The 111,732-nt window shown below is 70.2% G+C and carries 107 protein-coding genes, 1 tRNA gene and 2 pseudogenes (2 of these 110 only partly in view); 45 read left to right on the forward strand and 65 right to left on the reverse strand.

Going from position 1 to position 111,732, the window contains the following annotated elements; genetic code table 11:
• Nucleotides 1–34: the 5' portion of a DUF3817 domain-containing protein gene (locus AB0Q90_RS30555; protein WP_363163209.1), read on the reverse strand. It extends 317 nt beyond the left edge of the window; only the first 34 of its 351 coding nucleotides appear in the window; its start codon is at nt 32–34; its stop codon lies beyond the left edge, outside the window.
• A 134-nt stretch (nt 35–168) separates the two neighbouring features.
• Here AB0Q90_RS30555 and AB0Q90_RS30560 point away from each other — a divergent pair, with 134 nt between their 5' ends.
• From AB0Q90_RS30560 to AB0Q90_RS30580, 5 genes are all read left to right on the forward strand, one after another.
• Nucleotides 169–480, forward strand: coding sequence for a DUF6191 domain-containing protein (locus AB0Q90_RS30560; RefSeq protein ID WP_363163210.1), 312 nt, complete (start codon nt 169–171; stop codon nt 478–480).
• A gap of 93 nt (nt 481–573) precedes the next feature.
• A complete protein-coding gene (locus AB0Q90_RS30565; RefSeq protein ID WP_363163315.1) occupies nt 574–1,206 on the forward strand; it encodes an AIM24 family protein in 633 nt (210 codons plus the stop codon).
• A 1-nt stretch (nt 1,207) separates the two neighbouring features.
• Nucleotides 1,208–1,858, forward strand: coding sequence for an AIM24 family protein (locus AB0Q90_RS30570; RefSeq protein WP_363163211.1), 651 nt, complete (start codon nt 1,208–1,210; stop codon nt 1,856–1,858).
• Entirely contained in the window at nt 1,855–2,649 is a 795-nt protein-coding gene (locus AB0Q90_RS30575; protein ID WP_363163212.1) for an AIM24 family protein, read from the forward strand. Before AB0Q90_RS30570 ends, AB0Q90_RS30575 begins: the two co-directional genes overlap by 4 nt.
• Nucleotides 2,650–2,744: 95 nt before the next feature.
• Nucleotides 2,745–3,221, forward strand: a complete 477-nt coding sequence (locus AB0Q90_RS30580; RefSeq protein WP_363163213.1) for a MarR family transcriptional regulator — start codon at nt 2,745–2,747, stop codon at nt 3,219–3,221.
• Here the strand turns inward: AB0Q90_RS30580 and AB0Q90_RS30585 are convergent.
• Nucleotides 3,218–4,657 (reverse strand): HAMP domain-containing sensor histidine kinase, encoded by a 1,440-nt coding sequence (locus AB0Q90_RS30585; protein WP_363163214.1) that lies wholly within the window; start codon nt 4,655–4,657, stop codon nt 3,218–3,220. The genes AB0Q90_RS30580 and AB0Q90_RS30585 overlap by 4 nt on opposite strands.
• Nucleotides 4,654–5,319, reverse strand: a complete 666-nt coding sequence (locus AB0Q90_RS30590) for a response regulator transcription factor (RefSeq protein WP_363163215.1) — start codon at nt 5,317–5,319, stop codon at nt 4,654–4,656. Before AB0Q90_RS30590 ends, AB0Q90_RS30585 begins: the two co-directional genes overlap by 4 nt.
• A gap of 132 nt (nt 5,320–5,451) precedes the next feature.
• Here AB0Q90_RS30590 and AB0Q90_RS30595 point away from each other — a divergent pair, with 132 nt between their 5' ends.
• The gene (locus AB0Q90_RS30595; protein WP_363163216.1) at nt 5,452–6,075 is read left to right on the forward strand and encodes a PepSY domain-containing protein; all 624 of its coding nucleotides are present in this window, start codon (nt 5,452–5,454) and stop codon (nt 6,073–6,075) included.
• A gap of 16 nt (nt 6,076–6,091) precedes the next feature.
• Here the strand turns inward: AB0Q90_RS30595 and meaB are convergent, their stop codons facing one another.
• Together meaB and AB0Q90_RS30605 are read right to left on the reverse strand one after the other, a co-directional pair.
• A complete protein-coding gene (gene meaB / locus AB0Q90_RS30600; protein ID WP_363163217.1) occupies nt 6,092–7,048 on the reverse strand; it encodes a methylmalonyl Co-A mutase-associated GTPase MeaB in 957 nt (318 codons plus the stop codon).
• Nucleotides 7,049–7,078: 30 nt separating this feature from the next.
• A complete protein-coding gene (locus AB0Q90_RS30605) occupies nt 7,079–8,272 on the reverse strand; it encodes an acetyl-CoA C-acetyltransferase (protein WP_363163218.1) in 1,194 nt (397 codons plus the stop codon).
• A gap of 147 nt (nt 8,273–8,419) precedes the next feature.
• On the opposite strand from AB0Q90_RS30605, the gene mce reads away from it, so the two are divergent.
• From mce to AB0Q90_RS30640, 7 genes are all read left to right on the forward strand, one after another.
• Nucleotides 8,420–8,860, forward strand: coding sequence for a methylmalonyl-CoA epimerase (mce, locus tag AB0Q90_RS30610; RefSeq protein WP_363163219.1), 441 nt, complete (start codon nt 8,420–8,422; stop codon nt 8,858–8,860).
• 210 nt (nt 8,861–9,070) lie between these two features.
• Nucleotides 9,071–13,018 (forward strand): polarized growth protein Scy, encoded by a 3,948-nt coding sequence (gene scy, locus AB0Q90_RS30615; protein WP_363163220.1) that lies wholly within the window; start codon nt 9,071–9,073, stop codon nt 13,016–13,018.
• Between the two features lie 183 nt (nt 13,019–13,201).
• A complete protein-coding gene (locus tag AB0Q90_RS30620; RefSeq protein WP_363163221.1) occupies nt 13,202–14,137 on the forward strand; it encodes a cellulose-binding protein in 936 nt (311 codons plus the stop codon).
• Nucleotides 14,138–14,222: 85 nt separating this feature from the next.
• Nucleotides 14,223–15,176, forward strand: coding sequence for an ABC transporter ATP-binding protein (locus tag AB0Q90_RS30625; RefSeq protein ID WP_363163222.1), 954 nt, complete (start codon nt 14,223–14,225; stop codon nt 15,174–15,176).
• Nucleotides 15,177–15,178: 2 nt separating this feature from the next.
• Nucleotides 15,179–15,949 (forward strand): ABC transporter permease, encoded by a 771-nt coding sequence (locus tag AB0Q90_RS30630; RefSeq protein ID WP_363163223.1) that lies wholly within the window; start codon nt 15,179–15,181, stop codon nt 15,947–15,949.
• 111 nt (nt 15,950–16,060) lie between these two features.
• Complete coding sequence (locus tag AB0Q90_RS30635) at nt 16,061–17,290, forward strand: ABC transporter ATP-binding protein (protein ID WP_363163224.1); 1,230 nt, start codon at nt 16,061–16,063, stop codon at nt 17,288–17,290.
• Entirely contained in the window at nt 17,287–18,159 is an 873-nt protein-coding gene (locus AB0Q90_RS30640; protein ID WP_363163225.1) for an ABC transporter permease, read from the forward strand. The genes AB0Q90_RS30635 and AB0Q90_RS30640 overlap by 4 nt, the downstream gene beginning before the upstream one ends.
• Here AB0Q90_RS30640 and AB0Q90_RS30645 read toward each other — a convergent pair.
• Entirely contained in the window at nt 18,156–18,497 is a 342-nt protein-coding gene (locus tag AB0Q90_RS30645) for an ATP/GTP-binding protein (protein WP_363163226.1), read from the reverse strand. The genes AB0Q90_RS30640 and AB0Q90_RS30645 overlap by 4 nt on opposite strands.
• Before the next feature lie 222 nt (nt 18,498–18,719).
• Here AB0Q90_RS30645 and AB0Q90_RS30650 point away from each other — a divergent pair, with 222 nt between their 5' ends.
• The gene (locus AB0Q90_RS30650; RefSeq protein ID WP_363163227.1) at nt 18,720–19,748 is read left to right on the forward strand and encodes an LLM class flavin-dependent oxidoreductase; all 1,029 of its coding nucleotides are present in this window, start codon (nt 18,720–18,722) and stop codon (nt 19,746–19,748) included.
• An 84-nt stretch (nt 19,749–19,832) separates the two neighbouring features.
• Here the strand turns inward: AB0Q90_RS30650 and AB0Q90_RS30655 are convergent, their stop codons facing one another.
• Nucleotides 19,833–20,225 (reverse strand): SCO5389 family protein, encoded by a 393-nt coding sequence (locus AB0Q90_RS30655; protein WP_363163228.1) that lies wholly within the window; start codon nt 20,223–20,225, stop codon nt 19,833–19,835.
• Nucleotides 20,226–20,478: 253 nt separating this feature from the next.
• Here AB0Q90_RS30655 and nucS point away from each other — a divergent pair, with 253 nt between their 5' ends.
• On the forward strand, nt 20,479–21,150 hold the full coding sequence (gene nucS / locus AB0Q90_RS30660) for an endonuclease NucS (protein WP_363163229.1): 672 nt from the start codon (nt 20,479–20,481) through the stop codon (nt 21,148–21,150).
• Between the two features lie 70 nt (nt 21,151–21,220).
• On the opposite strand, the gene AB0Q90_RS30665 is transcribed toward nucS, so the two are convergent.
• From AB0Q90_RS30665 to AB0Q90_RS30675, 3 genes are all read right to left on the reverse strand, one after another.
• A complete protein-coding gene (locus tag AB0Q90_RS30665; RefSeq protein ID WP_363163230.1) occupies nt 21,221–23,767 on the reverse strand; it encodes an ATP-binding protein in 2,547 nt (848 codons plus the stop codon).
• A 268-nt stretch (nt 23,768–24,035) separates the two neighbouring features.
• Nucleotides 24,036–24,359 carry an STAS domain-containing protein gene (locus tag AB0Q90_RS30670; RefSeq protein WP_007499006.1) on the reverse strand — a complete coding sequence of 108 codons (324 nt, stop codon included), beginning with the start codon at nt 24,357–24,359 and terminating at the stop codon, nt 24,036–24,038.
• A 158-nt stretch (nt 24,360–24,517) separates the two neighbouring features.
• Nucleotides 24,518–25,366 (reverse strand): 3-hydroxyacyl-CoA dehydrogenase family protein, encoded by an 849-nt coding sequence (locus tag AB0Q90_RS30675; RefSeq protein WP_363163231.1) that lies wholly within the window; start codon nt 25,364–25,366, stop codon nt 24,518–24,520.
• Between the two features lie 198 nt (nt 25,367–25,564).
• On the opposite strand from AB0Q90_RS30675, the gene AB0Q90_RS30680 reads away from it, so the two are divergent.
• Complete coding sequence (locus AB0Q90_RS30680) at nt 25,565–26,137, forward strand: cob(I)yrinic acid a,c-diamide adenosyltransferase (RefSeq protein WP_363163232.1); 573 nt, start codon at nt 25,565–25,567, stop codon at nt 26,135–26,137.
• On the opposite strand, the gene AB0Q90_RS30685 is transcribed toward AB0Q90_RS30680, so the two are convergent.
• Complete coding sequence (locus AB0Q90_RS30685) at nt 26,134–26,667, reverse strand: hypothetical protein (RefSeq protein ID WP_363163233.1); 534 nt, start codon at nt 26,665–26,667, stop codon at nt 26,134–26,136. The two genes, AB0Q90_RS30680 and AB0Q90_RS30685, sit on opposite strands and share 4 nt — an antisense overlap.
• Nucleotides 26,668–26,828: 161 nt before the next feature.
• Here AB0Q90_RS30685 and AB0Q90_RS30690 point away from each other — a divergent pair.
• From AB0Q90_RS30690 to AB0Q90_RS30705, 4 genes and pseudogenes are all read left to right on the forward strand, one after another.
• A pseudogene (locus AB0Q90_RS30690) lies at nt 26,829–28,018 on the forward strand (histidine kinase).
• Entirely contained in the window at nt 28,015–28,656 is a 642-nt protein-coding gene (locus tag AB0Q90_RS30695) for a response regulator transcription factor (protein WP_363163234.1), read from the forward strand. The pseudogene AB0Q90_RS30690 and the gene AB0Q90_RS30695 overlap by 4 nt, the downstream one beginning before the upstream one ends.
• A 135-nt stretch (nt 28,657–28,791) precedes the next feature.
• Nucleotides 28,792–30,618 (forward strand): glycoside hydrolase family 18 chitinase, encoded by a 1,827-nt coding sequence (locus tag AB0Q90_RS30700; protein ID WP_363163235.1) that lies wholly within the window; start codon nt 28,792–28,794, stop codon nt 30,616–30,618.
• 205 nt (nt 30,619–30,823) lie between these two features.
• Entirely contained in the window at nt 30,824–31,012 is a 189-nt protein-coding gene (locus AB0Q90_RS30705) for a hypothetical protein (RefSeq protein ID WP_363163236.1), read from the forward strand.
• Nucleotides 31,013–31,015: 3 nt separating this feature from the next.
• Here the strand turns inward: AB0Q90_RS30705 and AB0Q90_RS30710 are convergent, their stop codons facing one another.
• From AB0Q90_RS30710 to AB0Q90_RS30835, 26 genes are all read right to left on the reverse strand, one after another.
• The gene (locus AB0Q90_RS30710) at nt 31,016–31,462 is read right to left on the reverse strand and encodes a DUF2550 domain-containing protein (protein ID WP_363163237.1); all 447 of its coding nucleotides are present in this window, start codon (nt 31,460–31,462) and stop codon (nt 31,016–31,018) included.
• Nucleotides 31,463–31,609: 147 nt separating this feature from the next.
• Entirely contained in the window at nt 31,610–31,984 is a 375-nt protein-coding gene (locus AB0Q90_RS30715; protein ID WP_363163238.1) for a F0F1 ATP synthase subunit epsilon, read from the reverse strand.
• Nucleotides 31,985–32,117: 133 nt separating this feature from the next.
• Nucleotides 32,118–33,554 (reverse strand): F0F1 ATP synthase subunit beta, encoded by a 1,437-nt coding sequence (atpD, locus tag AB0Q90_RS30720; RefSeq protein WP_363163239.1) that lies wholly within the window; start codon nt 33,552–33,554, stop codon nt 32,118–32,120.
• Complete coding sequence (locus AB0Q90_RS30725) at nt 33,554–34,471, reverse strand: F0F1 ATP synthase subunit gamma (protein WP_363163240.1); 918 nt, start codon at nt 34,469–34,471, stop codon at nt 33,554–33,556. The genes atpD and AB0Q90_RS30725 overlap by 1 nt, the downstream gene beginning before the upstream one ends.
• Before the next feature lie 20 nt (nt 34,472–34,491).
• On the reverse strand, nt 34,492–36,084 hold the full coding sequence (gene atpA / locus AB0Q90_RS30730; RefSeq protein ID WP_363163241.1) for a F0F1 ATP synthase subunit alpha: 1,593 nt from the start codon (nt 36,082–36,084) through the stop codon (nt 34,492–34,494).
• A 126-nt stretch (nt 36,085–36,210) separates the two neighbouring features.
• Nucleotides 36,211–37,026 (reverse strand): F0F1 ATP synthase subunit delta, encoded by an 816-nt coding sequence (locus tag AB0Q90_RS30735; protein ID WP_363163316.1) that lies wholly within the window; start codon nt 37,024–37,026, stop codon nt 36,211–36,213.
• Nucleotides 37,027–37,028: 2 nt separating this feature from the next.
• Nucleotides 37,029–37,577: a F0F1 ATP synthase subunit B gene (locus tag AB0Q90_RS30740; protein ID WP_363163243.1), complete on the reverse strand. Its 549-nt coding sequence runs from the start codon at nt 37,575–37,577 to the stop codon at nt 37,029–37,031.
• 38 nt (nt 37,578–37,615) lie between these two features.
• Nucleotides 37,616–37,852, reverse strand: coding sequence for a F0F1 ATP synthase subunit C (locus AB0Q90_RS30745; RefSeq protein ID WP_186284969.1), 237 nt, complete (start codon nt 37,850–37,852; stop codon nt 37,616–37,618).
• A 76-nt stretch (nt 37,853–37,928) separates the two neighbouring features.
• Nucleotides 37,929–38,699: a F0F1 ATP synthase subunit A gene (gene atpB / locus AB0Q90_RS30750; RefSeq protein ID WP_363163317.1), complete on the reverse strand. Its 771-nt coding sequence runs from the start codon at nt 38,697–38,699 to the stop codon at nt 37,929–37,931.
• Nucleotides 38,700–38,972: 273 nt separating this feature from the next.
• Nucleotides 38,973–39,410, reverse strand: a complete 438-nt coding sequence (locus tag AB0Q90_RS30755) for a hypothetical protein (RefSeq protein WP_363163244.1) — start codon at nt 39,408–39,410, stop codon at nt 38,973–38,975.
• 299 nt (nt 39,411–39,709) lie between these two features.
• The gene (locus AB0Q90_RS30760; RefSeq protein ID WP_363163245.1) at nt 39,710–41,029 is read right to left on the reverse strand and encodes an MraY family glycosyltransferase; all 1,320 of its coding nucleotides are present in this window, start codon (nt 41,027–41,029) and stop codon (nt 39,710–39,712) included.
• Nucleotides 41,030–41,158: 129 nt separating this feature from the next.
• Nucleotides 41,159–42,403, reverse strand: a complete 1,245-nt coding sequence (glyA, locus tag AB0Q90_RS30765; RefSeq protein ID WP_363163246.1) for a serine hydroxymethyltransferase — start codon at nt 42,401–42,403, stop codon at nt 41,159–41,161.
• A gap of 68 nt (nt 42,404–42,471) precedes the next feature.
• The gene (locus AB0Q90_RS30770) at nt 42,472–43,137 is read right to left on the reverse strand and encodes a protein-tyrosine-phosphatase (protein WP_363163247.1); all 666 of its coding nucleotides are present in this window, start codon (nt 43,135–43,137) and stop codon (nt 42,472–42,474) included.
• Nucleotides 43,134–43,781: an L-threonylcarbamoyladenylate synthase gene (locus AB0Q90_RS30775; RefSeq protein WP_363163248.1), complete on the reverse strand. Its 648-nt coding sequence runs from the start codon at nt 43,779–43,781 to the stop codon at nt 43,134–43,136. The genes AB0Q90_RS30770 and AB0Q90_RS30775 overlap by 4 nt, the downstream gene beginning before the upstream one ends.
• A 49-nt stretch (nt 43,782–43,830) precedes the next feature.
• Entirely contained in the window at nt 43,831–44,676 is an 846-nt protein-coding gene (gene prmC / locus AB0Q90_RS30780; RefSeq protein ID WP_363163249.1) for a peptide chain release factor N(5)-glutamine methyltransferase, read from the reverse strand.
• 31 nt (nt 44,677–44,707) lie between these two features.
• A complete protein-coding gene (gene prfA / locus AB0Q90_RS30785; protein ID WP_363163250.1) occupies nt 44,708–45,784 on the reverse strand; it encodes a peptide chain release factor 1 in 1,077 nt (358 codons plus the stop codon).
• Between the two features lie 109 nt (nt 45,785–45,893).
• Nucleotides 45,894–46,115: a 50S ribosomal protein L31 gene (gene rpmE / locus AB0Q90_RS30790; protein ID WP_093720256.1), complete on the reverse strand. Its 222-nt coding sequence runs from the start codon at nt 46,113–46,115 to the stop codon at nt 45,894–45,896.
• A gap of 123 nt (nt 46,116–46,238) precedes the next feature.
• Nucleotides 46,239–47,381 carry an LCP family protein gene (locus AB0Q90_RS30795; RefSeq protein WP_363163251.1) on the reverse strand — a complete coding sequence of 381 codons (1,143 nt, stop codon included), beginning with the start codon at nt 47,379–47,381 and terminating at the stop codon, nt 46,239–46,241.
• Nucleotides 47,382–47,585: 204 nt separating this feature from the next.
• Nucleotides 47,586–49,355, reverse strand: a complete 1,770-nt coding sequence (locus tag AB0Q90_RS30800; protein ID WP_363163252.1) for a trypsin-like serine protease — start codon at nt 49,353–49,355, stop codon at nt 47,586–47,588.
• A gap of 121 nt (nt 49,356–49,476) precedes the next feature.
• Entirely contained in the window at nt 49,477–51,459 is a 1,983-nt protein-coding gene (gene rho / locus AB0Q90_RS30805) for a transcription termination factor Rho (protein WP_363163253.1), read from the reverse strand.
• 405 nt (nt 51,460–51,864) lie between these two features.
• On the reverse strand, nt 51,865–52,782 hold the full coding sequence (thrB, locus tag AB0Q90_RS30810) for a homoserine kinase (RefSeq protein WP_363163254.1): 918 nt from the start codon (nt 52,780–52,782) through the stop codon (nt 51,865–51,867).
• 226 nt (nt 52,783–53,008) lie between these two features.
• Nucleotides 53,009–54,067: a threonine synthase gene (thrC, locus tag AB0Q90_RS30815; RefSeq protein ID WP_363163255.1), complete on the reverse strand. Its 1,059-nt coding sequence runs from the start codon at nt 54,065–54,067 to the stop codon at nt 53,009–53,011.
• A 6-nt stretch (nt 54,068–54,073) separates the two neighbouring features.
• The gene (locus AB0Q90_RS30820; RefSeq protein ID WP_363163256.1) at nt 54,074–55,366 is read right to left on the reverse strand and encodes a homoserine dehydrogenase; all 1,293 of its coding nucleotides are present in this window, start codon (nt 55,364–55,366) and stop codon (nt 54,074–54,076) included.
• A gap of 170 nt (nt 55,367–55,536) precedes the next feature.
• The gene (gene lysA / locus AB0Q90_RS30825; RefSeq protein ID WP_363163257.1) at nt 55,537–56,928 is read right to left on the reverse strand and encodes a diaminopimelate decarboxylase; all 1,392 of its coding nucleotides are present in this window, start codon (nt 56,926–56,928) and stop codon (nt 55,537–55,539) included.
• Nucleotides 56,929–56,945: 17 nt separating this feature from the next.
• Nucleotides 56,946–57,986, reverse strand: coding sequence for an ArgS-related anticodon-binding protein NrtL (gene nrtL, locus AB0Q90_RS30830; RefSeq protein ID WP_363163258.1), 1,041 nt, complete (start codon nt 57,984–57,986; stop codon nt 56,946–56,948).
• 161 nt (nt 57,987–58,147) lie between these two features.
• A complete protein-coding gene (locus AB0Q90_RS30835; RefSeq protein ID WP_363163259.1) occupies nt 58,148–58,675 on the reverse strand; it encodes a response regulator in 528 nt (175 codons plus the stop codon).
• Nucleotides 58,676–58,779: 104 nt separating this feature from the next.
• Between AB0Q90_RS30835 and AB0Q90_RS30840 the strand changes: the two genes are divergently transcribed.
• Nucleotides 58,780–58,851: transfer RNA gene (locus AB0Q90_RS30840), tRNA-Arg, on the forward strand.
• Between the two features lie 134 nt (nt 58,852–58,985).
• Here the strand turns inward: AB0Q90_RS30840 and AB0Q90_RS30845 are convergent.
• From AB0Q90_RS30845 to AB0Q90_RS30910, 14 genes are all read right to left on the reverse strand, one after another.
• Nucleotides 58,986–60,491, reverse strand: coding sequence for a site-specific integrase (locus AB0Q90_RS30845; protein ID WP_363163260.1), 1,506 nt, complete (start codon nt 60,489–60,491; stop codon nt 58,986–58,988).
• Nucleotides 60,488–60,700, reverse strand: a complete 213-nt coding sequence (locus tag AB0Q90_RS30850; protein ID WP_363163318.1) for a helix-turn-helix domain-containing protein — start codon at nt 60,698–60,700, stop codon at nt 60,488–60,490. The genes AB0Q90_RS30845 and AB0Q90_RS30850 overlap by 4 nt, the downstream gene beginning before the upstream one ends.
• 184 nt (nt 60,701–60,884) lie before the next feature.
• Nucleotides 60,885–62,087 (reverse strand): DUF3631 domain-containing protein, encoded by a 1,203-nt coding sequence (locus AB0Q90_RS30855; protein ID WP_363163261.1) that lies wholly within the window; start codon nt 62,085–62,087, stop codon nt 60,885–60,887.
• The gene (locus AB0Q90_RS30860; RefSeq protein WP_363163262.1) at nt 62,084–62,500 is read right to left on the reverse strand and encodes a hypothetical protein; all 417 of its coding nucleotides are present in this window, start codon (nt 62,498–62,500) and stop codon (nt 62,084–62,086) included. Before AB0Q90_RS30860 ends, AB0Q90_RS30855 begins: the two co-directional genes overlap by 4 nt.
• The gene (locus tag AB0Q90_RS30865; protein ID WP_363163263.1) at nt 62,497–63,411 is read right to left on the reverse strand and encodes a bifunctional DNA primase/polymerase; all 915 of its coding nucleotides are present in this window, start codon (nt 63,409–63,411) and stop codon (nt 62,497–62,499) included. The genes AB0Q90_RS30860 and AB0Q90_RS30865 overlap by 4 nt, the downstream gene beginning before the upstream one ends.
• A gap of 86 nt (nt 63,412–63,497) precedes the next feature.
• Nucleotides 63,498–63,947: a single-stranded DNA-binding protein gene (gene ssb, locus AB0Q90_RS30870; protein WP_363163264.1), complete on the reverse strand. Its 450-nt coding sequence runs from the start codon at nt 63,945–63,947 to the stop codon at nt 63,498–63,500.
• A 17-nt stretch (nt 63,948–63,964) separates the two neighbouring features.
• A complete protein-coding gene (locus AB0Q90_RS30875; RefSeq protein WP_363163265.1) occupies nt 63,965–64,273 on the reverse strand; it encodes a hypothetical protein in 309 nt (102 codons plus the stop codon).
• A gap of 171 nt (nt 64,274–64,444) precedes the next feature.
• Nucleotides 64,445–66,496, reverse strand: a complete 2,052-nt coding sequence (traB, locus tag AB0Q90_RS30880; RefSeq protein WP_363163319.1) for a plasmid transfer protein TraB — start codon at nt 66,494–66,496, stop codon at nt 64,445–64,447.
• Nucleotides 66,497–66,547: 51 nt separating this feature from the next.
• The gene (gene traA / locus AB0Q90_RS30885) at nt 66,548–67,078 is read right to left on the reverse strand and encodes a plasmid transfer protein TraA (RefSeq protein WP_363163266.1); all 531 of its coding nucleotides are present in this window, start codon (nt 67,076–67,078) and stop codon (nt 66,548–66,550) included.
• A 19-nt stretch (nt 67,079–67,097) separates the two neighbouring features.
• The gene (locus AB0Q90_RS30890) at nt 67,098–67,598 is read right to left on the reverse strand and encodes a hypothetical protein (protein ID WP_363163267.1); all 501 of its coding nucleotides are present in this window, start codon (nt 67,596–67,598) and stop codon (nt 67,098–67,100) included.
• Nucleotides 67,599–67,628: 30 nt separating this feature from the next.
• Complete coding sequence (locus tag AB0Q90_RS30895; RefSeq protein ID WP_363163268.1) at nt 67,629–68,012, reverse strand: RRQRL motif-containing zinc-binding protein; 384 nt, start codon at nt 68,010–68,012, stop codon at nt 67,629–67,631.
• Nucleotides 68,013–68,029: 17 nt separating this feature from the next.
• Complete coding sequence (locus tag AB0Q90_RS30900) at nt 68,030–68,875, reverse strand: DUF2637 domain-containing protein (RefSeq protein WP_363163320.1); 846 nt, start codon at nt 68,873–68,875, stop codon at nt 68,030–68,032.
• Between the two features lie 41 nt (nt 68,876–68,916).
• Nucleotides 68,917–69,249, reverse strand: coding sequence for a hypothetical protein (locus tag AB0Q90_RS30905; RefSeq protein WP_363163269.1), 333 nt, complete (start codon nt 69,247–69,249; stop codon nt 68,917–68,919).
• Nucleotides 69,246–69,536 carry a hypothetical protein gene (locus AB0Q90_RS30910; protein ID WP_363163270.1) on the reverse strand — a complete coding sequence of 97 codons (291 nt, stop codon included), beginning with the start codon at nt 69,534–69,536 and terminating at the stop codon, nt 69,246–69,248. The genes AB0Q90_RS30905 and AB0Q90_RS30910 overlap by 4 nt, the downstream gene beginning before the upstream one ends.
• 678 nt (nt 69,537–70,214) lie before the next feature.
• On the opposite strand from AB0Q90_RS30910, the gene AB0Q90_RS30915 reads away from it, so the two are divergent.
• Nucleotides 70,215–70,973, forward strand: coding sequence for a helix-turn-helix transcriptional regulator (locus tag AB0Q90_RS30915; protein ID WP_363163271.1), 759 nt, complete (start codon nt 70,215–70,217; stop codon nt 70,971–70,973).
• Nucleotides 70,974–70,975: 2 nt separating this feature from the next.
• Entirely contained in the window at nt 70,976–71,449 is a 474-nt protein-coding gene (locus tag AB0Q90_RS30920) for an NUDIX domain-containing protein (RefSeq protein ID WP_363163272.1), read from the forward strand.
• Here the strand turns inward: AB0Q90_RS30920 and AB0Q90_RS30925 are convergent.
• From AB0Q90_RS30925 to AB0Q90_RS30935, 3 genes are all read right to left on the reverse strand, one after another.
• On the reverse strand, nt 71,437–72,003 hold the full coding sequence (locus AB0Q90_RS30925; protein ID WP_363163273.1) for an HD domain-containing protein: 567 nt from the start codon (nt 72,001–72,003) through the stop codon (nt 71,437–71,439). The two genes, AB0Q90_RS30920 and AB0Q90_RS30925, sit on opposite strands and share 13 nt — an antisense overlap.
• A gap of 1 nt (nt 72,004) precedes the next feature.
• Nucleotides 72,005–72,466 carry a GntR family transcriptional regulator gene (locus tag AB0Q90_RS30930; protein ID WP_363163274.1) on the reverse strand — a complete coding sequence of 154 codons (462 nt, stop codon included), beginning with the start codon at nt 72,464–72,466 and terminating at the stop codon, nt 72,005–72,007.
• Nucleotides 72,467–72,656: 190 nt separating this feature from the next.
• Nucleotides 72,657–74,141: a hypothetical protein gene (locus AB0Q90_RS30935; protein ID WP_363163275.1), complete on the reverse strand. Its 1,485-nt coding sequence runs from the start codon at nt 74,139–74,141 to the stop codon at nt 72,657–72,659.
• A gap of 780 nt (nt 74,142–74,921) precedes the next feature.
• On the opposite strand from AB0Q90_RS30935, the gene AB0Q90_RS30940 reads away from it, so the two are divergent.
• Complete coding sequence (locus AB0Q90_RS30940; RefSeq protein WP_363163276.1) at nt 74,922–76,703, forward strand: beta-ketoacyl-[acyl-carrier-protein] synthase family protein; 1,782 nt, start codon at nt 74,922–74,924, stop codon at nt 76,701–76,703.
• Nucleotides 76,704–76,783: 80 nt separating this feature from the next.
• Here AB0Q90_RS30940 and AB0Q90_RS30945 read toward each other — a convergent pair whose 3' ends face one another.
• Complete coding sequence (locus AB0Q90_RS30945; protein ID WP_363163277.1) at nt 76,784–77,857, reverse strand: Ku protein; 1,074 nt, start codon at nt 77,855–77,857, stop codon at nt 76,784–76,786.
• A 44-nt stretch (nt 77,858–77,901) separates the two neighbouring features.
• Here AB0Q90_RS30945 and ligD point away from each other — a divergent pair, with 44 nt between their 5' ends.
• Nucleotides 77,902–78,789 (forward strand): non-homologous end-joining DNA ligase, encoded by an 888-nt coding sequence (gene ligD, locus AB0Q90_RS30950; protein ID WP_363163278.1) that lies wholly within the window; start codon nt 77,902–77,904, stop codon nt 78,787–78,789.
• An 88-nt stretch (nt 78,790–78,877) separates the two neighbouring features.
• The gene (locus AB0Q90_RS30955) at nt 78,878–80,179 is read left to right on the forward strand and encodes a vanadium-dependent haloperoxidase (protein ID WP_363163279.1); all 1,302 of its coding nucleotides are present in this window, start codon (nt 78,878–78,880) and stop codon (nt 80,177–80,179) included.
• A 36-nt stretch (nt 80,180–80,215) separates the two neighbouring features.
• Here AB0Q90_RS30955 and AB0Q90_RS30960 read toward each other — a convergent pair whose 3' ends face one another.
• The gene (locus AB0Q90_RS30960) at nt 80,216–81,019 is read right to left on the reverse strand and encodes a nuclease-related domain-containing protein (protein WP_363163280.1); all 804 of its coding nucleotides are present in this window, start codon (nt 81,017–81,019) and stop codon (nt 80,216–80,218) included.
• 102 nt (nt 81,020–81,121) lie between these two features.
• Between AB0Q90_RS30960 and AB0Q90_RS30965 the strand changes: the two genes are divergently transcribed.
• The 6 genes from AB0Q90_RS30965 to AB0Q90_RS30990 all read left to right on the forward strand — a co-directional run bounded on the left by AB0Q90_RS30965 (nt 81,122) and on the right by AB0Q90_RS30990 (nt 87,059).
• Entirely contained in the window at nt 81,122–81,628 is a 507-nt protein-coding gene (locus tag AB0Q90_RS30965; protein ID WP_363163281.1) for a dual specificity protein phosphatase family protein, read from the forward strand.
• A 99-nt stretch (nt 81,629–81,727) separates the two neighbouring features.
• Nucleotides 81,728–82,447, forward strand: a complete 720-nt coding sequence (locus tag AB0Q90_RS30970) for a hypothetical protein (protein WP_363163282.1) — start codon at nt 81,728–81,730, stop codon at nt 82,445–82,447.
• A complete protein-coding gene (locus tag AB0Q90_RS30975) occupies nt 82,444–83,694 on the forward strand; it encodes an ATP-binding protein (protein WP_363163283.1) in 1,251 nt (416 codons plus the stop codon). Before AB0Q90_RS30970 ends, AB0Q90_RS30975 begins: the two co-directional genes overlap by 4 nt.
• A 110-nt stretch (nt 83,695–83,804) precedes the next feature.
• Nucleotides 83,805–84,173: an SH3 domain-containing protein gene (locus tag AB0Q90_RS30980; protein ID WP_363163284.1), complete on the forward strand. Its 369-nt coding sequence runs from the start codon at nt 83,805–83,807 to the stop codon at nt 84,171–84,173.
• A 43-nt stretch (nt 84,174–84,216) separates the two neighbouring features.
• Entirely contained in the window at nt 84,217–85,587 is a 1,371-nt protein-coding gene (locus tag AB0Q90_RS30985) for an FtsW/RodA/SpoVE family cell cycle protein (protein ID WP_363163285.1), read from the forward strand.
• A complete protein-coding gene (locus AB0Q90_RS30990; RefSeq protein WP_363163286.1) occupies nt 85,584–87,059 on the forward strand; it encodes a penicillin-binding transpeptidase domain-containing protein in 1,476 nt (491 codons plus the stop codon). Before AB0Q90_RS30985 ends, AB0Q90_RS30990 begins: the two co-directional genes overlap by 4 nt.
• On the opposite strand, the gene AB0Q90_RS30995 is transcribed toward AB0Q90_RS30990, so the two are convergent.
• Nucleotides 87,036–88,991 (reverse strand): nitrate- and nitrite sensing domain-containing protein, encoded by a 1,956-nt coding sequence (locus AB0Q90_RS30995; RefSeq protein ID WP_363163287.1) that lies wholly within the window; start codon nt 88,989–88,991, stop codon nt 87,036–87,038. The genes AB0Q90_RS30990 and AB0Q90_RS30995 overlap by 24 nt on opposite strands.
• A 167-nt stretch (nt 88,992–89,158) precedes the next feature.
• On the opposite strand from AB0Q90_RS30995, the gene AB0Q90_RS31000 reads away from it, so the two are divergent.
• Nucleotides 89,159–89,668 (forward strand): DUF3291 domain-containing protein, encoded by a 510-nt coding sequence (locus AB0Q90_RS31000; protein ID WP_363163288.1) that lies wholly within the window; start codon nt 89,159–89,161, stop codon nt 89,666–89,668.
• Nucleotides 89,669–89,674: 6 nt separating this feature from the next.
• Here AB0Q90_RS31000 and AB0Q90_RS31005 read toward each other — a convergent pair whose 3' ends face one another.
• Entirely contained in the window at nt 89,675–90,307 is a 633-nt protein-coding gene (locus AB0Q90_RS31005) for a Uma2 family endonuclease (RefSeq protein ID WP_363163321.1), read from the reverse strand.
• Between the two features lie 224 nt (nt 90,308–90,531).
• Here AB0Q90_RS31005 and AB0Q90_RS31010 point away from each other — a divergent pair, with 224 nt between their 5' ends.
• The 4 genes from AB0Q90_RS31010 to AB0Q90_RS31025 all read left to right on the forward strand — a co-directional run bounded on the left by AB0Q90_RS31010 (nt 90,532) and on the right by AB0Q90_RS31025 (nt 93,767).
• Nucleotides 90,532–91,470, forward strand: a complete 939-nt coding sequence (locus AB0Q90_RS31010; RefSeq protein WP_363163289.1) for a diiron oxygenase — start codon at nt 90,532–90,534, stop codon at nt 91,468–91,470.
• 195 nt (nt 91,471–91,665) lie between these two features.
• The gene (locus AB0Q90_RS31015; protein WP_363163290.1) at nt 91,666–92,319 is read left to right on the forward strand and encodes a TetR/AcrR family transcriptional regulator; all 654 of its coding nucleotides are present in this window, start codon (nt 91,666–91,668) and stop codon (nt 92,317–92,319) included.
• A gap of 10 nt (nt 92,320–92,329) precedes the next feature.
• Nucleotides 92,330–92,632 carry a hypothetical protein gene (locus AB0Q90_RS31020; RefSeq protein WP_363163291.1) on the forward strand — a complete coding sequence of 101 codons (303 nt, stop codon included), beginning with the start codon at nt 92,330–92,332 and terminating at the stop codon, nt 92,630–92,632.
• 103 nt (nt 92,633–92,735) lie between these two features.
• Complete coding sequence (locus AB0Q90_RS31025) at nt 92,736–93,767, forward strand: NlpC/P60 family protein (RefSeq protein WP_363163292.1); 1,032 nt, start codon at nt 92,736–92,738, stop codon at nt 93,765–93,767.
• Here AB0Q90_RS31025 and AB0Q90_RS31030 read toward each other — a convergent pair.
• From AB0Q90_RS31030 to AB0Q90_RS31050, 5 genes are read right to left on the reverse strand one after another with little or no spacing between them, the layout of a single operon-like run.
• Nucleotides 93,764–95,011: a styrene monooxygenase/indole monooxygenase family protein gene (locus AB0Q90_RS31030; RefSeq protein ID WP_363163293.1), complete on the reverse strand. Its 1,248-nt coding sequence runs from the start codon at nt 95,009–95,011 to the stop codon at nt 93,764–93,766. The genes AB0Q90_RS31025 and AB0Q90_RS31030 overlap by 4 nt on opposite strands.
• Before the next feature lie 35 nt (nt 95,012–95,046).
• Nucleotides 95,047–95,658 carry an ATP/GTP-binding protein gene (locus AB0Q90_RS31035; protein ID WP_363163294.1) on the reverse strand — a complete coding sequence of 204 codons (612 nt, stop codon included), beginning with the start codon at nt 95,656–95,658 and terminating at the stop codon, nt 95,047–95,049.
• On the reverse strand, nt 95,639–96,055 hold the full coding sequence (locus tag AB0Q90_RS31040; protein ID WP_363163295.1) for a DUF742 domain-containing protein: 417 nt from the start codon (nt 96,053–96,055) through the stop codon (nt 95,639–95,641). The genes AB0Q90_RS31035 and AB0Q90_RS31040 overlap by 20 nt, the downstream gene beginning before the upstream one ends.
• On the reverse strand, nt 96,052–96,555 hold the full coding sequence (locus AB0Q90_RS31045; RefSeq protein WP_363163296.1) for a roadblock/LC7 domain-containing protein: 504 nt from the start codon (nt 96,553–96,555) through the stop codon (nt 96,052–96,054). The genes AB0Q90_RS31040 and AB0Q90_RS31045 overlap by 4 nt, the downstream gene beginning before the upstream one ends.
• Entirely contained in the window at nt 96,552–99,233 is a 2,682-nt protein-coding gene (locus AB0Q90_RS31050; protein WP_363163297.1) for a nitrate- and nitrite sensing domain-containing protein, read from the reverse strand. The genes AB0Q90_RS31045 and AB0Q90_RS31050 overlap by 4 nt, the downstream gene beginning before the upstream one ends.
• 369 nt (nt 99,234–99,602) lie before the next feature.
• Between AB0Q90_RS31050 and AB0Q90_RS31055 the strand changes: the two genes are divergently transcribed.
• Complete coding sequence (locus AB0Q90_RS31055) at nt 99,603–100,388, forward strand: protein phosphatase 2C domain-containing protein (RefSeq protein ID WP_363163298.1); 786 nt, start codon at nt 99,603–99,605, stop codon at nt 100,386–100,388.
• A 10-nt stretch (nt 100,389–100,398) separates the two neighbouring features.
• Here the strand turns inward: AB0Q90_RS31055 and AB0Q90_RS31060 are convergent, their stop codons facing one another.
• Nucleotides 100,399–100,899: a MarR family transcriptional regulator gene (locus AB0Q90_RS31060; RefSeq protein WP_363163299.1), complete on the reverse strand. Its 501-nt coding sequence runs from the start codon at nt 100,897–100,899 to the stop codon at nt 100,399–100,401.
• A gap of 296 nt (nt 100,900–101,195) precedes the next feature.
• Between AB0Q90_RS31060 and AB0Q90_RS31065 the strand changes: the two genes are divergently transcribed.
• Nucleotides 101,196–102,005 carry a lysozyme gene (locus AB0Q90_RS31065; protein ID WP_363163300.1) on the forward strand — a complete coding sequence of 270 codons (810 nt, stop codon included), beginning with the start codon at nt 101,196–101,198 and terminating at the stop codon, nt 102,003–102,005.
• A 67-nt stretch (nt 102,006–102,072) separates the two neighbouring features.
• Here the strand turns inward: AB0Q90_RS31065 and lon are convergent, their stop codons facing one another.
• Nucleotides 102,073–104,487 carry an endopeptidase La gene (lon, locus tag AB0Q90_RS31070; protein ID WP_363163301.1) on the reverse strand — a complete coding sequence of 805 codons (2,415 nt, stop codon included), beginning with the start codon at nt 104,485–104,487 and terminating at the stop codon, nt 102,073–102,075.
• A 351-nt stretch (nt 104,488–104,838) separates the two neighbouring features.
• Here lon and AB0Q90_RS31075 point away from each other — a divergent pair.
• From AB0Q90_RS31075 to AB0Q90_RS31100, 6 genes and pseudogenes are all read left to right on the forward strand, one after another.
• A pseudogene (locus AB0Q90_RS31075) lies at nt 104,839–104,928 on the forward strand (GNAT family N-acetyltransferase); the annotation flags it as partial.
• 142 nt (nt 104,929–105,070) lie between these two features.
• Nucleotides 105,071–106,603, forward strand: coding sequence for a sulfatase (locus AB0Q90_RS31080; protein WP_363163302.1), 1,533 nt, complete (start codon nt 105,071–105,073; stop codon nt 106,601–106,603).
• A gap of 68 nt (nt 106,604–106,671) precedes the next feature.
• Nucleotides 106,672–107,349, forward strand: coding sequence for a spermidine synthase (locus tag AB0Q90_RS31085; RefSeq protein WP_363163303.1), 678 nt, complete (start codon nt 106,672–106,674; stop codon nt 107,347–107,349).
• Between the two features lie 134 nt (nt 107,350–107,483).
• The gene (locus AB0Q90_RS31090) at nt 107,484–108,221 is read left to right on the forward strand and encodes a response regulator transcription factor (RefSeq protein ID WP_363163304.1); all 738 of its coding nucleotides are present in this window, start codon (nt 107,484–107,486) and stop codon (nt 108,219–108,221) included.
• Nucleotides 108,218–109,324 (forward strand): ATP-binding protein, encoded by a 1,107-nt coding sequence (locus AB0Q90_RS31095; RefSeq protein ID WP_363163305.1) that lies wholly within the window; start codon nt 108,218–108,220, stop codon nt 109,322–109,324. The genes AB0Q90_RS31090 and AB0Q90_RS31095 overlap by 4 nt, the downstream gene beginning before the upstream one ends.
• A gap of 281 nt (nt 109,325–109,605) precedes the next feature.
• Nucleotides 109,606–111,732, forward strand: partial view of a multifunctional oxoglutarate decarboxylase/oxoglutarate dehydrogenase thiamine pyrophosphate-binding subunit/dihydrolipoyllysine-residue succinyltransferase subunit gene (locus AB0Q90_RS31100; RefSeq protein ID WP_365733905.1) — the 5' portion only. The gene runs 1,662 nt beyond the window's last position; the window shows 2,127 of its 3,789 coding nt (coding positions 1–2,127); its start codon is at nt 109,606–109,608; the stop codon falls past the right edge of the window.

The following is a 111,732-nucleotide window of genomic DNA, read 5'->3' on the forward strand; positions in this document are numbered from 1 at the left end:
GGCGGCGGAGGGCGGATGCTGTCTTGAGGTCCACGGGTCACCTTCGGTGGGAGATACGGCGAGTGCCTGGCGGTTTGTGAACGCAAGCACAAACGTTCACCCATTGTGGCAAACGGCTGAGCGGGCGCAGGCTTGGGGTCCGTCGACGGCTCTCGGAGGGGTGCGCCGGTGCAGTTCGTCTTCTTCATGACCCTGCCGGGGCTCGTGGTGCTGCTCACCGTGCTGGCCTTCGTCGATCAGCTGCTGCTGCGGGCCGGCCGGGCCGGAGTGCTGCCCTGGCGGAACTCGGCGCGCCAGGGCCAGGTCTCCGCGACCGGGTTCGAGCAGCTGCATGCCGCGCTCTCCCCGGGCAAGCAGAACGAGCTGAAGGAACGGCAGAGCGCGCTGGTGATGCGCGACGACGAGGAGGACGGGGCGCCGCCCAGGTCCTCGGTGGACCTCACCCGGGGGACGGCGGTCATACGGCTGCCCGCGCCGTGACGAGCGCAACACCCTAGGGGGACGTTCAGGGGCGATCTCCACCCACGGGCTCTGTCCGCGGCGGCCCCCGCGGGCTACCTTCGCTGCGTGGCGATGTTCCGACTTCAAGGCAGCAAGGTGCTGGCCGTCGAGATGACCGGGGACGCCGTGAAGGCGAAGAACGGCTCGATGGTCGCGTACGACGGACAGATGGCGTTCAAGAAGCTGAGCGGCGGCGGTGAGGGCATCCGGGGCATGGTGACCCGGCGGATCACCGGCGAGCAGATGACGGTGATGGAGGTGAAGGGGCACGGGACCTGCTGGTTCGCCGACCGGGCCTCCGAGATCAACCTCGTCGGTCTCCAGGGGGACAAGCTGTACGTGGAGTCGAGCAATCTGCTCGCGACGGACGGCGGGCTCAGGACGGGGACGAGCTTCACCGGCCTGCGCGGGGCCTCGCAGGGCAACGGCCTGTTCACCACGACGGTGGAGGGGCACGGGCAGGCGGCGATCACCTCGGACGGGCCGGCGGTGGTGCTGCGGGTCAGCGCGCAGTATCCGCTGACCGTGGATCCGGGGGCGTACATCGCGCACCAGGGGAATCTGCGGCAGTCCTTCCAGTCGGGTGTGACGTTCCGCACGCTGATGGGTGAGGGCGGCGGCGAGGCCTTCCAGATGCGGTTCGAGGGGGACGGTCTGGTGTACGTCCAGCCGAGCGAGCGGAACACGATCGCGGGGGACGTGTGACATGGGCTTCCGCGAGATCAATTCGAAAATGGTCGAGGCGACCGTGCTGCCCGGGCAGCGGCTGTTCAGTCAGCGCGGCGCCATGCTGGCGTACAAGGGCGAGGTGTCCTTCACGCCCAACATGCAGGGCGGGCAGGGCGGGCTCGCGTCGATGATCGGGCGGCGGGTGGCGGGCGAGGCGACGCCCCTGATGAGCGTCGAGGGCAGCGGCACGGTGCTGTTCGGGCACGGCGGGCACCACGTCCAGGTCATCAACCTCACCGGCGACACCCTCTACGTCGAGGCGGACCGTCTGCTGGCCTTCGAGGGCACGCTGGAGCAGGGCACGATGTTCATGGGGTCGCAGGGCGGCGTCATGGGGATGGTGCGGGGACAGGTCACGGGTCAGGGGCTGTTCACCACCACCCTCAAGGGGCACGGCTCGGTGGCCGTGATGGCCCACGGCGGGGTGATCGAGCTCCCCATCAGCCCGCAGCGGCCGGTCCATGTCGATCCCCAGGCGTACGTCGCCCACCACGGCGACGTGCGCAACAAGCTGTCCACCGCGCTGGGCTGGCGCGACATGGTGGGCCGTGGCTCCGGTGAGGCCTTCCAGCTGGAGCTCAGCGGCCAAGGAGCGGTGTACGTCCAGGCGTCGGAGGAGAAGCTGTGAGCGCCTACCCGGGTGCGGGTCCCGTTGTCCACGACCCCGCGACGCTGCCCGTAGACGAGAACGTCAACAGTTACACCTTCTGCGTCGAGCTCAAGGGGAGCCAGTGGTTCCTGCAGAAGGGGAAGATGATCGCCTACTACGGCTCGATCGACTTCAACGGCATCGGGCACGGCCGACTCGACCGGCTTGTCCGTACGTCCTTTCATTCGCCACTGCACGCCTCGGACTGGGTCGTGGCGGAGGGCTCGGGCAAGATGCTCCTCGCCGACCGGGCCTTCGATGTCAATTCGTACGACCTCGAAGACGGCAATCTGACCATTCGCTCGGGCAACCTGCTCGCTTTTCAGCCAAGTCTTTCGCTGAAGCAGTCGATCGTGCCGGGATTTCTGACGCTGATCGGAACCGGAAAGTTCGTGGCCGCATCTAACGGGCCGGTGGTGTTCATGGAACCTCCGATCCGGGTGGACCCGCAGGCACTCGTCGGCTGGGCCGACTGCCCGTCGCCCTGCCATCACTACGACCATGGCTACATGACCGGCCTCATGGGCGGTCTACGTGCGATGACGGGCCTCGGCGGGGCCTCCGGAGAGGAGCACCAGTTCGAGTTCGTCGGTGCCGGCACCGTGCTTCTGCAGTCCTCCGAGGCCCTCATGGCCGAGCAGGCGACAGGGGCGGTGCCGCACCAGGCGGGGGTGCCCGGAAGCGGAGGTTCCACAGGTGGCTCACCGCAAACCGGCGCACCGCGTCTTCCCGGACAGCTGGGGGACCTCCAGCGTCGCTTCGGGCTGTGAGCGGTAGTCTGCGGAGTGTGACGAGTTCGAACGCGTGCGCACAGTCACACCACCCTCAGTAGTTCGCCTTTCAACTTTTTAGGTAGACTTCATTCATGGAGACCGAGACGGCCACGCGCTGGCTGACCGATGCGGAGCAGTGCGCCTGGCGCACCCACCTGGAGGTCAACAGGCTGTTGACGTACCAGCTCGAAAAGGACCTGCAGCCGTTCGGCCTGACTATGAACGACTACGAGATCCTGGTGAACCTCTCCGAGTCGGAGGACGTACGGATGCGGATGAGCGACCTCGCGTCCGCCACCCTCCAGTCCAAAAGCCGCCTCTCCCACCAGATCACGCGGATGGAGAACGCGAACCTGGTCCGGCGCGAGAACTGCGAGTCCGACCGCCGCGGGCTCTACGCCGTCCTCACCGAGCACGGCATGGAGACGATGAAGAAGGTCGCGCCGCATCATGTGGCGTCTGTGCGCAGGCACTTCATCGACCTGCTGTCGCCCGAGGCGATGGCGGAGCTCGACAAGGCCCTCAAGCCGATCGCGGAGCACCTGCGGGGGCAGCGCGGGCGCCCCTAGGCAACTGGCAGGCGGAGTTCGAACAGCGCTCCGCCTGCCGGTGCTGAGCGCACCGTAAGCGTGCCGCCGTGCCGTTCGGCCACGTCGCGGGCGATGGCGAGGCCGAGTCCGGCACCGCCGTCGTCGCGGCTGCGGGCCTCGTCCAGCCGTACGAACCGCTCGAAGATCCGCTCCCGGTCGGCCTCCGGCACCCCGTCCCCGTCGTCGGCGACCTGCGCGACGGCCCAGCCGTCCGCCCGGCGCACGGTCACCGTGACCGCCGAACGGGCGTGCCGCTGCCCGTTGTTCAGCAGATTGGCGAGCACCCGCCCCAACTGCCCCCGGGACCCGGTCACTTCCACCGGACGCTCGGCCGTGACCGTCACCCCTGACCGGCCCCCGGCCTCCTCCCGGGCCAGCGCGGCCAGGTCCACGCGCGTGTCCCCGGGCCGCTCCCCCGCGTCGAGCCGGGCGAGCAGCAGCAGGTCGGCGGCGAGCTGCTGGAGCCTTACGGTGTCCTCGACCGCGCCGTCCAGATCGAGCAACTCCGGGTGCGCGGCGGCCACTTCCAGCTGGGTGCGCAGGGAGGCGATCGGGCTGCGCAGCTCGTGCGAGGCGTCGGCGACGAAGCGGCGCTGACGTTCCACCGAGGTCTGCAGGGCGCAGAGCGTCTCGTTCGTGGTGCGGGCCAGCCGGGCGACCTCGTCGTGGGTGTCCGGCACCGGCACTCGGCGGGCCAGGTCCTCGGAGGCGGTGATGGCGGCCATCTCGGCCCGGATCCCCTCCACCGGGCGCAGCGCTCGCCGGGTGACCAGCCAGGTCACCGCCGCCACGACGCCCAGCAGCAGCGGGAACCCGATGAGCATGGCCGTCTGCGCGGTCTGCACGGCCCGGTGCTCGGCGTCCAGGGAGGCGCCCGCGTACACGGTGAGCGTGCCCTTGTCGGAGACCTCCACCTCCAGGGCGGCGAAGCGGTAGTCGCGCGACTGGCCGTCGACGGTGGCGGAGCCGTCGGTGAGGGTGGCCCGGTCGGCGATCTCACCGGGTTCGAGGGAGGTCTCGTCGTCCGCGTCGTCATCGGAGTCGTCGTCGGAGTCGCCCGTGCCGCCCGTGCCGCCCGTACCTCCCGCCGGTGTCCGAGGCTTCACCTCGGTGGTGCCCGTGCCGCTGATCCGCTCCAGGTCCTCGGTGGCCGCGACGAGTGTGCCGCTGTCGTCGACTACCTGGACCGGCTCCTCCTCGTCGTCCAGCGACGACAGCTCGGAGTAGCCCTTCCCGGCGGCGAGTTCGGCGGCCACGGTGCGCGCGGTGCGTTCCGCCTGCGTCCCCGCCTGGTCGATCAGATTGGCGCGCAGGGACAGCAGGACGGCGGCCCCGGCCGCGACCAGCGCCACGGCGACGACGAGGGCCGCGCCCAGAGTGGCCCGGGCCCGGACCGAGCCGAACAGCCGTCTCATCTCCCGGCCTCCAGCCGGTATCCGGCGCCGCGGACGGTGTGGATCAGACCGGCGCCGAGCTTGCGGCGCAGGGTGCTGATGTACACCTCGACGATGTTCGGGTCGCCGTCGTAGGCGAAGTCCCAGACGTGGTCGAGGATGTCCGCCTTGGACACCACCTGACCGGCGCGCAGCGCGAGTTGCTCCAGGACCGCGAACTCCTTGGTGGTGAGCGGGATTTCGGCGCCGTCCCGGAAGACCTGGCGGGCGCCGGTGTCGACGCGCAGGTCGCCGAGGGTGAGCACGGGCGAGCCGCCGCCGGTGCCGCGGCGCCGCAGCAGCGCCTTGATCCGGGCGACGAGAACGACGTACGAGAACGGCTTGGTCAGATAGTCGTCGGCGCCGGTGTCCAGGCCCTCGGCCTCGTCGTACTCGCCGTCCTTGGCGGTGAGCATCAGGATCGGTACGTCGTGGCCGGCGGCGCGGAGGGCGGAGCAGACGCGGTAGCCGTTCATGCCGGGCAGCATGATGTCGAGGATCAGCAGGTCGTACGGTGACTCGCTCGCCCGGTGCAGTCCCTCCAGGCCGTCGTGGACGACGTCCACGGCGTAGCCCTCGGCCGTGAGGCCCCTGGCGAGGGACAGGGCGAGGCGTTTCTCGTCCTCGACGATCAGCAGGCGCATGCAGACAGGGTGGCAGAGCGTTGCTGAAGTGATCTTCAGGTGGGTTCAGCGTGGCTTCAGGTGCGGTGCAGCAGCGTGGAGGACGTCGAGAGCGATCGAGCGGATCGCTCGCCGAACTCCCTGGAGGACCTCATGAAGCGCAACCTCGTCATCGCCACCGTCGCCGCGGCCGCCCTGGTGGGCGGTGGCACCGCGGTCGCCTTCGCGGACGGCGACGACGACGCGCGGACGACGGCCCCGACGACGACCACGGTGCACGACGACGACCGCGACGACGGCAAGGACGACCGCGACGACGTCAGCGAGACGCGCACCGCGAAGGTGACCGCCGCCCAGGCGATCGAGGCCGCCCTGAAGTCCCAGCCGGGCACGGCCGTCTCCGCCGACCTCGACGACCGGGACGACGACGGTGACGACGACGGGGACCACGGCTTCCGCGGCTGGGAGGTCGACATCCTCGGCCAGGGCACCACCTCGTACACGGTCCACGTGGACCCGACGACGGGCAAGGTCCTCGGCACGGAGACCGACCGCGACGACGATGACGACGTCCGCGAGGCGCGCGCCGCCCTGAAGGGCACGAGCGTGGACGCCCGCGAGGCCGCCCAGGCCGTCACCTCGAACGGCACGGTGACCGACGTCGACCTGGACGACGACGACCGCACCACGGTGTGGAGCGTGGACACCGCCAAGGGCGAGTGGACGGTCGACGCCCGCACGGGCAAGGTCACCCAGGACGACGGCGACGACGACTGACTCGGCCGGCCGGGCGTCAGCCCCGCGTGAGCCCCTCCACCAGTTCGTCCGCCGCGCGGTACGGGTCCAGCTCGCCCGCCACGATCCGCTCCGCGAGCGTGCTCAGGCGCCGGTCGCCGTGCAGGTCGCCGATGCGTTCGCGCAGGGCGGTGACCGCGATCGTCTCCACCTCGCGGGCGGCGCGGGCGCGGCGGCGCTCGGTGAGGACGCCCCGCTCCTCCATCCAGGCCCGGTGCTTCTCCAGCGCCTCGACCACCTCGTCGATGCCCTCGCTGCGCGCGGCGACCGTCTTCACGATGGGCGGGCGCCAGTCGCCGGGGCCGCGGGACTCACCGAGGCCCAGCATGTGGTTCAGCTCGCGGGCCGTGGCGTCGGCGCCGTCACGGTCCGCCTTGTTGACGACGTACACGTCGCCGATCTCCAGGATTCCGGCCTTGGCCGCCTGGATGCCGTCGCCCATGCCGGGCGCCAGCAGCACCACACTCGTGTCCGCCTGCGAGGCGATCTCCACCTCGGACTGGCCGACGCCGACCGTCTCGACCAGGATCACGTCGCAGCCGGCCGCGTCCAGCACGCGGATGGCCTGCGGGGCCGCCCAGGCGAGGCCGCCGAGGTGGCCGCGCGTCGCCATCGAGCGGATGTAGACCCCGGGGTCGGAGGCGTGCTCCGACATCCGGACCCGGTCGCCCAGCAGCGCACCGCCGGAGAAGGGCGAGGACGGGTCGACGGCAAGGACGCCGACCCGCCTGCCCTGCTTGCGGTAGGCCGTGACCAGGGCCGAGGTGGATGTCGACTTGCCGACACCCGGCGAGCCGGTCAGTCCTACGACGTACGCGTTGCCCGTGAGCGGGGCGAGCGTCGCCATGACCTCCCTGAGCTGCGGAGACGCCCCCTCCACCAGGGAGATCAGCCGGGCCACGGCCCGCGGCCGGCCTTCCCTGGCCTGGGCCACCAGTGTGGAGACGTCCTGCATCACAGCTCCGTTCTCGTAGAGAAAGACAGGTCAGGCCTTGGGTACCCGCACGATCAGCGCGTCACCCTGACCGCCGCCACCGCACAGGGCGGCCGCGCCGACACCGCCGCCGCGCCGCTTCAGCTCCAGGGCGAGGTGCAGGACGAGACGCGCGCCGGACATGCCGATCGGGTGGCCGAGGGCAATGGCGCCGCCGTTGACGTTCACCCTTTCCGTGGACACCCCGAGGTCCTTCATTGACTGCACCGCCACGGCGGCGAAGGCCTCGTTGATCTCGATCAGGTCGAGGTCGGAGACCTCCAGGCCCTCCTTCTTCAGGGCGTGCAGGATGGCGTTGGAGGGCTGCGACTGGAGGCTGTTGTCGGGGCCGGCCACATTGCCGTGGGCGCCGATCTCCGCGATCCACTCCAGGCCCAGCTCCTGCGCCTTGGCCTTGCTCATCACGACGACCGCGGCCGCGCCGTCGGAGATCTGCGAGGACGTGCCCGCCGTGATCGTGCCGTCCTTGGAGAAGGCCGGGCGCAGCTTGCCCAGGGACTCGGCGGTGGTCTCGGCGCGGATGCCCTCGTCCTTGCTGAAGACGACCGGCTCGCCCTTGCGCTGCGGGATCTCGACCGGGGTGATCTCGGCCTCGAAGATGCCGTTCTTCTGGGCGGCGGCGGCGCGCTGGTGGGACAGGGCGGCGATCTCGTCCTGCTCCGGGCGCTGGATGCCGAGGCGCGTGTTGTGCTTCTCCGTCGACTCGCCCATGGCGATGCCCTCGAAGGAGTCGGTCAGACCGTCGTGGGCCATGGCGTCGATCATCTGCACCGCGCCGTACTTGAAGCCCTCGCGGGACTTGGGCAGCAGGTGCGGGGCGTTGGTCATGGATTCCTGGCCGCCCGCGACGACCACGTCGAACTCGCCCGCGCGGATGAGCTGGTCGGCGAGCGCGATGGCGTCGAGGCCGGACAGACACACCTTGTTGATGGTGAGCGCCGGGACGCTCATCGGGATGCCGGCCTTGACCGCGGCCTGGCGGGCCGGGATCTGCCCCGCCCCGGCCTGGAGGACCTGGCCCATGATCACGTACTGCACCTGGTCGCCGCCGATTCCCGCACGGTCGAGGGCGGCCTTGATCGCGAAGCCGCCGAGGTCGGCCCCCGAGAAGGACTTGAGCGAGCCGAGCAGTCGTCCCATGGGCGTCCGAGCGCCCGCGACGATCACGGAAGTTGCAGAAGACATGTCGTGCGATCCCCTTCCAGCCTGCACAGCCGAGGAGTGAACGAGGGTTTACTTCGAATGTACTGATGGCACTCCGTGCCGTCACCGGGCTGTCGGTGTGATCGCTGGCACGTTGCGTAACCACCTCCGGAGCGCTGCACTAACAGCATGCTGACGCGAATCGACCACATCGGGATCGCCTGCTTCGACCTCGACAGGACCGTCGAGTTCTACCGGGCCACCTACGGCTTCGAGGTGTTCCACTCCGAGGTCAACGAGGAGCAGGGCGTACGCGAGGCCATGCTCAAGATCAACGATACGTCCGACGGCGGGGCTTCCTACCTCCAGCTGCTGGAACCCACCCGCGAGGACTCCACCGTCGCCAAGTGGCTGGCCAAGAACGGCGAGGGTGTGCACCACATCGCCTTCGGCACGGCGGACGTCGACGGGGAGGCCGCGGAGATCAAGGGCAAGGGCGTACGCGTCCTGTACGAGGAGCCGCGACGCGGTTCCATGGGGTCACGGATCACCTTTCTGCACCCCAAGGATTGCCATGGCGTACTGACAGAACTGGTCACTTCGGCGCCCGTTGAGTCACCTGAGCACTGACCCTCGTACATATGGGCCGGTAGGGTTGGGGTCGGTCGTCGCTCTCGGGCGCGCGATCGCGGGCCGGGGTCCGGGTTTCGGGGGACGAGCGTCGGGGCAGCAGCCCATGCTCCGCCGTTGATCTGACACCATTCCCCGGGGGCCCCGTTCGGCGGATGGACGGAGCTCGTATGGAGAGACTTGCGACCAGGGGACGGATGGGACCGCGCAGTGCGGGGCTACGAACGCCAGGAGCGAGAGCCGGCGGCTGACGTCGACCACCTCTCTCGGTTCGAGGCCGAGATGGAGCGGCTGAAGACCGAGCGGGAAAAGGCGATCCAGCACGCCGAGGACCTCGGCTACCAGGTCGAGGTGCTGCGCGCCAAGCTGCACGAGGCGCGGCGCACCATCATGTCCAGGCCCGACTTCGGCGGCGGTGACATCGGCTATCAGGCCGAACAGCTGCTGCGGAACGCGCAGATCCAGGCCGATCAGCTCAGGCAGGACGCCGAGCGCGAGCTGAGCCAGGCCCGCGCGCAGACCCAGCGCATCCTCCAGGAGCACGCCGAGCAGGCCGCGCGGCTCCAGGCGGAGCTGCACCAGGAGGCGGTCACCCGCCGCCAGCAGCTCGACCAGGAGCTCGCCGAGCGCCGGCAGACCGTCGAGAGCCATGTCAACGAGAACGTCGCCTGGGCCGAGCAGCTGCGTGCCCGCAGCGAGTCCCAGGCCCGCCGGCTCCTCGACGAGTCCCGTGCCGAGGCCGAGCAGGCCATGGCCGCGGCCCGGGCCGAGGCCGAGCGGCTGACCGCGGAGGCCCGCCAGCGCCTGCAGAGCGACGCCGAGGCCACCCGCGCCGAGGCCGAGCAGCTGCTGCGCCGGGCCCGCACCGACGCCGAGCGGCTGCTGAACGCCGCCTCCAACCAGGCCCAGGAGGCCACCGACCACGCCGAGCAGCTGCGCAGCTCCACGGTGACCGAGTCGGACGCGGCCCGCCGCCAGGCGCAGGAGCTGAGCCGCTCCGCCGAGCAGCGTATGACCGAGGCCGAGGAGGCGCTGCGCAAGGCGCAGTCCGAGTCGGAGAAGCTGCTCGCCGAGGCCAAGGAGGCCGCCACCAAGACGCTGTCGAGCGCCGAGTCGGCCAACGAGCAGCGCACGCGTACGGCCAAGGAGCAGGTCGCCCGGCTGGTCAGCGAGGCCACCAAGGAGGCCGAGTCCACCAAGGCCGAGGCCGAGCAGCTGGTCGCGGACGCCCGCGCCGAGGCCGAGAAGGTGCTGGCGCAGGCCGCCGAGAAGGCCCGCACGATCACCGCCGAGGAGAGCGCGACCCAGCTGTCCAAGGCGGCCAAGACCGCCGAGGACGTCCTCAACAAGGCGCAGGAGGACGCGCAGAACACCACCAAGGCCGCCGCCGAGGAGGCCGAGCGGATCCGCCGGGAGGCGGAGGCCGAGGCGGACCGGCTGCGGGCCGAGGCGCACGACATCTCCGAGCAGCTCAAGGGTGCGGCGAAGGACGACACCAAGGAGTACCGCGCCAAGACGGTCGAGCTGCAGGAGGAGGCGCGCCGGCTGCGCGGCGAGGCCGAGCAGCTGCGCGCCGACGCGGTCGCCGAGGGCGAGAAGATCCGCGCGGAGGCCCGCAAGGAGGCCGTCCAGCAGATCGAGGAGGCGGCCAAGACCGCCGAGGAACTCCTCTCGAAGGCCCGGGCGGACGCCGACGAGCTGCGGCAGACCGCGACGGCGGACAGCGAGAAGGTCCGCACCGAGGCCATCGAGCGCGCCACCACACTGCGCCGGCAGGCCGAGGAGACTCTGGAGCGCACCCGCCAGGAGGCGGAGCGGCACCGCGCCGAGGTCGTCGAGCAGGCCGAGGGCATCACGGCCGAGGCCGAGCAGGCCGCGCGCGAGCTGCGTGCGGAGACCGAGCAGGCCATGGAGGCCCGCCGTGCGGAGGCCGCCGAGGAGCTGACCCGGCTCCAGTCGGAGGCCGAGCAGCGGCTGGCCGCCGCCGAGCAGGCGCTGACCGACGCCCGTGAGGAGGCCGCGCGGATCCGCCGCGAGGCCGCCGAGGAGTCCGAGCGGCTGCGGGCGGAGTCCGCCGAGCGGATCCGCACGCTCCAGCAGCAGGCCGAGGCGGAGGCCGAGCGCCTGCGCACCGAGGCCGCGTCGGACGCGTCCGCCTCCCGCGCGGAGGGCGAGGCGGTCGCCGTACGGCTGCGGTCGGAGGCCGCGACCGAGGCGGAGCGGCTGAAGTCGGAGGCGCAGGACAGCGCCGACCGGGTCCGTGCCGAGGCGCAGGCCGCCGCGGAGCGGCTGGCGACGGAGGCGTCGGAGACGCTGGCCGCCGCTCAGGAGGAGGCCGTCCGGCGCCGGCGCGAGGCCGAGGAGACCCTGGGCTCCGCCCGGCAGGAGGCCGACCAGGAGCGCGAGCGGGCCCGCGAGCAGAGCGAGGAGCTGCTGGCCTCGGCACGCAAGCGCGTGGAGGAGGCACAGACCGAGGCGGTCCGGCTGGTCGAGGAGGCCGACCGGCGCGCCACCGAGATGGTGTCGGCCGCCGAGCAGCACGCGCAGCAGGTGCGCGACTCGGTCTCCGGGCTGCACGAGCAGGCCCAGGAGGAGGTCCAGGGGCTGCGCAGCGCCGCCGAGCACGCGGCGGACCGCACCCGGCGCGAGGCCGAGGAGGAGGCCGACCGGGTCCGCGGCGACGCCTATGCCGAGCGGGAGCGGGCTTCGGAGGACGCCGGCCGGATCCGGCGCGAGGCCTCGGAGGAGACGGAGGCCGCGAAGGCGCTGGCCGAGCGCACGGTGTCGGAGGCGATCGCGGAGGCCGAGCGGCTGCGCTCGGACGCGTCCGAGCACGCCCAGCGGGTGCGTACGCAGGCCTCGGACGCCATCGCCGAGGCCGACCAGGCGGCGGCGCGCACCCGGGCGGACGCCCGCGAGGACGCCAACCGCATCCGGTCGGACGCGGCGACGCAGGCGGACACCCTCATCACCGAGGCGCGTTCGGAGGCGGAGCGGCTCACCACGGAGACGGTCACGGAGACCGACCGGCTGCGGTCGGAGACGGTCGCCGAGGCCGAGCGACTGCGGTCGGAGACGGTCGCGGAAGCCGACCGGCTGCGGTCCGAAACGGTCGCCGAGGCCGAGCGGATGCGCGCCGAGGCGGTCGCCAAGGCCGACAAGCTGCTCTCGGAAGCCACCGGTGACGCGGAGCGGCTGCGCGCCGAGGCCGCCGAGACGGTGGGCTCCGCGCAGCAGCACGCCGAGCGGATCCGCAGCGAGTCGGAGCGGGTGAAGTCCGATGCCCTGGCGGAGGCCGAGCGGGTCACCGCCGCCGCCCGCGACGAGGCCGAGCGTACGCTCGACGAGGCCCGCAAGGACGCCAACAAGCGGCGCTCGGAGGCGGCCGAGCAGGTCGACACGCTCATCACGGAGACCACGGCCGAGGCCGACAAGCTGCTCACCGAGGCGCAGAAGCAGGCGCTGAAGACCACCGCGGACGCGGAGTCCCAGGCCGACACGATGGTCGGCGCGGCCCGCAAGGAGGCCGACCGGCTGGTCTCGGAGGCGACGGTCGAGGGCAACTCCCGAGTGGAGAAGGCCCGTACGGACGCGGACGAGCTGCTGGTCGGCGCCCGCCGGGACGCGACCGCCATAAGGGAGCGCGCGGAGGAGCTGCGCGACCGCATCACCAGCGAGATCGAGGACCTGCACGAGCGGGCCCGCCGCGAGGCCGCGGAGACGATGAAGTCGACCGGCGACCGCTGCGACGCGCTCATCAAGGCCGCCGAGGAGCAGCTGGCCAAGGCGCAGACGAAGGCCAAGGAGCTCCTTTCGGAGGCCAACTCCGAGGCCGGCAAGGTCCGTATCGCCGCGGTGAAGAAGGCCGAGGGGCTGCTCAAGGAGGCCGAGCAGAAGAAGGCCTCGCTCACCAAGGAGGCCGAGGAGCTCAAGGCCGAGGCGATCCGTGAGGCGAAGCGCACGGTCGAGGAGGGCAAGCGCGAGCTGGAGGTGCTGGTCCGGCGGCGCGAGGACATCAACGCCGAGATCTCCCGTGTCCAGGACGTTCTGGAGGCGTTGGAGTCATTTGAGGCCCCGTCGGCGGGCAAGGACGGCGGCGTCAAGGCGGGCGCCACGGTCGGAGCCCCTCGTTCGGGTGGCAAGGCGTCGGACGGCTAGCCGACCGGTCGGATTCCAGTGCCGTCTGGGGCCTTTGACCGAGTTTTTGGCAAGCCGTCCCAAGGTTAGCCACTCAAAAGGGGTGTCATTCTCCAGATCAAACACGTATCCGCTCGATGACACACCGCTTCGGCCCCTAGGATTCCCCCTATCACCTCACCGGTCTCATTCGACAGGAACCCCATGAGCGACACTTCCCCCTACGGCTTCGAGCTTGTGCGGCGTGGGTACGACCGCGCTCAGGTGGACGAACGGATCTCCAAGCTCGTCTCCGACCGTGACAGCGCTCTCGCCCGCATCACCGCTCTGGAAAAGCGCATCGAGGAGCTCCACCTCGAAACGCAGAACGCCCAGGCCCAGGTAACCGACGCGGAGCCGTCGTACGCCGGTCTCGGCGCGCGCGTGGAGAAGATCCTCCGCCTCGCCGAGGAAGAGGCCAAGGATCTGCGCGAGGAGGCCCGTCGCGCCGCCGAGCAGCACCGCGAGCTCGCCGAGTCGGCCGCCCAGCAGGTCCGCAACGACGCAGAATCGTTCGCGGCCGAGCGCAAGGCCAAGGCGGAGGACGAGGGCGTCCGGATCGTCGAGAAGGCCAAGAGCGACGCCGCTCAGCTGCGTTCCGAGGCCCAGAAGGACGCGCAGTCCAAGCGCGAGGAGGCGGACGCCCTCTTCGAGGAGACCCGCGCCAAGGCCGCCCAGGCCGCCGCCGACTTCGAGACCAACCTGGCCAAGCGCCGCGAGCAGTCCGAGCGCGACCTGGCCTCGCGTCAGCAGAAGGCCGAGAAGCGCCTCGCGGAGATCGAGCACCGCGCGGAGCAGCTCCGCCTGGAGGCCGAGAAGCTGCGCACCGACGCCGAGCGCCGTGCCCGCCAGACGGTGGAGACCGCGCAGCGTCAGGCCGAGGACATCGTGGCCGACGCCAACGCCAAGGCCGACCGCATCCGTTCGGAATCCGAGCGCGAGCTCGCGGCGCTGACCAACCGCCGCGACTCGATCAACGCCCAGCTGACGAACGTGCGCGAGATGCTGGCGACCCTCACCGGTGCGGCCGTGGCCGCCGCGGGCACGCCGGCCGAGGACGAGCCGATCTCCCGTGGGGTGCCGGCGCAGCAGTCTCGGTAACGCCGGGGCGTACAGCCGCTGAACACCTGCAAAGCCCTCTGCCACTCCGGTGGCAGGGGGCTTTGTCCCGTTTTAGCGTGGGCGCATGATCGAGGTCGAGGGGCTGACGAAGCGGTACGGCGAGAAGGTGGCGGTCAACAACCTCACCTTCACCGTCAGACCCGGCATCGTGACCGGGTTCCTCGGTCCCAACGGGGCCGGCAAGTCGACCACCATGCGGATGATGCTCGGCCTGGACCGGCCGACGGCCGGTGACGTCCGGATCGACGGCAAGCACTACGACCGGCTGAAGGACCCGCTGACGTACATCGGGGCGCTGCTGGACGCGAAGGCCGTGCACGGCGGGCGCAGCGCCTTCAACCATCTGCTGTGTCTCGCGCAGAGCAACGGCATCCCCAAGCAGCGGGTGCACGAGGTGCTCGACACGGTCGGCCTGACGGCGGTGGCAAGGAAGAAGGCCAAGGGCTTCTCGCTCGGCATGGGCCAGCGCCTCGGCATCGCGGGCGCGCTGCTCGGCGATCCGCGGATCCTGATGTTCGACGAGCCGGTCAACGGCCTCGACCCCGAGGGCATCCACTGGATCCGCAATCTGATGAAATCGCTCGCGGCGCAGGGCCGTACGGTCTTCGTGTCCTCGCACCTGATGAGCGAGATGGCGCTGACCGCCGACCATCTCGTCGTGATCGGTCAGGGCCGGCTGCTCGCCGACACCTCCATGGCCGACTTCATCGCGCAGAACTCGCGCTCCTACGTCCGTATCCGCACCCCGCAGCGCGAGCGGCTGCTCGACGTCCTGCACGGGGCCGGGATCACGGTCGTACAGACGGGCAGCGGCACGCTGGAGGTCGACGGCGGCAAGTCCGAGCGCATCGGTGAGCTGGCCGCGCAGCACCAGCTCGTGCTGCACGAGCTGAGCCCCCAGCAGGCCTCCCTTGAGGAGGCGTTCATGCAGCTGACCGCGGAGTCGGTCGAGTACCACGCGCACACCGACGCACCGCCAGAGCCGCAGCCGTGGGGCGACGGCTGGAAGGGGAACTGAGCATGGCCACGACCCAGGTCGTCCGTTCCGAGTGGACCAAGATCAGGTCGGTGGCGTCGACGGTGTGGACGCTGTCCCTCGCGGTGGTCGTCACCATCGCCCTGGGCATGTTGATCTCGGCGCTGGCGAAGAACGAGTTCGACTCCATGAGCCGGCAGGACCGGCTCTCCTTCGACCCGACCTTCATCAGCTTCGCCGGGACGAGTCTCGGACAGCTCGCGATGATCGTGTTCGGGGTGCTGGTGGTGTCGAACGAGTACAGCACCGGCATGATCCGTACCTCGCTGGCCGCCGTGCCGCAGCGCGGTACGTTCCTGTTCAGCAAGATCGCGGTGGCCGCCGCGCTGGCCCTGGTGGTCGGCCTGGTCACCAGCTTCGCGGCCTTCTTCCTGGGCCAGGCGATGCTGGGCGAGCACAGGGCGTCGATCTCGGACCCGGGTGTACTGCGCGCGGTCATCGGCGGCGGCCTCTACATGACCCTCATCGCGATGTTCTCGATGGGCGTCGCCGCGATGCTGCGCTCGCCGATGCTGTCGCTGGGCATCCTGATGCCGTTCTTCTTCCTCGTCTCCAACATCCTCGGCAATGTCTCGGCCACCGAGAAGATCGGCCGCTATCTGCCCGACCAGGCCGGCAGCAAGATCATGCAGGTGGTCACGCCGGTGGACAACGACACCCCGTACGGCCCCTGGGGCGGCCTCGGAATCATGGCGTTGTGGGTGATCGCGGCGCTCGCGGGCGGCTATGTGGTGCTGAAGCAGAGGGACGCCTAGCCATCGGTGATTTTGCTTTGTCTTGATGGGAACCGTCAGCGCCCGGATATCCTCCTAACCCTTACGGGGGCGTGTGCCCCGCTGTCCTGAACCTTTCGATGGGTGCGGAGCATGATCGAGGCAGTCGGCCTGACCAAGCGCTACGGCGACAAGACCGCTGTGTACAACCTTTCCTTCCAGGTACGGCCGGGTTCCGTGACCGGCTTCCTGGGGCCCAACGGCTCCGGCAAGTCGACGACGATGCGGATGATCCTCGGCCTGGACAACCCGAGCGCGGGGCAGGTGACGATCGGCGGCTACCCGTACCGCAAGCTGCCGAACGCGCCCCGCCAGGTGGGCGCGCTGCTGGACGCCAAGGCTGTGCACGGCGGCCGCGCGGCCCGCAACCATCTGCTGTCCCTGGCCCAGCTGTCCGGCATCCCGGCCCGCCGGGTGGACGAGGTGCTGGGTGTCGTCGGGCTCCAGGACGTGGCACGCAGGCGTTCCAAGGGCTTCTCCCTCGGCATGGGGCAGCGCCTCGGCATCGCCGCCGCGCTGCTCGGCGACCCTCAGGTGCTGCTCTTCGACGAGCCGGTCAACGGTCTCGACCCCGAGGGCATCCTCTGGGTGCGCAACCTGATGAAATCGCTCGCCGCGGAGGGCCGTACGGTCTTCGTCTCCTCCCATCTGATGAGCGAGATGGCGCTGACCGCCGACCACCTGATCGTGATCGGGCGCGGCCAGCTGCTCGCCGACATGAGCGTGCAGGACTTCATCGCGGCGAACTCGGCCGGCTTCGCGCGGGTGCGCACGCCCGACACCGAGCCGCAGCTGCGCGAGAAGCTGTCCACGGCGCTGGCCGAGGCGGGCGGGCACGTGCTGCCCGAGCAGGACGGCGCGCTGCGGGTGACGGGGCTGCCGCTGCCGCGCATCAGCGACATCGCGCACGACTCGGACGTACGCCTGTGGGAGCTGTCGCCGCACCAGGCCTCCCTTGAGGAGGCGTACATGCGGATGACGCAGGGCGCCGTCGACTACCGCTCCACGGTCGACCAGAAGGCGGGGCTCCAGCAGCCGCTGCCGCCCGGCGCGCAGCCGCCGATGCCGGTGCCGGGGCAGGGCCAGCCCGGCTGGTACGCCCCGCCGCCGCCCCAGCAGGGCGGGCAGCCGTTCACGATGCCGCAGGGACAGCCGCCGCAGGGCCCGTACGGCGCCCCGGCCGCGCCCGGCGCCGCTCCGGCCGCGCCTCCGGCCCCGGCCGCTCCTGCCGCCGCCGAGGCGAACCCGTACGCCCAGCCTGCCGCCCCCGCTTCCGCACCCGCCCCCGCCGTCGACACGACCAAGCCCGAGGACGCCCGATGAGCACGCCCCAGCCCCCGATGCCGCAGGCCGCCGCACCGAACTGGCAGGCGGCGCCCGGCGCTTCTTACCCCGGTTACACCTCGCCGATCCCGGTCGTGCGCACGCACCTGGGGCATGCGCTCGCCTCGGAGTGGACGAAGATCAAGTCGGTGCGCTCCACGATGTGGACGCTCGGCGTGTTCGTGCTGCTCGTCGTCGGCATCGGTCTGGGCGCCGCGGCGCTGATCTCCGCCAACGCCTCCGACGCCGACCTGTCGAGCGAGAACCCGCTGTCGTTCGGCTTCTTCGGGCTGCTGCTCGGCACCATGTGCATCATCACGCTGGGCGTGCTGACCACGGCCTCGGAGTACGGCACCGGCATGATCCGGACCACGATGACCGCCTGCCCGTCCCGCGGGCGGGTGCTGGCGGCGAAGTCGATCGTGTTCTTCACGGTCGCGTTCACCGTCACGCTGCTGTCGGCGCTGCTCGTCGCCTTCGTGGACGTGTCCATGCTGAGCGGCGCCAAGGAGCCGACCGGCGAGGAATGGCTGAAGGGCACGGTCGGCATCTCGCTCTACATCGCGCTGCTCGGCCTGCTCTCGCTCGTCGTCGGCTCGATCATCCGGCACTCGGCGGGCGCGATCACCATCATGATCGGTGTGGTGCTGGCCCCGCTGGTCATCGCCCTGTTCATGTTCTCGGAGTCGCTCGCGGACCTCCAGCAGGCCCTGTTCGAGTACTCGATCCCGAACCAGCTGAGCGTCTTCTACGCCAACTCCCTCACCGAGACCGGCCCCTCGGGCTGGGACCCGCTGTGGATCATCGCCGCCGTGACGGCCGCCGCCTTCGCCGGGGCGTTCGCGCTGCTGCAACAGCGAGACGTCTAGAACTTCGGCGCGTTCCGGGACCGCTGCACCCGCGTGGTGCGGCGGTCCTTCGCGTTCCAGCAGGCCTTGTGCCAGTGGCGGCGGTCGTCGACGCCCGAGTGGTCGGGCCAGGCCACGACGTGCGGGACGCCGTCCGGGATCAGCTGGTCGCAGCCGGGGCAGCGGTACGACTTGCCCTGCGCGCTCGCGCCCGCCACGTGCCGCACGTTCCAGTCCTCGCCCTGCCAGTGCTCCGAGGACTGCCAGCCGCCGTAGCGACCGGTCCGGTCGTCCTCGGCGCTCCGGCCGGACGAGGCCGACGCACCGGTGGCCTTGGGTCGGTTGCGACGCGGGGACACGGGACACCTCACGGGGCTATACAGGAAGCAGGGGCCGTGTCCAGCCTACGCGGCGCCGGCAGGGGTACGCGTAGGGCACCAATCGCCACAAGTCCCCTTCCGATGACTCCCATTCTGCAGACAATCCGCAAATTGCTCCGTCAGGCCGTGTCCTCGGCACGTGTCAGACGGTTATGCCGGGTGGGGGAGCTCCGCGTCGGAGCCAAGGAAGCAGGAAAAGCAATGCGCGTTGGAAGTTTCGTGTTGGCGGCCCAGTTCCCGGGCCAGGGGCAGGGGGAGGCGCTGCACCGCGCGGTCCGCTCGGCCGAGGTCGCGGAAGAGGCGGGGCTCGACTCGGTCTGGCTGGCCGAGCACCACTTCGTGCCGTACGGCACCTGCCCGTCCGCGGTCACCCTGGCCGCGTTACTGCTCGGCCGCACCCGCCGGATCCGGGTCGGTACGGCGGTCAGTGTGCTGCCGACCGCCCACCCGGTGGCCCTCGGCGAGCAGGCCGCGCTGCTGCATGTGACGAGCGGCGGGCGGTTCTCGCTGGGCGTCGGGCGCGGCGGTCCGTGGGTCGATCTGGAGGTGTTCGGCTCGGGTCTGGAGGCGTACGAGCGGGGGTTCCCGGAATCACTCGATCTGCTGGTGCGCTGGCTGCGCGAACCGTCGGTCTCCGCCGACGGGGAGCGCTTCTCCTTCCGCGAGGTGCCCGTCGTCCCCAGGCCCTCGGAGTGCCTGGCGGAGACGGCCGGACCCGAGGTCGTCCTCGCGTGCACGTCCCCGAGGAGCGTGCGGCTGGCCGCCGAGCGCGGGCTGCCGATGCTGCTGGGGATGCATGTGGGCGACGAGGAGAAGGCCGAGATGGTCGCCCTGTGGCGGGAGCACGCCCGCGCCTCCGGGCGGTCGGCGGAGGAGGTCCGCACGGCCGCCCATGTGTCGGCCGGCGTCTGCCAGATCGCCGACCGGCGCACGGAGGCCGCGGAGACCCTGCTGAAGGCGATGCCGGGCTTTCTGCGGCAGGGCCTGGAGGCCCATGTGACGGTCGACGGCCGCCATCGGGCGATGCGGGACCCGCTGGCGTACACCGAACTGCTCTGCGGGCTGCACCCGGTGGGCACGCCCCGGCTGTGCGCCGACCGGCTGGCGGCGACCAGCGAGCGGACCGGCATCACCCGCTTCGCCCTGCTCGTCGAGGGCTCGGGCGAACTGGCGGCGACGGAGGAGAACGTACGGCGGCTCGGTGCCGAAGTGCTGCCGCACCTCGGCTGAACCGCCCTGCCCGGCCGGAGGCTTGCCGCCCCACTGGTCATGCACCTCCCGCGTAGGGAGCGGCAAGCAAGCGGCTCACGGGCTTCAGCAGTCCCTGAGCTCCGGGGACTGGTTCAGCAGCTGGTTGCGCACCGAGGTGAACCGGGCCAGCGTCTCGTCGACCGAGGGGTCGAGCGGGAACACCGCCACGCGGTGGCAGTTCTGGAACGCCAGCCGGACACCGAAGTGCCGCTGCAGTGCGCCGCGTATAGCGTCACTCGCGAGTGCACGCAGCAGCTGACCACGCGCCTGCTCGTCCGGCGGGGGCGTCTGGTTGTCGGCGAACTCTCCACCGTCGACCTTCAGCTGAGCCACCAGGGAGCTGATCATCTCCCATGCGTAGGGCAGGGAGGTCCGGACGCAGTCGACGAAGGCGGCTTCGTCGACCTCGCCTCGCTCGGCCTGTGCCAATAGGGCCGGTGAGACGTCGAGCGACATGAGTTCTCCTCTCGCACCCCCGAACAACAGGGGTTGCCGGACAGGGAAGGGAGTTCACGACACCGACACTCTGCGTGCACGCGCCGCGACCTCCTGTTCTCTACGGTAGGCAACGGACCGTGACGGCACCAGAAGAATGCGTACATGGGGCAGTCCCGGTAGGCGCACAATCGGCCACAACCGAACATCGGTCGTCTGTGGTTTTCCAGGGCGAATCGCGTCCACCTGTGCCCGTCGAGTAGCGTTGCCGACCATGCGTCTCGTCATTGCCCGATGCTCCGTCGACTACGCGGGCCGGCTCACCGCCCATCTCCCGTCCGCCCCCCGCCTGATCCTCGTGAAGGCGGACGGCAGCGTCTCCATTCACGCGGACGACCGGGCCTACAAGCCCCTGAACTGGATGTCGCCGCCCTGTTCCCTGAAGGAGGGCGACGGCGAGCAGAAGGACATCTGGACCGTCACCAACAAGGCGGGCGAGAAGCTCATCATCACGATGGAGGAGATCCTCCACGATTCCTCGCACGAACTGGGCGTCGATCCGGGCCTGATCAAGGACGGCGTGGAAGCACACCTTCAGGAGCTGCTCGCCGACCGCATCGAAACGCTCGGCGAGGGTTACACGTTGATCCGCCGCGAGTACATGACGGCCATCGGACCGGTCGACATCCTGTGCCGGGACGCCGAGGGCCAGACCGTGGCGGTCGAGATCAAGCGGCGCGGCGAGATCGACGGCGTGGAGCAACTCACCCGCTATCTGGAGCTGTTGAACCGCGACCCGCATCTCGCGCCGGTCCGCGGCATCTTCGCGGCCCAGGAGATCAAGCCGCAGGCCCGCGTGCTGGCGACGGACCGCGGCATCGGCTGCACGGTCCTCGACTACGACGCCCTGCGCGGCATCGAGGACGACAAGCTGCGGCTGTTCTGACCCACGGCTGTTACGGCGAAGAGGGCCGGGTCCGGTGAACGGATCCGGCCCTCTTCGTGTGGAACGGGCGTCAGATGACCTGCTCGGAGCTGCTGGGCGAGCCTTCCTCGGTCGTCGTGGGGGCGCTGGCGGAGCTGCTGGTCTCCGACGGGCCGCTGGCCGAGTCGGAGGTGCTCGGGGTGGTCTCCGTCGGCGTGTCCGTGGGCGTTTCCGTCGGGGTCTCGGTCGGCGTCTCCGTCGGCGGCTTCGAGGTCTCCGTCGGCGGCCTGGACGTCTCCGTGGGCGGCCTCGACGAGGTCGGCGGCTTGGTCGACGAGCTCGGCGGCTTCGACGGGGAGTCCGACGGGTCGCCGCCCGAGCCGCCCGTGCCGCCCGTGCCGCTCGGGTCGTCGGACGGTTCCGCCGTGTCCGTCGGCGTCGGGTCGTCGGAGGTGCCGAGCGTCCCGTCCGGTCCGGGATCCGTCGGCCGGCTCGTCGCCGTGCCGGTGTCGCCGGAGCCCTCGCCGTCCTCCGCCCGGTCGGCGCCGAGGCTGTCGTCGCCGGAGCCCTGGCTGGCGGACGGGTTGACGCCCACCTGGTCGGACGGCGGAGTGCCGTCGTTGTCGGAGGTGGCGCCGAGGGTCACCACGGTGCCGAGCACGGCCACCAGCAGCGCGCCCGCGCCGGCCGCCACCAGGTTGCGCTTGGCGAGCCCCTTGAGGCCGCCCCGCGCCTTGCGCGACGGCCCGACGCTCGCGGCTCGGTTGACCACCACGGTCGAGGTGTCCGCGGGCCGTGGGAACGCCGTCGGCACGCCGCCGGGCGGGGACTGCGACTCCTCGTGGCGCGCGGCCGGCACCTCCTCGCCGGCGGTCGCTCCGGCGCCGGTCACGATGCCGATGCCGGGGGTGTCCCCCGCACGGTCGGCGACCAGCGCCAGCGCGCGGCGGCCGGCGACGGTGCCGCGCTTGTCGGCGAGGGCGCCGCGCAGGCCGTTGGAGGCCTCCAGTTCGGCGCGGGCCCGGTCGAGCTGTCCGGCGCAGAGCGCGAGGATGCCCAACTCGTGGTGGAAATAGGCCTGTTCACCGACGTCCCCGGCGAGCCGGGAGGCCTCGGCGCCGGACCTGAGCGCCCGCTCCCAGGCGCTCCAGTGCAGCCCCGCGGCGAACGCCGGCGCCGCCGTGCGGGCGAGCGCCACCGTGGCGCTCTCCTCGTCCTCGGCGGGCGGCGTGGTGCCCGGCACGAGGACGGTGAGGGCGGCGAGCACGGCGTCCGCCTCGGCGCACACGCGCTCCGGCGTCACCGAGGGATGGCCGGCCCACCAGGCGTAGTGCTGGGCGGCGGTCAGGGTCCGGTCCTCGACGTCGTCGGTGTATCCGGCGGCCTCCAGCTGGGTCTGCACGCCGGCCGCGAGGCGGTAGCGGGCGCCGACCGGGGAGACCAGTCCGCAGGCGGCCAGCTCGCCGAGGGCGGCGTCCGCGTGGGTGTCGCCGACGAGGGCGGGCAGATGGGCCTGGTGGGGCACCTCGCCGCCGAGCGCCACGGCGAAGCGCAGGGTGGCGCGGGCGGAGGCGGTGAGCCGGGCGGCGAGCAGCGGGGCGGGCGCGGCCGCCTCACCGAGGGCCGGCAGGGGTATCTCCTCGACATCGTCGGGGTCGAAGGGCGCGTCGACGGCCGCGTCGACCGGCAGGGCGTCCTCGAAGACGCCGAACTCGTCGACGGCTCCGGCCCCGGCCCGCAGCTGGTCGCGCTGGCGCAGCAGGGCGCCGGCCTGGACGAAGCGCAGCGGCAGGCCCTCGGACTCGAACCAGAGGTCGCCGGCCCAGTTGGCCTCGTCCTCGGTGAGGGCGCGGCCGACGGCACGCTCCAGCAGGTCCAGTCCCGCGGCGCGCTCCAGGCCGCCGAGGAAGACCTCCTCCAGCGCGGAGCCGGCGGACGGGGCGGGCACGTCGGGGGTGGCGCCGATCAGGAAGGCGCACTCGGGCGTGGCGTCGAGCAGCTCGTCGAGCGCGGGCCCGCCGAACTCGATGTCGTCGATGACCACGACCGCGCCGATCTCGCGGATGCAGGCGAGCAGCTCGTCCCGTTCCGGACGGTGCAGGGGTGCGTCGTAGACGGCGTAGAAGAGGTCGTGCAGGAGGTCGTTCGCCGTGCGGTGGAAGCCGTTGAGGCGGACGACGCCGTCGGGGGCGAGGTCCGCGCAGTCCTCGGCGACGAGGTCGAGGAGGCTGGTGCGGCCCGATCCCGCGGGGCCGGTGAGGCGTACGGAGCGGCCGCGGGCGAGCAGGCGCACCAGTCGCTCGCGCTCGTCCTGGCGGGCCAGCAGAGGCAGCGTGGGGCCGCCGGGCCCGGGCGGGACGGGCGGCTTGGCCGCGCGGTCCACCTCGGCGCGGGCGGCCGGGGTGAGCTTGCCGGGCCGGGTCGGCCGTTCGCCGGGCGGGCAGGCCTCGATCTCGCTGCCGTCGACGGGGTTGACGGTGAGCAGGAAGTCGCCCGAGACGAGCTGGACGGTGCGGGCCAGTGCGGGCGCGTGCTGTCCGAAGTCGGGTGTGAGGGGGTCCCTGGGCGGGCGCTGACGTGGCGCGTCCGCGCCACCGTCCTGGCCGTACTCCTCAGGTCCCCGGTTGTTCGGGTCCATAGGTTTCAAGCCCCCCAAAAGCGTCGTGTGCCGTTTTCGGCCCCTCCCGGCCTGCTGCACACCGCGCTGTCGCTTCTGGTCCGGGCCCGCTCGAAGGGTTGTCACGCAGCGGGCGACCGAACCCTAAACCTTCGCACAGTATCTACGACAGGGCGGGGTACCGCGCCGTCCGAGACATCACAGTCTCGTGAGGATTGTGCGCGACGTGCGTTTCGCCGACGCCCGCCCGGCTCTCCCCTGTCGCCCGGTTCACACCCGAATTGCGGTGTCACACGCGCGGCAGCGACTCCACGCCGATGCCGCCCTCGATGGCGAGGATGCGGTGCAGCCGGGTGGCCACCAGCAGGCGCTGCATCTGCGGCGGTACGTCCCGCAGCACCAGTCGTCGGCCGCAGCGGCCGGCGCGCCGGTGCGCCCCCATGATCACTCCCAGTCCGGTGGCGTCCCAGGAGTCCAGCTCGGACAGGTCGAGCACGAGATCGCCGACTCCGTCGTCGACGGCCGAGTGCAGGACCGTACGGGCGTCCGCCGCGCTGCGGACGTCGAGGCGGCCCCCGACGACCAGCTCGGCGTGGTCGCCCCTGATGTGCATAGCGCTCCCCTAAGCGTGCGTCTCGTGCTCCGTGTGTGGTGTCCGGTGATGCAACCTCTGACAGTGAAAAGCAGTCAGAGGTTGCCGTCTGTAAGCGAACCGATACCGAATTCACCCCCGGGAGTGATACTCCCGGGGTCTGTGCGGTTTCAGTGCCCTCAGTGCTTGTAGAAGCCCTGCCCGCTCTTGCGACCGATGTCACCGGCGTCAACCATCCGGCGCATCAGCTCCGGCGGAGCGAACTTCTCGTCCTGGGACTCGGTGTAGATGTTGCTGGTGGCGTGCAGCAGGATGTCGACGCCCGTGAGGTCCGCCGTGGCCAGCGGGCCCATGGCGTGGCCGAAGCCCAGCTTGCAGGCGAGGTCGATGTCCTCGGCCGTGGCGACGCCCGACTCGTAGAGCTTGGCGGCCTCGACGACGAGGGCGGAGATGAGACGGGTCGTCACGAACCCGGCCACGTCCCGGTTGACGACGATGCAGGTCTTGCCGACGGACTCGGCGAACTCCCGCGCGGTGGCGAGGGTTTCGTCGCTCGTCTTGTAGCCGCGCACGAGCTCGCACAGCTGCATCATCGGGACCGGCGAGAAGAAGTGCGTGCCGACGACGCGCTCCGGGCGCTCGGTCACGGCCGCGATCTTGGTGATCGGGATCGCGGAGGTGTTGGAGGCGAGCACGGCGTCGTCGCGCACGATCTTGTCGAGCGTGCGGAAGATCTCGTGCTTGACCTCCAGCTTCTCGAAGACGGCCTCGACGACGATGTCGGCGTCGGCGACGGCGTCCAGGTCGGTGGTCGTCGTGATGCGTCCGAGGGCGGCGTCGGCGTCGTGCGCCTCCATCCGCCCCTTGCTGACGAACTTGTCGTACGAGGCCTTGATGCCGTCGGTGCCGCGCTTCAGCGCCTCGTCGGTGACGTCGCGCAGAACGACGTCCCAGCCCGCCTGGGCGGAGACCTGGGCGATGCCGGAACCCATCAAGCCGGCGCCGATGACGGCAAGCTTCCGTGCCACTGTGCGACTCCCCATTACACGCTGTTGAGATTGCCTCTCCGGCGGACCCTAGCGTCCGTGAGGGGCTGTGTGACCGGTAAGTAATGCGCGTCACGTCTCATCTGACGGACATCACACCGGCAGGGGTCATAACACGCCCCGTACGGCGTAGTTGAGCCCCTTCTCGCTCAGCGGCCGCACGCTGTCTACGCTGATCGCATGGTCAATCTGACACGCATCTACACCAGGACCGGCGACAAGGGCACCACCGCCCTGGGCGACATGAGCCGGGTCGCCAAGACGGACCTGCGGATCTCCGCGTACGCGGACGCCAACGAGGCGAACGCGGTGATCGGGACGGCGATCGCGCTGGGCAACCTGGACGAGGAGGTCGTCAAGGTTCTGACCCGCGTCCAGAACGACCTGTTCGACGTGGGCGCGGATCTGTCGACGCCGGTGGTGGAGAACCCGGAGTTCCCGCCCCTGCGGGTCGAGCAGTACTACATCGACAAGCTGGAGGCGGACTGCGACCGCTTCAACGAGCGGCTGGAGAAGCTGCGCTCGTTCATCCTGCCGGGCGGTACGGCGGGCGCCGCCCTGCTCCACCAGGCCTGCACGGTCGTACGGCGGGCGGAGCGCTCGACGTGGGCCGCGATGGAGGTGCACGGCGAGGTCATGAACCCGCTCACCGCGACCTACCTCAACCGGCTGTCGGACCTGCTCTTCATCCTGGCCCGTACGGCCAACAAGGATGTCGGGGACGTGCTCTGGGTGCCGGGCGGGGAGCGTTAGCGCTCACGCTTGGGGAACAGCGTGTAGCTGACGGCTATGACCACGTTGATGCCGATCAGCCACAGCATGCGCTGCTGCCAGGCGCGCAGGGACTCCGTCCCGCCGTCGCCGCCGACGTACCAGACCGCGGCCTGGAGCAGGGCCATGGCGACCATCGCGGCGAGGATCCAGCGGCCCGCGACCTTCCACTCGTGGACGGCGCGGGCCGTTCCGTACCTCGGTGGCCGCGCCGGTGGCGGGCCGCCCGCGAAGCGGTGGGCGAAACGGGCGTCGGCCCATCGGATCGTGGAGTGGCCGAGGCCCACGGTGAAGCCGATGTAGACGGCGGCCAGGCCGTGCTTCCAGTCGGGCTCGGCACCGTTCTTGAGGTCGATCGCGGTGACCGTGAACAGCACCAGTTCCAGCAGCGGCTCGCACAGCAGCAGGGCGAGGCCGACGCGGGGCATCCTCAGCGGGTAGCGCAAGGTCAGCCCCGCGGCCAGCAGCACCCAGAAGGCCACCTCGCAGGCGACGATCAGTCCGACGATCACGGCTCGCTCCTCACCAGGGAATCGGTCACCCTTTCAGGCTCGCGTCGGCCCGCGCCCGTTTCCTCATCGGCGCTGACGAACCCGCCGTACATCGAAAGATGCAGTCGGGGACCCTTCCCGGGCATCAGGCGCCGGGCGCCCGGCCCCTGTTGGATGGGGGTATGGCCGTACGACTCCCCCGCCCGCACCGCTTCGACGTCGTGGTCGCCGTCGCCGGGCTGCTCGGCGGGGTCGCGATGTGGGCGCTCGGCCTGCACACCTCGGGCAGCGGGGTGCTGGCGGCCGGCTGGGGGCTGATCCCGCTGACGGTGATGGCCGGCCTCGAACTGCTGCGCCGCACCAGGCCGCAGACCGCCCTGGTGGTGGGCACCTTCGCGCTCACCTTCGACATGTTCACCCCGGGCAACGCGGCGACCATCATGATGTTCACGGATCTCGCCTACTCGGCCGTGCTGTACGGCACTCCGGCCGCGGCCCGCCGCATCCCCGTCACCACCGGCCTGATCAGCATCGGTGTGACGCTCGCGTTCCTGATCTGGTGGCGCAGCCCCGAGGCGCTGCTCGTCGGGCTCGGCGCGGCCATCGTGTCCTTCGGCCCCGCCATCACCGGCGCCCTCGTCCGCCACCACCGCGACGCCGCCGAGACGGCCCGGCTGCGCGCCGAACAGACCGCGCTGCTCGCCGTGGGGGCACCTCCCATGCCCTTAAGGCAATGGGGGAGGACCGCGCCCAGGCGGTCGTCGCCGAGCGCGCCCGGATGGCCCGCGAGCTGCACGACATGGTGGCCAACCATCTCTCGGCCATCGCCATCCACTCCACCGCCGCGCTCTCCCTCGACGACCCGAAGACCTCCCGGGAGGCCCTCGGGGTGATCCGGGAGAACAGCGTGGAGGGGCTCGCCGAGATGCGGCGGCTGATCGGGATCCTGCGCGACAGCAGCGGCGACCTGGAACCGGCCGCCTCCCCGACCCTCGACGGCCTCGGCTCCCTGGTCGAGGGTGCCCGCGCCAACGGCCTCGACGTCAGCCTCGACTCCGACCACGGCCCGCTGCCCGCCCCGGTCGAGCTCGCCGCGTACCGGATCGTGCAGGAGTCCCTCACCAACGCCCTCAAGCACGCCTGCCCCGGCCGGGTCACGGTGTCGCTGGCCCGGCAGGACGGTTCCCTCAGCGTCGCGGTCACCAGCCCGTACGGCGACCGGGACGGCCCGCGGGCCCCCGGCTCCGGCGCCGGTCTGGTCGGGATGCGGGAGCGGGCCGCGCTGCTGGGCGGCACGTTCACGGCGAGCCACGGCGATGGCCTGTGGACCGTACATGCCACCCTCCCCCTCACCGAAGGAGACCCCGAATGATCCGCGTCCTGGTCGCCGAGGACCAGTCCGCCGTCCGCGCCGGTCTTGTCCTGATCCTGCGCAGCGCGCCCGACATCGAGGTGGTCGGCGAGGCGGCGGACGGGGAGCAGGCGGTGGCGCTGGCCCGGGAGCTCAGGCCCGACGTGGTGCTGATGGACGTACAGATGCCGCGCCTGGACGGGGTGTCGGCGACCGGCAGGGTGGTCGAGGAGGGGCTCGCCGACGTGCTCGTGCTGACCACCTTCGATCTCGACGAGTACGTCTTCGGGGCGCTACGGGCGGGCGCCTCCGGCTTCCTGCTGAAGAACACGGAGGCCGGGGATCTGCTGCAGGCGGTACGGACGGTCGCGGGCGGCGAGGGGATCGTCGCCCCGGCCGTCACCCGGCGCCTCATCGCCGAGTTCGCCGCCAAGCCCGTGCGGGAGCCGAAGTCCGATCCGGCGGTGCTCGACGCGCTGACCCGGCGCGAGCGCGAGGTGCTGTCGTGCCTGGGCGAGGGGTTGTCGAACGCCGCTATCGCCGGCCGTCTCGACATGGCGGAGGCAACGGTGAAGACGCATGTCAGCCGACTGCTGGGGAAGCTGGAGCTGCGCAGCCGGGTCCAAGCGGCGGTGCTGGCACAGGAGTTGGGGATCTAGGGAGCACCTGCGAACCCCTCCGCCCAACTGGTCTGGACCTATTGACCTATGGTCCAGACCTTTCTATTCTCGCGGCACCGTGGGCGTGAAGGCTCAGTCACGCCCCACCACCCCCTTCAGACAGGGAGGCGCAGCATGCGCTTCAGACACAGAGCCGCGGCAGGGTTCGCGACCCTGTTGCTCCCCTTCGCCGGTCTGGTCGCACTCGCGAGCCCCGCCCAGGCGGCCACCGAGGCCACGGCCACCTACACCAAGCCCCAGGACTGGGGCACCGGCTTCGAGGGCAAGTGGACGGTGAAGAACACCGGCACCACAACCATCAATTCCTGGACCGTCGAGTGGGACTTCCCCTCCGGCACCTCCGTCACCTCCGCCTGGGACGCCGACGTCACCTCCTCCGGCACCCACTGGACCGCCAAGAACAAGTCCTGGAACGGCACGCTCGCCCCCGGCGCCTCCGTCTCCTTCGGCTTCAACGGCACCGGCTCCGGCTCCCCCTCCAACTGCAAGCTGAACGGCGGCAGTTGTGACGGCGGCACCACGGTCCCGGGCGACGCGGCCCCGTCCGCCCCCGGCACCCCGACCGCCTCGGACATCACCAACACCTCGGTGAAGCTGAGCTGGTCCGCCGCCACCGACGACAACGGCATCAAGAACTACGACGTCCTGCGCGGCGGCACCAAGGTCGCCACCGTGACGGGCACGACGTACACGGACACCGGTCTGACCGCCGGCACCGACTACTCGTACACCGTCCAGGCCCGGGACACCGCCGACCAGACCGGCCCGGTCAGCGGCGCGGTCGCGGTGCACACCACCGGCGGCACCACGGAACCGCCCCCGACCGGTGACAAGGTCAAGCTCGGCTACTTCACCGAGTGGGGCGTCTACGGCCGCAACTACCACGTCAAGAACCTGGTGTCCTCGGGCTCCGCGTCGAAGATCACGCACATCAACTACGCGTTCGGCAACGTCAAGGACGGCAAGTGCGTCGTCGACGACACCTACGCCGCCTACGACAAGGCCTACACCGCCGACCAGTCCGTCAGCGGCACCGCCGACACCTGGGACCAGCCGCTGCGCGGCAACTTCAACCAGCTGCGCCAGCTGAAGGCCAAGTACCCGCACATCAAGGTGCTGTACTCCTTCGGCGGCTGGACCTACTCCGGCGGCTTCGCGCAGGCCGCGGCCAACCCGGCCGCCTTCGCCGCCTCCTGCAAGGCGGTCGTCGAGGACCCGCGCTGGGCCGATGTGTTCGACGGCATCGACATCGACTGGGAGTACCCGAACGCCTGCGGTCTGACCTGTGACACCTCCGGTGCCGCGGCCTTCAAGAACCTGATGCAGGGCCTGCGTTCGGAGTTCGGCAGCAACTACCTGATCACCGCCGCCATCACGGCGGACGCCTCCTCCGGCGGCAAGATCGACGCGGCCGACTACGGCGGCGCCTCGGCCTCGGTCGACTGGTACAACGTCATGACGTACGACTACTTCGGCGCCTGGGACAAGACCGGCCCCACCGCCCCACACTCGCCGCTCACCTCGTACTCCGGCATCCCGAAGGAGGGCTTCAACTCCGCCGACGCGATCGCCAAGCTCAAGGCCAAGGGCGTCCCGGCCGCCAAGCTCCTGCTCGGCATCGGCTTCTACGGCCGCGGCTGGACCGGCGTCACCCAGTCCGCCCCCGGCGGCACGGCGACCGGCCCGGCCACCGGCACCTACGAAGCGGGCATCGAGGACTACAAGGTCCTCAAGAACTCCTGCCCGGCCACCGGCACCGTCGGCGGCACGGCGTACGCCCACTGCGGCAGCAACTGGTGGTCGTACGACACCCCCGCCACCATCGGCACCAAGATGACCTGGGCCAAGAACCAGGGCCTGGGCGGCGCGTTCTTCTGGGAGTTCAGCGGCGACACCAGCAATGGCGAGCTGGTGAGCGCCATCAACAGCGGTCTGAACTGACCTCAGTTCTCCCCGCACACCAGCGCCGCGGACGGACCCCCGGGTCTGTCCGCGGCGTTCGTCCGTGCCCGCGCGCCCCCGGCGTGCGCCGATGAGGGCCGGTCGGCCCGGTGTGGCAGGCCGGAAGGCCATGGGGTTCCGGGAGCCGACCGGGAACACTTCGTATCTCGGCACGACAAGCGGAATGACTCATTCGGGGGGACGAATGAAACGCAGGATCGGCAAGCGCGCCAGGATCGGCGGGACCGTCCGGATCAGCGGGCCCAGAACAGCGTCCGCGGGGGTGTTCACCACGGCCACGGCCGCCGCCCTTCTCGCCACATGCCCGGTCAACGTCACGGTGACGGTCGCACCGGAACCCCCACCGGCCAACCCGGTGTGCGAGTGGGCGTAGGGATCAGGCCACGTTGACGCGTTGGCCTGGCGGGGCTGCCTCAAGCCACGCAAGGAAACCGGTCAGCGCGTCTTCGCTCATGGCGAGTTCCAGGCGCGTGCCCCGGTGCAGGCAGGTGAGGATGACGGCGTCGGAGAGCAGCGCCAGCTCCTCCTCGCCCTCGGGCAGCCGGCGCCCCGCGACCTCGATCGACGCGCGCTCCAGGACGCGGCGCGGGCGGGGGGCGTAGGAGAAGACGCGGTACCACTCGACGCGGTCGCCGTTGTAGCGGGCGACGCCGTAGCCCCAGCCCTTTCCGCTGGTGTCCGTTCTCTCCGGGGTGTCCCAGCGCAGAGAACAGTCGAACGTGCCGCCGGAGCGCTGGATGAGCCTTCTGCGCAGGCCGAAGACGAACAGCCCCAGCACCACTACGGCCACGACGATTCCGCACACAGTCAGAGCGAGGACCATCGACACCGACCTCCTCGTCTCCTAGGTACCTTCAATTCAGGTAACGGAACGGAAAAAACATCCATATCTGCCTCAGCCGCGGCTGGTACCGGATCACTCCGGTACCAGCCGCGGCTGAGTTACGTCATCGCGCGATCGGCGCTGATTTCAGCGCGCCGCCGCGGCACGCAGTCGGACGTCGGCGCGGCGCTCGGCGGAGGCGTCGGCCTCCGACTTCGCGCGCTCCAGCGCCCGCTCCGCACGCTGGACATCGATCTCGTCCGAAAGCTCGGCGATCTCGGCCAGCAGCGACAGCTTGTTGTCCGCGAACGAGATGAAACCGCCGTGCACCGCGGCGACGACCGTTCCACCATCACTCGTACGGATGGTCACCGGGCCCGACTCCAGCACACCGAGCAGCGGCTGGTGACCGGGCATGACGCCGATGTCGCCGGACGTGGTGCGCGCGACGACCAGGGTGGCCTCGCCGGACCAGACCTCTCGGTCGGCCGCGACCAGCGCGACGTGCAGCTCAGCAGCCAAGGGTGGCTCCTCGGGTCACCACCCGGCGGGTCTGCCGGGTGTTGGTTACAAGTCTAGTGGGCGTAAAAGAGGGGGCGGGACGCACCCGCCCCCTCAGACGTGAGCCACAGGGCTCACTTCGAACTCAGCGAGTTCAGGAGACGCCCAGCTCCTTGGCGTTGGCCTTGAGGTCCTCCAGGCCACCGCACATGAAGAACGCCTGCTCCGGGAAGTGGTCGTACTCGCCGTCGCAGATCGCGTTGAAGGCCGCGATCGACTCGTCCAGCGGAACGTCCGACCCGTCGACGCCGGTGAACTGCTTGGCGACGTGGGTGTTCTGGGACAGGAAGCGCTCCACGCGACGGGCACGGTGGACGACGAGCTTGTCCTCCTCGCCGAGCTCGTCGATACCGAGGATCGCGATGATGTCCTGGAGGTCCTTGTACTTCTGCAGGATCGTCTTGACGCGCATGGCGGCGTCGTAGTGGTCCTGCGCGATGTACCGCGGGTCCAGGATGCGGGACGTGGAGTCCAGCGGGTCCACGGCCGGGTAGATGCCCTTCTCGGAGATCGGACGGGAGAGAACCGTCGTCGCGTCGAGGTGGGCGAAGGTGGTGGCCGGGGCCGGGTCGGTCAGGTCGTCCGCGGGGACGTAGATCGCCTGCATCGAGGTGATCGAGTGACCACGGGTCGAGGTGATGCGCTCCTGGAGGAGACCCATCTCGTCGGCCAGGTTCGGCTGGTAACCCACCGCGGAGGGCATACGGCCGAGCAGGGTCGACACCTCGGAGCCCGCCTGGGTGAAGCGGAAGATGTTGTCGATGAAGAACAGCACGTCCTGCTTCTGGACGTCACGGAAGTACTCGGCCATGGTGAGGCCGGCCAGCGCGACGCGCAGACGGGTGCCCGGGGGCTCGTCCATCTGACCGAAGACAAGCGCGGTCTTGTCGATAACACCGCTGTCCGACATCTCCTCGATGAGGTCGTTGCCCTCACGGGTGCGCTCACCGACACCGGCGAACACGGAGACACCGTCGTGGTTGTTGGCGACGCGGTAGATCATCTCCTGGATGAGCACCGTCTTGCCGACACCGGCACCACCGAACAGACCGATCTTTCCACCCTTGACGTACGGGGTGAGAAGGTCGATGACCTTGACGCCGGTCTCGAACATCTCGGTCTTCGACTCAAGCTCGTCGAAGTTCGGGGCCTTGCGGTGGATCGCCCAGCGCTCACCGTCGTAGGACTCGTCGACGTTCAGCACCTCACCGAGGGTGTTGAACACCTTGCCCTTGGTGAAGTCGCCGACCGGGACGGTGATGCCCGCGCCCGTGTCGGTGACCGGGGCCTGGCGGACCAGACCGTCGGTGGGCTGCATGGAAATCGTCCGGACCAGGCCGTCACCCAGGTGCTGGGCGACCTCCAGGGTCAGGATCTTCTTCTCGCCGGCGTTGGCCGGGTCGGCCACCTCGACGTGAAGGGCGTTGTAGATGTCGGGCATCGCGTCGACGGGGAATTCCACGTCGACGACCGGGCCGATGACCCGGGCGACGCGGCCCGTGGCAGCGGCCGTCTCAACTGTCGTCGTCATTACCTGTCACTCCCCGCGCTCGCGTCGGCCAGGGCTGCGGAGCCACCGACGATCTCGCTGATTTCCTGGGTGATTTCGGCCTGGCGGGCCGCGTTGGCAAGCCGGGAGAGGTTCTCGATGAGCTCTCCGGCGTTGTCGGTCGCCGACTTCATCGCGCGCCGGGTGGCGGCGTGCTTGGAGGCGGCCGACTGGAGCAGCGCGTTGTAGATACGGCTCTCCACATAGCGCGGCAGAAGGGCGTCGAGGACGTCCTCCGCCGACGGCTCGAAGTCGTACAGCGGGAGGATCTCGCCCTTGGGCGCGGCCTCCTTGGCGACCTCGTCGAGGCTCAGCGGCAGCAGACGGTCGTCGAGCGCCGTCTGCGTCATCATCGAGACGAACTCGGTGAAGACGATGTGGAGCTCGTCCACGCCACCGTCGGCCGTGTCCTTCTCGATGGCCTCGATCAGCGGCGCCGCGACCTTCTTGGCGTCCGCGTACGTCGGCTCGTCCGTGAACCCGGTCCACGACTCCGAGACCTTGCGCTCACGGAAGTTGTAGTGCGCCAGACCACGCCGGCCGACGATGTACGTGTCGACCTGCTTGCCCTCGCGCTCCAGGCGCTCGGTGAGCTGCTCCGCCGTCTTGATGGCGTTGGAGTTGAAGGCACCGGCGAGACCACGGTCGCTCGTCAGGAGCAGCACCGCGGACCGCGTGACCGTCTCGGCCTGCGTGGTCAGCGGGTGCTTCGTGTTCGAGCCGGTACCGACCGCCGTGACCGCGCGGGTGAGCTCGGTCGCGTACGGCGTGGAGGCCGCCACCTTGCGCTGCGCCTTGACGACGCGCGAGGCGGCGATCATCTCCATCGCCTTGGTGATCTTCTTGGTCGCGGTGACGGTTTTGATGCGACGCTTGTAGACCCGGAGCTGCGCTCCCATGAGTCAGGTCCCTTCCGTCGTCACTTGCCGGCGGCGGCCGGGGCGTCCTCGCCGAGAAGCTTGCCGTCCGAGGTCTCGAACTGCTTCTTGAAGTCGGCGATCGCGTCGGCAACAGCGGTGAGGGTGTCGTCCGACAGCTTGCCGCCCTCGCGGATGGAGGTCATGAGGCCCTGCTCCTTGCGGTGCAGGTACTCCAGGAGCTCCTTCTCGAAGCGACGGATGTCGGCGACCGGGACATCGTCCATCTTGCCGGTGGTGCCGGCCCAGACGGAGACGACCTGGTCCTCGGTGGACATCGGCTGGTACTGAGCCTGCTTCAGCAGCTCGACCATGCGCTGACCGCGCTCCAGCTGCGCCTTCGACGCGGCGTCCAGGTCGGAACCGAAGGCGGCGAAGGCCTCCAGCTCACGGAACTGGGCGAGGTCCACGCGGAGACGACCGGAAACCTGCTTCATCGCCTTGTGCTGCGCGGAACCACCGACTCGGGAGACGGAGATACCGACGTTCAGCGCGGGGCGCTGACCGGCGTTGAACAGGTCCGACTCCAGGAAGCACTGGCCGTCGGTGATGGAGATGACGTTGGTCGGGATGAACGCCGACACGTCGTTGGCCTTGGTCTCGACGATCGGCAGACCGGTCATCGAGCCGGCGCCCATGTCGTCGGAGAGCTTGGCGCAGCGCTCCAGCAGACGGGAGTGCAGGTAGAAGACGTCACCCGGGTAGGCCTCACGGCCCGGCGGGCGGCGCAGCAGCAGCGACACGGCGCGGTAGGCGTCGGCCTGCTTCGACAGGTCGTCGAAGATGATCAGGACGTGCTTGCCCTCGTACATCCACTGCTGGCCGATGGCCGAGCCGGTGTACGGCGCCAGGTACTTGAAGCCGGCCGGGTCGGACGCCGGGGCGGCGACGATGGTCGTGTACTCCAGCGCGCCGTTCTCCTCCAGCGAGCGGCGAACCGACGCGATGGTGGAGCCCTTCTGACCGATGGCGACGTAGATGCAGCGGACCTGCTTGTTCGGGTCGCCGGTGCGCCAGTTGTCACGCTGGTTGATGATCGTGTCGACGGCCAGGGCGGTCTTGCCGGTCTGGCGGTCACCGATGACCAGCTGACGCTGGCCACGGCCGATCGGGGTCATCGCGTCGACGGCCTTGTAGCCGGTCTCCATCGGCTCGTGCACCGACTTGCGCTGCATGACCGTGGGGGCCTGCAGCTCCAGCGCACGACGACCGGACGTCTCGATCTCGCCGAGGCCGTCGATCGGGTTGCCGAGCGGGTCGACGACACGGCCGAGGTAGCCCTCGCCGACGGCCACGGAGAGGACCTCACCGGTACGGGTGACCGGCTGACCCTCCTCGATGCCGCTGAACTCACCGAGGACGATGGCACCGATCTCGCGCTCCTCAAGGTTGAGGGCGAGGCCGAGGGTGCCGTCCTCGAACTTCAGCAGTTCGTTGGCCATGGCCGAGGGAAGACCCTCGACCTTCGCGATGCCGTCGCCGGCAAGGGTGACCGTACCGACCTCCTCGCGCGAGGCCGCGTCCGGCTTGTACGACTGGACGAAGTTCTCCAGCGCGTCCCGGATCTCCTCCGGCCGGATCGTGAGCTCCGCCATCTGGGTTCCCTGCTCTCCTTGTTGGGCCCGAAGTTTCACTTTGGGGGTCTGGGGGCGACCCCCAGGATTCTTCTGTACGGCCCAACCAGGGCCGTCGAAAGTACGTACTACGTATTGAGTTACTGCTCAGCCCGCCAGGCGGCGGCCGGCTTCCTCGATGCGGTCGGCGAGGGAGCCGTTGATGACCTCGTCACCGACCTGCACCCGGATCCCGCCGACGACCGTGGAGTCGACGTCGAGGTTGAGATGCATCTGACGGCCGTAGAGCTTCGCCAGTGCGGCGCCGAGGCGCTGCTTCTGGCCGTCACTCAGCGGCACCGCCGAGGTGACGACGGCGACCATGCGGTCCCGGCGGTCGGCGGCGAGCTTGGACAGGGACTCCAGTCCCGACTCCAGGCTACGTCCACGCGGCGCGTTCACAAGGCGCGTCACCAGACGCTCGGTGGCCGCATCCGCCCGGCCGCCGAGCAGGCTGCGCAGCAGCTCGCCCTTGGCCGAGGTGGGCGCCGAGCGGTTGGTCAGCGCGGCGCGCAGCTCGGTGTTCGAAGAGACGATCCGGCCGAACCGGAACAGCTCGTCCTCGACGTTGTCGAGCGTGCCCGCACGCTGCGCGGCGGTGAGGTCGGCGGTGTTCGCCAGCTCCTCAAGGGCGTCGACCAGGTCGCGCGACTGCGACCAGCGGGAGCGGACCATGCCGGCCAGCAGGTCCACGGCCTCGCCGCCGACCTGGCCACCGAGCAGGCGCTGGGCCAGCTCGGCCTTGGCCTCACCGGCCTGCGCCGGGTCGGTGAGGACCCGACGCAGCGACACCTCGCGGTCGAGCAGCGCGGTCACGGCCGCCAGCTCGTCGGCGAGCTGCGCCGCGTCCACGGACGTGTTGTCCGTCAGCGCGTCGAGACGCTCTCGTGCGGCTGCCAGGGCCTCGCGGCTCGCTCCGTGCATCGTCATCGAGCCGCCTCGGCCTTCTCCTCAAGCTCGTCGAGGAAGCGGTCGATGACGCGGCTCTGCCGGGCGTGGTCCTCAAGGGACTCGCCGACGAGCTTGCCGGCCAGGTCGGTGGCGAGCTTGCCGACGTCCTGACGCAGCGCGGAGGAAGCAGCCTTGCGGTCGGCCTCGATCTGGGAGTGACCCGCGGCGACGATCTCCTCGCGCTGGCGCTGGCCCTCCGCACGCATCTCGGCGATGAGCGCGGCGCCCTGCTCCTGCGCCTCCTGGCGCAGACGCGCGGCTTCGTGCCGGGCCTCGGCGAGCTGTGCCTTGTACTGCTCAAGGACGCTCTGGGCCTCGACCTTCATGGCCTCGGCCTCTTCGATACCGCCTTCGATCGCCGCGCGGCGCTCCTCCAGAACCTTGTTGATGTTCGGGAGCAGCTTCTTCCAGAAGAAGAAGAACACGATGGCGAAGGCGATGGTGCCGACGAGCAGCTCGGGGCCCGGAGGAACGAGCGGGCTCTGCTCTTCCTCGGCCGCCAGCTGTACCAGGTTGGCGATCACATCAGTGCCTTTCGTCGATTCGTGTCAGTAAGGGTTGATCACTTACCGAACACGAACGGCATAACGATGCCGATGAGGGCGAGCGCCTCACAGAAGGCGAAGCCCAGGATCTGGTTGGCGCGGATCAGACCGGCAGCCTCGGGCTGGCGGGCGAGGGCCTGCGTGCCGTTACCGAAGATGATGCCGACGCCGACGCCGGGGCCGATGGCGGCGAGACCGTAGCCGATGGAACCGAGGGAACCGGAGACCTCAGCGGCAAGCTGCACAGCGGACATGCTGTAACTTCCTTCTCTTTGCGGACCGGTGGGGGTTGGCCACCGGACGACTTGGGGGTTTACGGGCGGGCGGTGCTCAGTGGTGCTCGGCGAGAGCGCCCTGGATGTACGAGCAGGCAAGGAGCACGAAGACGTACGCCTGGACCGCCTGCACGAAAAGCTCGAAGAGGATCATGATGATGGTCATCACGAACGAGACACCGGCCGCCGGGATCATCCAGCTGTTCAGCAGGTACCAGGAGGCGACGGTGAACATGACCAGCATCAGGTGGCCGGCGAACATGTTCGCGAAGAGTCGCACCGCGTGCGTGAACGGCCGGACCAGGACGTTCGAGAAGAACTCGATGACGACCACGAGCGGCAGCACCGCGCCGAGCGACTTGTCGTAGCCGGTGAGGTTCTTGAGACCGCCGACGAAGCCGTGCTTCTTGAACGTCAGCGACATCCACACGATGTAGACGACGGCCGCGAGGACGATCGGGTACGCGATGATCGACGACACCGGGAACTGTGCCAGCGGAATCACGGACCAGATGTTCATGATCCAGATGAAGAAGAACAGCGAGACCATCAGGGGGACGTACTTCTCGCCCTCCTTCTTGCCGAGGGTCTCGTAGACGATGCCGCGGCGCACGAAGTCGTAACCGGCCTCGCCGACCATCTGCAGCTTGCCCGGAACCACCTTGGCCTTGCCGAACGCAGCCCAGAAGAGGCTGGTGACAAGAAGGGTGGTGATGAGCGCGAGCAGCATCACCTTGTTGAACTCGAACCCGCCAACCGTGGCGATCGGCTCGAAGAGGAACGAGTGCAGGCCCGGAGCCGGAAAACCACACCCGTTGTCGGACATGATCCGACAGCTCCAGTCAAAGGCGAGCTGGGTCTGGTCAGCACTCACCGCGGGCTCCTTCGGCGTGACGCATGGGTACGGCAACCTCGTTGTGTCGGCGCGGCACAAAGCCGCGGGTCGGCACCGGACTGGTGTTACGGATGTGGGGGCGGCTCTGGGGCATCCAGCCTCGCGATCGAGCAGGCGTCAGCTCAGATGCCCGCGCCCGCGATGCCGCAGTTGGCACCGGACGATAGCAGGAGTTGCTCGTGGCCTTTATCCCGCCCCTACCCCTCACGACGGCGGCCCCGACTTCTCGGGCTTCTCACTCTTCTCGGAGTCCGGGTCGATGTAGAAGATCTTGGCCTTCATATGCGCACGAGCCTGCGCAGCCATCCACACGACGGTCGCGACGACGAGCGAAACCGCAAACGCCTTCGCGTTGAAGAGAGAGGTGTCCTTGAAGAGGGCAACAAAGATCAGGAGGAGCAGGAGCTGGGCGACATAGAGCATCAGCCCCATGGCCTGAAACAACTGCGGGAGCGTTTTTGCCGTCCACTGAAGGACGTACAGACCGATCCCCATGAAGAGAATGGCGAGCACCGTGCCGACAGTCGCCCCGAGGGCTCCCTTGCCTCCGGCGACCGCACCGCTGACGGCAACGGTCACCAGACCGGCAGCCGCTGTGGGCACAGCGCACTGCAGAAGGTTCCGGGCGTCATTGGACGGCATGGCGGCAACTCCGCTTTCGCAGGGGGCAGGGTGTCGTCATGGACGAGCGTAGTCCCGGGCTGAGAGAGAACCTCACGCCAACGGACCGTCGCAGTGAGGTCCTTCGGCTCTATCCGGGGGTTCTCGTGAACGGTATCACAAACTATTTGATGAGGTCTTTACCTGCCAGGTGTGCTCGGCATCACACATGAGAGTGACCCCGCGCGTCTGTGCAGGAACCGCGCCCTTTTGTCTGATATAGGGCCGGTTCGTTCCCCCACGATTTGGCAATGCTCTAGTCAGATTCTTACCTTGCCGCGTCAGCGCGACGTTCCGGCCTTACGCCTGTCCAGGAGATGCGATCGGGCGCCGATGGCGGTCGCGCCGTTGACGCCCGACACCCCGACGGCCGTGGGCACCGCCTCCCCCTCGGGGGTCTGCGGGGTGCCGGCCGCCGGTTCCACCACGGGCGTACGGCGGCGGTACCGCGGCGGCACGATCCGCTGGGCCCACATCGGGGCGCGCGGCGTGAAGCGGGGCAGCAGGAGCAGTACGAGGCCGATGGCGCTGAGGATCACGATGCCCAGCACGATCCACATGGACGCCGAGTTCACCGAGTAGGCCAGGGCGCCGAACGCGATCAGCGCCGACCAGAAGTACATGATCAGGACGGCCCGGCTGTGCGAGTGGCCGATCTCCAGCAGCCGGTGGTGCAGATGACCCCGGTCCGCCGCGAACGGCGACTGACCGCGCCACGTACGCCGCACGATCGCCAGCACCAGGTCCGCGGCCGGGATCGCGATGATCGTCAGCGGCAGCAGCAGCGGGATGTAGACCGGGACCGTCTGGTGCACGGCCGCCTTCTCGGAGCCCGCGAACAGCTTCAGCGCGTCCGGGTCGACCTGTCCGGTGATGGAGATGGCGCCGGCGGCCAGCACCAGGCCGATCAGCATCGAGCCGGAGTCGCCCATGAAGATCCGCGCGGGGTGCATGTTGTGCGGCAGGAAGCCCAGGCACATGCCCATCAGGATCGCCGAGAACAGCGTGGCCGGGGCGGCGGCCTCGATGCCGTACGAGACCCAGACCCGGTAGGCGTAGAGGAAGAACGCGGCCGACGCGATGCACACCATGCCCGCCGCGAGGCCGTCGAGGCCGTCGACGAAGTTCACGGCGTTGATGGTGATGACGACCAGCGCGACGGTCAGCAGGGTGCCCTGCCACTGGGTCAGCGCGACCGAGCCGAAGCCCGGGATGGGCAGCCACAGGATCGTCAGACCCTGCATGACCATGACGCCGGCGGCGATCATCTGGCCGCCCAGCTTGATCAGGGCGTCGATCTCGAACTTGTCGTCCAGCACACCGATCAGCCAGATCAGCGCGGCACCCGAGAGCAGCGCCCTCGGCTCGTTGGAGTTCTCGAAGACGGTGCTGAGGTTCGTCAGGTGGTCGGCGACCAGCAGGCCCGCGCACAGGCCGAAGAACATCGCGATGCCGCCGAGCCGCGGAGTCGGTTCGCGGTGCACGTCCCGCGCCCGGATCTCCGGCATCGCTCCGGCCACGATCGCGAACTTACGCACCGGCCCTGTCAGCAGATACGTCACCGCGGCCGTGATGCAGAGCGTCAGCAGGTATTCACGCACGGGCTTCCCCACAGGTCTCGCTGGCCATCTCAGCCCCACACCCTAGCGAGGGACGCATATGGTTGGGGACTTCCGGGTAGCGACGATGGTTGCACGTGTGCCTGTGCACTCGGGTGCGGCTACCCCCGCTCAGCCGGGATACGGCGGAAATCCCCCGGCCAGCTCCCGCACTTCTTCACGTGTTTTCTGGGTCTCGGCCTCGCCCCGGAGCACTCCGGCCGTCATGGCGGCGATCCTGGCCATCTCCTCCTCGCCCATGCCCTGTGTGGTCAGCGCCGCCGTGCCCAGGCGCAGGCCCCTGCCGTCACCGTGCGGCAGGGCACAGCAGTCCAGGACGATCCCGGCGGCGGCCAGCCGCCCTCGGGCACTGCGGCCGTCGAGACAGAGCGGTGCCGGATCGGCGGTGATCAGATGCGTGTCCGTGCCGCCCGTGGTCACCACCAGCCCCTCGGCGGCGAGCCCCGCCGCGAGAACCCTCGCATTGGCGACCACCTGATGGGCGTACGCGGCGAACGCCGGTGTTGCCGCCTCGCCGAACGCGACCGCCTTGGCGGCGATGGTGTGCATCTGCGCCCCGCCCTGGGTGAAGGGGAAGACCGCCCGGTCCACCCGTTCCGCCAGCGTGGAGCCGCACAGGATCATCCCGCCGCGCGGCCCGCGCAGCACCTTGTGGGTGGTGGCGCACACGATGTCGGCATACGGCACCGGACTCGGCGCCGCTCCCCCGGCGACCAGCCCGATGGGATGGGCGGCGTCCGCGATGAGATATGCGCCCACCTCGTCGGCGACCTCGCGGAAGAAGGCGTAGTCGATGTGGCGGGGGTAGGCGATGGAGCCGCACACGACGGCCTTGGGCCGGTGGTTGCGGGCGAGCGTGCGCACCTGGTCGTAGTCGATCAGTCCGGTCTCGGCGTCCACCCCGTACGGCACGAAGTCGAACCAGCGGCCGGAGAAGTTGGCGGGCGAGCCGTGCGTGAGATGACCGCCGTAGGGCAGGCCGAGCGCCAGGACGGTGTCGCCCGGGCGCAGCAGGGCGGCGTAGGCGGCGAGGACGGCCGACGAGCCCGAGTGCGCCTGTACGTTGGCGTGCTCGGCGCCGAACAGCGCCTTCGCCCGGTCCACGGCGATGCGCTCGGCGACGTCGACGATCTCGCAGCCGCCGTGGTGCCGGGCTCCCGGGTAGCCCTCGGCGTACTTGTTGGCGAGCGGTGAGCCGAGCGCGGCCAGCACGGCCGGCGAGGTGAAGTTCTCGGCGGCAATCATCTGGAGCGTGGTCGCCTGCCGCTCCCGTTCCCCGAGCAGGATCTCCGCGAGCTCGGGATCCTGCCGGCGCAGGACATCTACATCGGCCTCAAGGGCAGGGCTGACCGACATGGTGGACTCCGGCCGTGGACGGTGACGTACGTCCAATGTAGGCCCGGGATCCCTGGGGCGCTCGGTTGTCAGGTCCTTGCGGGTACACCGGTGAGGGCTGTGACGACCGGGTCCAGCGCCTCGTGTATCTCGTCCCCGATGGACCGGAAGAACGGCAGGGGCGCCCCGTACGGGTCGTACACCTCGTCCGCCTCGGCCGTCGGGGCCAGTAGCCACCCGCGTAGAGCCGCCGCGGCGCGCACCAGGGCGCGGGCGCGTTCCACCACGCCTTCCTCCAGCGGAGGCAGGGTGGCGGGGTCGATGGCGTTCACCAGGCGGGTGAACTCCTTCAGCGTGAACGTGCGCAGGCCTGCCGAGTGGCCCATCGAGACAACCTGGGCGCGGTGGTCGCGGGTCGCGGTCAGGACCAGGTCGGCGCGGATGACGTGCTCGTCGAGGAGTTCACGGCCGACGAAACCGGAGGCGTCGGCGCCGAAGTCGGCGAGGACCGTCTCCGCGTTGGCCTCCATGGGCGCGCCCTCATGGCCCCAGGTGCCCGCGCTCTCCACGATCAGCGCGCCGCCCAGGATGCCGAGCCGCTGCATCACGAAATGCCGCGTCAACCGCTCGGTGATCGGCGAGCGGCACACGTTGCCGGTGCTGACGTGGAGGATGCGGAAGGTGTCCCTCGGGAAACCGAAGGTGGTGGTCTCTTCCCCGTTGCCTATGCCACGCCCCGCGTCAGGGGCTGTCAATTCGCCACCTCAAGGTCGGGTACGACCTTGCGGAGCTCGTCCGCCGAGATCGCGCCCTCGCGCAGCAGGACGGGGACCTCGCCGGTCACGTCGACGATCGACGACGGGACGTTGCCGGGGGTCGGGCCGCCGTCCAGGTAGACGGAGACGGAGTCGCCGAGCATGGCCTGGGCCGCGTCGCAGTCCTCCGGCGCCGGGTGCCCGGTCAGGTTCGCCGAGGAGACCGCCATCGGGCCGACCTCGGTCAGCAGCTCCAGCGCCACCGGGTGCAGCGGCATGCGCACGGCAACCGTGCCCCGGGTGTCCCCCAGGTCCCACTGGAGGGACGGCTGGTGCTTGGCGACGAGAGTGAGCGCGCCCGGCCAGAACGCGTCGACCAGCTCCCAGGCCAGCTCGGAGAAGTCGGTGACCAGACCGTGCAGCGTGTTCGGGGAGCCGATGAGGACGGGCGTGGGCATGTTGCGGCCACGGCCCTTGGCCTCCAGCAGATCGCCGACGGCCTCCTTGGTGAACGCGTCGGCGCCGATGCCGTAGACCGTGTCCGTCGGCAGCACCACGAGCTCGCCACGGCGGACGGCGGACGCGGCCTCGCGCAGACCGGTCGTGCGGTCGGTCGCGTCGTTGGTGTCGTATCGCCGAGCCATGTCTAGCGGGCCTCCTCGTACACGTACATCTGAAAGGTCTGGGCGGTGCTCACGGCAGGGCCTTGCGGGCCGTGGCGAACCGGGGGCGGTTGTTGAGGTCGGGATGGTCGGCCGCGTCGGCCCAGCCCCGCTCCTCGGTGAAGATCCACGGCACCTGGCCGCCCTGGGTGTCGGCGTGCTCGATGACGACGACACCGCCGGGGCGCAGCAGGCGGTGCGCGGTGCGTTCGATGCCGCGGATGAGGTCGAGGCCGTCCTCCCCCGAGAACAGGGCGAGTTCGGGATCGTAGTCCCGCGCCTCGGGAGCGACGTACTCCCATTCCGTCAGCGGGATGTACGGCGGGTTGGAGATGACCAGGTCGACCTGGCCGTCGAGGTCGGGGAAGGCATCGAGGGCGTTGCCCTGACGCAGGTCGACCCTGGACCCCTCCACGTTCTTCCGGGTCCACGCCAGGGCGTCCTCGGACAGCTCCACGGCGTGCACCCGCGAGCGCGGCACCTCCTGGGCGAGGGCGAGCGCGATGGCGCCGGAGCCGGTGCACAGGTCGACGATGCAGGGCTCCACGACATCCATGGCGCGTACGGCGTCTATCGCCCAGCCCACCACGGACTCCGTCTCGGGCCGGGGCACGAAGACGCCCGGCCCGACCTGGAGCTCCAGGTACCGGAAGAAGGCGCGCCCGGTGATGTGCTGGAGCGGCTCGCGCTGCTCACGGCGCGCGACGACCTCCCAGTACCGGGCGTCGAAGTCCGCGTCCTTCACGGAGTGCAGGGCGCCCCGCTTCACGCCGTGCACGAACGCGGCGAGCTCCTCCGCGTCGTTGCGCGGCGAGGGCACGCCGGCGTCGGCCAGCCGCTGGGCGGCCTGTGCCACCTCCGCAAGCAGCAGGTTCACGCTCGTCCTCCGGTACTCAGTACTCCGTGCCTTACGCGGCTGCGAGCTTGGCGGCCGAGTCCGCGTCGACGCAGGCCTGGATCACCGCGTCGAGTTCGCCGTCCAGGACCTGGTCCAGGTTGTACGCCTTGAAGCCGACGCGGTGGTCCGAGATGCGATTCTCCGGGAAGTTGTACGTACGGATCTTCTCGGAGCGGTCGACGGTGCGGACCTGGCTGCGGCGGGCGTCGGCGGCCTCCCTCTCCGCTTCCTCCTGCGCCGCTGCGAGCAGCCTGGAGCGCAGGATACGCAAGGCCTGCTCCTTGTTCTGCAGCTGGCTCTTCTCGTTCTGGCAGGAAGCGACCACTCCGGTGGGGATGTGCGTAATGCGCACGGCGGAGTCCGTCGTGTTGACGGACTGCCCACCGGGGCCGGAGGAGCGGTAGACGTCGATGCGGAGGTCGTTGGGGTTGATCTCCACGTCGACCTCCTCCGCCTCGGGCGTGACCAGCACACCGGCCGCCGAGGTGTGGATACGGCCCTGGGACTCGGTGGCCGGCACACGCTGCACGCGGTGCACGCCGCCCTCGTACTTCAGCCGCGCCCACACGCCCTGGCCGGGCTCGGTGGCGCCCTGGCCGCCCTTGGTCTTCACGGCGACCTGGACGTCCTTGTAGCCGCCCAGCTCGGACTCGGTGGCGTCGATGATCTCGGTCTTCCAGCCGACGCGCTCGGCGTAGCGCAGATACATGCGCAGCAGGTCACCGGCGAACAGCGCGGACTCGTCACCGCCGGCGCCCGCCTTGATCTCCAGGATGACGTCCTTGTCGTCGCTGGGGTCGCGCGGGACGAGCAGCAGCCGCAGCTTCTCGGTCAGCTCCTCGCGCTGCCGGTCCAGCTCCTTGACCTCGGCGGCGAAGTCCGGGTCGTCGGCGGCCAGTTCGCGCGCGGTCTCCATGTCCTCGCCCGTCTGCTTCCAGGAGCGGAACGTGGCGACGATGGGGGTGAGCTCGGCGTAGCGCTTGTTCAGCTTGCGCGCGTTGGCCTGGTCGGAGTGGACCGACGGGTCGGCGAGCTTCTTCTCCAGGTCGGCGTGCTCGGCGACGAGTTCCTCGACGGCCTCGAACATCTTGGGGCTCCTGAAATGCGTACGAAGGGAAGTGGCGGGCGACCAAAAACGCCGGTCCCGGACACGCCCGGGTAGGGGGCGCGGCCGTGGACCGGCGAAATGGGGCTCGCTACTTCTTGGAGCCGGCAGCCTTGCCGAAGCGGGCCTCGAAGCGGGCCACACGGCCACCGGTGTCGAGGATCTTCTGCTTGCCCGTGTAGAACGGGTGGCACTCGGAGCAGACCTCGGCGCGGATGGTGCCGCTGGAGATCGTGCTACGGGTGGTGAACGACGCGCCACAGGTGCAGCTGACCTGCGTCTCGACGTACTCGGGGTGGATGTCGCGCTTCAAGGTGTCTCCTAGTTTCGGGAGGGCACCGGGTCGCCGTCCGCGGGCTGCGGGGGCGTGAACCGGGGCCGACGTACCAGTCTGCCAGGACTGGGGCCATCCCCCAAAACGGGGGGTGGGGGTGAACTATTCCCCGGCGGTCACGACGCCCTTCGCCTCGCCCGTCGCCGTGTCCTTCGTGGCCGACTTCGGGATCGCCTCGTCGTTCTTCAGGGCCTTCCAGACCTGCTCCGCCTGCTGCTCGGCGACGATCACGCGGTTGGGGTTGGCCGGGTCGTACTGGACCGGCATCGTGACCATCTTCATGTTCTTGGCGTCGATGCCCTTCAGGCCGTTGGCGAAGGACATGAGGGAGTTCACCGAGCCGAGGTCGGAGTCGGTGGTGATGGTCTTGGTCGCGGTGTCGGCCAGGTCGTAGAGCTTCTTCGGGCTGGTGAACAGGCCGACGTCCTTGACCTGGTTGATCAGCGCCTTGATGAACGCCTGCTGGAGCTGGATGCGGCCGAGGTCGGAGCCGTCGCCGACGCCGTGCCGGGTGCGGACCAGGCCGAGGGCCTGCTCGCCGGTCAGCTGGTGGGTGCCGGCCTTCAGGTTCAGATGGCTGTCGGAGTCGCTGATGTCCTCGGTGGTGGTGACCTCGACGCCGCCGAGCTCGTCCACGAGCTTCTGGAAGCCGCTGAAGTCGACCTCCAGGTAGTGGTCCATGCGGATACCGCTGATCGACTCGACGGTCTTGACCGCACAGGCGGCGCCGCCTGTGGTGTACGCCGAGTTGAACATCACGTCGTCGGCGGCGTCGTGCGTGTTGCCGTCGGTGTCGGTGCACTCGGGGCGGTCGATGAGGGTGTCGCGCGGGATGGAGACCACGCTGGCCTTCTTGTGGCCCTCGTAGACGTGCACGACCATCGCGGTGTCCGAACGGGCGCTGCCGTCGTCGGTGCCGCCGCCGAGCTCCTTGTTGCTGCCGGAGCGGGTGTCGGAGCCGAGGACGAGGATGTTCTCCGAGCCGTTGTCGACCTTCTCGGGCCGGTCGGTGCCGAGGGCCTGGTCAATGTCGACGCTGTCGATGTTGCCGTTGAGCTTGAAGTACAGGTAGCCGGCTCCGGTGCCGCCCAGGACGACGATTCCGGCGGCCGTCCAGGCCATGATCAGCAGGCCCTTGCGGCGCTTGTCGCGGGGCTTGCGGCGGCGGCCCTTGGCGCGGTGGCGCGGGCCGTTGGTGCCGTCCTCACCCGGTATGCCGGGCTCCGGTGTGCTCTCGGCGGACATGGGCTCCTCGGTTCTCGTCCGGTCGGTTACCCCCTGCTTTCAGGGTCAGGCGTGGCGTTACGCGTCGTACCGCCCCATGGTCGCTCCGTCTGGTCAGACGGGGAAACCGGGGACAGGGTTGCACAACGCGCTGTGCCCACCGCCGGGGGCGATGGGCACAGTGCGTAGTTGCCTCAGCGGGGCTTGCGCCCCTCACCAGGGGTTTCAGCCCCAGATGTCGTACTGCTGGTAGCCCGTGCCGACCGAAATCCTTGTGGCAAAGATCTCGCTGGTGGCCTTGCCGGTGCCCTTGTACAGGTAGAGCGTGCCGCCCGGGGTGCGGGCCAGCAGGTCGGCCCGGCCGTCGCCGGTGATGTCACCGACGGCGTCGAAGGCGTTGTAGCCGCTCCAGGTGCGCACCTTGATACGGCTGGAGAACGGCGCCGAGGCGCTCCCGGTGCCCTTGTAGAGGTACACGGAGGAATCGCTGCGCTTGCGGGCGATCAGGTCGGCCTTGCCGTCACCGGTGAAGTCGCCGTGCCCGATCAGGACGTTGTACTGGCTCCAGCCCGTGCCCGTGCCGACCTGCACACGAGCCGCGAAGGTGCCGTCACCCTTGCCCGGGTAGAGCCACAGCTTTCCGGCGGAGTCCACCGACAGCAGGTCGGGCCGGTAGTCGCCGGTGACATCGCCGGGGACGACGATGCGGGTGCGGGTCGCCCAGTTGTCGGCGACCTTGCTCGTCGCCCAGGAGCCGCTCGCGGGCACCCAGTGCTTCCAGAACGCATCGCCGTCGGAGCCACGCCGCACGAGCAGGTCCTGGTAGCCGTCCCGGTTGAGGTCGGTCTGCCGTACGAGGTTGAAGGCGCCCCAGTTGCCCCAGGACTCGCGGGTGCCGAAGGAGGTGCCCGTGGAGTCCTTCTCGTAGCCGATCTTGGTGGAGGCGTTGCGCACCCACAGGTCGGCCTTGTTGTCGAGGCTCAGGTTGGTGTCGTCGACGCGCGGGTAGGTCACGCCGACGTACGTCTTCACCTTGCTGAAGACGCTGTACGCGCCCTTGGCGACACAGTCCTGCACGCCCCAGGAGACGACGCCCACGATCCGGTTGTCGACGACGAGCGGGCCGCCGGAGTCGCCGTTGCAGGCGGAGGTCGTACCGGAGTCGCTGCCGCTGGCGGGGTTGCCCGCGCAGACCATGTGGCCCTTGACGAAGTCGGTGCCGTAGTAGCCGGCGCAGGTGGCGTCGGACTGGATCGGCAGCGTCGCCGTCTTCAGGGTCTCGGAGATGTCCTGGCTGGTGGAGCTGGTGCGGCCCCAGCCGTAGACCTTGGCGCTGGTGCCGGCGGTGTAGGAGGCGGTGTCGGTGGCGGTCGCCATCCGGATCGGGGTCGCCGTGACCGGGTTGGCCAACGTGAGGACCGCGATGTCGTTGTCGATCGTCCGCGCGCTGTAGTCGGTGTGGTTCCACTGCCGCCGGACCGCGGTGGCGGTGCCGCCGTTCAGGTCCCCGTCGGGCAGCTGCGCGGTGCCGGTGACGACAGCGCCGTACGCCTTCCAGTTGTAGCCCTGGACGCAGTGCGCGGCGGTGAGGATCTTCGTCGGCGAGACGACGGCGCCGCCGCAGAAGAAGTAGACGCCGTTCGTCTCGTCCTGGTACCAGAGCTGGGCCATCCACGGCGCGTTCGTGATGGTCGTCGTGGTGCCGCCGATGACCATCGCGTCGACCGTGGAGGAGCTGCTGTACGACGACTTGGCGGTCGAGACTCCGGCGGTGTCGTCATGAGCGGCGGCCCCCAGGACGCGCTGCTCCAGCTCGGCGAGCGTGGGCGAGTCGGCGCTCGGCACGGCGGGCGGAGTCGGCTCCGCCGAGGCGGCGCCCGCGGTCGAGGTCAGCAGGGCGGCGCCGACAGCCGCGGCGATGCCGGCGGCGGCGACGGGCAGCGCGATACGTATCCGGCGTCTGTGACGGCCACTGCCGGACCGGGTCGTGGGCAAGGAAGTCCCCCCAGTGATGCGTGAGTCGAGTGAGGTGCCTGATGCACCACTCCTCTCAGCGCCAAAAAGCCGATCCCCGTCACTGCTGTGACGGGGATCGGCCTGAGGAACTGCGAAGCGACTAGTCGCCGTTGCCCGGCGTCGGCGTCGTCTTCTGGATCTGCATCAGGAACTCGACGTTCGACTTCGTCTGCTTCATCTTGTCGAGGAGCAGCTCGATGGCCTGCTGCTGGTCGAGCGCGTGCAGCACCCGGCGCAGCTTCCAGACGACCGCCAGCTCCTCGTTGCCGAGCAGGATCTCTTCCTTACGGGTACCGGACGCGTCCACGTCCACCGCCGGGAAGATGCGCTTGTCGGCGAGCTTGCGGTCGAGCTTGAGCTCGGCGTTGCCGGTGCCCTTGAACTCCTCGAAGATCACCTCGTCCATGCGGGACCCGGTGTCCACCAGGGCGGTGGCGAGGATGGTCAGCGAGCCGCCGTCCTCGATGTTGCGGGCCGCACCGAAGAAGCGCTTCGGGGGGTACAGGGCGGTCGAGTCGACACCACCGGACAGGATGCGGCCGGAGGCGGGCGCGGCGAGGTTGTACGCACGGCCCAGACGCGTGATCGAGTCGAGCAGCACGACCACGTCGTGGCCCAGCTCCACCAGACGCTTGGCACGCTCGATGGCGAGCTCGGCGACCGTGGTGTGGTCCTCGGCCGGGCGGTCGAAGGTCGAGGAGATGACCTCGCCCTTGACCGACCGCTGCATGTCGGTGACCTCTTCCGGACGCTCGTCGACCAGGACGACCATCAGGTGGCACTCGGGGTTGTTGTGCGTGATCGCGTTGGCGATCGCCTGCATGATCATGGTCTTGCCGGTCTTCGGCGGGGCCACGATCAGACCGCGCTGGCCCTTACCGATCGGCGCGACGAGGTCGATGATGCGGGTGGTGAGGATGCCCGGGTCCGTCTCCAGGCGGAGGCGGTCCTGCGGGTACAGCGGGGTGAGCTTGTTGAACTCCGGGCGGCCGCGGCCGTGTTCGGGCGCCATGCCGTTGACGGAGTCGAGGCGGACCAGCGCGTTGAACTTCTCGCGGCGCTCGCCTTCCTTGGGCTGACGCACGGCACCGGTGATGTGGTCACCCTTGCGCAGGCCGTTCTTGCGGACCTGGGCGAGGGAGACGTACACGTCGTTCGGACCCGGCAGGTAGCCGGACGTACGGATGAAGGCGTAGTTGTCGAGGATGTCGAGGATGCCCGCGACCGGGATCAGGACGTCGTCCTCGGCGATCTGCGGCTCGCTGGCGATCTCGTCACGGCCACGACGGCCACGACGGTCGCGGTAACGCCCGCGACGGCCACGGCGACCGCCCTCGAAGTCGTCGTCATCCTGCTGCTGGCCACGGTCCTGACGACCGCCGCCCTGCTGCTGGCTCTGCTGCTGGCCGCGCTGGCCGCCCTGCTGGTCGTCGCCCTTGCGACGGTCGCCGCGGTCACCGCGGTCGCCACGGTCACCGCGGTCGCGGTCCCGGCCACGCTCACGGCGGTCGCGACGGCGGCCCTCGCCGCCCTCACCGGCTTCACCCTGCGCGGGCGTCTCGGCCTTCGGCTCGCTCTTCGCCTCGGCGGCGACGGTCTCCGGGGCGGCGGCCGCGGGGGCACCGGCCTCGGCGGTCGCACGACGGCGACGGCGCTCAGCGGGGGCGTCGTCGGAGGCCGGCTGGCCGGGAATCTCGATCTGCTGCTGGGCCACGGCCTTCTCGGCGGGAGCCTCGGCCTTCTCCGCCTTCTTGGCGGGGGCGTCCTCGCCCGTGCGGGCCTTGGAGGTGGCCCGGCGCTTCGGCTTGGTCTCGGTGGCGGCGTCGGCCTTGGGGGCCGCGGCACCACCTCCGGCCTGCGCCTCCTTGATGACCTCGATCAGCTGGCTCTTGCGCATGCGCGCGGTGCCCCTGATGCCGAGGCCGGATGCGACCTGCTGCAGCTCGGCCAGCACCATGCCCTCAAGGCCGGTACCGCGGCGCCGCCGGGAGCCGGCACCGGTGGCAGGCGCGGAGGCGTCCGTGGCGGGCGCGGCAGCGGTCTCCTCGACACGTGCGCCCATCAGATCGGTGGTGTCGCTCACGAAGGGTCCTTCCCTGGAGCGGACGTCGGCCTGTCTGGCTCGGCGACCGGTTGTGCTGTCCGGCATTGGTCCTCGTCATGGACCGTGCCGGGGCGGTGGTCCGCCAAAGCGGCGGAAGAAATATCGGTGATGGCGCTTCCCACAGCCGTGACATCGAGTGTTCGTGTCACGTGGCTTGGTCACACCGGTTCCGGAGCGTGCCCGGCGAGTCGCTCAGTGCCCGCGTACGAGGTACTGCCCGCGTACGTCGTACGGAACACAGTGCGGCTTGGGAGGCTCCCGGAAGAATGTCTGTCCCGGACGGGGACACGAAGCACCTCGCCATGGTGGGGTCGGGTGCAGACTTGAGGTTAACACTACCGGATCCAACAAACATTCCCCCTCTCGAAATCCGGCAACCGTGTGTCAGGGCGCAAGCGGCAGCACGCTCGCTCCCTGGGCGTCGAGCTCAAGCCGGTTCGCGGCCCAGCCCTCGCCTGCCAGATGGGCGACCTTGTCGGCGCTGTCCTCGTCGGCCAGCGCGAGCACGGTGGGTCCTGCACCCGAGATGACCGCCGGGACGCCGTCGGCCCGCAGCCGCTCCACCAGCGCGGCGCTCTCCGGCATGGCCGGGGCGCGGTACTCCTGGTGCAGTCGGTCCTCGGTGGCGGGCAGCAGCAGCTCGGGGCGCCGGGTGAGGGCCTCGACGAGCAGTGCGGCGCGGCCCGCGTTGGTGGCCGCGTCGACGTGCGGCACGGTGCGCGGGAGCAGTCCGCGCGCGGTCTCGGTGAGGAGCGGCTTTCCGGGCACGAAAACCACCGGAACGATGGAATCGCCGGGCTCCAGCCGGATCGCCCGGGCGGCGCCGGCCTCCATCCAGGCGATCGTGAAGCCGCCGAGCAGGCACGGCGCCACGTTGTCGGGGTGGCCCTCGATCTCGGTGGCCAGCTCCAGCAGGGCGGCGTCGTCGAGTCTGGACTCGCCGCCTATGGTCACGGCACGCGCGGCGACGATGCCGGCGCAGATGGCGGCCGAGGAGGAGCCGAGGCCGCGGCCGTGCGGAATGCGGTTGGCGCAGACGATCTCCAGACCGCGCGGCTGGCCGCCCAGCAGGTCGAACGCGGTGCGCAGAGAGCGGACGAGGAGGTGCTTCTCGTCCCGCGGGAGGGTCTCGCTGCCCTCACCCGCGATGTCGATGTGCAGCCCGGAGTCGGCCACCCGGACGACGACGTCGTCGTAGAGCCCCAGCGACAGGCCGAGGGCGTCGAAGCCCGGGCCGAGGTTGGCGCTGGTGGCGGGGACGCGCACACGTACAGCGGCGGCGCGGAAGGCGGGACCGGCCATCTCTCGATGACTCTCCTTGAGCTGCGTGATTGTCGAAGACATTCGATACGTACGTGGAGGACCCTTGGGCCGTGGAGACGGCGCGGCGCCCCACCGGATGCGGAGGCATATGCGGCGGGCGGGTTCAGTACAGCCTATCGAAGGAAGGTTCTGTGGCGACATAGGGCGCACAGGAGGCGCACGATGCGTGTCGTAAGCCCCCCGTGCACCCCCTGTGCCGCTGCGATCAGGCCAGGCCCAGCTTCTCGGCCGCCGTCACCGCGTCGACCGGGACGGTGACGGGCTGCGGGGCTCCGGCGACGGCCCAGTCGGGGTCCTTCAGGCCGTTGCCGGTGACGGTGCACACGATCGTCTGGCCCGGGTCGACCTTGCCCTGCTCGGCGGCCTTGAGCAGACCGGCGACGGAGGCGGCCGACGCCGGCTCCACGAAGACGCCCTCCTGAGCGGCCAACAGCCGGTAGGCGCGCAGGATCTCACGGTCCGTCACCTCGTCGATGAGGCCGCCGGACTCGTCGCGGGCCGCGAGGGCGTACTGCCAGGAGGCGGGGTTGCCGATGCGGATGGCGGTGGCGATGGTCGACGGGTCCTTGACGACCTCGCCGCGCACGATCGGGGCGCTGCCGGAGGCCTGGAAGCCCCACATACGGGGGGTCTGCTTCGAGACACCGTCGGCGGCGTACTCCCTGTAGCCCTTCCAGTACGCGGTGATGTTGCCCGCGTTGCCGACCGGCAGGACGTGGATGTCGGGGGCGTCGCCCAGCATGTCCACGATCTCGAACGCGGCCGTCTTCTGACCCTCGATACGCACCGGATTGACCGAATTGACCAGCGCCACAGGATAGTTGTCGCTCAGCGCGCGGGCGAGGTCGAGGCAGTCGTCGAAGTTGCCGTCGACCTGGAGGATCTTCGCGCCGTGCACGAGGGCCTGGCCCATCTTGCCCAGCGCGATCTTGCCCTGGGGCACAAGAACGGCCGAAACCATACCCGCGCGCACCGCGTACGCGGCGGCGGAGGCGGAGGTGTTGCCGGTGGAGGCGCAGATGACGGCCTTCGCACCCTCCTCCTTGGCCCGGGTGATGGCCATGGTCATGCCGCGGTCCTTGAAGGACCCGGTCGGGTTCGCGCCCTCCACCTTCAGGTGGACCTCGCAGCCCGTGCGCTCGGAGAGCACCTGCGCGGGCACGAGGGGCGTGCCGCCCTCGCGCAGCGTCACGACCTGCGTGGTGTCGGATACCGGCAGCCGGTCCCGGTACTCCTCGATGATTCCGCGCCACTGGTGGGTCATTGCTGGTTACTCTCCTTCAACCCGCATGATGCTGGCGACACCGCGCACGGTGTCGAGCTTGCGCAACGCCTCGACGGTCCCGCTCAGGGCGGCGTCGGACGCACGGTGGGTCACGACGACGAGGGAGGCCTCGCCGTCCTTGCCCTGCTGGCGAACGGTATCGATCGAGACACCGTGCTCGGCGAAGACGGTCGCCACCTGGGCGAGAACACCCGGTTTGTCGGCGACGTCGAGGCTGATGTGATAGCGCGTGACGACATCGCCCATGGGCGAGACGGGCAGGGCGGCGTACGCGGACTCGCCGGGGCCGGTGGCGCCGGCGAGGCGGTTGCGGCAGACGGCGACGAGGTCGCCGAGGACGGCGGAGGCGGTGGGCGAACCGCCGGCGCCGGGGCCGTAGAACATGAGCTGGCCGGCGGCGTCGGACTCGACGAACACGGCGTTGTACGCGCCCCGCACGGAGGCCAGCGGGTGGCTGAGCGGGATCATCGCGGGGTGTACGCGCGCGGTGACGGAGGCGCCGTCCTCGGCCCGCTCGCAGATGGCGAGCAGCTTGATGGTGCAGCCCATCTCCTTCGCGGAAGCGAAGTCGGCGGCCGTCACCTCGGTCATGCCCTCGCGGTAGACGTCGTCGAGGCGCACGCGCGTGTGGAAGGCGATCCCGGCCAGGATCGCGGCCTTGGCGGCGGCGTCGAACGCCTCGACGTCGGCGGTCGGGTCGGCCTCGGCGTACCCCAGGGCGGTGGCCTCGTCGAGGGCCTCCTGGTATCCGGCGCCGGTCGAGTCCATCTTGTCGAGGATGAAGTTGGTGGTGCCGTTCACGATCCCGAGCACCCGGTTGACCTTGTCACCGGCGAGGGACTCGCGCAGGGGCCGGATCAGCGGGATGGCACCGGCGACGGCGGCCTCGTAGTAGAGGTCCTTGCCGTGCTCCTCGGCGGCGGCGTGCAGGGCGGCGCCGTCCTGGGCGAGGAGCGCCTTGTTCGCGGAGACGACGGAGGCGCCGTGCTCGAAGGCGGTGGTGATGAGGGTGCGCGCGGGCTCGATCCCGCCGATGACCTCGACCACGACGTCGATGTCGCCGCGTTTGACGAGGGCGGTGGCGTCGGTGGTGACGAGGTTCGGGTCGATGCCTTCGCGAACCTTGGAGGGCCGCCGCACGGCCACGCCCGCGAGCTCCACGGGGGCGCCGATCCTGGCGGCGAGGTCGTCGGCGTGCGTCGTCATGATGCGCGCCACCTCTGAGCCGACCACTCCACAGCCCAGCAGCGCCACCTTCAGCGGACGCGTACGCATCATCCGACCTCGTTTCCTTCGCACCGTCTACGGTTGTTCTACGGTTGGACCAGTCTCACTCACCGGACCGGAGTTTCTATCCCTGGTCCGGATCGTGAGACGACTATTTCATTATGTCGGCGGCCGGAGACAGGAGATCTTCCGCCCGCCTCTCCGGGCCTCTGCTCGACCCCTCAGCCGACGTCGAGACGCAGGAGGTCCTCCTCCGTCTCACGGCGGACGATCACCCGCGCCTCACCGTCGTTCACGGCGACGACGGGCGGGCGGAGCACATGGTTGTAGTTGCTGGCCATGGAGCGGCAGTAGGCACCCGTCGCCGGTACGGCGATGAGGTCGCCCGGCGCCAGGTCGGCCGGCAGGAACGCGTCCCGGACCACGATGTCCCCGCTCTCGCAGTGCTTGCCGACCACCCGCGCGAGCATCGGCCCGGCGTCGGAGGTCCGGGAGACGAGGGAGACGCTGTACTCGGCGTCGTAGAGCGCGGTGCGGATGTTGTCCGACATGCCGCCGTCGACCGAGACGTAGGTGCGCAGCCCGTCGAGGGGCTTGATGGTGCCGACCTCGTAGAGCGTGAAGGCGGTCGGGCCGACGATGGCGCGCCCGGGCTCGACGGAGATGCGCGGGGTCCGCAGCTTGGCGGCCTCGCACTCGCGGCTGACGATCTCGGTGAGCGCCTTGGCGATCTCGTGCGGCTCGCGGGGGTCGTCGTCGCTGGTGTAGGCGATACCGAGCCCTCCCCCGAGATCGATCTCGGGAAGCTCGACGCCGTGCTCGTCGCGGATGTCCTTGAGCAGCCCGACCACACGGTGGGCCGCGACCTCGAACCCGGACATGTCGAAGATCTGCGACCCGATGTGGGAGTGGATGCCGATGAGCTCGATCCCGTCGAGCTGAAGCGCCCGTCGCACCGCTTCCGCGGCCTGCCCGCCCGCGAGCGGAATACCGAACTTCTGGTCCTCGTGGGCGGTGGCGATGAACTCGTGGGTGTGGGCCTCGACGCCGACGGTGATACGGATCTGGACCCGCTGCACCTTGTCCAGGGACCGGGCGATGTGCGCGACGCGGACGATCTCCTGGAAGGAGTCGAGCACGATCCGTCCGACGCCGGCGGTGATCGCGCGGTGGATCTCCTCCGTGGACTTGTTGTTGCCGTGGAAGGCGATGCGGTCGGCGGGCATACCGGCGGACAGGGCCGTGGCCAGCTCACCACCGGAACAGACATCCAGATTGAGCCCCTCCTCGTGCAGCCACCGGACGATGGCGCGGGAGAGGAAGGCCTTGCCGGCGTAGAAGACGTCGGCGTCGGTCCCGAAGGCGGTGCGCCACGCCCGTGCCCGGGCACGGAAGTCGGCCTCGTCGACGACGTAGGCGGGGGTGCCGAACTCCTCGGCGAGCTGCGTCACGGGGATCTGTCCGACGCTGACCACGCCGTCCGGGGTGCGGGTGACGGTCTGGGCCCACACCTTCGGGTCGAGGGCGTTGAGGTCGGTCGGCGGAGCGGTGTAGTGGCCCTCGGGGAGGACATCGGCGTGACGGGGCCCGGCGGGGTGTGCGGAACGGCTCATGACTCTTGTGGGCTTCCTCAGAGATGTTCGGGTGCGTCGATACCGAGCAGGGACAGGCCGCCGGCCAGCACCGCCCCGGCGGCTTCGGCAAGCGCGAGCCGGGCACGGTGGGCGGCCGAGGGTTTCTCCGCACCGCGGGGCAGCACGGCGGGCAGAAAGGCCAGGGCAGCATCGGCGACGGTGACGAGGTGCCGGGCGAGACGGTCGGGGGCGCGGTGCGCCGCGGCTTGGGCGAGCACGCGGGGGTGGTCGGCGAGGGGGCCGGTGAGCGCGTCGGAGACGGGTCCGGGTTCCGCGCCGAAGCCCAGGTCGGCGGCGTTGCGGCTGACGGCCCGGGTGCGGGCGTAGGCGTAACGGACGCGGAAGAGGGGGTTGCCCTCACGCTGGACGAGGTGCTCGTCGGTGATGCGGGGCCGGTCGTGGGCGGCGGGGTGGAGCAGCGCCCAGCGGGCGGCGTCGCGGCCGAGGGGGAGGGGGTTGGTGGGGGTGGGGGCGGGGACCGGTCGTACGGTGACGTCGGTGGGGGTGCGCCGCTCTTGATGAGCGTCGATGCGCACACCGAGCAGGGCCTCCCATTCCGGCTCGACCGGGGCATCGCAGCTGGTGCGGACGAGGGCGCCCTGGGAGCGGAGGATGCGGGCGACGGCGTCCATGACGACGACGGCCCGGACGTCATGGGGGCAGTGCAGCCGAACAGCATCCCCGCTCGGCCCGTCGGCGAATCCGTACCGAGGCCCGCGCCGCAGAATCTCCTCCACGAGGGTGGCGGGCGCGGTGTCACGGAGGCTGAAGTTGATGAAGCCGGGTCCCGTGACGACGACGTCGGCGACGCCGTCCGCGCCGACGAGATGCGGCCGAAGGATCTCGGCGACGCGCCGGGGCGGCTGCCCTGCCGGGCGGGCGAGCTGGAGGGCGATGTTCGTGGCGTAGTCACCGCACCCACCAGGCCCGGGCGCCGTCACGACGGCCCTCTCGGGCACGGCCACGCTCAGCTCCCCCTCGTCGACAGCACGACGCACCGCGCACAGCACGGTACGGGAGAGCTCGACGGGGGTCACGGGACAAGCGTATGGGAGGAGGGGGGTGGGTAGGCGAACTGGTTTCGGTGAAGTTCCGGGATGTGGACGGGGCGGGGACAGGGCGGGGACGGGGCGGGGACGGGGCGGGATGCCGCGGGTGGGGTGGCCGCGTGGCTGCGTGGCCGCGGGAACCCACTCACTCAGCTGCCGGCCCGCCCGGTCTCCCCCACTCCGCAGACGCCCCCGAACACCGACCGGTCATCCTCCGCTTCCGCCTCCCCGGCCTCCCGGCCCGTCCCGCTCCGCTTCCGCTCGATCAACTTGCGTACGAGGGAAACGAGTTCGGTGGGCTCAAAGGGCTTGGCGAGGAAGGCGTCGACGCCGACGTCGAGGCCGCTGTCCACCTCGTACTGTGTACAGGCGCTGACGATGGCGAGGGGCAGGTCACGCGTACGGGCGTCGGCACGAAGGCGCGCGGCGGTGCGCAGCCCGTCCAGCCGCGGCATGACGACGTCGAGGGTGACGACATCGGGCCGTACCTGATGAACGACATCCAGACACTCGGCACCATCGGCCGCGGTCACGACCTCGAAGCCCTCCAGCTCAAGGTTGACCCTGATCAGCTGCCGGATGACCTTGTTGTCGTCCACAACAAGCACCCGGCCCGACGCGCCTGGCACAACTTGAGAGTAGGTCCGGACCGGCCACCGCGTCCGGGTTTTCCCCACTTCCACCCCCTGCGAGCACCTCCCCCGCACAGAAACCCGTTCATGAACACCCCGGGGGAGCTGGTAGTGTTCTACCCGTCGCCGCCGAGCAAGGCGCCCGACACGCCCCCGTAGCTCAGGGGATAGAGCAACGGCCTCCGGAGCCGTGTGCGCAGGTTCGAATCCTGCCGGGGGCACTCGCCGAAGATCAGCAGAAACCACTCGCTGACCTGGGCGGATGCCGACATGAAAGAGCGGGAGTCAGTCTCACTGACTCCCGCTCTTTGTCGTTGGTTCGCGGTGGTCGCGATAGACCTGCGATAGAGCATCGCTACACCCCGGAGCCGTCCTCGCCGCTCCAGCCCATCGCCTGCTCGATCCTCTTGTTGTTCACCTCCTCGCTGTCGTCGATGACGCCGGCGTAGCGTCGGTGGATGACCTCCGGCGAGTTGCCCGCGCGTCGAGCCACCTCAGCCACGGGGAGGCCGGCGCGGAGCCAGTTCGTGATGCAGGTGGCTCGTAGGTCGTACGGCTTGCGGGCCAACGGGGACGCCACCTTCTGCGGGGTGAGAGCGAACGGGCGGGCCTCCTGCCACACCCGCCAGTAGCTGGAGGTGCCGAGCAGTCCCCCACGCTCGTTCGGGAACAGCCGGCCGTCCGCGGCTGTGCCGAACTCCTTCACGTGGGTCAGGAGCATCGCCACCAGCACGGGCGGAATCGGTACCGGCCGATCCGTACCAGGGTCCCGCGACTTCAGCCCGCGTTTGTCGTGGCGCTCCCCCGAGTCGGTCCACTTCTTCCCCGAGATCGGCCGTGTCTCCCGTAGCGTCAGCGTCCCCCACTTCGCCCGGGGCTGCTTGAACCCCTTAACGAGGCTCACGACGTAGGCGGGCGGCTCAGGGAGATAGCAGTCGCTCAACCGGAGTCCGACGACTTCAGCCGGGCGCATAGCGGCGTACAAGATGCACGCGAAGAAGGCGACCAACCGGCGTCCGCGATTACGATGCACCGATCCCACGTACGAGACAGCGGTGAGGAGCTGACTGCCCTGTGCGTCGTTCACCAGGGTCCGGGGGTCAATTGCGTCTCCACCTTGGGACTTGGACCGCTTCACCCCGTTCAAGGGGTTCGCTTCGAGATACCCCTCTTGAATCGCGTATTCCATCGCGGTGTTGAAGCCACGACGTCTCCGCTTGTACGTGTCGGCTGCGGCGGGGGTGTCATCCAATTTGAAGGACAGCCGGTAGTGAACGTCCCTGATGACCTTGGAGTCCGTGAGAGCCGAGAGCGGAAGTGCGTGGGCAGCAAGCCACTTGTACGCCGCTTCCAGGTCCTCCGGCGGCTCATCATCCCTGTGAGCCGGTACGACGGCCCACCGCACCGTGCGCCGAACGTCCTCCAACGCCGGCGCCTTGGGGTCCTCCTCCATCATGGCGAGAGCCACGGTGGCGAGGCTGTCCGCGAGCCCTTCACGGGTCTTCGCTGCGGCGGTGCGCCACCGGACCGCCATGTATTCACGGGCGAACTCGAACCACGAGAGGTCGTTGCGGACGGCCGCGGCTGCTTCGGCGGCTCTCACTTCGGATTCGGGGAGCCCATCTTCGATCCGGAACGCTTCCCCTCTACGCATGGCTGCCCAGAGTTCGTTTCGACGGCTGTCGGCAAGTGCGACCGTGGCAAACGTGGCACTGCTGACCTTTCCGCCGACTATCCAACGCAGTTGGTATGGGCGAGTCTTGCTCTGCGCCTTTGACACATTCCAAAGGCGCACGTCGAAAGAGAAGGTCTCGGGGGCCGAACCGCTGTCGCGATCGGCCCCCGTGTTGTTGCTTGTCACGCAGCTTCCTCCAACGAGGTCAGCCACCGATCGAGTTCGGAACGGCGAATCCGTACAGCGCCGTTCGGGAGTTTGATGGACTTCGGACCCTTCTTGCAGGCGCGCCAGCGGTAGAAGGTTGCTCGCGGGATTCCGATCTCGTCGATCACCTGCGAGATGGTGAGCATTTCGTCGCGCGGCTTGGCCACGGCGTCTCTCCTGTCGCGGATGCGTACGCCATCCCTCCCGCAGGTCCGCTACATCCGCTACATCCGCTACACCGCAGGTCAGGGGCCTGTTTCGTGTAGCGGATGCGTAGCGTGTAGCGGATAGAGCCGCCACACCGCCCGCCCGGGGTGTAGCGGATGTAGCGGCCCGGGGAGGCGATGTAGCGGCTGGTAGGTGGTCGGTCTGCTACGCGTTGACGCTGGTCAGAAGCGGCTCAGCGTCCGGCGTGGCGGGTGTAGCGGATGTAGCGGATGCCGGAAGGGGCGGAAGCGGCGGTGGGCAGTACCTCATCCATGCATCCCGCAGGTCAGCCGCGTAGTAGCCCTTGAGCAGTCCGGACGCGGTCCGCATGTTGCGGGCCTGAATCGGCTTGTTGTCCGCCCGCATGTACTCCTTGAGCATGCGCGAGAGCCGCCGGGAGTCCAGGGGCCTGCCGTTGAGATCACCCCAGGGCGCGTCTTCCAAGTTGTTGAGTCGGTCCAGGATGACCGCCGTGGGGGCACGGTCGGCACCGTTGAACACCTGGTCGCGCAAGTCGGTCAACAAGCGGACCCCGAGGGAGGTTTCGCTGTTGTCCTGAGCCGCGCGGACCAACTCCACACAGGAGATGCGAGCCCGCTCCGGCCAAGCGCCGCCGGCCGCATCGGCAACGGCGAGCAAGGGTTCCCAGACATCGGCGGGCCGGTCCGTGACGCCCTCGGGCATGGCAGGCCACCCGCCAGCGACTTGTTCGCGCACGGTGTCCGCCCATTCGGCGAGACGATCCCGCAGGACGTGCCCTTCCCGCTCGTTGATGCGCTCGCGGTAGGGCTCCACCTTCTCGTTCGGAGCGCGCTTACGCATACGGATGATGACCGAGCGCGTCAGGATCGTGTCCGGCAACGAGCCGAGTCCGGCCATGGCCACGGCCGCGTAGGACGGGAAGCCCTGGACGGTCTGGTTGGCGCCATCACCCACGCACCGGTACATGAGCCGCCCTCGGCGGTGTCCGGCGTTGAGGAAGCCGCGGAGTTGCTCGTTCTCTCCGGCCTTGGGCCCGAATACGGTGTCGATCTCGTCGAAGATGATCGTGGGGCGCTCGCCCTCGATGCCCGATACAGCGCGGAAGAGCGCAGATGTTGAGGCATCCACCGCAGCCATCTTGTTGGGCACCAGAGTTTCCACGATCTCCAAGGCCCGGGACTTGCCCGACCCCGGTTCAGGGGACAGGAAGGCGACGCGCGGAGTCGAGTCGAAGCAGTCAAGCAGGTGGGCGTGCGCGTCCCACAGGGTCACAGCCACGTAGGCAGCTTCAGTGGGGAAGATGTTGAAGCGGCGGTGGAACGCTTCGACCTCATCGAGCAGAGCCGCGCCGTCAATGGGCGGCGCGGGCGGGTTGGGGCTGGTCATGCGGCGTTCCTCCTTTCGGTGTGCAGGGTGCCGGTGCAGGCGTGCTTGTGGGCGTCGTACTCGGCAACCAGGGCGGCCACGGCGTCACGTCCACGGGCGGTGCCGGCCTGCCCGCAGGGGCAGGCGTAGGCGGCGGTGGGGGTGTCACCGTGGCGCTTGGACCAGCGGGCGCCGTCGTAGGGGGAGCGGTAGACCGGCGGGGCGTAGATGCGGATGCCGGGCCGGGCCGGTGTGGGGTCGTCGGGGTTGCGGTGCGTCTGGCTGGTCGAGTGCGAGGCGGGGGAAAGGGCTGAAAGGACGGCCTGACGGCCGTCGTCCTTCGTGCCACGGCCGCCATCGGGGGCGGCCGGAGACAGGCGCGTTCGGCCCGGAGCGACCGGGGTCGGCGTTTCAGTCCCGCGGCGGGGGCTCATGCCACCTCCCGCGGCCGGCAGGTGCGAATCGACCAGTCCAGGGCGCTGTGGATGGTGGTCCGGCACTCCCCCGGCGACAGTCCGGCCGCCTCACCGGACGCCTGAAAAGCCGTCTCCACCCTGTCTCGCGGGATCTCGCCCCAGGCCACGAAGCGGCCCAGAGCGCGGGCGCCCGCCAACAGCCGGTTGTTCCGGCCGCCCTCGGCGGTGCTCTGGACGGCGGCCGTTTCGCGCTCCAGCGCTACCTCGGCGCGGCGTGTGGCCTGTCCGGGGATCAGGAGCGGGGCGGGTGCCGCGGTGGGGGTGGGCAGCGTCTGGAGGTGGCGCAGAAGCCATGCGGGCAGAGGAGCCACGGACGCATCGTCGGCCATCTCGTAGGCGCCCTGGGGGGTGGTGCTGCCCGCGGCGACGACGTTGCCGCCCCAGGCACGGGTGTCGACGTTGGGTGCCACGGTGCGGGCGGTGTTGTGCAGGCGGATGCCGAACGGAGCGGTGAAGTACAGGTGCATGCCGCCGGAGGGCGTCCGCACCGTGTAGGTGGCGGGCCAGGGCTGTCCGGCGCGCTCGCAGAGCGCCAAGAAGGACGTCGCGCCGTCAGGCGCGTCCGAACTGTCCTTCCCTTCTTGCTGCTTGGGGACGTCCAGGTCGACGACGACCAAGCCGGAGGGGCCGGTGGCGATGCCGACGTTGAACGCGCCCGCGGTCCAGGCGGCGCGGATGCGGTCGGGGTCGGTGGTGGCGCGCTGTTCCCACTTCAGGTGCCCGGCGGCGCACTCGCCGGCGCGGGGGCAGGCGCGCTCGCCGTGCAGGGCGGATGCCTTGCCGCCGGGGCGGAGCGGGTGGACGTACCAGCCGCGGGCGGCGGCTTCTAACGCCGCGGAAAGCAGCGTGGGTGGGGCGAATTGGGGCATGCTGGAGGTCTCCAGTTCTGTCGAAGGGACGGGAGAGCCGGGGCGGTCGCGATTCTTTGGCGAGAGGGCGACCGCCTCGGGCGTATCTAGAACGGGGGCTCGTTGCCCGGCCCGGGCCGGTTGTCCCCGGTGTTCCACGGGTCACCAGACGCGGCGCCACCGTTGTTGGTGCGCTTGCCGTTGATCGTGACCGTGGTGAAGCGCAGGGATGCGCCGATGTCGTCGACTTCCACGGCGAGCATGGAGCGGTTCTCGCCCTGCTCGGTCTGCCAGTTGTGCTGACGGATTCGGCCGGACAGCACCACCCGCGAGCCCTTCGTGAGGGACTCGGCGACGTGTTCGGCGAGCGAGCGCCAGGCGGCGCAGCGGAAGAACGTGGACGTGCCGTCCTTCCACTGGCCGGAGTCCTTGTCGAAGGTGCGCGGGGTGGAGGCGATGGTGAACTTGGCCAGCGCCTGGCCGGAGTCGGTGAACTTCAGTTCCGGGTCGGCGGTCAGGTTGCCGATGATCGTGACGGGGGTCTCTCCGAACGACATGAGTGATCCTTTCCGGCTCAGCGCTTGGAGCCGAAGAACTTGAGGGTGAGACCGCCGACGCTGACCGGTCCGACGGTTTCGGCGACGACGGTTGCGGTGTGGGCCACTGCGTCCAGCAGCGCGCACAGGGCGACGACCAGTCCCCAAGTGCCGAACGCGGCGGCACCGGCGACAGCGACGGGGATCAGGACGCGCTGCCACGGGATGCCGTGGCGGGTGCTGCCCTGGACGACGATGACGACCGGCTGTCCGGTGGCCTGAGCGCGGCGGTAGTCGTCGGCGGGTATGTGCGGGGCGAGGTGCCCCGGCGGTTCGCGGGTGGGCATCGTGCTCCCTTCGGATACGGCCGCGGGCCCACGCGCCAGGTGCGCGGGCGGGCCCGTGCGGGTGGGTGTCAGGCGTGTGGTGTCAGGGGTGTCACGCCGGGGTGTCAGGCGTTTCTGACGGCGGGTTTGCCTAGGGGTTTGGGTGTCAGGCGGCCCTGACGGTGTCAGGTGTCAGGCGGCCGTCAGGGCGGGGACGATGCGCCACCGGCCGGTGGTGTTCGTCGCCTCCAGCCGTCCCTGGATGGCGGCTTCCTTGAGTCGCTCGGAGACCCACGGGCGGGAGAGGTGGTGCCGGTCGCACCAGTCCATGAAGTCCTTCGGGCCGACGATCATCTGACCGTCTGCCTCGAACTCCGCGAGCGCCTCGGCGAACAGCCGGCGGGCCTCCTCCGGGCCCGGCTTGCGGCCCGCCTCCTGCCCGAAGATCGGAGCGTCGTCGCCCTCCTCCACTCCGGGCAGTTCCGCCTCGGGGTCGATCCCGACGTCGTCCGGGTCGACCAGGAGTCCGCTGTCGCCCATGCCGTCGTCCTCCTCCGCGACGACGCGCAGCGCCGTCGGCTCTTCGGTGGTGCCCTTGGCGGGGGTGCGGCCGGTGTAGGCACGCCCGGCCACGGAAGCGACCGCCCCGGCGGTGACCGGGTCCGCGACCGCTCCGTTGTGCTGAGCCCACGCCGCGAGCCGCTCCATGACCGGCACGGCCCGCAGGGTGAAGCGGCGGGTACGGCCCGGCGAGGGGTAGCGCGCCTCATCAATGCCCGGCGAGACCACGTAGCAGTAGCCAGGCCGGCGGTTGCCCCACGCGCCGGGATGGGCGCCCGCGTCAATGACCGTCTCCGGCAGGGAGAAGTCCTCATCCCGCGGATCGCAGCCGAGCGCGATCACGGAGGGCAGGGAGGCGCGGGTGGAGGTGGACATCTGGTCGTACGACGGTCGCTGAAGCGACACGATCAGGCAGACACCCGCGGAGCGTGCCTCCTGCGCAATGCCAGTGAACGCGTCGTCGCCCAGCGCCCGCAGGGTGTTGGCGGCCTCCTCGAACCAGGTGACCAGGAACGGCATCCCCGCACAGCCGCACGCCCGCCCATCGCTGCGGCAGGTGTGCTCCGGGTCGTTCTGCTGCTGCGCTGCGGCGGGGACCCACTGGCGGTAGCCGTGGGCACCCAGCCAGCGGGTACGGGCGGGAATGACGGCCTCGACGGCCGCCACCATCACCTCCGTCGCGGTACCGCCCTCAGCCGCCCAGTCAACGCCCGGCAGCAACGTCCGAAAGTCCTGGAACATCTTCGGGTCGGACAGCCACAGCAGAACGTCCCGCCGGGAGAGGATCTCGGTCTGGAGATTGAGGGCGGCGTCACCCTTGCCGGAGCCGGTGCCGCCCGCGATCAGCACGTGGGTGGCGTTGCGGCCCTCCTCCGGGTCGCCGGGAAGCCACAGCAGGAGCGGGGCGCCGTCGTCGTAGCGGCCGATGACCAGCGGATCGGCGATCGACCCCCCGAGGTTAGAGGGACCCTCCCACTCGACCGTCTCGGCCAGCATGTCCTCCGGCACGATCACCAGGTCCCCGCGGCGCGCGGAGTCCGGGTCGGGCGAGTAGCGCACGGCGGACGTCGGCAGGTCCAGCGCGGATGCGATCCGCGCCAGCGCCTTGGTGACGTCGTCGTTGGTCTGCTCCCCCGGCTCCAGCGCGATCGGCGCGGTGACCCGGTTGGGCTCCACCCTCGCCGCCCCGATCTGCGCCCGCGCCAGCCCCACCTTCGCCAGCAGACCACCATCCGCGCTGCCCTCGCCGGAGCCTTCGGGGTTGTGGCGCAGCACCATGCGGACGTTCCACGACAGGGCCACCACGGGCCCGCCCATCAGGAACAGGTCGTCGACCGGCCCGGCCGTGGGCCCGGCCAGGCAGGCGGCGGTCACCCACGCGGAGCCCGCGGCCACGGTCACCGCGGAGTGCAGACGGCGCCCCTTGGTGGTGGACTTGCCCATCAGCCACGTGCCGCCACTCAGCGCCACCGACGCCAGCGTCAGCCCGACGCCGGCCGCGGCGCTCTCGCCCCACCGCCAGTTGCCCAGCGCCCCGACAAGACCGGTCCCCGTCCAGCCGAGCCACGGCGGCAGGTGCGGCTTGGCCCGGTGCAGCAGGTACGCCCCGACGCCGCCGCCCGAGTCGCGCGGGTAGAGCGGCTCGTCGTAGGTGGCCACGAGCCCGCCTCCCAAGTGGTCCATGCGGGTACGGGTGCGCAGAGGCCTTCTCTGTTCCGCCATGGCTGTACCTCCTTACTGCTGGGCCCAGTTCATGACCGGCTGCGCCGGTTTGCGGGCACGGTGACGGACGCGGTTGATCTCTTCCTCGAACTCCTGCTGGAAGGTCGCGTAGCAGGCGGCGGCGTTCTTCGCCGCGCTGCGCAGCGCGGCCTCGGCCCGGCGCAGCTTGCGGGCCACCCTCGCCGCACGCACCCGTGACCCGAACGCCTTGCCCTCGGGGTCCGGCACCGCCGCGAGCACGGCGTTGAGGATCTCGGCCGCCATGCCGACCTCAAGAGACAGCGCCACCCCGGCCGCCCGCAGCGTGTTGCAGTAGGTGCGCACCTGCGCCGGGGAGTTGAACTCCGGAGCGGGCAGCAGGGAACGGCCCTGCCCGCCGCCGACACCGACGTTCTTGGACCGGTTGATGTTGATGTTGATCGGCGGGACGAGCGAGCCCCCCAGCCCGCCGACGAAACCGCCCGCGGCGGCACCGGCGTTGGCGAACTTGTTGCCCTTGTTCGCCGCGCCGTTCCCACCGCTGTTGCGCGTGGTGCTTGCCATCAGACGATCTCCCCTCGGGTCAGTACGTGCGGCGGACGACGAGCCATGCGCTCTGGGCAACCAGCAGCATCAGCAGCCAGACCAGGGGCAGCGATCCGGCGAACGGCGAGAGCGCCGCGGCCAGCGCCACCCACACGCCGGCGAGCGTGGCCAGGACAGCCAGGCCGATGCGCCAGGCCAGCGTGGCCGCACGGGCGGGCCGACGACGCTGGATGATCGCAAGCCACAGCGCCGGGCCCGCGGCCAGCGGAGCCAGCAGCAGCCCCGACCACCAGGCCAGCAGGTGCAACACCGCGGTCACGACCAGCGCCAGCACGGCGAGACCGGTCGGGGCGAGGGCGTGACGGCCGCTCCACAGCGCCCGCCCCAGGAAGCCGAGCGCCTCCCGGGTCAGCGAGGGGCGCTCGGGGACGACGACCACAAACGGCTGAGCGGAACGGCGCCCGCGCTGACGCGGGAGCCGGACGGTGTGGACACCCGCGGCCGTCTTCACGCCACGGGAACGGGTACGACTGGACACAGCAGAACTCCCAGGGAAGTTGAAGGGGATTCAGGCGGCGCGCTGTTCGTCGTCGGGGTAGGCGCAGGGCACGCACACCCCGAGTGAGGCGGGGATGACGTAGCCCGCGTCCGTGCGGCACAGCGGGCAGGTGCGACGTGCGGTGTTCGCCTTGGCCAGCGCGGCGCGCTTGGCCGACGTCATCGGCCGAACGGGCTTGGCCCGGTCAAGTCGGTAGAGGTAGGCGACCAGCGGGCCGCGCCGGTAGCGCGGGCGCAGGACCTGCGCGGCCACCGGCTGTCCGCCGGGGCGCAGGCCGCGGGCCCGTAACTGGCGGCGGGTGGCGTAGCCGTCGGGGGCACAGCGCCACGGGAACGTCGGGATCCCGTGGCGGGCGCCGTTGGGGTCGAAGCACTTGGCAAACGCGAGCGACATGACCGCGCCCCTCCCGCTCAACCCGCAAGCGCGGTGGGGAAGTCGGCCAGGTACGGCTCACGGGCCTTAACCCGGCTGCGCGCGGTGCGGGCCGTCGACTCCGACGCCCCCAGCCCCGCCCCGGCCATCGCCATCGTCATGCGGGTGGTGCTCGGCTGCGTGAAGTCAGTCCCGTACAGCGCCCGCACCAACTGATCCACCCGGTTCGGGTAGACGACCGGCATGCACAGATCGACGGGCGTCGACGCCGGGACGACGGACACCGGCTCCGCGGTGACGGGCGCCGACGCAGCCTCAACAACCAACGGCTCCTGCCCGGTGGAAGCCACCGGATCCAGCACGGGCAGTGTGGTCGCGGGCGGTGCGGGGTGCGAGGCGTCGACGCTGGCCTTGACGGGCGTCGACGGTGCTTCGACGCCCGTCGACGGGGCGTTGACGCCCGTCATCGTCCGGCGGGTGAGGTAGGTGTGCACCTGCCGCATCAGGGCGCCGAACGCCAGCAGGGCGGCCACCGGCGGGACCGCGGCGACCACGTAGTCGAGGGCGTTGGCGTCCTGTCCGACTCCGGCCACGTTCAGCGCGATGGAGGCGCCGTCCCCGGCGGTGACCAGGGCGATTGCCCACCAGTCGACGCGGTGGGCGAGCGAGGCCCGCAGTATCAGCAGCTCACCGATCACGATGAACAGATCCACCGTGGCGGGCCAGGCCCACGAGCGGGCCACCGCCTCCTGCATGCCGTGCCGGGCGGCCACCTCCTGCAAATGCTCGTAGGAGAGCCAGAACGCCACCGCGGTCAGCACCACCGTGAGCACCGCCGCGAGAGCCGTGATCGCACGGTCCACACTGACGGGCGTCGACGGCATCTCGACGGGCGTCAACGCGGCGTCGACGCGAGCCGGGGCGTTCATGCTGCACCCGCTTCCGCAGGCACGTTGGCGGCCACATCGCCGTAGCCGACCAGTTCCAGATCGGCGCCTGCAAAGGTGACGGTGCTGCGCAGGACACCCGTGCGGCCGTCACCCTGCACGTGGTAGTCCACGTTGCCGGGAGCGACACCCAGCGCCTCGCGCCAGGCCTCGAAGTCGGACAGGCCGGAGTGGAGCGCCAGTTCCAACTGGTCCGGGTAGATGGGCGAGATGCTCACGGTCGGCGCCGGCAGGTGCCCGAAGTCGACGGCCAGCAGGCGCAGGGCGCGCATCGGCGCGGCCAAGTCGTCCAGCGTCCGGTTCCCGCTCACGCGGCCACCCCCGTCCGCAGTCCGCGGCGCCGGGCGGCGTTCGGCGTGGGCAGCGGCGCCAGGCGCAGCAGGCCCGCCTCATCCAGCGTCCGCGCGGCCACCTGCACCGCGCGGTCGGCAAGCTCGGGGCAGTCCGCGAGGATGTCGCGGGCCGCATCCAGCCGGGCGGCCCGCTCCTCCGCGCTCTCCCCCTCCACTCCGAGCCACAGCTCAACCGGGGTACCGAGGGCGAGTTCGAGGAAGTCTTCCGTCGTGTCGGCCTGATGGCCGGAGACGAAGTTACGCATGGCGTGCTCCTGAGTCGAAGGGACGGAGAGAGCCGGGGGCCGCGAGACGTTGGCGAGAGGGCGGCCGGCCCGAGAAGCGGCCAGCACCGCGAGGGCGGCGGGCCGAAGTGCCCCGGTCGGGAGTCGAACCCGAACGTGCAACCAGCGGGGCAAGGTAGAGAGAGACCGGCTTCACCGGCCCACCGCTCGCGGCGGCGGACCGGTCCCGAGCCGGAAGGTCGGGTGCGTCATCGTCACTGCTCTGACGCCAGCAGGGCGGCGCACACCAGGTGGCACCCGCCGGGTTGACCTCCCGTGAGGAAGGGATGATCCCAGCGGACGTTCTCCAGAGCCGGTGCGCGGGGAAGTGGCCGCCGGCGGCCGTCACCCGGGCCGCCGCGGGGACGGGGAATCTCACCCCGTCGACTTGGCACGCTGTTGAGTTCTCAAGGCACAGGCGCTTCCTTCGAGCCCCTTTCGAGAGCTCTCCGGGCGTCGTTCGATGCAGTACCTGTTTTACAGGTACTGCATGAGGGTCCGTCAAGTGCTGCGGCGGAACCTCTTGGCTTTGCGCCGGGACTTCCTGGCGCACAATCAGAATCGCCGCAGGTCAGGGGAGTTGGTCACCCCACGCATGGACAGCTCGGGGTCATCTGGCTACCGTCAAGAGGTCCCTAGACGTCCCTCGAAGGGGTGTGGATGTCCAACGAACGGTTGCGATCGGCCCTGTTAGCCCGAGGCATGACCGTCAAGAGCCTCGCCGATGAGCTTGAGGTCAGCCCTAAGACCGTCGAACGCTGGATCACGCAGGGCAAGGTGCCGTACCGGCGCCACCAATACGCCGCGGCTTCCCTGTTGAACGTCGACGTGACGACTCTGTGGGATGACACTCGCTCGCTCGACAGCGCAACTGACCTGAGCAAAGCGGAGATCGTCACTATCTATCCGCACCGGCACATGGTGCCGACCGGACTCTGGCGCGAGATGTACGGGCGGGCGAAGCTGCGTCTCGACATCCTGGTCTACGCAGGACTGTGGCTGTCGGAAGATCCGCAGTTCATCGAGCTACTGAAAGCAAAGGCTGAGGAGACCGCCCAGATCCGAGTTCTGCTCGGTGACCCTGCCTGCCCGGCAGTCCAACAGCGCGGGATTGATGAAGGTCACCGGATCATGGATGGCAAGATCCGCAACGCCTTGATGAACTATCGCCCGCTCTTCACAAGCCACCCGGACATCCACTTCCGGCTGCACAACGCAACGCTCTACAACTCGCTCTTCCGAGCGGATGACGAGATGCTGGTGAACACCCACGTCTACGGCATCGGCGCGTACATGGCTCCTGTCCTCCACCTGCGACGACTGCCCGGGGGCGGACTCTTTGACACCTACGCGAATAGCATCGAACAGACCTGGGGAGGCGCGCGCCAGGTGACGGACCACGACATCACGGGAGCCTGAACATGGGACGCATCGACTACCTGCACGATCCCGATGCCCCGCCGGCCAATTCCGTGGTGCCGTCCGTGGTCGCGTTCGTCCAGAACGACGCTGGACAAGTGCTGATGATCCAACGCTCCGACAACGCTCGTTGGGCTCTGCCCGGCGGTGGCCACGACGTGGGCGAGTCGATCAGCGACACCGTGGTGCGTGAGGTCTGGGAAGAGACCGGCATCAAGGCCGAGGTCGTCGACATGTCCGGGATCTACACCGACCCGGGGCACGTCATGCAGTACGACGATGGAGAAGTCCGCCAGCAGTTCAGCATCTGCTTCCGAGCCCGCCCCATCGGCGGCGAGCTGCGTACGAGCAACGAGACGACGCAGGTCCGTTGGGTTGACCCAACGGACCTACGGGAGTTGGACGTTCACCCCACGATGCGGCTCCGCATCGAGCACGCCATGGACCGGGCCCGGGCGACGCCCTACATCGGCTGACGCTTGGCGTCGGCAACCCTTTCGAGCACCCGAGCCGTGCACGCCAGGATCTCGGGCTCAGCGCGACGGATGAACGTCCCGATCAGGCTGTCGGGGCCGTAGCGGCCGGCAATCTCGTTGATCCGGTCCACGGGATTCGTGGCGGTACCGTCGGGCGTGGTGTTCATGTCGCAGTAGCAGAGCGCGTCATTCAGGTGTGCGCTCTCGCGCGGGAACTCCCCTTCCAGTTCCTCGCGCAGGCCGCGCGCTTCCGCCTCCATCCATGCGCAGGAGTGGTGAGCCACCAGGTGCACGACTCGTTCGTCGGCGTTGGCGACGTCCCGGAGATAGCGGGCGCCATCGAGGGGATGAAAGCCGGTCTTGGCAAGGTCGGGCGCGTAGCCGATGTCATGAAGGACTGCCGCGGCTTCCATCAACTCGGCATTCTCTCCGAGGATGAGCGCGATGGATCGCGCCCGCTCAGCGACACCCAAGCAGTGCTGCCACCGCCGCGGTAGCGGCTCAGCGAGCAGGGATTCCGCGAGCGGATAGGCCCACTCCGTCAACGTCGACAAGCTACGAACGCTCCTCTCGGTTCGGCAAGGTGCGGACTGTCCGCACCTTGCCCTGACCTTCACTCGCCAGCACGCCGGCGGCCTCCAACTTGTCGAGCGCCTTGGTCACCGTAGGACGGGAGACTCCGAACCTGCCCATCAGATCTGACGCGCTCAGGAAGTCTGCACCCACCTTGAACCCCTCGGTGGGGATGATCTCAGCGATCCGCTCATCCAGCGGGCGTCGGTCGACCTGCTCGCCTTCACGCATGACGCGCCAACGACCGCCACGCACCGGCTCAGCGACGCCTTCCTCTTGCAGCGCCTTGAATGCACGGAGGACAACCCCGCGCGAGACGTCATGGTCCCGCATGAGATCAGCGACAGGCGGAAGATGCGCCATCTGCGGGTTTGCCTCGATCTGCCCCTTCACCACCTGCGCAATCTGCAAGAAGGTACCCCGAGGGCTGGCCTGCTGCGACACTCGCTCTCCCCTCTCTCGCTCGCCGTTCTAGCACAAGCCTCGCACGCGACGATCCGACAGAGGCGGGAGCTGGCTGAACGCCGGGCATCCGCAGATGCCGACTCTCCCTGGAGTCATCACTGAAGCCCCTTGAAGAATCAATACAGAAAGAATCTCAACTTTTCATTGCACCTACTTCACCTTATCGCTTTTACCCTCCTTGCTTCAATGAGACATAAGAGACCCACAGGGCAACTAGCGAAACCAGCAACGACGCAATTGTCAAGAAGAAAACTCTACCTTGAAGTCGAATATTGTAAGCCGCGTTGGTCAATTCAGCCGCCGTAGATGCCACCTCTCGGAGATGCTGCTCCGCCTCCGTGATTCGCCTCGCCTCGGCAAGCTGCTCACTTTTCCACAGCTCGTCGAGATCTACCGGGTTTGCATTCAAGCCGGGAGGCACAAAATGCGCGAAGGTGGGAAGTTCCCAATCCCAGTTGCGGCTATCCGCAAACTTAATCGCCTCCATCACCGTCAGGTTCGAGTCGACGCCAGTCTGAAGTAGCTCATCCCTCAATTCAATGAAGTCGCCGAAGGAGGCCTTCTCAACAGCTTGAGTAACATCATCCCGAACACGATTAAACCGGCGGCCGGATCTAACAACAAGACAACTTAGCGCCCATCGAATAGCAAGCTGCGAAACCAGCCACCGAACATGGTGCAGGGTGTCACCCGGTGGCAGGCTTGAACCACCGACGAGGTCTCGCTCATTCGCCGCCAGAACCAAAACATCAGGCGATGCGGTTCCCTTCTTGAACCATCCATCCTTATGGCGAGCACGAAGGCTCGGAAAATCCTCAGACTTCCAGTACGATCCGAAATCGTACGAAAGCCCTAGAGTGCGGAGGGATCGACTTTCAACGCCACGAGGCGTTGTTTCATCCCATGGAATGAAACCAGTCGTTTGAAAGAGCTCAATCACAGGTAGGGACAGACTCGCTTCGCGAGCAAAGAACCCACTAAAGTGAGTCTTGACCCAGGCGCTCGCCTCTTGCGCTCGCTCTTCTCGCCACTTCGCAATCGCCTCGGATTTTTGTTGGTCAATTCCGAGCATTTCATACGCGCCCCCACGACGCCTTCCCAACTGAGCAGAATAGCGGCGATTCACCAGCTCATTAAGTTGGGAGGAAAAGTCGTCACGATACTCAAAATTCATGACCAAAACCGAGATACCCGAGCTGACGGTAGAAATTGACCCAGTCACCACCTCCACACCTTGGGGAAGTTCCTCAGTGATTTTATCTGGGAGCAGACGCCTACAGTCCGGGCTAGCAAAAGTAGGGATGGCCGTCCACGCAATTCCGTTCTGCTGACGCGCCTTCGAGATCCATTCGGCATAGTCGTTGAAGGCGGAAAATCCCCGAGTTTGCTTATTTAGATCTTCCAAGTCTCGCGCAAGGGCAGGGAAATCCAGAGGGGTAAAGACCTCAACTAGCCACAGATCAGTGAAATTAGCATGCCATCCGTTAGGAAATGTTGTTGACTCATTTTCGGAGTCGTCACGGCGACGCGCATGCCTGAGTCCGGCTTGGGCCGATCTCCTGTTAATCTCATGAAGCAGTGCACGCTTACCGAAGCGCGGCATACGCGGGGATCGATAGAGCTGCCAAAGTTTCTGCTCTGAGAGGATTTCCATTTCACTTCCATTGGGCCGTGAGCTTCAGGGTTCTCCCACCGCTGTGACGTGGGCATAGATGCTAAGGGATCTAGATCGATGGGCGCGAGAGGTACGCCTCGCAGCTTGGGCAAGGCCAACACGGGGACGCTGAGGTACTGGGCAATCGACACCTGCATCCGTCGAAGCGGTTCAACGCCACTGCACGCACGGTATGCGATAGAGATCAGCTTTACTGCCCTCCTGCCCTAGAGAAGACGCAGCTCAGCGACCACTTCCTCACGCTCTAGCACGCGCTCTCCGGAGCCGTGTGCGCAGGTTCGAATCCTGCCGGGGGCACTCGCCGTAGATCAGCAGAAACCACGTGCTGACCTGGGCGGATGCCGATATGGAGAGGGCGGGAGTCAGTTTCACTGACTCCCGCCCCTTCTCGTCGTTCCAGGAATTCGAGTCGGCATTCGGCATACAGGTCGCCGCGGCGTTGATCGCCGAACCGCTCGTCCTCGGGCCGGACCCTTGGCCCGGCCCGGCCGGCCCTGCTGCCTCTGATCATGCTGGCGCCGCCTGTCCGGCCGGAGTGGCACAGCGCCGTCCGCTCAGCCCGGCAGGCGTGTCGGTGGCGCGTATGGGCGCGTGACGGCCCCCACGGGGATTCGGGGGCGTCGGCGCCGAACTTCCCTTTCTGGCAAGGAAGTTGGCGAGGATTTGCATTCGTGGGTCGTTTTCGGGCGGTAAGGGCAAGGGAAGGTTATCGGTTCAACCATGGCCTCCCGGGCCTGCGTCCACAGGAAGTGTGCGGGTATGCCCAGTTCGTCGCAGCCGTCAGATGTCCCCATACGTCCCTGCTCCGTCAGCGTTGCCGAGGTCATACCCGGTGATCTTGTCGCCCTGACGTCGGAGGACGTCGGTCGGCGGCGGTGGTACGTCGTGATGCACACGCTTCCCGAGTCGCCTGAGGCGATTCGGGTGACGTTGCGGCCGCCGCTCGGGGGTGTGGATCGGGATCAACTGCTGGGGCGGGAACGGGAGGTGGTCGTCGCGTGTCGGCGTATGGACGTCGACGGGGTGCCGTTCGTGTCGTCGGTGAGTCTCGATGACGTGGAGTTCCGGGACGGGGACCTCGTGACCTCCTTGCGGGCCGTGGATCCGCAGGCCGTCGAGGTGACGTACGTGCGGCGGTGGGGCGGCTGGCATCGGCGGGAGCAGCTGGACGACGGGGCCGGTGAGGCGGTGTCCGACGCCGTTGTGCGGGGCTGGGCCGCCGGAGCCGATCGGGACGGGATCGTCGTACGGCATCTGCCGCGGCCCGTGCGGGAGGCCGTCGTCGGTGGGGTGCGGCGTGTTGTCGTGACCGGGCTCGGGGCCGTCTCGCCTCTGGGTGTGGGCGTCGGTGAGTTGTGGCGGGGGTTGGTTGAAGGGCGCCACGGGATACGGGAGTTGGAGGGGGAGGAATTCGGCGCGCTGCCGGTTCGGGTTGCCGGGGTTGTGCCCGTGGATGTCGGGGAGTTGTTGCCCCGGGCCGTTGGCCGGCGTATGAATCGGGCCGCTCAATTCGCCGTGCTCGCCGCGCGCGAGGCCTGGGGCGATGCCGGGTTCGTGGCGGGCGGGACTCGGGAGAGCGGGCTCGATCCGGAGCGGGTGGGGGTCAGTCTCGGGGCGATTCTCGGGGACGCCTCCGTGCTCGTGGGCGGGGACCGCAAGTTACGGGAGAAGGGGCCGCGCGCGGTCTCGCCGCTCACCACGCCCATGACCGTGCCGTCGCAGGCCGCCTCCCAGGTCTCCCTCGACCTGCACATCACCGGCGAGGCGCGGACCGTGACCAGCGCGTGCGCCTCCGGCACCGAGGCGATCGGACAGGCCGTCGACCGCATTCGGTACGGCCGTGTCGACGTCGCCCTCGCCGGCGGCGCGGAAGCCGTCGTCACGCCGGCGATCATGGCGTCCTTCGCCGCCATGCGGGCCTTGTCCACGGCGGGGCTCGACGAGGGGTCGCCGTCGCGGCCGTTCGCGAAGGCTCGGGACGGGTTCGTGAACGGGGAAGGGGCGGGGGTGCTCGTCCTGGAGGCCGAGGAGCATGCCCGGGCCCGGGGCGCGCGGATCTACTGCGAAGCCGCGGGGTGGGGGCTGTCCGCCGACGCCCACCACATGGCCGCGCCCGATCCGTCCGGGAGCGGGATCGCTCTCGCACTGCGGCGGGCCGTGCGGGACGCCGGCGGGCATGTCGTGGACGTCGTCCATGTCAATGCGCATGCCACTGCCACGGTGGACGGTGATCTCGCCGAGGCCGGCGCCCTGCGGGCGGTGCTCGGGCGGCGGTCCGTGCCCGTGACCGCGCTCAAGGGGCACCTCGGGCATCTTCAGGGGGCCGCGGGTGGGGTCGAGGCCGTGGCCACGGCGCTGACGCTGCATCACGGGGTCGTGCCGCCGACCGTCGGGTGCGACGAGGTCGACGACGCGATCGGGCTGGACGTGGTGCGGGGTACGGCCCGGGCGTTGCCGGAGGACGGGGATCTTGCGCTCAGCAACTCGTTCGGGTTCGGGGGGCACAACGCCGTGTTGGCGCTGAGGCGGGTCGTGCGGTAGGGCTGCGGGCGGCGGCCCTCGCGCGTGCGCCGTTGCGGCGGAACGCACCGTGCCTCCGACCGCAGAGAGCCGCTCGACCGCTACGCCGTCCGCTTGCGCGACGTCGCCTTCTTCGCCGTCGCCTTCTTCGCGGTGCTCTTCGCCGTCGCCTTCTTCGCGCCCTGCGTCGTCTTCGCGGTCGACTTCTTGGCCGACGCCGACGCCGACGCCGAACCCGCGGACGACTGCGTCGACGCCGACGCAGCCGTCTTCTTCGCCGCCGTCTTCTTCGCCGTCGCCGTCGCCGTCGACTTCTTGCCCGTCGCCTGCTTCGGCGTCCCGCGGGCTGTCTTGCGCTGCGGGAGGTGGGTGACCTCGGCCGGTTCCTCGCCCCGCGACTCCTTCGCCGCGCGGACGCTCTTCTCCAGGGCCGCCATCAGGTCCAGGACCTTGCCGCCCGCCGCCGGCTCGGGGGCCTCGGGGGGCCGCTCGCCGGCGGCCTTCGCGGCGATGACCTCCTCGACGGCCTCGCGGTACTCGTCGTGGAGGTCCTCCAGGTCGACCTCGCCCAGGGTGTCCATGAGGGCGTCGGCCAGGTCGAGTTCCTTGTCGCGGACGGTGACGTCGACGTCCGGGGCCAGGCCCTCGGGGGCGCGGACCTCGTCCGGCCAGAGCAGGCCGTGCATGGCGATCGCGTCGCCGACGACGCGGAGCATGCCGAGGCGTTCCCTGCCGCGCAGGGCGAACTTGGCGATGGCCACCTTGTTGCTGCGTTTCAGGGCCTCCCGGAGCAGCGTGTACGGCTTGGCCGCGGGGGCTCCGCTCGCGGCCAGGTAGTACGCCGCGTCCATCTGGAGCGGGTCGATCCGGTCGGCCGGCACGAAGGCCACGATCTCGATCGTCTTCGCCGTCGGAAGCGGCAGGTGAGACAGGTCCTCGTCCGTGATCGGGATGATCGTGCCGTCCGCGTCCTCGTACCCCTTGCCGATCTCCGCCTGGCTGACCTCGCGCTCCTCCAGTTCGCAGACCTTGCGGTAGCGGATGCGGCCGCCGTCCTCGGTGTGGATCTGGCGGAAGGAGATCGAGTGGCTCTCGGTGGCGTTCACCAGCTTGATCGGGATGCTGACCAGCCCGAACGAGATGGCGCCGTTCCATATGGATCTCACGTGCAGCACACCTTTCCAGGCGGTATCAGCCCATTTCATGCGATTCTCATCGTATGACGCCGATCACAGAGGTGGAGGGGCGACGGCTCGCGCTCAGCAACCTGGAGAAGGTCCTGTATCCGGCGACCGGCTTCACCAAGGGCGAGGTGCTGCACTACTACGCCACCACCGCCGACGTACTGCTCCCCCATCTGCGTGACCGGCCGGTCTCCTTCCTGCGCTACCCGGACGGGCCGGACGGACAGGTCTTCTTCACCAAGAACGTGCCGCCGGGGACACCCGACTGGGTCACCACGGCCGAGGTTCCGCGTTCGGAGGGCCCGGCCCGGATGGTGCTCGTCCAGGATCTGCCGAGCCTGATGTGGGCGGCGAACCTGGTCACCGAGTTCCACACCCACCAGTGGGTCGCCGAGGCACCCGGTGCGGCCGACCGGCTGGTCTTCGACCTCGACCCGGGCACCCCGGCCACCGTCGTGGAGTGCTGCGAGGTCGCGCTGTGGCTGCGGGAGCGGCTGGCCGCGGACGGCGTCGAGGCGTACGCGAAGACGTCCGGCTCGAAGGGGCTGCATCTGCTCGCCGCGGTGCACGGGGCGTCCTCCGACCAGGTGACGGAGTACGCCAAGGGGCTCGCCGTGGAGGCGGAGAAGGCCATGCCGCGGCTCGTCCTGCACCGGATGACCCGCAGCCTGCGGCCGGGGAAGGTCTTCGTCGACTGGAGTCAGAACACGGCGCGCAAGACGACGGCCGCCCCCTACACGCTCCGCGCGCGGGCCGAGCCCTGGGTGTCCGCGCCCGTGACCTGGGCAGAGGTCGAGCAGTGCCGGGCGCCCGCGCAGCTGGCGTTCACGGCACCGGACCTCGCGCCCCGCATCCAGGACTACGGCGACCTGCTGGCCCCGCTGCTCGACCCGGACCACTCCGGGACGCTGCCCCTGCCCTGACCCACCTTCCGTCTTCCCCCGGGGAACCGCCCACGGGGGTCACGTCGGCCTGCCCGACGCGCCCGACGCACGAGAACCAAGGAGCCGCATGCACCCCCGACCACCTGCCCGCCCCCTGCGCCGCACCTTCCTCGTCGGCCTGACCGCCCTCGCCCTCGGCGCCCTCCCGCTCGCCCCGGCCGCCAAGGCCGCCTCGGCCACGCCGACGACGACGCCGGGCTCCGAGGTGATCACCGACTGGAACCGGACCGCCGTCGAGGTGGTCAGCGTCGACGCCCGCAAGCCCACGGCCGAGCCGTTCCTCTGGTACGGCTTCGTCTCGGCCGCCATGTACAACGCCGTCGTGGGCATCGAGGGCCGCTACACGCCGTACGAGTGGGATGTGCACGGCCCGCACGGCGCCTCCTCCGAGGCGGCCGCCGCCACTGCCGCGCGCCGGGTGCTGCTGACCTACTTCCCCGCCTCGCAGACCCGGATCGACACCGCCTACGCCGCCTCGCTCGCGAAGATCCCCGACGGGGCCGCCAAGGACGAGGGCGTCGCCTTCGGGGAGCGGGCCGCCGAACGGCTCGTGGAGCTGCGCGAGGGCGACGGGCGCGACGCCCCGCTCACGTACGACCGGGAGCCGGCGCCCGGTGTCTGGCGGCCCGCCCCGCCCGGCCTGCGGCCCTTCGGCAACCCGTGGCTGGGGAAGGTGCGGCCGATGCTGCTGGACTCGCCGGAGCAGTTCCTGCCCGGGCCGCCGCCGGAGCTGACATCGGACCGGTACGCCCGGGACTTCGCCGAGGTGAAGGCGATGGGCGCGAAGAACAGCACGGAGCGGACCGCCGAGCAGACCGAGACCGCGTTGTTCTTCACGGACCCGCTGCCGCAGCAGCTCCAGGTCGCCTATCGCGACCACGTCACCCGGCGGGGGCTGGACATCGTGGAGGCGGCGCGGCTGTTCGCCGCCGCGAACACGGCGTCCGCGGACGCCACGATCACCACCTGGAACGCCAAGCTGACCTACGCCCTGTGGCGGCCGGTCACCGCGATCCAGCTGGCGGACACGGACGGCAACCCGGCGACCGAGGCCGACCCGTCCTGGCTGCCGCTGACCAACACGCCGCCCTACCCCGAGTACATCGGCGGCCACTGCGCCAACGACGGGGCCGTGATGGCCGTACTGGACGGGCTGACCGGTGGTGACATCGATCTGCGGGTCCACTCGGCGGTGACGGGGACGACCCGGACGTACACGAACTCGGAGGACTTCAACCGGGACGTGATCGACGCGCGGGTGTGGGAGGGCATCCACTTCCGGACCGCGGACGTGGTCGGCAACCGGGTGGGCCGGCACATCGGCCACTACGCCCTCACGCACTACTTCAAGCCGCTGGACCGGCCCTAGCCCACGCACTGCTTCAGCCGCCGGACAGGCCCTGGCTCACACCCGCGTCCAGGTGTTCCGGTCCCGGGCCATCGCGTGCAGTGCCTCCACGTCGGCCGGTTTGAGGACTCCGCCCTGCCGGGCCAGTTCGCCGAGGTCCGTGTCCTGAAGGACGCGGACCTCGCGCAGGGGGGCGGAGACCGAGACGTCCGCGGGGCCCGCGAGGGCCAGCACCGGCCGGACCTCCGCCGTCAGGGCGTAGGAGGCGCGGTCGGCGTCGGCGCGGACGCGGCGCAGCAGCGGCTGCGGTTCGCGGCGCGCGACGGTGACCTGGGGGTCGGCGACCCTGACCCGCTGTTTGCGGGCGTACAGGGTGTGGACCGCGAAGAGCCCGGCGGGGCCGATGGCCAGATGGTGGATGCGGTCGCCGCCGGGCAGCGGGACCGAGTGGAGGGTGTGCCAGCCGGCGCCGTCCAGCCGGTCCAGGGCGTCCCCCACGGCCTGCTCGGCGGCGAGCGCGCGCCGTCTGGGGTCGGGGCGGATCCGGCGGGCCGGTCCCGGATCGCGGTCGAGGGCGATGAGCAGCGCCTCGCCGGGACGGTTGGGCGCCAGGTCGTCGTCCGGGTGGAGCGTGAGGCGGGCGAGTTCCGCCGGGGTCGGGACGGGAGGCGGCCCCACCGTGACGGGGCCGGTGAGGAAGGGCGCCAGGGCGTCGAGCACATCCGCTCTGCGCTCGTCGCTGAGGAGGTTGACCCTGGCTGCCTCGCGGTCGTACCAGGCGACGTTCCTGCCGTCCGTGAGGCATACGTACAGCCGCTCCTGACCATGGCGCCAGGTCGGTATGACGCGCAGTTGGCTCATGCACCATCACCCCACGACCATGGGAACAGGCGGGGTGCTCCAGGGGCAAGAAGCCGGTTACCTTTGACCATAGTTGGGAGGGGGAGTTGGGGGAGGCGCCAATTGCGTACCCGCAGGAAGCAACCCGACGTTCCGGCTCCGGACACCCCGTGGGACGAGATCGCGCCCGGCCTGTGGATGGGCGGGCACGAGTTCCGGGGGCGTTCGGGACAGCTGGAGTTCGCCGTGGTGCGGGACGAGTTCGATCTCGTACAGACCCTTCTGCGGCTGCCGGGGCACGGGCCGGACCAGGGGGTCGAGCACCAGGTGTGGCCCATACCGGACGGTCCGCTGGACGGGACGCAGCTCGCGGGCGTGATGCGGCTGGCCCAGGCCGCGTGTGACGCGCTGGACGGGGGCCGGTCGGTGCTGGTGCGCTGCTATCACGGGTACAACCGTTCGGGTCTGGTCGTCGCGCACGCCCTGGTCCGCAGGGGGCACTCCACCGAGGAAGCGATCCGGCTGATACGGTCCCGGCGCTCGCCCTGGGCGCTGCACAACGACCTGTTCGTGGAGTACCTCCAGGCCGGCCTGTCGACGGCCCGGTTACTGGAGGAGCTCACCGAGTAGTCGTTTCGCCGTCACCCGCCCCAGCCGGGCGGGCAAAACGGACTTCTTTCAAAATAAGGTGTACGGGGCCACCGCTCACCTCCGAACCGCAGGAGCACCGTGCCCCGCAGCCGTGTCCCCACGACCGTCGCCGTCGCCCTCGTACTGGCGACCGCCGCGGCCTGCGGCGACGCCGGCGGCCTCCAGGGCGCGGGCGCGACGCCGACCGCGGTCAGCCCGGTCCGGCTCTGGCCGGAGCTGACACCGGCGTCCAGCCCGGCCTACGAGATCGGCGAGGTGACCACCGAGGTCGTCAAGGGCGTCGCCGTACCGGACGACGACATCCGCAAGGCCGACCCGGTCGCGATCGTCCGCGCCGAGATCGCCGACAGCCCGGACGACTACGAGGGCGCCGAGGCGCCGTACCGCGAGACGGCCCGGCGGATGGCCGAGTGCACCAAGCACGGCGACCACGGCCGCTGCCCCGTCCTCACGCCGTACTACCGGGACCTCAGCGGCGACGGCCGCGAGGACCTCACGCTCGGCTTCCGGCTACTGCCCGACGGCATGACCGCCATGCGCGTCTACACCGTCCAGAAGCACCGGCTCGTCCGGGTCATGTCCTACGACGACGCCGTCATCGCGGTCGAGCTGGCCGGGCGGTCCCTGATCCTGCGCGCGCCGTCAGAGGTGGCGGGGTACGAGTACCGGCTGCAGTGGACCTGGGACGGGCGGCAGAACGCGATGCTGCTCACCCACGACGAGATGCTGCGCACCCGTGAGCAGCGGGGCTCGGCGACTCCCTCGGCGACTCCCTCGGCCTCCGTGAGCGCCCGATGAGGCGACCCTCGCTCCCCCGCTGGACACGGTCGCTGTCCACGAAGGCCGCCGTGTTCATCACCGTGATGTGCTGCGCGCTCACCGCGCTGCTCGGCGTCCTGGTGCATGTCTCGGTGACGAACCAGACCGTCGGCCGGGCCCGCACCGAGGCGCTGTCCCGGCTGACGGACGCGACGGAGGCGTTCGAGGCCGGGGACCGGCCGATGGCCTGGGCGGGCGTCGACCCACCGGGGCTGCCCGAGGGGCTGCGGGAGCTGGCGGCGGCCGGGGAGCGCGGCACGATGGTCGCCAACCACGAGGGCCGGCCCACGATGTGGGCGGCGGGCCCGGCCGACGGCGAGCGTGCGCTGGCCGTGCAGGTCGACTACTCGCAGCAGGCGCGCACCATCGACGGCCTGGACCGGGCCATCCTGTGGTCCTCGGCGCTGGCGATCGGGGTGACGCTGCTGGTCGGCGCCCTCGCCGTGGCCCGGGTGACCCGGCGGCTCCAGGCGACCGCCCAGGTGGCCCGGCGGATCAGCGCCGGCGACCTGGACGCGCGCGTCGACGACCCCCGGACCAGGGACGCCAGGCGCCCCCAGGACGAGGTGGCCGCGGTCGCCGTCGCGCTGGACTCCATGGCCGCCTCGCTCCAGGGCAAGCTGCTGGCCGAGCAGCGGTTCACGGCGGACGTGGCGCACGAGCTGCGCACGCCGCTGACCGGGCTGCACGCGGCGGCCGAGCTGCTGCCGCCGGGGCGGCCGACGGAGCTGGTGCGCGACCGCGTGGCGGCGCTGCGGACGCTCACGGAGGATCTGCTGGAGATCTCCCGGCTGGACACCGGGCGGGAGCGGCTGGATGTCGACACGGAGCAGCTGGGGCCGCTGGCCGGGCGGGTGGTCCGGGGCTTCGGCGAGAGTACGGAGGTTGTCGTCCTGCGGGACGTGGTGGTCGAGACGGATCGGCGGCGGCTGGAGCGGGTGCTGGGGAATCTCGTGGCCAATGCGTATCGCCATGGGCGGGGGCCGGTGGTGGTGACGGTTGACGGGCCTCGGGTGACGGTGCGGGATCACGGGGACGGGTATCCGGGGTATTTGCTGGAGCACGGTCCGCAGCGGTTTCGGACGGAGGGTGGGGCGAAGGGGCATGGGCTGGGGTTGACGATTGCGTTGGGGCAGGCGGAGGTGTTGGGGGCTCGGCTTTCCTTTGCGAATGCGGAGGATGGGGGGGCTTTGGCTGTGCTTTGCCTGCCGGCCGGTGGGGGTTGATCGCGCAGTTGAAGGGCGCTCCGGATGGCCCACGTCGACGGGCGGGCCTCGGATCCCCCTCATAGCGTGGCGAATAGTCAGATTTCGCCCCCCTTCTGGAGGTAGCCCCCATGACCCTTCGCTCCCGTCTCGCCATATCCATCGCCGTCGGCGCGCTTGCCGCCGCGGCCTCCGCCACGCCCGCGGTCGCGGGTGACGAATGGGAGTCCCGGGGAGACTGGGGCCACCACCACGAGCACAACCCCCGGCTGTACAAGGGGGTGGTCACCGCCGACACCCTGCTGCTGCGCAGTGCGCCCAACCGGGGCAGCCAGGTGATCCGTACCGCGCACCGGGGCGACATCGTCAAGATCTTCTGCAAGACCGCGGGCGAGACCGTCCAGGGCAACCCGCTCTGGTACCTGCTCCCCGACGGCACCTGGGCCTGGGGGTCGGCCCGGTACATCGACAACATCGGGGCCGCGCCACGCTGGTGCTGAGCAGCAAGGCACACAAGACGCCCTATTTGGGTAAGTTCCGGACATGAGCAAGGCCGGAACCACCGTGGCACGAGCGGACGCACCCGCTCCCGCCGTACGCCTCCCCCGGCGCCGTGGCATCGAACTGGCCCTCATCGTCGTGGCCGTCCTGCTCTCCGTGTACGGCTACTGCGCTGTCGGCCTCGCCCGCAACGGCACCGTCCCGCCCGGCGCCGCCGGTTACGGCGCCGGGCTCGGTGTGCTCGCGCTCGTCGCCCACATGGCCGTACGGTTCCGGGCGCCCTGCGCCGACCCGCTGCTGCTGCCGATCGGCGTGCTGCTCAACGGGCTCGGCCTGGTTCTGATCTACCGGCTCGACCTGGAGACGCCGGGCGACCGGGCGGCGCCCGCCCAACTCGTGTGGTCCACGCTGGGGGTGGCGCTGTTCATCGTGATCGTGGTCCTGCTGCGCGACCACCGTGTGCTCCAGCGCTACGCGTACGTCTGTGTCGTCGCCGCCCTCGCGCTGCTGATCCTGCCGATCCTGTTCCCCGCCGTGAACGGCGCGCGCATCTGGATCCGGATCGCCGGATTCTCCATCCAGCCGGGGGAGTTCGCGAAGGTGCTGCTGGCGGTGTTCTTCGCCGCGTACCTGGCCGCCAACCGCAATGCGCTGGCCTACGCCGGCCGCCGCGTGTGGCGGCTGCAACTGCCCACCGGCCGGGTGCTCGGCCCGATCGTCGCCATCTGGCTGCTCAGTGTGGGCGTGCTGGTCCTGGAACGCGACCTCGGCACCTCACTGCTCTTCTTCGGCCTGTTCGTCGTCCTGTTGTACGTCGCCACCGGGCGCACCGGCTGGATCGCGGTCGGTCTGCTGCTGGCCGTGCTCGGCGCGGTCGCCGTCGGCTGGCTGGAGCCGCATGTGCACAGCAGGGTCGAGGACTGGCTGCATCCGTTCGCGTCGATCGAGGCGGGGCAGGGGCCCAACCAGCTGTCGCAGTCGCTGTTCGCCTTCGCGTCCGGCGGGATGCTCGGCACCGGCCTGGGCCTCGGGCACTCGATCCTCATCGGCTTCGCGGCCAAGTCCGACTTCATCCTGGCCACGGCGGGCGAGGAGCTGGGCCTGGCCGGACTGTCCGCGATCTTCCTGCTGTACGGCCTGCTGGTGGAGCGCGGCTACCGGGCCGGCCTCGCGCTGCGCGACCCCTTCGGGCGGCTGCTCGCGGTGGGCCTGGCCTCCATCGTGGCCCTCCAGGTGTTCGTGATCGCGGGCGGGGTGACCGGTCTGATCCCGCTGACCGGCATGGCGATGCCGTTCCTCGCGCAAGGCGGCTCGTCGGTCGTCACCAACTGGGCGATCGTGGCGCTGCTGGCGCGGGTGAGCGACTCGGCCCGGCGCCAGGACGACGGCTTCGACGGCGAGGCCGCCCGGTGACCCGGCACATCCGTCTCGCGGCCGTCTTCTGCGCCCTGCTGCTGGCCGCGCTCCTGGTGAACGCCACCCGCCTCCAGGTCTTCGAGGCCCCGTCCTACGACGAGAATCCGGCCAACCGCCGCCCGACCATCGCCCGTTACGGCCAGCCGCGCGGCGACATCCTCGTCGGCGGCGAGCCGGTCACCGGTTCCAAGGACACCCGCGAACAGCTCCGCTACGAACGGACGTACAGGGACGGCCCGTTGTACGCGCCGGTCACCGGTTTCGCCTCGCAGGTGTACGGGACGACGTTCCTGGAGCACACCGAGGACGGGGTGCTGTCGGGCGCGGACCCGATGCTCTCGCCGTTCCCGCTGTGGAACGAGTTCACCCGGGCCCGGAACCCCGGCGGCGATGTCGTGACGACCCTGCACCGGGCCGCGCAGCAGGCGGCGTACGACGGGCTCGGCGGGCGCAAGGGGGCGGTGGCCGCGATCGAGCCGTCGACCGGGCGGATCCTCGCCCTGGTGTCGACCCCGTCGTACAACCCGGAGGCGCTGTCGGGGAACGGGCCGACGGTGTCACGGTCCTGGATCGGGCTGACCGAGGACCCGGACAAGCCGATGCTCAACCGGGCGGTGCGGCAGACCTATCCGCCGGGGTCGACCTTCAAGGTGGTGACCGCTGCGGCGGCGCTGGACGCGGGGGTCGTCGTGGACGTCGACGAGCCGACGGACTCGCCGGACCCGTATGTGCTGCCCGGCACCTCGACGAGCCTGATCAACGAGGCGCGGGGGTGCGTGGACGCCTCGCTGCGGGCCGCGTTCGAGTGGTCGTGCAACACGGTGTTCGCGAAGCTGGGGGTGGCGGTGGGCGTGGCCGATCTGGCGGCCACCGCGCAGGCCTTCGGGTTCAACGACACGGGGGTGCGGATCCCGTTCTCGGTGGCGCCGAGCACCTTCGACACGACCGTGGACAGGGCGCAGCTCGCGCTGTCGGCGATCGGGCAGTACAACACGCGGGCGACGCCGCTGCAGATGGCGATGGTCTCGGCGGCCGTCGCCAACGGCGGCCAGGTGCGCGAGCCGTATCTGGTGGAGCGGACCACCCGGCCGGGCGGGGCGACGCTGGCGACGGCCGGGTCCCGGCCGGTGCGGCAGGCGATGCATCCGGCGACGGCCGTGCGGCTGCGGGAGCTGATGACGGACGTGGTGCGCGAGGGCACCGGCACGAACGCGGCGATCCCCGGCGCGACCGTCGGTGGCAAGACCGGCACCGCACAGCACGGCATCGGCAACTCCGGGACGCCGTATGCCTGGTTCGTGTCGTGGGCGCAGGGTGCGCGGGACATGGAGCCGAAGGTGGCGGTCGCGGTGGTGGTGGAGGATGCGGAGGCGGACCGCGGGGAGATCAGCGGCGGCGGGGACGCCGCGCCGATCGCCCGGGCGGTGATGGAGGCGGTGCTGAACTCATCGGCCGGCGGCCGCGGTTGACGAGGTCGGCTCGCGCAGGAGCGCGGCCGGCAGGGCGACGTACGCGGTGACGCCCGTGCCCTGGGTGGGGCGCAGTTCGACATGGGCGCCGAGGCGGGCGGCCAGGGCGCCGACGACATGGTGGCCCAGGAAGCGGGTGGGGGCGGTGAGGAGGGTGTCGCCGCGGCCGGACAGGACGGCGTTGGACTCGGCCATGCGGGCGGGGGTCATTCCGATACCGCGGTCCAGGACGGCGAGGCAGTACTCGGCGCCGTCGCGCCAGCCGTGGATCTCGACGGGCTGGTTGGGCGGACTGAACATCAGCGCGTTCTCCACCAGTTCGGCGAGGAGATGGGAGAGTTCGGCGACGCAGTGGCCGCGTACGCCGTACTGCTCGACGCCGGCCGCGACGACCCGCTGATACTGCTCGACCTCCGCGACGGCCGAGCGCACGACGTCGGTGACGGCGATCGTGCCCTTCCAGGACCGCGCCGGGGACTCCTCGCCCGCGAGCACGAGCAGGGACTCGGCGTTGCGGCGCATACGGGTGGCGAGGTGGTCGAGTTCGAACAGCTCGGCGAGGGCGTCGGGGTCGAGTTCCTGGCTCTCCAAGGTGGTGATCAGGCCGAGTTGGCGGTTGAGCAGGGTCTGGTTGCGGCGGCCGAGGCTGGCCAGGGACTCGGTGCTGTTGCGACGCAGGACGGCCTGTTCGGCGGCGAGGCCCACGGCGGTGTCCTCGACGTTGCGCAGGGCGGCGGCGAGCCGGGTGATCTCGCGGGCGCCGCCCGGGAGTTCGGCCGGTGCGGGGGCGGCCGGGGGCGGGGTGTCGGGGTCGGCGTGCTGGGTACGGCGGACCGCGGCGGGCAGCCGGGCACCGGCGACCGCGTCGGCCTCGTCGGCGAGGGCGCCCAGCGGGCGGGTGATGGAACGGGCCGAGAACACGGCGAGCACTACGGCGACGGCGAGGATCAGCGCGCCGAGGGCGAGGAAGCCGACGAGTTCGCGGGTGGCGGCGGCGCCGGTCTCTCCGGCGCGATCGCCCACCTCGTCGCCGACCTGCTTCTGCACGCCGTGCAGGTCGTCGACGAGTGCCGTCATGTCGGCCCACCAGCGGGCGGGGGCCACGGACAGGGCGGAGCCGTCGGCGCCGCGCTCGGCCTGCGTCTCGTAGTCGGCGACCCGGCGGGCGGCAGCGCTCGCGAAGGCCTCGTCGAGCGCGGACTCCTGGTCGGCGGGGGCGAGTTGGCGGAACTGGCCGAGGGCGGCGACACGGGTGGCGCGCACCTCGGTGAAGTCGAGGTACTCCCCCGAGCGGAACCGGCCGGCGGCGAACACGCCGTTGAGGGAGCCGCGTTCGAGCGCGACGGCCTCGGTGGCCCGGGCCAGTGCCTGGAGCGCCTGGACGCCCTGTGCGGTACGGCGGTCGCCGCCCGGCGCGCCCGCGGACTCGGCGTCGATCAGGGCGGTGACGGCTTCGGTGTAGGTGTTCAGGGTGTCGGAGCGGCCCGCGGTGCCGGCGTCGACGGCGGCGCGGACGGTGGCGAGAGCGGCGAGGGGGCGGCGGGCGGTGTCGAGGGCCGAGGCGGCGGAGTCCGGGAGGTCACCGCCGTCGTCGGCGAGCGCCCCGCGCAGGTCCTCGCGGGCCCGGTCGGTGCGCCCGCGCTGCTCGCCCAGCTCGTCCCGGTACTCGGTCGCGCCGCCCAACAGGCCGTTGGTCAGGCCGCGTTCGCGCTGCACCTCGCGCACCAGGTCCTGTACGCGGAGCAGCACGCCGACGTGGGTCTCGGTCGCGCGGGCCGCGGAGTAGTCGTCGGCCCGGTCGGCGGCGCCGATGCCGATCAGGGTCAGCAGCAGGCAGGTCGGGACGGCCAGGACGATGGCCATACGCCCGCGGATGGTGTTCCAGCCGGGAAGGGCGGCCGGTCGGAGGGTGGTCAATACGTTCCCCGTCATGCCCCGCGAGGCTACGGGCGGGGTGGTCAGGGCACGGTTTCTGAGCCGTAAGACGGCGGTACACAGGAACTCACCCTGGATATGGGCGCGTTGTGAAAGACGGATATGTGCCCAAGTGGTGAGACGGGGCTGGGATTCGGAGGGGCTCCCGACCTAACGTTCGGTACATGACTGAGCCGATCGCTTCCTTCGAACTCGCCCAGGTCAACATCGCCCGCCTCAAGGCCCCTCTCGACTCACCCCAGTTGAAGGACTTCGTCGACGCCCTCGACCCCGTGAACGCCGTTGCCGACGAGGCGGACGGGTTCGTCTGGCGACTCCAGAGCGAGGGGGGCGATGCGACGGACATCGGCGTCTTCGGCGACGAGTGGCTGATCATCAACATGTCCGTGTGGCGGGACCCGAACGCCCTCACCGCATTCATGTACCAGGGCCGGCACCGCGAGATGCTCGCCCGCCGCCGCGAGTTCTTCGAGCGCGTCCAGGAGGCCATGGCGGTCCTGTGGTGGGTGCCGACGGGGCATCGGCCGACGGTCGCGGAGGCGGAGGCACGGCTGCTGCACCTGCGCACCAACGGCCCGACGCCGTACGCCTTCACGCTACGGACGTCGTTCCCGGCGCAGGGGGCGGAGCCGGTGGCGCTGGAGGTGCCGGAGGGGCTGGGGTGTTCCGCCTGACGCGGGTCAGGCTTGAGGCTCCGACTCCACGTCGGAACTCCGCCGTCGGCGATTGATCGCGGTGAGATCGATGTCGATGAGGAACGGGACGGTGAGCTTGACGCGGTTGTGGAAGATGCCCGTCAGAGCGTAAACCTGGGTCGCGGGGTCGATTTCGTAGACGTAGACCACGGGAAGACCCTCGTTCTCCTCGACGCGCCAGTAGTGCGGGATACCCGCTCGCGCGTACTTCAGAGGCTTGACCTCCCGGTCTCGGTCCTCCGAGTCCTCCGACACGACCTCGACTGCGATCAAGACGTCTTCCGGCCGGTACCAGGTCTGACTGGGACCGGTATCTGCATTCGCACGGAACACCAGGACGTCGGGCTCCGGCCGATTGCGCTTGTTGAGCTTGATCGTCATCTCCCGGATGACGTCCAGCTCGTCCGGGACCTGATCCAGCAGGGTGCTGTCCAGCAGTCGGATGGCACGTGAGTGGAACTTGGTCCGCGGACTCACGAAGACAAGACTCCCGTCGATCAGCTCCGTGTGCGGAGGCAGATTCGGGAGCTCGTCCAGGTCGTCCGCCACCCAGCCGCCGACCGGCGGACGGGCCCACTCATAGTCCTCGTCCAGCCCGTACTCTCGTGCGGCGCTCATGATGACTCCCATGTGCCGGAGCCTGCCTGGCAGAGTCAGCGTACCCAGGGCGAACAGCGATTCGCCGTTCCATCGGGTGATCAACCAGTCAGGCGTTGACCCGCCTCGATCACCCTGCCGCTGAGGGGCCAACAAGTCCTGCGCGAGGGATTGACGAGCTTGCTGACAAGCAGTCTTATAAGACGGACGGAGGATGTGACCTCGGGTAACCCATTGGGAGAACCATGACGACCCTCACGGAAGCCGACGCGCTCGAAGGGCTGCGTGACGCGCTCGGCCTGCTCAAGGACCGGGAGCAGGTGGCCGAGCGGCTGCTCGACTCCTCCGCGAAGCACTCCTTCGACCCGGACAAGGAACTGGACTGGGACGCCCCCTTCGAGGACGGCAAGTGGTTCTGGCCGCCGGAGCTGGTGTCGCTGTACGACACGCCGATCTGGAAGCGGATGAGCGAGGAGCAGCGGATCCTGCTGTCGCAGCACGAGGCGGCGGCGCTGGCCTCGCTGGGCATCTGGTTCGAGCTGATCCTGATGCAGCTGCTCGTCCGGCACATCTACGACAAGGCGGCGACGAGCGCGCATGTGCGGTACGCGCTCACCGAGATCGAGGACGAGTGCCGGCACTCGAAGATGTTCGCGCGGCTGATCTCGCGCGGGGAGACGCCGTGGTACCCGGTCAGCCGGGTGCACCAGAACCTCGGGCGGCTGTTCAAGACCATCTCCACGACGCCGGGCTCCTTCACGGCGACGCTGCTCGGCGAGGAGGTGCTCGACTGGATGCAGCGGCTGACGTTCCCGGACGAGCGGGTGCAGCCGCTGGTCCGGGGCGTGACGCGGATCCACGTCGTGGAGGAGGCCCGTCATGTGCGCTACGCCCGCGAAGAGCTGCGGCGGCAGATGCTGACGGCGCCGAAGTGGTCGCAGGAGTTCACTCGGGTCACCTCCGGCGAGTTCGCCCGGGTCTTCTCGGTGGCGTTCGTGAATCCCGAGGTGTACACGAACCTGGGCCTGGACAAGCGGGAGGCCATCGCCCAGGTGCGGGCCAGCGGGCACCGGCGGGAGGTCATGCAGACCGGCGCGAAGCGGCTGACGGACTTCCTGGACGACATCGGGGTGCTGCGGGGCGTGGGGCGGCGGCTGTGGAGGTCGTCGGGGTTGCTGGCGTAGGTGGGGGCGGGCGTGGGGGTGGTCGCGCGGCCCGGCGCTTGCGGGGTGCCGCGCGCCCACCCGTGCCGCCCCAGGCGGCACGACTGCCCGCACGCCAACGGCTCATGGCAGCGCAGGCAAGGCTGCACTCCCACCCGCAGGTGAACGAAGACCACAACTACGCAGCTCCTTCACGGTCCGATTACTCTGCGAGGCATGACCCCGTCGGCCCCCACCCCCGCCTACCGCCGCCTCAGCGTCGAGGAGCGCCGCAGCCAGCTCCTGGCCGCCGCGCTCGGGCTGTTCGCGCACCGCGCACCCGAGGAGGTCTCCCTCGACGACGTGGCGGAGGCGGCCGGTGTCTCGCGGCCCCTCGTCTACCGGTACTTCCCCGGCGGCAAGCAGCAGCTGTACGAGGCCGCGCTGCGCTCCGCCGCCGAGGAGCTCCAGCAGTGCTTCGACGAGCCCCGCGAGGGCCCGCTCCTCACCCGCCTCGCCCGCGCCCTGGACCGCTATCTCACCTTCGTCGACGAGCACGACGCCGGGTTCAGCGCCCTGCTCCAGGGCGGCAGCGTCGTGGAGACCTCCCGGACGACCGCCATCGTGGACGGCGTGCGCCGGGCCGCCGCCGACCACATCCTCAGCCACCTGGAGGTCACCGCCCCGGGTCTGCGGCTGCGGATGAGCGTGCGGGTGTGGATCACGGCCGTGGAGGCCGCCTCCCTGATCTGGCTGGACGAGGGCAAGCAGCCGCCCGTGGACGAGCTGCGCGACTGGCTCGTGGACCAGTTCGTGGCCGTGCTCTCGGTGACCGCCGCACGCGACCCGCAGACCGCCGCCCTGGTCCGGACCCTCGCCGGGAATGGCTGACACTGGTGCCGTGAAGAGCGAAGACACCCCGTTCGAGGGCGGGCCCGTGGACGGGCGCGTCCTGCCCGTGCTGCTGGGGATCACCGGTCACCCGCCCAAGACGTACCGGATTCCCGTCCCGGCCCCCGACGGCGGACCGCCCACCGTGCTGATCTACCGGCGCGAGCCCCGCGTCGAGGGCCGACGGGTCGGCCTCACCCAGCGCTGGAAGTACGTGTACGCCCCCGAAGGGCTGCCGGAACGCCGTCTCAGGTGGCCCTGGTCGAAGCCGGACGCCGCGCCGGGCGGCCGGCGGGACAACACCGACGGGTGACCGCGTTGCGCCGAACCGCGCACACCCGACGCGCGGAACACCAGCGGCGGCCCGATGCTCGCGGTGCGGAACAGAGGGGCTGTTCCGCACCGGAGGTGATGACGTGTCAGGAAGGCTTCTGCGTCTGGTGTGTACGGCGGCGGTGGCGGCCCAGGCCGTGCTCGCCCCGTCGATCGCCGTGGCCGTCCCCGAACCCGGCGAGCGGCCCGTCTCCCGGCTCCTGACGGATCTTCAGCGGCTGTACCGGGAGGCCGAGCAGGCCACCGAGTCCTACAACGCCACCGAGGAACGGCTCAGGAAGCAGCGCGCCGAGGTCCGGCGCCTGGACGGCGAACTCGCCCGCGCCCGCCTCTCCCTCCACGACAGCCGCGGCGCGGCGGGACGGCTGGCCCGCCAGCAGTACCAGGGCAGCACCGAGATCTCCTCGTACGTACGGCTGCTCCTCGCCCGCGATCCGCAGCACGCGCTCGACCAGGGCCATGTGATCGGGCAGTTGGCGCGGGAGCGCGCCGAGACGGTCGGCCGGCTGACCGGCAGCGAGCGGAAGGCCGACGCCCTGGCCCGCAAGGCCCGGGGGGCCCTCGACGACCGGCTCGCCCTCGCGGAACGGCAGAAGAAGGACCGGAAAAAGGCAGAAGGACGCCTGAAGGACGTCGAGGAGCTGCTGGCCTCCCTCAGCCCCGAACAGCTCGCCGCGGTGGCCGAGTTGGAGCAGCAGAACATCGGCGAGGCCCAGCAGGACCTCGTGACCTCCGGGGCGCTCGGCAGCGACGCGCACGAACCCTCCCGCGAGGGCGACCGCGCACTCCGCTACGCCGTCCAGCAGCTCGACAAGCCGTACGAGTGGGGCGCGGAGGGCCCAAAGACGTACGACTGCTCGGGCCTGACCTCACAGGCCTGGGCCCGGGCCGGCGTCCCCGTCCCCCGCACCAGCCAGGAACAGTGGGCCCGGCTCCCGCGGATCCCCCTGACCGACCTCCGCCCCGGGGATCTGGTGATCTACTTCCCCGAAGCGACGCACGTGGCGATGTACCTGGGCGACGGCAAGGTGATCCACGCCGCCCTCTCGGCCAGGAAGGTCCACGTCTCCCCGCTGGCGGCCCACCCGGTCCTCGGAGCCGTCCGTCCGGGCTAGGCCAGGGAGGCCAGGTACGCCTCGGTCTTGGCCGGCTCGTAGAAGAAGTTCTCGAAGTCGGCCGGGTCGTTGAACGCGTTCGCGAACCGGTCGGCCGCCGGCTGGAGCTGCCCCGCGGCGCCGATCAGGTTGAGGATGTGCTCCGGCGGCGGCGCCAGCATCGCGTTCGTCCACTTGGTGACGTGCTGGGCGGTGTCCCAGTACCGGTCGAACGTCGCCTGCATCCACTCCTCGTCGAACTCCTTCTCCCCGCGCTCAAGGATCGACGCGAGGTACGCCGCCGCGCACTTGGAGGCGGAGTTGGAGCCCTGACCGGTGATCGGGTCGTTCGCGACGACGACGTCGGCGACGCCGAGGACCAGCCCGCCGCCGGGAAGCCGCCCGATCGGGTTGCGGACCGTGGGCGCATAGCGTCCGGCCAACGTGCCGCCCGCATCCGTGAGTTCGACCTTGGTGGCCCGCGCGTACTCCCAGGGCGTGAACCGCTCCATGAGTTCCAGGGTCAGGGAGAGGTGCTCCGCCGGGTCCTTCACGCCGTTGAAGACGTCGAGCGGGCCGCCGGGTATGCCCTCCCAGAACAGGATGTCGGCGCGGCCGGAGGTGGTGAGCGTCGGCATGACGAACAGCTCGCCGACGCCCGGGACCAGGTTGCAGCGGACCGCGTCGAACTCCGGGTGCTCCGGACGCGGGCCGAGGCCATGGACGTAGGCCACCGCGAGGGCGCGCTGCGGCTCGCTGTACGGCGACCTGGACGCGTCCCGCCCGAACATCTGGACCAGTTCGCCCTTGCCGGCCGAGACCAGCACCAGGTCGTAGGTGCGGGAGAAGTAGTCGAGGTCGCCGACCGCCGCGCCGTGGATGACCAGCTGGCCGCCGCGCTGCGCGAACGTCTCCATCCAGCCGGCCATCTTCACCCGCTGGTCGACGGACTGGGCGTACCCGTCGAGGCCGCCCACCCAGTCGATCGCGCGGGCCGCGGGGCCCTCGCCCCAGGAGCCCGGTGCCGCCACCGAGACGCCGAGTCCTTCGATCTTCGGGGCCTGGGACTCCCAGAAGTTCAGCTGGAGGTCGCGCTCGTGCTGGAGTGCCGTGTGGAACATGCACTGCGTCGACATGACCCGGCCGGTGCGGATCTCGTCCGCGGTCCGGTTGGACATGAGGGTGACCTCGTACCCGTGCGACTGGAGTCCGAGGGCGAGCTGGAGACCGGACTGGCCGGCTCCGACGACGAGTATCTTCCGCATGCGGGGGGTGGCTCCTTGGTCGGGATACGTCGGGATTACTCGGGCGTTTCGTCGAGCGCGTGGCCCACCAGGGCCAGGAGGGTCTCGATCACCGAGATCCGGCGCCGCGCGTCCATGATCATGACAGGTATGTGTGCGGGGATGGTCAGCGCCTCGCGCACGTCCTCCGGCTGGAACAGCTCGCTGCCGTCGAAGTGGTTGACCGCGACGACGTACGGCAGCCCGCAGCTCTCGAAGTAGTCCAGCGCGGGGAAGCAGTCCTTCAGCCGGCGCGTGTCGGCCATCACGACCGCGCCGATCGCCCCGCGCACCAGGTCGTCCCACATGAACCAGAACCGCTGCTGGCCCGGCGTGCCGAACAGGTAGAGCACCAGGTCGTCGTCGAGCGTGAGGCGGCCGAAGTCCATGGCCACGGTCGTGGTCAGCTTCTCCGGGGTGGCGGTGAGGTCGTCGGTCTCCTCGCTCGCCTCGGTCATCAGCGCCTCGGTCTGCAGCGGCGTGATCTCCGAGACGGCGGTGACCAGCGTGGTCTTGCCGACGCCGAACCCGCCCGCCACGACTATCTTCGTGGCGATCGGGGCGCGGGTGCGGTCCGTCTGCCAGGACTTCAGGTCCTCATCGGTGTCGTCAAAGACGGCGGAGTCCACTCAGCACCCTTTCGAGCAGAGCGCGGTCCGGACGGCCGGTGCCGTGACCGGTGCCGGTGCCGTACACACGGATCTTTCCCTGGTCCGCGAGGTCGCTGAGCAACACGCGGACCACGCCGAGCGGCATGCGCAGCAGCGCGGCGATCTCGGCCACGGTGCGCATACGGCGGCACAGTTCGACGATGGCCCTCATCTCCGGCATCACGCGGGTGTTGAGGGAACCATTCGTCAGTTCCTTGCGCTCCTTGGGGGCCTCCAGCGCCGCCACGAAGGTCTCCACCAGGAGCACGTGACCGAAGCGGGTACGGCCGCCGGTGAGCGAGTAGGGCCGTACCCGGGCGGGCTTGCGGTCGGCGCCGCGAACGGGCAGCTGTTTCTTGGGAGAACCAGTGCTCATCGGGTGCTCCCCGTCGTCGCGGTCTCCAGGGACTGCCGCAGCTCACTGCGGAGTTCGGGGGTGAGCACATGGCCGGCGCGGCCCACGAACAGGGCCATGTGGTACGCCACGACGCTCATGTCGCAGTCCGCGGAACCGTGCACGCCGAGCAGCGAGCCGTCGCTGATCGACATCACGAACAGGCTGCCCTCGTCCATCGCGACCATCGTGTGCTTCACCCCGCCGAACTCCAGGAGGCGGGCGGCGCCGATGGTGAGGCTGCCGATGCCGGAGACGATGGTGGCGAGGTCGGCGGAGGAGCCGCGGGGCCCGGCGGGTTTTGCTCCGCGGGCTTCCCGGGCCTCTTCGTTGCGGCCGGGGTCGGAGGAGAGCAGGAGCAGGCCGTCCGAAGAGACCACCGCTACTGACTCGATGCCCGGCACCTCCTCGACCAGGTTCGTCAGCAGCCAGTGCAGATTGCGGGCTTCACTGCTCAGTCCGAAGGTACTGGGCGCGGTCAACTGCTTGCCTCCTCGACTGTGCCCCCCGTGACTTCTTCGGATTCGCCGGCGGGGGTCTTGGTCTGACCCGTCTGTTCGGCGATTTCTGCTTCTACGTCGCGGTAGCCGGCCTCCGCCCCCCGGCGGAAACCGCCCAGCCTCCTGCGGAGGGCGTCGGCGTCCACGGAGCCGCTGCGCTGGCGGGGCGCGGCGGGTTGTGCGGTGATCTTCGGGGTGCGCTTGGGCAGGCCCTTTTCGGTGAGCTGGTCGTCGTCGGCGTCGTCGGCTCGGTCGTGTTCCGTCTCGGCTTCGCCCGGGGCTTCCTCGCCGTCGGCGGTCCCGGGCTCGGGCTCCGCCTCGGGTGCCGACTCCACCGGAGCCAGGAGTTCCATCGTCGTCTCCGACGGATGTTCCCGTACCGCCTTCTCCGCCAGCGCCACCAGCGGGTCGTGGCCCGCGCGGCCGCCGTGCAGGACGTTGGAGTTGGCCTCCGCGTCCACGCCCGGCAGGGAGAAGGTGTGGGTGCCGGTGCCGGTGGTCACCGGGCCCGGGGCCGGGACCGCGGAGGGGGCCGCCGGGGCCAGCAGGGACTGCGGGAGGACCACGACGGCCGCCACCCCGCCCTGCTTCTGCTCGCGCAACTGCACCCGCACCCCGTGCCGGTGGGCGAGGCGGGCCACCACGTACAGGCCGAGTCCGAGGCCCTCGTCGCCCTCCTGGTCGTAGGAGGTCTCCGGGTCGAAGTCGGAGAGACGGGAGTTGAGGCGGCTCAGGCGGTCGCCCGTCATGCCGATGCCCTCGTCCTGGACGGAGAGCATGACCTCGCCGTTCTCCAGGAGCCAGCCGGAGACCTCGACGCTGAGGTCCGGCGGGGAGAACGAGGTGGCGTTCTCCATGAGTTCGGCCAGCAGGTGCGAGAGGTCGTCCGCCGCGAAGCCCGCGATGTGCGCGTGCGGCGGCAGGGCCGCGATGCGGACGCGCTCGTAGCGCTCGATCTCGCTCACCGCCGCGCGGACCACGTCGACCAGCGGCACGGGTCCCGCGCTGTGCTGGACGTGCTCGGTCCCGGCGAGGACGAGGAGGTTCTCGCTGTGCCGGCGCATGACCGTGGCGAAATGGTCGAGCTTGAAGAGGGTGGCGAGCCGGTCCGGGTCCTGTTCGCGCTCCTCCAGGCCCTCGATGACCGCCAGTTGGCGCTCGACCAGGCCGAGCGTGCGCAGGGCGAGGTTGACGAAGGTGGAGCCGATGCTGGTGCGCAGCCGCTCCAGCTGGGCGGCGGACTCGGTGAGTTCGGCGCGCAGTCCTTCGCGGGCGTCGGCCATCTTCTGGCGCTGCCCGACGAGGTGCTTGCGGTCGGACTCCAGGGTGGCGATGCGCTCGTGCAGGGCGACGGCGTGCGCGTGCAGGGTGTTGACCGAGTCGACCACCTTGGCGAACTCGTCCTTGCGGCCGGTGAACCTGACCGGTTCCTCGGCGGCCGGGTCCTCGGCGCCGGCCAGCCGGGCCGACCCCAGGCGCAGCACGGCCAGCGGGCGGGTGAGGCTGCGGGCCATCCCGGTGGCGACGCCGATCGCGAGCAGTACCAGCACGCCGAGGATCGCGATACGGATCTCCAGCTCGGTGACGTCGTCGTCGCGCAGCTGGGCGAGGTCCTTGGTGCGGCGGTCGTGCAGGGCGGACTCGGCGCCGCGCATCATGTCGACGCGGGCGGAGAGCGCCTCTTCCAACTTCTGCGGCTTGGTGCCGAGTTCCCCCTCGGAGAGGGTGGCCTGGTCGGTGAGCGCGGCGAGGTACTTGACGGCCGCCTCGGCCTCGGGGCCGGTGACCGTGGAGTTGTACGAGGCCACCGCGGACTCGGGCGCGGTGGCGCGGAAGTCGGCGAGGGCCGCGTCGGAGCGCAGCCGGGCCTCCTGGGCGGCCGTGGTGAGGGCGTCGCGCTGCTTGGCGTCGGCCGGGGAGGCGGCGGTGACGGTGGTCGCCAGGCCGGTGACCGGGTCGATGACGGTCTGGGTGGTGCGCGGCACGTTGAGCGCGGCCAGGAGCAGTCCGCGGGTGGCGGCGGCCTGCTGGACGGCGGTGTCGAGTTCGGCGAGGGCGTAGGCGCCGGAGCCCGTGCGGGGCGGCATGTCCTCGGCGAGCTGCTCGGCGAGCCGGTGCAGTTCGGCGAGGGCCGTTGAGTAGGCCTCGTGGGTTTCGAGAGCGGTGCTCTTGCCGGTGAGCGCCGCTCTGCGCAGGGCGGCGATGTCGTCCAGGTCCGCGCGCAGGGAGGCGGGCATCTCGAAGTTGGCGCGCAGTTCCTCGACCTGCCGGTCGACGCGGGCGCTGCGCTGCTCCGAGGGCGCCTTGGACTCGGGGCGGCCGGCGGCGACGTAGGAGGTGACCTCGTCGCGCTCGTCGGCGAGCGAGTGGGCGAGCGCGAGGGCGTCCTCGGTCTGCTCGGAGAGGGTGACCAGGTCCTGGGTGTCGTGCACCTGCGTGACGGCGGTGACGATCGAGGGGGCACCGGCCGCGGCGATGGCGGCGGCCACGACGGCCACGGCGACGATGAGCCGGTTGCGTACGTGGGTGGGCCGGCCCTTTCCGGCCGCGGTGGCGCCGGTCCCCGTGGGGGCCCCTGTCGTGGTGCCGGGCGTGTGCTCCGGGCCGCCCCCTGCGGAGGCCTTCTGCTTGCCTGAGCGACGAGGCCGCGTCTTCTGCACCGGTGCTCGCATTCCTGACTCGTGATACCCATGGGCCCGGGTGACGCTCCGTCAACTGGCGCATACGCCCGGTACGATCCCCGACCCTCCCAGCGCCGGTGTGCAGTGGTCGCACATCACCTGACCCGCCACCCGAAGGAGTGAACCCCGAAGGGAAGTTGGCGGGCAAGTTCCTCCGGTCTGTGCGCCCGCTCTGTGCGGCGGGCCGGTTGGACGTCGGCGGCGGGCGGTGGCAGTATTCGCCACCGCGCCTTCCCGGACCGCGTCATTCCACCCCAAAGCAGGCGCCTGACCTGCGCGGCTGCGCCAATTCCGGGACCGTTGCCAGCCTTTGGCGAACCTTGTGAAGGGGTCGTGCAGACTGGCCGGATGCGCACGGAACTTGTCTCGGAGCCCGGTGATCCCGCCCGCCCCAACGAGGACTTCGCCAGTGTCGGACTTCCCGCTTCCGGACAGGGCGGCGTCCTGGTCGTCCTCGACGGGGTGACCCCGCCCCGGGGCGCGACGGGCTGTCTGCATTCCGTCCCCTGGTTCACCGCGCGCCTCGGCGGGGCGCTGACCGAACTGACCGTTTCACTCCCGGATGTTCCCCTCGCCGACGCCCTGTCCCTCGCCCTCGCGCGTACCGCCGCAGCCCACGCCGAAACCTGTGACCTTTCTCACCCGCGCACACCACAGGCAACGGTCGTGACGGCCCGCTGGTCACCCGGCACCGTCGAGTACCTGGTGCTGTCGGACTCGGCCCTGCTGGTGGAGTCCGAGGACGGCACGGTCACCCCGTATCTCGACGACCGCATCGCCCGCCTCCCGCGTTCCGCCCTGGCCACGGACGCCCTGGTCGACGCGAACCTCCGCAACAGGGAGGGCGGCTTCTTCACGGCCGCGGCGGATCCTTCCGTGGCGGCGCGGGCGGTGACGGGCACCCTTCCGCGCGCCGGGGTCCGCGCGCTGGCCGCCCTGACGGACGGGGCGACGCGGTGGGTGGAGAAGTTCGGGAAGGGGAGCTGGGACGACTGCTTCGGCATCGTCCGCAAGGAAGGGGCGCAGGCGCTGGTCGACCGCGTGCGGGCGCTGGAACTCGCGGACACGGAGCGGACGTTTCTGCGGCGGAGCAAGACGCACGACGACGCGACGGTGGTGTTCGTGGAGTTCTGAGCCCTTCAGCTCAGCTCTGCCCCTCCATCTCCTGGTTGAGCTGGTTCAGCAGCCGGGCCAGTTCCGACACCTCGCGGGGGTCCCAGCCGGAGAGCCGGTGGGCGTAGCGGGCGCGGCGGGCCTCGCGCACCTTTCTCACCCGGCCCTGCCCCTCCTCGGTGAGATGGACGAGCCAGGCGCGGCCGTCGGCCGGGTCGGGTTCGCGGGCGACGAGTCCGAGGTCCTCCAGGGCGCGCAGCTGACGGGACATGGTGGCCTTGCCCACGCCGATGTAGGCGGCGAGCTCGGTCGCCCGCTGCCGACCGCACTCGTCGAGCCGGATCAGCAGTCCGTAGGCCGCCGACTCCAGGTCCGGGTGGACCTCCCTGGCCATCTCGCCCTGGCTCGCCCGGGCCCGGCGCAGCAGCACCGTCAGCTCCCGCTCCAGGGAGAGGAACTCGGGCTGGTCCACGCCCCGTCCGGACGTCCCGGATGCGACTCGACGTCCGTCGCCGTTGCCGTCTTCGCGCACGTCAGCCCCTGCCTCGGTTTCCCAGTCCTGAAAGTTTCCGTCAAACGCTGCCATCTGCCCAGCTCCGTCAGTATTTCGCAGGCGTAGACCAACGGCAGCCTCCAGGCCCTCTTCCCACCCGCCGGTCTACGTGCGTAGCTTCTTTCCCAGGCAATGACTGGCATGCCCACGCCAGCATCATCGAACGGCGGACCAACGGCGGGCCAACGACGACCCGCTCTCCCCCCGTCGCGGCCGGCATGCCCCGCGTCTCAGCGTCTCCCCACCGAGCATCACCGAGCCTTCGGAGGCACGTCATGCCCGTGCACAGACCCGGACCGGTTCGCCTCTTCCTCGCCGGACTCCTGCTCAGCGCGCTCTCCCTGACCCTGGCCACGCCCTCGTCCGCGGCCCCCAAGCCCGACCGCGGCTCCGCCTACATGGGCATGGGCGTCCCGTCCCACGACGGCGTGGGCGGCCTGCCCCGCGACACCCGCGCCACCCAGACCGAGGGCGTCGACGTCTCCTCCCACCAGGGCAATGTCGCCTGGTCGACGCTGTGGAACAGCGGCGTCAAGTGGGCCTACGTGAAGGCCACGGAGGGCACGTACTACACGAACCCGTACTTCGCCCAGCAGTACAACGGCTCCTACAACGTCGGCATGATCCGCGGCGCCTACCACTTCGCCACGCCCGACACGACCAGCGGCGCGACCCAGGCCAACTACTTCGTCGACCACGGCGGCGGCTGGTCCCGCGACGGCAAGACCCTCCCCGGCGCTCTGGACATCGAGTGGAACCCGTACGGCGCCGCCTGCTACGGCAAGTCCCAGTCCGGCATGGTCACCTGGATCCGTGACTTCCTGAACCAGTACAAGGCCCGCACGGGCCGCGACGCCGTCATCTACACGGCCACCAGCTGGTGGAAGCAGTGCACGGGCAACTACAGCGGCTTCGCCGCGTACAACCCGCTGTGGATCGCGCGGTACGCCTCGACGGTGGGCGAACTGCCGGCGGGGTGGAGCTACTACACGATGTGGCAGTACACCTCGACCGGACCGACGGTCGGTGACCACAACAAGTTCAACGGTGCCCTGGACCGCGTCCAGGCACTGGCCTACGGCTGACGGGTACGGCGAAGGCCCGGGCCTCCCTCACGAGAGCCCGGGCCTTCCCTTCGTCCGGTGGCGTCCGTCACGCCGCCACCGGAACCTCCTGCGTCGCGCCGTTCACGGCCGGGGACAGGGCCAGTTCCAGGACCTGGCGGACGTCCGTCACGGCGTGGACGTCGAGCTTGGCCAGGACCTCGGCCGGGACGTCGTCCAGGTCGGGCTCGTTGCGCTTCGGGATGATCACCGTGGTGACGCCGGCCCGGTGGGCGGCCAGGAGCTTCTGCTTCACGCCGCCGATCGGCAGGACCCGGCCGGTCAGCGAGACCTCGCCGGTCATCGCCACGTCCGTGCGGACCAGCCGCCCGGACAGCAGCGACGCCAGTGCCGTCGTCATCGTGATGCCCGCGCTCGGGCCGTCCTTCGGCACCGCGCCCGCCGGGAAGTGGATGTGCACGCCCCGGTCCTTCAGGTCGCCGACCGGCAGTTCGAGCTCGGCGCCGCGCGAGCGCAGGAAGGACAGGGCGATCTGCGCGCTCTCCTTCATCACGTCGCCCAGCTGGCCGGTCAGCGTCAGGCCCGCCGCGCCCGTCTCCGGGTCGGCCAGCGACGCCTCGACGAACAGGACATCACCGCCGGCTCCGGTGACCGCGAGGCCGGTCGCCACACCCGGGACCGCCGTACGGCGCTCCGCCGGGTCCTGCGCGGACTCGGGCACGTGGTGCGGGCGTCCGATCAGGTCCCGCAGATCGCCGTCCGTGATGGTGAACGGCAGCTTCCGCTCGCCCAGTTCGTGCTGGGCCGCGACCTTGCGGAGCAGCCGGGCGATCGAGCGCTCCAGGGTGCGGACGCCCGCCTCGCGCGTGTACTCGCCGGCCAGCTTGCGCAGCGCGCTCTCGTCGAGGGTGACCTCGTCCTTGTCCAGGCCCGCGCGCTCCAGCTGGCGCGGGAGCAGGTGGTCACGGGCGATGACGACCTTCTCGTCCTCGGTGTAGCCGTCGAGGCGGACCAGCTCCATACGGTCGAGCAGGGCCTCCGGGATGGCCTCCAGGACGTTGGCGGTGGCCAGGAAGACCACGTCCGACAGGTCGAGTTCGACCTCCAGGTAGTGGTCGCGGAAGGTGTGGTTCTGCGCCGGGTCCAGGACCTCCAGCAGGGCGGCCGCGGGGTCGCCGCGGAAGTCGGAGCCGACCTTGTCGATCTCGTCCAGCAGGACCACCGGGTTCATCGACCCGGCCTCCTTGATCGCACGGACGATACGGCCGGGCAGCGCGCCGACGTAGGTGCGCCGGTGGCCACGGATCTCCGCCTCGTCGCGGACGCCGCCGAGGGCGACGCGGACGAACTTGCGGCCCATGGCGTGGGCGACGGACTCGCCGAGCGAGGTCTTGCCGACGCCGGGCGGGCCGACGAGGGCGAGTACGGCGCCGCCGCGCCGGCCGCCGACGACACCCAGGCCGCGGTCGTTACGGCGCTTGCGCACCGCCAGGTACTCGGTGATCCGCTCCTTCACGTCCTCCAGGCCCGCGTGCTCGGCGTCGAGGACGGACTTGGCGCCCTGGATGTCGTAGGCGTCCTCGGTCCGCTCGTTCCACGGCAGTTCGAGAACGGTGTCCAGCCAGGTGCGGATCCAGGAGCCCTCGGGGGACTGGTCGCTGGACCGCTCCAGCTTGTCGACCTCCTTCAGGGCCGCCTCGCGGACCTTCTCGGGCAGGTCGGCGGCCTCGACGCGGGCGCGGTAGTCGTCGGACTCCTCGCCCTCCGCCTCGCCGTTCAGCTCGCGCAGTTCCTTGCGGACGGCCTCCAGCTGGCGGCGCAGCAGGAACTCGCGCTGCTGCTTGTCCACGCCCTCCTGGACGTCCTTGGCGATGGTCTCGGCGACGTCCTGCTCGGCGAGGTGGTCGCGCAGTTGCTGGGCGGCGAGCCTGAGGCGGGCGACCGGGTCGGCGGTCTCCAGCAGTTCCACCTTCTGCTCGGTGGTCAGGAAGGGCGAGTAACCGGAGTTGTCGGCAAGGGCGGAGACATCGTCGATGGCCTGCACCCGGTCCACGACCTGCCAGGCGCCGCGCTTGCGCAGCCAGGCGGTGGCGAGGGCCTTGTACTCCTTGACCAGGTCGGCGACCTGGCCGGGCAGCGGCTCGGGCACGCTCTCGTCGATCCGCGTGGCCTCGACCCAGAGCGCCGCACCCGGGCCGGTCGTCCCGGAGCCGATGCGCACCCGGCCGCGGCCGCGGATCAGCGCGCCCGGGTCACCGTCGGCGAGCCGGCCGACCTGCTCGACGGTGCCGAGCACACCGGTGCTCGCGTAGGCCCCGTCGATGCGCGGTACCAGGAGCACCTTCGGCTTCCCGGGTTCCGAGCGGGCGGCGGCCTGGGCGGCCTCGACCGCGGCGCGTACATCGGCGTCGTTCAGATCGAGAGGGACCACCATTCCGGGCAGCACGACCTCGTCGTCGAGCGGCAGAACAGGCAGGGTGAGCGGTGTGGACGTCGAAGCCATGATCTCCCCTTCGGCAGTCAAGTTGAGTTATGCCGACTCAATGCATGACGGCGCATGAATGTTCCCCGGCCGCCGTTCGCTGTGAGCGATCAGCGCTGTCGCCGCCTGTGACCTGGGGTTTCACAAAACCGGCTGCCCTGGGGCCACCCCTCCCCCACCGTCACCAACGTGACAGAGACAGAAATCCTTCTCCGCGCGACTACTTCGCGGCCCGCGGCGAGGCGGTGGAGTGGCGGTGGAGTGGAAGACGCGGGCCCATGACGCCCCGGCCGATCTCGTCCACCGGCCGGGGCGAGGACCGGAGCTGGATCGCCGACGACCTGATCGGGCGGATCGCCACCGCGTCCGCGTCACGTCGACGCCTCCGACGACAGGGCGCCCATCCTGCGCCGCCCGGGCCTCACGGCGGTGACCACGACGACGCCGTACGTCTGGAGCCCGGCCCCGGTCCCGCAGTGGAGCCGCAAGGTTCCCGAGACGTTCCCGCAACGCGGTTCACAGGAAACCACCGCAAACTGCTGGCCCGCTCACAGCCTGCAACCATGGTGAGCTGCACGGGATGCACGGGGACTTGGGGAAGCACATGACCGAAGGACAACGGCGGGGGCCGGCACGGCGCGCGCTGATCGCGGGCGGCGTGGTGGCGGCGACGGGGGCCGCGATCCCGCTCGTCACGAACGCCGTACGCGGCGACGGTGGCGGAGGCGGGTCCCGTACGGCGGGCCCGACCACCCCCGCGCGTACGGCGGTTCCGGTCGCGAGCCGGGCCCCCTCGCCCGCCCCGAGCCCGACGGCCGCACCGACCCCGCGCCGCCGCGCCCGATCCGACGACCGGCCCAACATCCTGCTGGTCCTCACCGACGACCAGCCGAAGGAGACGGACTGGGCGCTGCGGCAGACCGTCGACTGGCTCGGCGGGAACGGCGTCACCTTCGGGCGGGCGCACGCCAACACCCCGCTGTGCGCGCCGTCCCGGGCCTCGGTCATGTCGGGCCGGCACGCCCACCACCACGGTCTGCTCGACACCCGGCACCCGCACCACCTGGACCAGCGCACGACGGTGCAACGCCGGCTGCACGAAGCCGGTTACCGCACCGGCCTGTTCGGCAAGTACCTCAACTTCTGGCCCACCGGGCAGAAGCCGCCGCACTTCGACGAGTGGCTCCTCCAGGAGCCGGTCAGTTACTACGACGGCCACTACAACGACAACGGAACCGTCCGGAACATCCCCGGCTACAACACGACGGTCATCAAGGACCGCGCCCTCGACTTCATCGACGCCTCCCGCGTCGATGAACGGCCCTGGTTCGCGTACGTCGCCACCCGCTCGGCGCACGAGGTGAACATCCCGGAGCGGCGGTACGCACGCGCGCGCGTGCCCGACTGGGAGGGCAGGCCGTCGGTGTTCGAGACGAGCAAGGCGGACAAGCCTCCCTTCCTGCGCGCGTCCCGGAACTCCTTCGCCCAGGGAAAGGCGCTGCGCGCACGCCAGTTGCGCACGCTGCTCTCGGTGGACGACGCGATGCGCGACTTCCGTGACAAGTTGCGGGCGCTCGGCCAGCTGGAGAACACGCTGGTGCTGTTCACCAGCGACCACGGCCTGTGCTGGGGCGACCACGGCTGGCTGCGCAAGTCGGTGCCGTACCGCCCGAGTCTGGAGGTGCCCTTCCGGCTGTCCTGGCCCGCGCGGGGGCTCGACGGGGCCCGTGGCGACGACCGGCTCACCGGGCTCGTCGACATCGCGCCCACGTTCCTCGACGCGGCAGGCCTGCCGCCCGATCCGGGGCACGACGGCCACTCGCTCCTGAACCCCCGCAACGACCGGGAGCATCTGCTGGCCGAGTGGTGGTGGAACCAGCAGGACCAACAGCCGATCCACAGCTGGGCCTCGTTGATCGGCAAGGCGGAGCAGTACACCGAGTACTACCGCACCCGCCTCGACGACCGCGGCCGGCCGACGAAGGGCGACGGAAAGGTCCTCTTCCGCGAGTACTACGACCTGCACGCCGACCCGTACCAGCTGACGAACCTGCTCCATCGGGCGGACGCCGGCCAGGAACGCCGACTGGGCATCGAGGGGTTGGCGCGGAACCTGGCGGCGGCGAGGCGCTCCTAGGGGCCCCGCCGGACCGGGCCGACGGACAAAACCCTGTGACAACTCCGCCGACCTGCCAGGATGGACCGATGCCCACCTCCAACGACATTCCCGAGGTCCTGGACCGTCGCGAGGGTCCGCACGGCGAGGTCGTGCTGCGACGGCACGGCGAGCTGCTCCAGATCATCGCCAACGGCTGCTTCCTGATGGACACCTCCGACGGGCGGTCGGAACGCCGGCTGATCGACGCGGCGCTCGACGCCCTCGACGAGCGGCCCGCGCCGAGTGTGCTCATCGGCGGGCTCGGAGTGGGGTTCTCGCTCGCACACGCCGCGGCGAACCCCCGTTGGGGCCGGATCGTGGTCGTCGAACGCGAACACGCCGTCATCGACTGGCATCTCGCCGGCCCGCTCTCCGCCATCTCCGCCACGGCCCTGGCCGACCCGCGCACCGAGATTCTCGAAACGGACCTGGTCAGATACGTCAATGAGACATGCGACACGTTCGACGCGCTGTGTCTCGACATCGACAACGGCCCCGACTGGACCGTCACCGAGGGAAATCACGGGCTGTACTCGAAGGCCGGACTGGCAAGCTGCGCAAGGGTGTTGAGGCCCGGCGGGGTGCTCGCCGTATGGTCCGCACAGCCCTCTCCGGAATTCGAAGAAACCTTGCGGAATGCCGGGTTCAATCAGGTGCGTACCGAAGAGATCCCCGTTGCCCGGGGCGTTCCGGACGTCGTGCACCTCGCCGTCGGACCTGGATAGCCGAGCTGCGGTGACTCCCCGTACTCTGCTTCCCTGGCGCGGATCATTCAAGCGTCAATCGCAAGCATGCGAAGGCATGTGCCAGACAAACGGATCACCCCACGGATTCCGGAAAGCAACTTCAGGGGCGGGCGATGGAGCAGACACACACCTCCCACAACGGCACGGCGGCGACCCCCGGCGCACAGCGCCGGGTCCTGGTGGTCGAGGACGATCAGACCATCGTGGACGCCATCGCGGCCCGCCTGCGCGCCGAGGGATTCCTCGTGCAGACCGCGGGCGACGGGCCGGCGGCCGTCGACACGGCGGAGGCCTGGCAGCCCGACCTGCTGATCCTCGACATCATGCTGCCCGGCTTCGACGGCCTGGAGGTCTGCCGTCGGGTACAGGCCGCGCGGCCGGTGCCGGTGCTGATGCTGACGGCACGCGACGACGAGACCGACATGCTGGTTGGGCTCGGTGTCGGCGCCGACGACTACATGACCAAGCCGTTCTCGATGCGGGAGCTGGCGGCACGCGTGCACGTGCTGCTGCGCCGGGTGGAGCGGGCCGCGATCGCGGCCTCGACGCCCCGCAGCGGCATCCTGCGGCTCGGCGAGCTGGAGATCGACCACGCACAGCGCCGGGTCCGGGTGCGCAGCGAGGACGTCCACCTCACGCCCACCGAGTTCGATCTGCTGGTGTGCCTGGCGAACACCCCGCGCGCGGTGCTCTCCCGTGAGCAGCTGCTGGCGGAGGTGTGGGACTGGGCGGACGCCTCCGGCACCCGCACCGTCGACAGCCACATCAAGGCGCTGCGCCGGAAGATCGGTGCCGAGCGCATCCGTACGGTGCACGGCGTGGGCTACGCCCTGGAGACCCCGACGCCATGAGCGGCGGGCCGGCCGCGCGGAGAGGCCCCGGGGAGCCCTGGGGCGGCGTACGTCCGTTCTCGGTCAAGACCAAGCTGGGCGCGCTCGTCGTCGTCTCGGTGCTGATCACCACCGGTCTGCTGATGATCGCGGTGCGCACCGAGACGGAGCTGCGCTTCATCACGGTCTTCTCGATGATCGCCACGCTGCTGATCACGCAGTTCGTGGCGCACTCGCTGACCGCCCCGCTGGACGAGATGAACGCGGTGGCCCGGTCCATCTCGCACGGCGACTACACGCGCCGGGTGCGCGAGAACCGCCGGGACGAGCTGGGCGACCTGGCCGAGACGATCAACCGCATGGCGGACGAGCTGGAGGCCCAGGACCAGCAGCGCAAGGAGCTGGTCGCGAACGTCTCGCACGAGCTGCGCACGCCCATCGCGGGCCTGCGGGCGGTGCTGGAGAACATCGTCGACGGCGTCACCGAGGCCGACCCCGAGACGATGCGCACGGCGCTGAAGCAGACCGAGCGGCTGGGCCGGCTGGTGGAGACGCTGCTGGACCTGTCCCGGCTGGACAACGGCGTGGTCCCGCTGCGCAGGCGCCGCTTCGAGGTGTGGCCGTATCTGTCGGGCGTGCTGAAGGAGGCCAACATGGTCGCTTCCGCGCGCGCAGCCATTGGTTCCGGATCCGGCAGTCACACGCGTACGGACGTCCATCTGCACCTCGACGTCTCGCCGCCGGAGCTGACCGCGCACGCGGACCCCGAGCGCATCCACCAGGTCGTGGCGAACCTCATCGACAACGCGGTCAAGCACAGTCCGGCCCACGGCCGGGTGACGGTCAGGGCCCGGCGCGGGGACCTCCCGGAGTCGCTGGAGCTGGAGGTTCTGGACGAGGGACCGGGCATTCCGAAGTCGGAGTGGCACCGGGTCTTCGAGCGGTTCAACCGGGGCGCCGTGAGCGCGCCGCACGGGCCGGGCAGCGACGGCGGCACGGGTCTGGGCCTGGCGATCGCGCGCTGGGCCGTCGATCTGCACGGCGGCAGGATCGGAGTGGCCGAATCCGAGCGGGGTTGCCGGATTCTTGTCACTCTTCCAGGACTGCCTTCTCTGCCGAGTTGACGTAAAGTTCGAAGCGGAGCTCCAAGATCCACGGGCGTTCGGGCAGCCGGACACGTGTGATCAGGCAGAGGCCCGCGCCTTCGGTGCGCCGGGTCCCGATCGGCGCATCCCTCAGACACCGGAACCACGCTTGTTTCCCGCCATTTCCCAGCCCGAAACACGCTTTCCGATGTGACTTACGCGACGATGAACGGGCCCGGACTGACCTTCACGGTCATGGAGGCGTAGCCTTTATTCCCGCTGTCCATCACCTTGTGAAGCGGAAGAGGGCGGTTGCCGCCGTGTCGCCACAGTCCCCCAGTAACTCATCGAGCATCTCGACCGACACCGACCAAGCGGGCAAGAACCCCGCGGCCGCGTTCGGCCCCAATGAGTGGCTCGTCGACGAGATCTATCAGCAGTACCTCCAGGACCCGAACTCGGTAGACCGAGCCTGGTGGGACTTCTTCGCCGACTACAAGCCGGGGGCGCCCGCCGCCTCCGCGCCTGCCGCGCCGGCCCCGGCTCCGGCGGCCCCCGCCGCCGCCCCGGCCGCGCCCGCGGCTCCGGCGGTGCCCGCACCGGCTCCCGCGGCTCCGAAGCCCGTGGCCGCGGCTCCCGCACAGGCCGCCGCCCCGGCTCCGGCCCCGGCGAAGCCCGCCGCCGCCAAGCCGGCCGCGCAGCCCGCGCCCGCCGCCGCGGCCCCGCAGGGCCCCGAGCTGGTGACGCTGCGCGGCCCGGCCGCCGCGGTCGCGAAGAACATGAACGCCTCGCTGGAGGTGCCCACGGCCACGTCCGTGCGCGCCGTCCCGGTGAAGCTGCTGTTCGACAACCGCATCGTCATCAACAACCACCTCAAGCGCGCCCGGGGCGGGAAGATCTCCTTCACGCACCTGATCGGCTACGCGATGGTGCAGGCCATCAAGGCCATGCCGTCGATGAACTACTCCTTCGCGGAGAAGGACGGCAAGCCGACCCTGGTCAAGCCGGAGCACATCAACTTCGGCCTCGCCATCGACCTGGTCAAGCCCAACGGCGACCGCCAGCTCGTGGTCGCGGGCATCAAGAAGGCCGAGACCCTGAACTTCTTCGAGTTCTGGCAGGCCTACGAGGACATCGTCCGCCGCGCCCGTGACGGCAAGCTGGGCATGGACGACTTCACCGGCGTGACGGTCTCCCTGACCAACCCCGGCGGCCTCGGCACCGTGCACTCCGTGCCGCGTCTGATGCCCGGCCAGTCGGTGATCATGGGCGTCGGCTCCATGGACTACCCGGCGGAGTTCCAGGGCACCTCCCAGGACACCCTGAACAAGCTCGGCATCTCGAAGGTCATGACGCTCACGTCGACCTACGACCACCGGGTCATCCAGGGCGCCGCCTCCGGCGAGTTCCTGCGGATCGTCGCGAACCTCCTGCTCGGCGAGAGCAACTTCTACGACGAGATCTTCGAGTCGCTGCGGATTCCGTACGAGCCGGTCCGCTGGCTGAAGGACATCGACGCGTCGCACGACGACGACGTGACGAAGGCCGCCCGCGTCTTCGAGCTGATCCACTCCTACCGGGTCCGCGGCCACGTCATGGCCGACACCGACCCGCTGGAGTACCGCCAGCGCAAGCACCCCGACCTGGACATCGTCGAGCACGGCCTCACCCTGTGGGACCTGGAGCGCGAGTTCGCCGTCGGCGGCTTCGCCGGCAAGTCGATGATGCGGCTGCGCGACATCCTCGGCGTGCTGCGCGACTCGTACTGCCGCACCACCGGCATCGAGTTCATGCACATCCAGGACCCGAAGCAGCGCAAGTGGATCCAGGACCGCGTGGAGCGCGCGCACTCCAAGCCGGAGCGCGAGGAGCAGCTGCGCATCCTGCGCCGTCTGAACGCCGCCGAGGCCTTCGAGACCTTCCTGCAGACGAAGTACGTCGGCCAGAAGCGCTTCTCCCTGGAGGGCGGCGAGTCCGTCATCCCGCTGCTGGACGCGGTCATCGACTCCGCCGCCGAGTCCCGCCTGGACGAGGTCGTCATCGGCATGGCCCACCGCGGCCGGCTGAACGTCCTCGCCAACATCGTCGGCAAGTCGTACGCCCAGATCTTCCGCGAGTTCGAGGGCAACCTCGACCCGAAGTCGATGCACGGCTCCGGCGACGTGAAGTACCACCTGGGCGCCGACGGCACCTTCACGGGCCTGGACGGCGAGCAGATCAAGGTCAGCCTGGTCGCGAACCCCTCGCACCTGGAGGCCGTGGACCCGGTCCTGGAGGGCGTCGCGCGCGCCAAGCAGGACATCATCAACAAGGGCGGCACGGACTTCACCGTCCTGCCGGTGGCGATCCACGGCGACGCGGCCTTCGCGGGCCAGGGCGTGGTGGCCGAGACCCTGAACATGTCGCAGCTGCGCGGCTACCGCACCGGCGGCACGGTCCACATCGTC

Source organism: Streptomyces sp. NPDC079141, from assembly GCF_040686775.1.
Lineage (GTDB): Bacteria > Actinomycetota > Actinomycetes > Streptomycetales > Streptomycetaceae > Streptomyces.

What these genes read in the sequence shown, in the direction of transcription:
- nucS (WP_363163229.1), top strand. Translation starts at nt 20,479, where the DNA reads ATGCGTCTCGTCATTGCCCGATGCTCCGTCGACTACGCGGGCCGGCTC.
- AB0Q90_RS31000 (WP_363163288.1), top strand. Translation starts at nt 89,159, where the DNA reads ATGACTGAGCCGATCGCTTCCTTCGAACTCGCCCAGGTCAACATCGCC.
- AB0Q90_RS30795 (WP_363163251.1), bottom strand. Translation starts at nt 47,381, where the DNA reads ATGTCCGCCGAGAGCACACCGGAGCCCGGCATACCGGGTGAGGACGGC.
- AB0Q90_RS30650 (WP_363163227.1), top strand. Translation starts at nt 18,720, where the DNA reads ATGCGCGTTGGAAGTTTCGTGTTGGCGGCCCAGTTCCCGGGCCAGGGG.
- thrB (WP_363163254.1), bottom strand. Translation starts at nt 52,782, where the DNA reads ATGGCCGGTCCCGCCTTCCGCGCCGCCGCTGTACGTGTGCGCGTCCCC.
- AB0Q90_RS31055 (WP_363163298.1), top strand. Translation starts at nt 99,603, where the DNA reads ATGCGCACGGAACTTGTCTCGGAGCCCGGTGATCCCGCCCGCCCCAAC.
- meaB (WP_363163217.1), bottom strand. Translation starts at nt 7,048, where the DNA reads ATGCAGGACGTCTCCACACTGGTGGCCCAGGCCAGGGAAGGCCGGCCG.
- thrC (WP_363163255.1), bottom strand. Translation starts at nt 54,067, where the DNA reads ATGACCCACCAGTGGCGCGGAATCATCGAGGAGTACCGGGACCGGCTG.
- AB0Q90_RS30775 (WP_363163248.1), bottom strand. Translation starts at nt 43,781, where the DNA reads ATGGCTCGGCGATACGACACCAACGACGCGACCGACCGCACGACCGGT.
- AB0Q90_RS30630 (WP_363163223.1), top strand. Translation starts at nt 15,179, where the DNA reads ATGGCCACGACCCAGGTCGTCCGTTCCGAGTGGACCAAGATCAGGTCG.
- lysA (WP_363163257.1), bottom strand. Translation starts at nt 56,928, where the DNA reads ATGAGCCGTTCCGCACACCCCGCCGGGCCCCGTCACGCCGATGTCCTC.
- ssb (WP_363163264.1), bottom strand. Translation starts at nt 63,947, where the DNA reads ATGTCGTTCGGAGAGACCCCCGTCACGATCATCGGCAACCTGACCGCC.
- atpD (WP_363163239.1), bottom strand. Translation starts at nt 33,554, where the DNA reads ATGACGACGACAGTTGAGACGGCCGCTGCCACGGGCCGCGTCGCCCGG.
- AB0Q90_RS30640 (WP_363163225.1), top strand. Translation starts at nt 17,287, where the DNA reads ATGAGCACGCCCCAGCCCCCGATGCCGCAGGCCGCCGCACCGAACTGG.
- AB0Q90_RS30940 (WP_363163276.1), top strand. Translation starts at nt 74,922, where the DNA reads ATGCCCAGTTCGTCGCAGCCGTCAGATGTCCCCATACGTCCCTGCTCC.
- AB0Q90_RS30980 (WP_363163284.1), top strand. Translation starts at nt 83,805, where the DNA reads ATGACCCTTCGCTCCCGTCTCGCCATATCCATCGCCGTCGGCGCGCTT.
- AB0Q90_RS31080 (WP_363163302.1), top strand. Translation starts at nt 105,071, where the DNA reads ATGACCGAAGGACAACGGCGGGGGCCGGCACGGCGCGCGCTGATCGCG.
- mce (WP_363163219.1), top strand. Translation starts at nt 8,420, where the DNA reads ATGCTGACGCGAATCGACCACATCGGGATCGCCTGCTTCGACCTCGAC.
- ligD (WP_363163278.1), top strand. Translation starts at nt 77,902, where the DNA reads ATGACGCCGATCACAGAGGTGGAGGGGCGACGGCTCGCGCTCAGCAAC.
- AB0Q90_RS30700 (WP_363163235.1), top strand. Translation starts at nt 28,792, where the DNA reads ATGCGCTTCAGACACAGAGCCGCGGCAGGGTTCGCGACCCTGTTGCTC.
- AB0Q90_RS30605 (WP_363163218.1), bottom strand. Translation starts at nt 8,272, where the DNA reads ATGTCTTCTGCAACTTCCGTGATCGTCGCGGGCGCTCGGACGCCCATG.
- AB0Q90_RS31090 (WP_363163304.1), top strand. Translation starts at nt 107,484, where the DNA reads ATGGAGCAGACACACACCTCCCACAACGGCACGGCGGCGACCCCCGGC.
- AB0Q90_RS30915 (WP_363163271.1), top strand. Translation starts at nt 70,215, where the DNA reads ATGTCCAACGAACGGTTGCGATCGGCCCTGTTAGCCCGAGGCATGACC.
- AB0Q90_RS30955 (WP_363163279.1), top strand. Translation starts at nt 78,878, where the DNA reads ATGCACCCCCGACCACCTGCCCGCCCCCTGCGCCGCACCTTCCTCGTC.
- AB0Q90_RS31040 (WP_363163295.1), bottom strand. Translation starts at nt 96,055, where the DNA reads ATGAGCACTGGTTCTCCCAAGAAACAGCTGCCCGTTCGCGGCGCCGAC.
- AB0Q90_RS31005 (WP_363163321.1), bottom strand. Translation starts at nt 90,307, where the DNA reads ATGAGCGCCGCACGAGAGTACGGGCTGGACGAGGACTATGAGTGGGCC.
- AB0Q90_RS30670 (WP_007499006.1), bottom strand. Translation starts at nt 24,359, where the DNA reads ATGCACATCAGGGGCGACCACGCCGAGCTGGTCGTCGGGGGCCGCCTC.
- AB0Q90_RS30580 (WP_363163213.1), top strand. Translation starts at nt 2,745, where the DNA reads ATGGAGACCGAGACGGCCACGCGCTGGCTGACCGATGCGGAGCAGTGC.
- AB0Q90_RS30585 (WP_363163214.1), bottom strand. Translation starts at nt 4,657, where the DNA reads ATGAGACGGCTGTTCGGCTCGGTCCGGGCCCGGGCCACTCTGGGCGCG.
- atpB (WP_363163317.1), bottom strand. Translation starts at nt 38,699, where the DNA reads ATGTCCGACAACGGGTGTGGTTTTCCGGCTCCGGGCCTGCACTCGTTC.
- AB0Q90_RS31010 (WP_363163289.1), top strand. Translation starts at nt 90,532, where the DNA reads ATGACGACCCTCACGGAAGCCGACGCGCTCGAAGGGCTGCGTGACGCG.
- AB0Q90_RS30620 (WP_363163221.1), top strand. Translation starts at nt 13,202, where the DNA reads ATGAGCGACACTTCCCCCTACGGCTTCGAGCTTGTGCGGCGTGGGTAC.
- traB (WP_363163319.1), bottom strand. Translation starts at nt 66,496, where the DNA reads ATGGACCACTTGGGAGGCGGGCTCGTGGCCACCTACGACGAGCCGCTC.
- AB0Q90_RS30900 (WP_363163320.1), bottom strand. Translation starts at nt 68,875, where the DNA reads ATGCCGTCGACGCCCGTCAGTGTGGACCGTGCGATCACGGCTCTCGCG.
- AB0Q90_RS30590 (WP_363163215.1), bottom strand. Translation starts at nt 5,319, where the DNA reads ATGCGCCTGCTGATCGTCGAGGACGAGAAACGCCTCGCCCTGTCCCTC.
- AB0Q90_RS30875 (WP_363163265.1), bottom strand. Translation starts at nt 64,273, where the DNA reads ATGCCCACCCGCGAACCGCCGGGGCACCTCGCCCCGCACATACCCGCC.
- AB0Q90_RS30745 (WP_186284969.1), bottom strand. Translation starts at nt 37,852, where the DNA reads ATGTCCGCTGTGCAGCTTGCCGCTGAGGTCTCCGGTTCCCTCGGTTCC.
- AB0Q90_RS30655 (WP_363163228.1), bottom strand. Translation starts at nt 20,225, where the DNA reads ATGTCGCTCGACGTCTCACCGGCCCTATTGGCACAGGCCGAGCGAGGC.
- AB0Q90_RS30695 (WP_363163234.1), top strand. Translation starts at nt 28,015, where the DNA reads ATGATCCGCGTCCTGGTCGCCGAGGACCAGTCCGCCGTCCGCGCCGGT.
- AB0Q90_RS31015 (WP_363163290.1), top strand. Translation starts at nt 91,666, where the DNA reads ATGACCCCGTCGGCCCCCACCCCCGCCTACCGCCGCCTCAGCGTCGAG.
- AB0Q90_RS30985 (WP_363163285.1), top strand. Translation starts at nt 84,217, where the DNA reads ATGAGCAAGGCCGGAACCACCGTGGCACGAGCGGACGCACCCGCTCCC.
- lon (WP_363163301.1), bottom strand. Translation starts at nt 104,487, where the DNA reads ATGGCTTCGACGTCCACACCGCTCACCCTGCCTGTTCTGCCGCTCGAC.
- AB0Q90_RS30735 (WP_363163316.1), bottom strand. Translation starts at nt 37,026, where the DNA reads ATGCACGGAGCGAGCCGCGAGGCCCTGGCAGCCGCACGAGAGCGTCTC.
- AB0Q90_RS30910 (WP_363163270.1), bottom strand. Translation starts at nt 69,536, where the DNA reads ATGCGTAACTTCGTCTCCGGCCATCAGGCCGACACGACGGAAGACTTC.
- AB0Q90_RS30710 (WP_363163237.1), bottom strand. Translation starts at nt 31,462, where the DNA reads ATGGTCCTCGCTCTGACTGTGTGCGGAATCGTCGTGGCCGTAGTGGTG.
- AB0Q90_RS30995 (WP_363163287.1), bottom strand. Translation starts at nt 88,991, where the DNA reads ATGACGGGGAACGTATTGACCACCCTCCGACCGGCCGCCCTTCCCGGC.
- traA (WP_363163266.1), bottom strand. Translation starts at nt 67,078, where the DNA reads ATGGCAAGCACCACGCGCAACAGCGGTGGGAACGGCGCGGCGAACAAG.
- AB0Q90_RS30935 (WP_363163275.1), bottom strand. Translation starts at nt 74,141, where the DNA reads ATGGAAATCCTCTCAGAGCAGAAACTTTGGCAGCTCTATCGATCCCCG.
- AB0Q90_RS30920 (WP_363163272.1), top strand. Translation starts at nt 70,976, where the DNA reads ATGGGACGCATCGACTACCTGCACGATCCCGATGCCCCGCCGGCCAAT.
- AB0Q90_RS31095 (WP_363163305.1), top strand. Translation starts at nt 108,218, where the DNA reads ATGAGCGGCGGGCCGGCCGCGCGGAGAGGCCCCGGGGAGCCCTGGGGC.
- AB0Q90_RS30595 (WP_363163216.1), top strand. Translation starts at nt 5,452, where the DNA reads ATGAAGCGCAACCTCGTCATCGCCACCGTCGCCGCGGCCGCCCTGGTG.
- AB0Q90_RS30625 (WP_363163222.1), top strand. Translation starts at nt 14,223, where the DNA reads ATGATCGAGGTCGAGGGGCTGACGAAGCGGTACGGCGAGAAGGTGGCG.
- AB0Q90_RS30570 (WP_363163211.1), top strand. Translation starts at nt 1,208, where the DNA reads ATGGGCTTCCGCGAGATCAATTCGAAAATGGTCGAGGCGACCGTGCTG.
- AB0Q90_RS30855 (WP_363163261.1), bottom strand. Translation starts at nt 62,087, where the DNA reads ATGACCAGCCCCAACCCGCCCGCGCCGCCCATTGACGGCGCGGCTCTG.
- atpA (WP_363163241.1), bottom strand. Translation starts at nt 36,084, where the DNA reads ATGGCGGAGCTCACGATCCGGCCGGAGGAGATCCGGGACGCGCTGGAG.
- AB0Q90_RS30865 (WP_363163263.1), bottom strand. Translation starts at nt 63,411, where the DNA reads ATGCCCCAATTCGCCCCACCCACGCTGCTTTCCGCGGCGTTAGAAGCC.
- AB0Q90_RS30565 (WP_363163315.1), top strand. Translation starts at nt 574, where the DNA reads ATGTTCCGACTTCAAGGCAGCAAGGTGCTGGCCGTCGAGATGACCGGG.
- AB0Q90_RS30665 (WP_363163230.1), bottom strand. Translation starts at nt 23,767, where the DNA reads ATGGACCCGAACAACCGGGGACCTGAGGAGTACGGCCAGGACGGTGGC.
- AB0Q90_RS30960 (WP_363163280.1), bottom strand. Translation starts at nt 81,019, where the DNA reads ATGAGCCAACTGCGCGTCATACCGACCTGGCGCCATGGTCAGGAGCGG.
- AB0Q90_RS30860 (WP_363163262.1), bottom strand. Translation starts at nt 62,500, where the DNA reads ATGAGCCCCCGCCGCGGGACTGAAACGCCGACCCCGGTCGCTCCGGGC.
- AB0Q90_RS30895 (WP_363163268.1), bottom strand. Translation starts at nt 68,012, where the DNA reads ATGTCGCTCGCGTTTGCCAAGTGCTTCGACCCCAACGGCGCCCGCCAC.
- AB0Q90_RS30975 (WP_363163283.1), top strand. Translation starts at nt 82,444, where the DNA reads ATGAGGCGACCCTCGCTCCCCCGCTGGACACGGTCGCTGTCCACGAAG.
- AB0Q90_RS30680 (WP_363163232.1), top strand. Translation starts at nt 25,565, where the DNA reads ATGGTCAATCTGACACGCATCTACACCAGGACCGGCGACAAGGGCACC.
- AB0Q90_RS31030 (WP_363163293.1), bottom strand. Translation starts at nt 95,011, where the DNA reads ATGCGGAAGATACTCGTCGTCGGAGCCGGCCAGTCCGGTCTCCAGCTC.
- AB0Q90_RS31065 (WP_363163300.1), top strand. Translation starts at nt 101,196, where the DNA reads ATGCCCGTGCACAGACCCGGACCGGTTCGCCTCTTCCTCGCCGGACTC.
- AB0Q90_RS30725 (WP_363163240.1), bottom strand. Translation starts at nt 34,471, where the DNA reads ATGGGAGCGCAGCTCCGGGTCTACAAGCGTCGCATCAAAACCGTCACC.
- AB0Q90_RS30705 (WP_363163236.1), top strand. Translation starts at nt 30,824, where the DNA reads ATGAAACGCAGGATCGGCAAGCGCGCCAGGATCGGCGGGACCGTCCGG.
- AB0Q90_RS30635 (WP_363163224.1), top strand. Translation starts at nt 16,061, where the DNA reads ATGATCGAGGCAGTCGGCCTGACCAAGCGCTACGGCGACAAGACCGCT.
- AB0Q90_RS31085 (WP_363163303.1), top strand. Translation starts at nt 106,672, where the DNA reads ATGCCCACCTCCAACGACATTCCCGAGGTCCTGGACCGTCGCGAGGGT.
- prfA (WP_363163250.1), bottom strand. Translation starts at nt 45,784, where the DNA reads ATGTTCGAGGCCGTCGAGGAACTCGTCGCCGAGCACGCCGACCTGGAG.
- glyA (WP_363163246.1), bottom strand. Translation starts at nt 42,403, where the DNA reads ATGTCGGTCAGCCCTGCCCTTGAGGCCGATGTAGATGTCCTGCGCCGG.
- AB0Q90_RS30755 (WP_363163244.1), bottom strand. Translation starts at nt 39,410, where the DNA reads ATGCCGTCCAATGACGCCCGGAACCTTCTGCAGTGCGCTGTGCCCACA.
- AB0Q90_RS30820 (WP_363163256.1), bottom strand. Translation starts at nt 55,366, where the DNA reads ATGATGCGTACGCGTCCGCTGAAGGTGGCGCTGCTGGGCTGTGGAGTG.